The sequence below is a fragment of the Pseudomonas sp. HMWF032 genome, from assembly GCF_003060885.1.
Lineage (GTDB): Bacteria > Pseudomonadota > Gammaproteobacteria > Pseudomonadales > Pseudomonadaceae > Aquipseudomonas.
This window is the reverse complement of record NZ_QAIG01000005.1, coordinates 244,054-358,339: the sequence shown is the minus strand read 5'-3', so window position 1 is coordinate 358,339 and position 114,286 is coordinate 244,054. Positions and strand designations below refer to the sequence as shown.

Genomic DNA, 114,286 nt, shown 5'->3' with positions numbered 1-114,286 from the left:
ACAGCCGCCCCATGCGCTTGCCGCCTGGGGCGGCGCTCTTTAGACTGCGGCTCTTCCTTTTTTGCGAGCAGGGTCGATGCCGACTGCCTTTCCCCAAGACTCTGTTGGCCTGGTAACCCCGCAGGTGCTGCAGTTCGCAGAACCTCTGGCGCTGGCCTGTGGGCGCAGCCTGGCCGACTACCAACTGATCGTCGAAACCTATGGCGAACTGAATGCCACGGCGAGCAACGCCGTGCTGATCTGCCACGCCCTTTCCGGCCACCACCACGCCGCCGGGTACCACAGTGCCGACGACCGTAAACCGGGCTGGTGGGACAGCTGCATCGGCCCCGGCAAGCCTATCGACACCAACACGTTCTTTGTCGTCAGCCTGAACAACCTCGGCGGCTGCAACGGTTCCACCGGCCCCAGCAGCATCAACCCGGCGACCGGCAAACCCTTTGGCGCGGACTTCCCGGTGATGACCGTGGAGGACTGGGTGCACAGCCAGGCGCGGCTGGCCGACAACCTCGGCATCCGCCAGTGGGCAGCCGTGATCGGCGGCAGCCTCGGCGGCATGCAGGCGATGCAATGGACCATCAGCTACCCCGAGCGCGTGCGCCACTGCCTGGCGATTGCCTCGGCACCCAAGCTGTCGGCGCAGAACATCGCCTTCAACGAAGTGGCGCGCCAGGCGATCCTCACTGACCCGCAGTTCCACGGCGGACACTTTCAGGAACAGGGCGTGATCCCCAAACGCGGCCTGATGCTGGCGCGTATGGTCGGCCACATCACCTACCTGTCGGACGACGCCATGGGCGAGAAATTCGGCCGTGGTTTGAAGAGTGAAAAACTCAACTACGACTTTCACAGCGTCGAGTTTCAGGTGGAAAGCTACCTGCGCTACCAGGGCGAGGAGTTCTCCGGCCGCTTTGACGCCAACACCTACCTGCTGATGACCAAAGCGCTGGACTACTTCGATCCGGCAGCCAATCACGATGGCGACCTGGCCAAGACCTTGGCCCACGTCAGCGCTGATTTCTGCGTGATGTCCTTCACCACCGACTGGCGCTTCTCGCCGGCACGCTCGCGGGAAATCGTCGATGCCCTGACTGCCGCGAGGAAGAACGTCTGCTACCTGGAAATCGACGCCCCCCAGGGCCACGACGCCTTCCTGATGCCGATCCCGCGCTACCTGCAGGCGTTCGACAGCTATATGAAACGGATTAAGGTGTAGCCATGCGCGCGGACCTCGACATCATCCAAGAGTGGATTCCCGCAGGCAGCCGTGTGCTCGACCTGGGGTGCGGCAATGGCGAGTTACTCGCCTGGCTGGCCGAACACAAGCAGGTCAGCGGCTACGGCCTGGAAATCGATGCGGACAACATCGCCCAATGCGTGAGCAAGGGTGTCAACGTGATCGAGCAGAACCTCGACAAGGGGCTGGGCAACTTCGCCAGTAACAGCTTCGATGTAGTGGTCATGACCCAGTCACTGCAAGCCCTGCACTACCCGGACAAGGTGCTGGCGGAAATGCTGCGGGTCGGCAAGACCTGCATCATCACCTTCCCCAACTTCGGCCACTGGCACTGCCGCTGGTACCTCACCACCAAGGGCCGCATGCCGGTGTCGGATTTTCTCCCATACACCTGGTTCAACACGCCGAACATCCACTTCTGCACCTTCGAAGACTTCGAAAAGCTGTGTCACGATCAAGGTGCGAAAGTGATGGATCGCCTGGCCGTGGACCGCGACCACCGGCACGGCTGGGCCAGCCGGATTTGGCCTAACCTGTTAGGTGAAATCGGCATTTACCGGATCAGCGGGCCGACCGCCCAGGATGTTCAAATCGCCAATTGAGCGGCCTTATCCCAGGCTGCTGTCCATCTGGAGAACCCTTATGCGTCGCATCGCACTACTGTTGATCGCCCTGTGCCTGAGCCTGCCAGCGCTGGCTGAACGCAAGCAGACGTTCGGCGACCTCGACGTGCACTACATCGCCTTCAATTCCAGCTTTCTACAGCCAGATATCGCCGCCGCCAACGGCCTGGTGCGCAGCAAGACCCAGGGCGTGGTGAACATTTCCGTGCTCAAGGCTGGCAAGGCCAGCAACGCCAGCGTCAGTGGCGAAGTGAAGGACCTGGTCGGCCGTAGCCAGCCGCTGACCTTCAAACAGGTCAACGAAGGTGAGGCCATCTATTACCTGGCACAATTCACCTTCAGCCAGCGTGAAATGCTGCGCTTCACCATCAACGTGCGCGCGGCCGATGGCGTGGCGCACAGCTTCGACTTCAACCAGGAAGTCTTCCCAGACGAATGATGGCCCTGAATACATGATGCCTTTCAACGAGCTGGTATTGGCCAGCCACAACGCCGGCAAACTCAAAGAGCTGCAAGCCATGCTCGGCAGCAGCGTGCGCGTGCGCTCGGTCGGCGAGTTCTCCATGATTGAGCCGGAAGAAACCGGCTTGTCGTTTATCGAAAACGCCATTCTCAAGGCGCGCAACGCCGCACGCCTGTCAGGCTTGCCAGCGCTGGCCGACGATTCCGGCCTGGCAGTGGATTTTCTCGGCGGTGCGCCGGGCATCTACTCGGCGCGCTACGCCGATGGCCAAGGTGACGCGGCGAATAACGCCAAGTTGCTCGCCGCGCTAAAAGACGTGCCAGACGCCGAGCGCGGCGCGCAGTTCGTCTGCTGCCTGGCGCTGGTGCGGCATGCCGACGATCCGCTGCCGATCATCTGCGAAGGCCTCTGGCACGGACGTATCCTGCACGCCGCGCAAGGCGTGGAAGGCTTTGGTTATGACCCGCTGTTCTGGGTGCCCGAGCGCGACTGCTCCAGCGCTGAACTGCCGGCGGCCGAGAAAAACCAGATCAGCCACCGCGCACGCGCCATGGCCCTGCTTAAACAGCGGCTGGGCCTGGCATGACCACGGCGTCCGGCGGTGGCTTCGCGCTGCCGCCCCTTGCACTCTATGTGCACATTCCCTGGTGCGTGAAGAAGTGCCCGTACTGCGACTTCAACTCCCACACCGCCGGGCCCAACCTGCCGGAAGATGAGTACGTCGATGCCCTGTTGGCCGATCTGGATGCTGATCTGGCGCAGGTGCATAACCGGCCGTTGAGTTCGATTTTCTTTGGCGGCGGCACCCCCAGCCTGTTTTCGGCCAAGGCCCTCGGCCGCCTGCTCCAAGGCGTAGAGCGGCGCGTACCATTTGCCGCCGATATCGAAATCACCCTGGAAGCCAACCCCGGCACCTTCGAACAGGCCAAGTTCAAGGACTACCGCCGCCTGGGCATCAATCGCCTGTCGATTGGCGTGCAGAGTTTCCAGGCGCCCAAGCTGATCGCCCTGGGCCGAATCCACAACGGCGATGAAGCCGTACACGCCGCCGATATGGCCCGCGCCGCCGGCTTCGACAATTTCAACCTGGACCTGATGCACGGCCTGCCGGACCAGTCCATCGAGGATGCACTCAGCGATCTGCGTACCGCCATTGCCCAAGGGCCGACGCACCTGTCCTGGTATCAGCTGACGGTGGAGCCGAACACGGTGTTCTGGAACCAGCCGCCCGAAGTGCCGGAAGACGATGTGCTGTGGGACATTCAGGAAGCCGGACAAGCGCTGCTGGCCGCTGAAGGTTATGCGCAGTACGAAGTGTCGGCCTACGCCCAGCCCGGCAAAGCGGCGCGGCACAACCTGAACTACTGGACCTTCGGCGATTTTCTCGGTATCGGCGCTGGCGCTCACGCCAAACTTAGCCAGCCGAACGGGCGCATCAGCCGTAGCTGGAAAACCCGCCTACCCAAGGACTACCTCGACGCCAGCAAGCGCTTCAGCGCCGGCAAGCGCATCCTCGGTGCTGATGAGCTGCCCTTCGAATTTCTGATGAATGTGCTGCGCCTCACGGACGGCGTCGCCAGCGAACTGTTCACTCAACGCACCGGCCTGCCGCTCAGTCTGCTTGCTGCCGCGCGCGTCGAGGCGCAAAAGCGCGGCTTGCTGCACAGCGATCCGACACGCCTATGCGCCACCCGCGAAGGCCAGCTGTTTCTCAACGATCTGCTGCAGTATTTTCTACCCTGACGTACACGCCGCCACGGCTAAGGACACCGGATGGACCTGCTACTCGACCTGATCGTCACCCTGTCGCGCTGGAGCCGTGGCCACCTGTACGACATCTCCCTGGCGATCATGGCCACCCTGCTGGTGCTCTTCGGCCCCGGCATCAACACCTGGGTGCAACGCAACACCAGCAGCATGAACTTCATCCTGCGCACGCTGATCTTCGTCCTGCTCTGCGCGGTGGGCTACGGCCTGCTGATGGTCTTCGCCACGCCGTACCTGGCCAAGGGCCTGGGCTTCTTCAACAATTTCACCCTGGCCCCGGTGCTGATTCTGGTGTTCTTTATCATCGGCATTCTCGCGGATCGGAGCTAGGCTGCTGGCGAACTGATCGGGAGCCTGAGCACGGGCTCCCGCTTGCAGGCGTAACCGCCAACTAACGCCCATCACGTCCTGGCAACAAATTGCCGACCGACTGTGACGATCATCGCAGATCGCCTTCACGCCTCAACAAGCGCCGATTTTTTTCATTAGCCTTGCGCCCCCAACACTGCTCGCAGTGCTGGTTGCAGCCGTTTTATCCCATCCAAACAGCGCCTCCAGCCTTTCCTTGCCCGACCTTGCGTCGGCTGCGGCAGTGCATTACGGCCACACCTACTGATGCCCTAGCCATGATCACGCCTGCCCTGCGCCCACTTCTCCGCCTGCTACTGCTGCACATCACGCTGCTCGGTATCGCCAGCCAGGCCAATGCGTCGCCCGAAGCGCCTGCACAAAACGAAGACACTTGGACCATCAATATGCAGAGTGCGGAGATCCGCGACTTTATTGAGCAGGTTTCCAGTATCAGCGGACAGACCTTTATCATCGATCCACGGGTGAAGGGTCAGGTCACCGTGGTGGCGCAACAGCCCATGAACCTGGCCGAGGTGTACAAGCTGTTTCTCTCGGTGATGAGCACCCATGGTTTCGCGGTGATGCCGCAAGGCAATCAGTTGAGCATCATCCCCAACAGCGAGGCCAAGACCACCGCTGGCAGCCAGGGCAATCTGGAAACCCGCGTGCTGCAGGTGCAGCACGGTGCGGCCAATGACCTGCTGCCGCTGATCCGCCCCCTGGTCGCCAACCACGGGCATTTAGCTGCGGTGCAGTCGTCCAACAGCCTGATCATCAGCGACACCCCGGCCAATATCGCCCGCATCAACGAAGTCATCCGCCAGCTGGACAGCCAGAATCAGGACGATTTCAGCGTCTATGACCTGCGCCATGCGTGGGTGCAAGAACTGGCCGCGGTGATCAACAGCTCGCTGCAAAATCCGCAAGCCAGCGGCGCCCAGGTGATCGCCGATAGCCGCGCCAACCGCCTGCTGTTGCTGGGCCCGCAAGAGGCACGGGCGCGGCTGTTGAAACTGGCGCAGAGCCTCGACACGCCCAGTTCGCGCTCGGCCAATACGCGGGTTATCCGTTTGCGCCATGGCGATGCCAAGGAGATGGCGAAGACCCTCGGCGACTTCGGCGACAACCTGAGCCAAGGCCAGGGCAGTGAAAATACGTCCCCGCTGAAGTTGATGATTCGCGCAGACGAAAGCCTGAATGCCATCGTCATCATGGCCGAAGCCGATATCGTCAATATGTTCGAGGACCTGGTGCGCCAGCTGGATATACCCCGCGCCCAGGTGCTGGTGGAGGCGGCCATCGTAGAAATGTCCGGCGACATCAACGACGCCCTCGGCGTGCAGTGGGCCATCGACGGTCGGGGCAACGGTGCAGGTCTCGGCGGGGTGAATTTCAGCAACACCGGCCTGTCGGTCGGCACCTTGCTCGGCGCAATTGCCAGTGAGAAGCCCGGCGAACTGGCCAGCGCACTGCCCAACGGGGCGATTCTGGGGGTTGGCAATGACAACTTCGGCGCGCTGATCACCGCACTGTCCTCGAACGGCAAAAGCAACCTGCTCTCAACCCCAACCCTGCTGACCCTGGACAACCAGGCCGCCGAGATTCTGGTGGGGCAGAACGTGCCGTTCCAGACCGGTTCCTATACCACCGACGCCGCCGGTTCGAGTAACCCCTTCACCACCATCGAGCGCAAGGATATCGGCGTCACCCTCAAGGTCACCCCACATATCAATGAAGGCGCCACCCTGCGCTTGGTGATCGAACAGGAAATCTCCTCCATCGCCCCGAGCACCGGGCTGAATGCCCAGGCCGTGGATCTGGTGACCAACAAGCGCTCGATCAAGAGCACCGTATTAGCCGATGACGGTCAGGTGATCGTGCTCGGAGGCCTGATTCAGGACGACATCACCAGCAGTGAGAGCAAGGTGCCACTGCTCGGCGATATTCCCGGCGTGGGCCGTCTGTTCCGCTCTACCCGTGAGGCCCGACAGAAGCGCAACCTGATGGTGTTCCTGCGCCCAACCGTGGCGCGCGACGGTGTCGGCCTGGCCAACCTGAGCCTGGGCAAATACCGCGACCTGCGCCTGCTCGGCCAGGCCAACGGTTACGACCATCTGCCGCAGCAGGCCCATGCCTTGTTCGACCAGGGCATTGAGGCGCCTGCGACCGACCTGCGCCAACCAGCAAAAGCCATCCCGGCAAAACCGAGCAAAACCCTGATTGAAACTCCAAAACCTGTCGACCCCGCCACCCTGGGCGATGGCCGCGGTGGCGAAAGCAAACCCAAGGTTGCAGCGCGCCGCCACACCATCAAGCTGGTTGAAGGCAGCAGCCGCGAATTTATGCAGGCCCTGCTCGAACGCCATCCCAAACAGCCGCTGCGCCTGGCCGAACGCAATGAAGCCGGAGAAACCCGCTATGCCGTGCTTTATGGCAGTTACCCGAGCCGTGAAATGGCGCTCAAAGCCCTCGCAGCCCTGCCCGAACAACTGCCCAAACGCAGCGCCAGCGCCCAGCCCGAGTAAGCGTAACGCCGTTGCTGCAGCGCGTAGCAACGGCATAACCGAGCCGCCTGGAACTGTGCCCCATTCCGAGCGAGACGTGGCACACCCTGCATATGAGACCAACGTTCAAATTAAACAAGCTGGCCCTGCCCATACCCTCTGCCTGTGAACTGCATAGCGAATAACCGCCAAGGCTCTACCTAGACTGCGCGACTTTAACTTTCCAGACTAATGGAGCAGTCGCATGTCAAAACGCTGGATTACAGCTGCAGTCGCCACCGCCATTGTCGGCGGCGTCTTGGGGGTCGTCCTCTCGGCTGACCTTGAGCAGCCCAAGCCAACCCAAGCCGCATCGAACAACAACCAAAACGGTAAATCCCCCACCCCCAACGCCAGCCTGGCTGCGCAAGCCCCGGGCCCGGCAGCCAGGCAACACACCAGCGGCGCATCCACCCTGCAGGCCAAACCGCCCGTGGCCACCAGCCGCGCCGCGCAGGCCACGCTCTGGGACGCAAACTCCCTGCAGGAAACCGAGAGCAACGGCATCACCCAGCACCTGACCCAGGTCGACCCGGAGCAACTCAACAACCTGGCGGTCGGTCAGGTGGTCGCCCTGGCACTGCCAGGGCGCAGCAGCCCAACCCGCGCCAGCCTCGGCGAAACCCGCAACACCGCTGGCAGCGCCGTATGGCAAGGCAGCCTGATCGATGGCGATGAAGTGGAAAGCATGACCCTGATCAAGGGCGCGCTGGAGACCCATATCACCGTCGCCACGCTCGACGGCAGCCTGTCGATCATCATCGATAACGCCACCGGCAAGACGGTGATCACCGATGAAAACCAGCTGGTACTGCGGGCCGACCCCAACGACCACCTGCACTACGACCATAAAGAACTGGCCCCGCTGCCACCGCCCGCTCAGGGCTGATCACCTTCTTACCCACATCGCACAAGGAACGCTGATATGAAGAAAGTGCAATGGCTCTCTGCCCTCGCACTGGCCCTGGCCGCCCATAGCGCCCAGGCCAACCCGCAAACCGTCGACATCATGGTGCTCTACACCAAGGACGCGCAGAGCCTGCCCAACGGCCGCGATATCGACGCACGCATCGCCAGCTACATCGAATACACCAACACGGCCTACGCCAAAAGCGGCGTGAATATCCGCCTGCGCCTGGTGCACAAGCAACTGCTCGACTGGGCCAATTACTACGACGTGTCCAGCGCCAACCTCAACAAGTTCACCGACGACGCTCAGGTAAAGCGCCTGCGTGAGCAATACGGCGCCGACGTGGTACAGCTGATCAACCGCACCACCCAGGGCCAGGGTTATGGCGTCTGCGGTATCGCCTGGATGGGCACCGGGGCTAAGAACAGCGACCGTTTCAACAACGGTGCCAAGGAAATGGCCTATGGCCTGACCGGCGTCGACTGCAGCCTCAGCACCTTCGCCCATGAAGCCGGCCACAATATGGGCCTGCGCCACTCCTACGAGCAGGATCAGCAGGAAGGCTACTACAACGCCAACGGCCACAACGGCACCCACGAATGGAGCCGTGGATACGGCGTCCAGGGTCAGTTCAGCACCATCATGGCCTACCCACAGGTCTTCGGCGCACGCCGTCAGGCGCCGGTCTTTTCCAATCCACGGCTGAATGACGCCGACTGCGCCAATCAGCCTTGCGGTATGCCCGATCGCGCCGATGCGGTGCGCGCACTCAACGCCATGGCCGGGCAGATCGCCGCCTTCCGCGCCACCCAGGTGCCGGTCACCACTAACCCCGGTACCGGCAACCCGACCACGCCGCCGGCCGAGCTGCCCTGGTGCAGCAAGCCAGCGCTCAAGGGCCTGGTCAGCAACGGCGAGTTCAACAGCAACGAAGGCTGGCGTGCGCTGTTCGGCCAGGCGCAGCTGAGCCTGGTCAATGTGGCCCTGAACTGCCGTGATAACGCACTGCAAATGGACGCGCAGTCCTTCGATGTACTGGCCACACCGGTCACTGGCCTGACTGCCGGCGCGAAATATCGCCTGAAAGCCAAAGCCATGCTCAAGACCCGCGACAGCCGTGAGAACGTGCGCGTGGCGATCCTGCAGGAAAGCACCGATGGCCGCTTTACCTACAGCGCCGAGCAGACGGTCACTCTGTCCGTAACGGGCAACGAGTTCAGCCGCTTGGAAAAAGCCTTCACCTATACAACGCCAAGCAACGTGCGCAATCTGTATGTGGCGATCTGGAGCGACAGCGGCAGCAGCCTGCTGGTCGATGAGGTCGAACTGCAGGAAGTCCAGGCCGCCGCACCTCCGGTACCACCTGCGCCAACCCAGTTCGGCTGGAACTTCGAGAACGGCATCGGTGGCTGGTCTGGTTTCCATGGCAGTGCCCGCGCCAGCACCTTCGCCAGCGGCAGCCGCCTGGCACTGGAAGCCTATCAGCGTCAGTACGAAGGCGCCGGTGCGAGCGTCAGCCTGCTCGGTAATGTCCAGGCCGGTAATCGCTATCGCGTTTCGGCCGACCTGAGCATTGGCCGCAGCAGTGCGGTCAGCGCCATCGCCTACGCCTACCTGTATGTCGAGGATGGCAATGGCCGTGGCCAGTACCTGCCCCTTGGCCAGCGCACCACCCGTGGTGGCAGCTGGAGCAAGCTGCAGCATGAAGTGCAGCTGCCAGCCGGTACCCTGCGCCGCGTCGACCTGCTAATCCTGGGCACTCAACGTAGCGAGTCGCTGTTTATCGACAACGTCAGCATCGGCAAGCTGTAAACACCCGGCAGCACTCAAACCCATGGCTGCCTCAGCAGTCATGGGTTTTTTCATTAAGGATTCTTTATGTTGCAGCCCAATAATCAAGCCCGGCCAGTCGCCTCGGAGCATCTAATCACGGGCTTGTGCCTGCTGCTTCTGCTGGCCGGCAGCCTCAGCCTGACCTATCAGGGTGCGGCGTTCTGGCGATTACTGCACAGCCCAATCAACCTGGCGCCCGCGCAGCCAGCCCCGGTGCAGCCGGTTATCGATCAGCAGCAGCTAGCAGGACTATTCGGCGTCCCATTACTCGACAGTGGCGGCCCGGCTCCGGCCACCTCCTTGCAACTGAGCTTGATGGCCGCCTTCAAACACCCACAAAGCCGCCGCTCCAGCGCCATTATTGGCCAGGACGGTCAGCCTCCTGAGCGCTTTATGGTCGGCGCCACCATCGCCCCAGGTGTCACCCTTGAGAGCGTGCAGCGCCAGCATGTCACCCTGTTCCGCCACGGTCGCCGCGAGAGCCTGCACTTTCCGGACAAACCCAGCCAACCACTTACACCTGCAGCCAACCCCATCGCGACCGGGTTGCTTAGTCAGGCCAGCAGCAGCGTCACCACTCACAGATAACCGTGCAGTTGCCGCATTACGCCTCCCTGGCCATGCTGCTAGAGGCCTCAGTGAAAGGGTTTGATCGCCACCTTGAGCACGCCATCGCGCTGGTGAGCAAAGAGATCGTAGGCCGCAACGATGTCATCCAGCGCATACTGATGCGTCACCAGCGCGCCGAAGTCGACGCGCCCGGCGGCCACCACATTGATCAGCCGGCGCATGCGCTCCTTACCACCCGGGCACAGTGAGGTGACGATCTTGTGGTCACCCAGACCGGCATGGAACGCCGCCAGCGGAATGACCAGATCCGTCGAATAGACCCCCAGGCTGGACAACGTGCCACCTGGCTTGAGCACCCGCAGTGCACTTTCGAAGGTGGACTGCAGGCCCAGCGCCTCGATGGCCGCATCCACACCACGGCCCCCGGTCAGGCGCAGGATTTCCTCGACCACATCGACCTGATTGAAGTTAAGGGTGATGTCCGCGCCCATCTGCCGGGCAATCTGCAAGCGCTGCTCGACGCCATCGACCACGATGATGGTGCTCGCACCGCGCAGCTTGGCCCCTGCCGTGGCGCACAAGCCAATCGGCCCCTGGGCGAAGACGGCGACTACATCGCCAATCTTGATATTGGCCGCCTCCGCACCGGCAAACCCGGTGGACATGATGTCCGGGCACATCAGCACCTGCTCGTCAGTCAGACCATCGGGAACCGGGGCCAGGTTACCCTGAGCGTCCGGCACCAGTACGTACTCGGCCTGGGTGCCGTCGATGCTGTTGCCGAAACGCCAGCCGCCCATGGGTTTGTAGCCATGACAGCTGCAACCGCCATCCTGAGAGGAATAACCGTCCTGGCTGGCGTAAGAGCTGAAACTCGGGCAGATGGCCCCGGCAATCACCCGCTGCCCCTCCTGATAGCCCTGCACGTTGCTGCCCAGTTTCTCGATGATGCCGACCGGCTCGTGGCCGATGGTCAGCCCCTTGGCCACCGGGTATTCACCCTTGAGGATATGCACATCGGTGCCACAGATGGTCGTGGTGGTCACCCGTATCAACGCATCATTGGGCCCCACGGGCGGGATGGGCTTATCCACCAACTCAATGCGTCCAGGCTCGATAAACACCGCGGCTTTCATCATGCTCATGGTCAGGCTCCTTGCATGCGTTAACACAGAGCCCTTGACTGTAGTCGCTTGATTGCCCGGCCCCTTGTCCGACATCAATGCCAGGCACAATAAGCGCAAGACTCCAAAGCCTTAAACCCGCGATCGCCAGGCATAAAAAAACCGCCTGCAAGAGGCGGTTTTCCAGTGCGACCGAGGCTCAGTTGCCTTCGCGGCGCAACGCCTGCGGGGTGAAATCGCGCGGCGTCAGCTTGGCGTTGAAGTTGTACATCGGCTCGTTGTTATCCAGGCCATCAACAAAGTAACGCTTACCCTTGAAGTCGTAGATAGTCTCCAGGGTGCTGCCGAACATCGGTACATCGTAATAGCTGATCGGGTGGCTTTCCTGTACGCCGCTCAGCTCACCGCTCTTGTCGTAGAGGTCGGCGGCGAGGATCTGCCAGCTGTCCTCGTCGATGTAGAAGCGGCGCTTGCCATACGGGTGGCTAAACCCCTTGCGCAGCTCAGCATCGACCACCCAGACACGGTGCAATTCATACCGCAGCAGTTCCGGGTTGACGGTGTTGCTGCGCAGGATGTTGTCGTAGGGGATGCCCTTCTGGTGCACCGCGTAACTGTTGTACGGCACCAGCATTTCCTGCTTGCCCACCAGGGTCCAGTCATACCGGTCCGGCGCGCCATTGTAGGCGTCGACCACATCGGCAGTGGCCATGCCATTGGTGTCCGGCTGCAGGGTGTCGTAGGCCAGCATCGGCAGGCGACGCACGCGACGCTCGCCACGGTTGAAGCGCCAGGCTTTGCGGATCGCCAGCACCTGATCAAGGGTTTCCTGCACCACCAGCGCCGAACCGGCGAGCTTGGCCGGCGCGACCACCTTGTACTTGTAGTAGAACAGGGTGTTGTCCAGGTCCTGCGGGCTAACGCCTTCGCGCCCATAGATGAAGTAGATGTCGCGTTCCAGCTTGAGCAGATTGTAGGCCCCGTTGGCCAGCACCGCGGCCTGGTTGGTGACGAAGCTGATCTGATCGCCACGGTAGCGCATGATGTGGTTCCAGATGGCTTCCTGGCCCGTCTTCGGCAACGGGAAAGGAATCCCGGCCGCTACACCTGCCACGCCGTTACCACCGGAAATCAGCTCGGCATTCAGCGCATTGAAGCGCGTGGCGTCGTAGATACGCTGCGGCGCGGCGGCGCTGCGACGGGTCGGGAACACCCGCAGGGCGTAATCAGGATTTTTTTCCAGCAGCACCTTGAGCCCCGCCGGCAACAGCGCCTGATATTGCGCCAGGTTCTGACTGTTGACCTGATACAGGGGTGCATCGGCGCTGTAAGGGTCAGGGTGGTGCATGCCCGGCTGGTAGTTGGCGGGCGGTTGCGCCAGGCCGCCGTCCCAGGCTGGAATGGTGCCGGCGGCATTGCCCGCACGCTCACCACCCAGCGGCGTCAGGTCCTGGCTCAGACGTGCAGCCTGCGTACTGTCGACTTTGGCCTGTGCCTGCAGCGCGCAGCTTGCCAGCAGCAGAATTGAAAGCGTTCTCAACACAGCGTTCTCCTCGCAGCCCGGCGTGTAGCCGCGCTGCTGTTGTTATGACCCTGGCAACACTGCCTGGGTATATAGGCCGTCTTGGTGAGGAGCCGTCCTGGCGAGCGCCGGATTATTCCGATCTAGTGCGTGCGTCCCTGGGCTTATGGTGGTGCGGCACCGAGAACTCAGTGCCTGAAGCAATCAGTCGATACGCTGGAATTTCAGGTCCCAGACGCCATGTCCCAGACGCTCGCCACGCCGCTCGAACTTGGTGGTCGGACGCTCCGTGGGCCGCGGGACATACTGGCCGTCCTCAGCCTGATTCTGGTAACCGGGCGCGACATTCATCACCTCCAGCATGTACTCGGCGTAAGGCTGCCAATCGGTGGCCATGTGTAACACACCGCCAACCTTGAGCTTCTGTCGCACCAGCTCGGCAAACACCGGCTGCACGATACGCCGCTTGTTGTGCTTGGCCTTGTGCCAGGGGTCAGGGAAAAACAGCAGCACCCGATCCAGGCTGGCGTCAGCTACGCAGGTGCGCAGTACATCCAGCGCATCACAGCTGTAGACGCGCATATTGCTGAGGTTATGGGTCATCAGGCCATTGAGCAGGGCGCCAACACCCGGGCGGTGTACTTCCACGCCGATAAAGTCCTGCTCGGGCGAGGCGGCGGCCATTTCCAGGGTGGAATGGCCCATGCCGAAGCCGATCTCGAAGGTGCGCGGCGCCGTGCGACCGAACACCTGATCAAAGTCGCGCAGACCATCCTCCAGCTGCAGGCCGAACTTCGGCCAGCCCTGATCGAGGCCGCGTTGCTGGCCTTCAGTCATGCGCCCGGCGCGCATCACGAAACTCTTGATCGCGCGGTGCTTGGAGGTGTCTTCAGCCGGCTCAGGCTGTTGCTGCAATTCGGTCATGCTGTGCTCTTAAAGTGCTTTTACTTAATCAGGCCATCCAGCGGCGACGAGGCGCTGGCATAGAGTTTCTTAGGCATGCGCCCAGCCAGGTAGGCCATGCGCCCGGCGATGATCGCGTGTTTCATCGCTTCGCCCATCAGAATCGGGTTCTGCGCATGGGCAATCGCACTGTTCATCAGCACCGCCTCGCAGCCCAGTTCCATGGCGATGGTGGCATCAGACGCCGTGCCGACACCGGCATCGACCAATACCGGCACGGTCGCTTCTTCGAGGATGATGCGCAGGTTGTACGGGTTGCAGATGCCCAGCCCGGTGCCGATCAACCCGGCCAGCGGCATCACCGCGATACAGCCCATGGCGGCCAATTCACGGGCGATGATCGGGTCATCGCTGGTGTACACCATCACGTCGAAGCCGTCCTTGACCAGCACTTCGGCGGCCTTGAGGGTTTCGATCACGTTGGGGAACAGGGTCTTCTGGTCAGCCAGCACTTCCAGCTTCACCAGCTTGTGGCCGTCGAGCAGCTCACGGGCCAGGCGACAGGTACGCACGGCCTCGACAGCGTCATAGCAGCCGGCGGTATTCGGCAGGATGGTGTACGTGTCCGGTGAGATCACATCCAGCAGATTCGGCTCGCCCGGGTTCTGCCCGATATTGGTCCGGCGCACCGCCACGGTAACGATCTCGGCACCTGAAGCCTCGATGGCCAGGCGGGTTTCTTCGAGGTCCTTGTACTTGCCGGTACCGACCAGCAGGCGCGACTGGTAGGTACGACCGGCCAGGGTAAAGGGCTTGTCGGTAGGCGCATGGCTCATGGGTAATCCTCGTGAAAGTGGGCAGCTGTCTGAACGCGATAAACCGATGAGCGGGGATCAACCACCGCCAATGGCGTGGACCACTTCAACCTGATCACCCGCGCGCAAGGCGGTGGTGGCGTGCTGGCTGCGCGGCACGATATCCAGATTGAGTTCGACCGCCACGCGCCGTCCGGCCAGGTCCAGACGCGCGATCAACCCGGCAACGGTTTCCCCATCGGGCAATTCGAATGCTTCACCGTTTAACTGAATACGCATGACGACTCGGTCACAACTGAGAAAAGGGCCGGCATTCTAGCCTGATCATGGGCGCCGACCAAGGCTAAAGGCTGCCACTCATCCTGCTTTCTGACTTACGGGTCAGATGGTAGTGCGCGCACCCAGCTTCCAGGCCGCGATACCCAGACAGAGCCAACCGGCGAGAAACGCCACGCCGCCGAAAGGAGTGACCATGCCCAACGCACTGATACCGCTCAAGGTCAGGGCATACAGGCTACCGGAGAACAGCACGATACCCAGAGCAAACAGCGCGCCGGCGCAATTGACCAGCGGTGCCGGCCGCAGCAAGGCCAGCAGACCAACGCCGAACAGCGCCAGCGCGTGAACCAGTTGGTAGTGGGCGCCCGTTTGAAACACCGCGAGATAAGCCGGCGTCAGTTGGTTTTTCAGGCCATGTGCAGCAAAAGCGCCCAAAGCGACACCGGTAAACCCGGTACAGGCAGACAGCAATAACCACAGACGAGCCATGCATCACTCCAGCTATATAAACAGGGCTGGCTATAATGGCCGGCAAACTCATCCCGGCCAAGCACGCATGTTTCGATCCCTCTTCCGTCGACTGCTCACCCTCCTGCTCTGGCTGATGCTCGGTTCGGTTCTGCTGGTGCTGTTATTCCGCTGGGTACCGCCACCCGGCAGCGCACTGATGGTTGAGCGCAAGATCGAGTCATGGCTCATTGATCAGCCCATCGACCTGCAGCGCAGCTGGCGCCCCTGGAGCGAACTGCCGGATGACCTGAAGATGGCGGTGATTGCTGGCGAGGATCAGAAGTTCGCCGAACACTGGGGCTTCGATGTCGCGGCTATCCAGGCCGCTCTGGAGCACAACCAGCAAGGCGGTTCTCTGCGCGGCGCCAGTACCCTCAGCCAGCAAGTGGCGAAGAACCTGTTTCTCTGGTCTGGGCGCAGTTGGCTGCGCAAAGGTATGGAAGTGTGGTTTACCGGCCTGATCGAACTGCTCTGGCCCAAGCAGCGGATTCTTGAGGTGTACCTCAACAGCGTCGAGTGGGGCGACGGCGTGTTTGGTGCCGAAGCGGCGGCACGCCATCATTTCAAGGTCGGCGCGCCCTACCTGTCACGCCAGCAGAGCAGCCTGCTGGCCGCCGTACTGCCCAACCCGCGCGAGTGGAGCGCCAGCCGTCCGAGTGCGCATATCAACCGCCGAGCCAACTGGATTCGTCAGCAGATGCGGCAACTGGGTGGCAGCCACTACCTCAACCGCCTGCGCCCCAGCCGCCCCGACTGGTGGCCGAGCTGGCTGCCGTAATGGTTACAGACATGAAAAAGCCGCACCTGAGTGCGGCTTTTTCTGTGGTGATCTGCCGAGTTGTTACGCGGCAATCGAACCTTTGAGCTTGTTCATCGCGTTCTTCTCCAGCTGACGAATGCGCTCGGCCGATACGTTGTACTTGGCAGCGAGATCATGCAGCGTGGCTTTCTCTTCAGCCAGCCAGCGCTGGTAGAGGATGTCACGGCTGCGCTCATCCAGACCTTCCAGCGCCTCGTGCAGATTGGCGGTGGAACTGTCGCTCCAGTCAGAATCTTCCAGCTGACGCGCCGGGTCGTAGCGATGGTCTTCCAGGTAATGCGCCGGCGACTGGAAGGCGCTTTCATCGTCCGCCTCAGCAGCTGGATCGAAGGCCATGTCATGGCCGGTCAGGCGGCTTTCCATCTCACGCACTTCACGTGGCTCAACGCCCAGGCTTTCCGCCACTGCATGCACTTCGTCGTTATTCAGCCAGGCCAGACGCTTCTTCTGGCTGCGCAGGTTGAAGAACAGTTTACGCTGCGCCTTGGTGGTAGCGACCTTGACGATGCGCCAGTTTTTCAGGATGAACTCGTGGATTTCGGCGCGAATCCAGTGCACGGCGAACGACACCAGGCGCACACCCATTTCCGGGTTGAAGCGCTTGACCGCCTTCATCAGGCCGACGTTGCCTTCCTGAATCAGGTCCGCCTGGGCCAGGCCATAACCGGAGTAGCTGCGGGCGATATGCACAACAAAACGCAGGTGAGCCAGGACCATTTGCCGGGCGGCTTCGAGGTCTTGTTTGTAGAAGAGACGTTCCGCCAGTTCACGCTCCTGCTCGGGGGTCAACAGCGGGATGCCGTTTACCGCATGCACGTATGCCTCCAGGTTGGCACCCGGAACCAGAGCATGAACAGGTTGCAAAGAAGTGGACATTTGAATCCTCCGACTTACGAATCGTGGGGCAGTCTAGCACTGCTCCTTCGGACTTTATACCGCGGTACAAGTTCCCTTACACATAGTCAATATCAAGCAAAACAATAACTTACTATCTGGGAGCCAGCTCGCTCAAGTGCCTTGCCACGGCAAGCCAGGCGCCAATATAGCCCAACAACACCGCGCCGAGCAGTAGCGACAGACCATCGGCCATCGGCACGCCATCCAGAGCGAAGTCGCTGCCGTACAAACCAGCCAGACGCACCACGGCGTCGTTTAGCCAGTCCAGGCCAAAGGCCAGCAGCAACCAGGCAAATACGCCTGCGCCAATCCCGTACAACGCCCCCATATAAAGAAAGGGCCGCCGCACATAACTGTCGGTGCCGCCGACCAGCTTGATCACTTCAATTTCGGTGCGGCGGTTTTCGATATGCAAGCGAATGGTGTTGCCAATCACCAGCAGCAGCGCCATCACCAACAGCAGGGTCAGGCCGAAGACAAAGCGCTCACCCAACTTGAGCATGGCACTCAGGCGCTCGACCCACAGCAGGTCCAGTTGCGCCTGCTGCACCCGTGGCAACTCGGCCAGGCGCAGGCGCAGGGCCTCCAGGGCGATCTTATCAACCTGTTGCGGCGTCACCACGATCACCCCGGGCAGTGGGTTATCCGGCAATTCCTTGAGCGCTTCACCCAGCCCTGACTGCTGTTGGAACTCGCTCAAGGCCTGTTCACGACTGATCCATTCGGCCTCTTCCACATCGTCCAGCGCTGCAATCTGCTCGCGCAGTGCCTGACCCTGGGCCTCGCTGGCATCAATCTGCAGATAAAGGGAAATCTGTGCAGCGCGCTGCCAGGACACGCCCAGACGCTCGACGTTATCCAACAGCAACGCCAGCCCCATGGGCAGGCTCAAGGCCACGGCCATCACCAGGCAGGTAAAGAAGCTGCCAATCGGCTGCTTACCCAACCGGCGCAGGCTGTCGACCAAGCTGGCGCGGTGGTTCTCCAACCAGGCATGCAGCTGGTGGGTAAAGCTTGGGCCGTCATCACCCGGCGTTGGTGACTCGGATTTCTTCGGCGCCGCACCGACGCGTTGCGCCGGCTGTGGAGGTGGCATGCGTGTGGCACTCATACAGAAGCCTCCCCATCACCAATCAGACGGCCGCGCTGCAAGGTCAGCATACGGTGGCGCATGCGCGCAATCAGCGCCAGGTCGTGGCTGGCGATCAGCACGGTGGTGCCCAGGCGGTTGATGTCTTCAAACACCCCCATAATCTCGGCCGCCAGGCGCGGGTCGAGGTTGCCGGTGGGCTCGTCAGCCAGCAGCAGAGCAGGACGATGCACCACGGCGCGGGCAATGCCGACACGTTGCTGCTGACCGGTGGACAGGTCGCCCGGGAACTGCTCGGCCTTGTCGGCCAGGGACACACGCTCCAGCGCAGTGCGCACGCGGGTGCCGATTTCGTCCTTGGACAGGCCAAGTATCTGCAACGGCAACGCCACGTTATCGAATACGCTGCGATCAAACAGCAGTTGGTGATTCTGGAACACCACACCGATCTGCCGACGCAGGAACGGGATCTGCGCATTGGTGATGTGCGACAGGTCCTGCCCGGCCAGCAGCAACTTGCCGCTGCTCGGCCGCTCCATCGCCAGCAACAGACGCAACAAGGTGCTTTTGCCCGCCCCGGAATGGCCAGTGACGAAGAGGAACTCACCACGGCGCACATGGAAACTCAGTTCGTGCAGCCCGACGTGGCCGTTCAGGTAACGCTTACCGACCTGCTCGAATTTGATCATCCTATTTCTCCGCGAACAGGGCCTGTACGAAGGCTTCGGCCTCAAAAGTACGCAGGTCATCAATGCCCTCGCCCACCCCGATATAACGGATTGGCAAGGCAAACTGTTTGGCCAGAGCAAAGATCACCCCGCCCTTGGCGGTGCCGTCAAGCTTGGTCAACGCCAGGCCAGTGAGGTTGACCGTCTGGTTGAACTGCTTGGCCTGGCTGATGGCGTTCTGTCCGGTGCCAGCGTCCAGCACCAGCAACACTTCGTGCGGCGCGGTGTCATCCAGCTTGCCGATCACCCGACGGACCTTCTTCAGCTCTTCCATCAGGTTGTCTTTAGTGTGCAGACGCCCGGCGGTGTCGGCGATCAGCACGTCCATGCCGCGTGCCTTGGCGGCCTGCACGGCATCGAAAATCACCGAAGCGGAGTCGGCACCGGTGTGCTGGGCGATGACCGCAATCTGGTTGCGCTCGCCCCATACCTGCAACTGTTCCACGGCGGCAGCGCGGAAGGTATCACCAGCGGCGAGCATGACTTTCTTGCCGTCCTGCTGCAGTTTTTTCGCCAACTTACCGATGGTGGTGGTCTTACCCGCACCATTCACGCCAACCACCAGAATCACATAGGGCTGTTTGCTGCTGTCGATCTTCAGCGGCTGTTCGACCGGTTTGAGCAGCGTGGTCAGCTCGTCCTGCAAGGCCTTGTACAGCGCGCCACTGTCAGCCAGTTCCTTGCGCGCGACACGCTTGGTCAGGTTGCCGATAATCGCCGTGGTGGCTTCGACGCCAACGTCGGCGGTCAGCAGGCGGGTTTCCAGGTCTTCGAGCAGGTCATCATCGATGACTTTTTTGCCAAGAAACAGGCTGGCCATGCCTTCGCCAAGGCTGGCGCTGGTTTTCGACAGGCCCTGCTTGAGGCGCTCAAGGAAACCGGTACGGCCCTCCTCAGCGCTTTTAGCCGGCGCTGCGACAGGTTCTACGACAGCAGGTGCGGCCACCGGTGGCTCGACGACCGGCTCAACCACCACTGGCACCTCAACGTGCGCATGCAGGACTTCGCTGCCAGCGTTGATACGGAACCGCGACGGGCGTGGAAGCGCATTGGCTTCAGCGCTCTCAACCTCAGCGTGAGCAGAAGCGGCGACGTGTTCAACAGGTGCGACCGGAGCAGGCGGAGGCTCGACAACGGCCTCGGCGACAACTACCGGCTCTACGACAGGCACAGCAACGTCGCTTACCGGCGTAACGGGCGCAGCGGCGAACTCAATGTGCGCGGGTCCAACCGGCGCAACAGGCGGCTCATCAACCGGCGTCGGTTGCGGGTCAGGGTTGGCCGGCGCTTGCGGCTTTTTGCGCAACCAGCCGAACAGGTCTTTCTTCTCGGCTGGCTTCTCGGCAGAGGCCGGCGCAGCAGGCGCGGACTTGTGTTTGTCGTCGTTGGAACCAAACATGGAGGACGGCTATCTCAAAGGTGCGACGCGCAGGCCACAGGCTCTGAAAGCATTACTCACGCGGCATTGAAAGCTGAAGAGTGCACGCGGAAACAATCAGAAGCCTTAGCAGGCGTGGTCGCCAGTAAAACGGATGCGTATCCTAGCACCTCCGCGCCCGCCGACGCTAAGACCAAGCGGGCCCGTCCGACAGGTCGATAACCCATGCCTATGATTGCCCAACGCACCGCAGCCCTGCTGCTCGGCGTACTCTGCCACCCCCTGCTGGCCCTGGCCACAGAAACCCAGCCGACCCACGAATTCAGCCTGGACAATGGCCTCAAGGTCATCGTGCGCGAAGACCATCGCGCTCCGGTGGTGGTCTCCCAGCTCTGGTACAAGGTTGGTTCCAGCTACGAGACGCCCGGCCAGACCGGGCTGTCCCACGCCCTCGAACACATGATGTTCAAGGGCAGCCGCAAGCTCGGCCCCGGCGAAGCCTCGCGCATCCTGCGTGAGCTCGGCGCCGAGGAAAACGCCTTCACCAGCGACGACTACACCGCCTATTACCAGGTGCTGGCACGCGACCGCCTGGCCGTCGCCCTGGAACTGGAAGCCGACCGTCTGGCCAGCCTCAAACTGCCGGCCGATGAGTTCGCCAAGGAAATCGAGGTAATCAAGGAGGAGCGCCGTCTGCGCACCGACGACAAACCGTCGAGTCTGGCCTACGAGCGCTTCAAGGCCATGGCCTACCCCGCCAGCGGTTACCACACGCCGACCATCGGCTGGATGGCCGACCTTGAGCGGATGACCGTCGAGGAGCTGCGCGCCTGGTACGAAGCCTGGTACGCGCCGAACAACGCCACCCTGGTGGTAGTCGGTGACGTCAGCGTCGCCGAGGTGAAGATCCTTGTCGAACGCTATTTCGGCGCCATCCCCAAACGCACTGTGCCCACCGCCAAAGCGCCGCGTGAGCTGGCCGCACCGGGCGAACGACGCATCACCCTGCACCTGAAAACCCAGCTGCCGAGCCTGATGATGGGCTTTAACGTGCCTGGCCTGGCCACCGCCGAACAGCCGCGCCAGGTGCATGCCCTGCGTCTGGCTGCCGCCCTGCTCGATGGCGGCTACAGCGCCCGCCTGCCGACCCGCCTGGAGCGCGGCGAGGAACTGGTTTCCGGCGCCTCTGCCTGGTACGACGGTTTCGCCCGTGGCGACAGCCTGTTCATCCTGTCCGCCACACCCAACGTGCAGACCGGCAAAACCCTGGAGCAGGTCGAAGCTGGCCTGTGGCGTGAGCTGGAGGACTTGAAAAACACCCCGCCAAGCGCCGAGGAACTGGCCCGCGTGCGTGCGCAAGTAATCGCCGGCCTGGTCTACGAGCGTGATTCGATCACCAGCCAGGCCACCGCCATCGGCCAGCTGGAAACCGTCGGCCTGTCGTGGCAGCTGATCGACCAGGAGCTGGCCGAACTGGAAGCCGTGACCCCGGCGGATATCCAGAGTGCCGCCAAAACCTTCTTTACCCGCGACCGCCTGAGCGTCGCCCATGTTCTGCCTGAGGAGAAGCGCAATGAGTGAGCGCAATGGCCTGCGCTACGGCCTGCTCGGCCTGGCGCTACTGATACTGCTGGCATTGCTGGCCCTGGTGATCAACCGCCCGGATAACAGCACAGAACCGGCTGCTGCCACCGAATCGACCAGCATCGAATCCCTGGCCGCCCTTGGCGATCAGCCACCCAGCCGCCGCGACCTGAATATCCAGACCTGGCACACCGCCGAGGGTGCCAAGGTGCTGTTCGTCGAAGCCCGCGAGCTGCCGATGTTCGACCTGCAACTGACCTTTGCCGCTGGCAGCAGCCATGACGACGGCGTCGCCGGCCTGGCGATGCTGACCAACGCCATGCTCAACGAAGGCGTGCCGGGCAAGGATGTCGGCGCGATTGCCGCCGGCTTCGAAAACCTCGGCGCCAACTTCGGCAACGGCGCGTTCCGCGACATGGCCATCGCCAGCTTGCGCAGCCTCAGCGCGGCGGACAAACGCGAGCCAGCCCTGCAGCTGTTCAATCAGGTGCTCGGCCAGCCGACCTTCCCGGAAGACGCCCTGGCGCGGATCAAAAACCAGCTGCTGGCCGGTTTCGAATACCAGAAGCAGAACCCCGGCAAGCTGGCCAGCCTGGCGCTGTTCGAGCGCCTGTACGGCACGCATCCTTACGCCCACCCGAGCGATGGCACGGCGGAGTCGATTCCGGCCCTCCGCCGTGAGCAGTTGCAGGCCTTCCACGCCAAGGCCTACACCGCCCATAACGCGATTATTGCGCTGGTCGGCGACCTCTCGCGCAGCGACGCCGAAGCGCTGGCCAATCAGGTATCCGCCGCCTTGCCGAAAGGTCCGGCGCTGCCGCGCATCGTCCAGCCGGCAGAACCCAAGCCGGGGCTGCAACATATCGAATTCCCCTCCAACCAGACCCACCTGATGATTGCCCAACTCGGCATCGACCGCCGCGACCCGGACTACGCCGCGCTCTACCTGGGCAACCAGGTGTTCGGCGGCGGTGGCTTCGGCACCCGCTTGATGACCGAAGTGCGCGAGAAGCGCGGCCTGACCTACGGCGTCTACTCCGGTTTCAGTGCCATGCAGGCGCGCGGCCCCTTTATGATCAACTTGCAGACCCGTGCGGAGCTCAGCGACGGCACCCTGCAACTGGTCAAAAGCATGCTCGCCGACTTCATCAACAACGGCCCGACTGCAGAAGAGCTGAACAACGCCAAGCGCGAGCTGGCCGGCAGCTTCCCGCTGTCCACTGCGAGCAATGCCGCCATTGTCGGCCAGCTGGGCTCCATGGGTTTCTATGACCTGCCGCTGACTTACCTGGAAGACTTTATGCGCGACGTCGAAGTGCTGACGGTCGAGCAGGTCAAGGCTGCCATGGCCAAGCACCTCAATCCCGAGGCTCTGGTGATTGTCACCGCCGGCCCAAGCGTGGCGCAGAAAGAACTGCCACCGCCCACCGACCGCCCCGCCGAACAACCTTCTGGCGTCCCGGAGCACTAATGAGCAAGCGACCCAAACCGCCAAAAGCCGCCCCCGTCCATGGTGGCGATGGCCAGCTGCGGATCATCGGCGGGCAATGGCGCTCGCGTCAGTTCAACTTCCCCATGGCCGCCGGTCTGCGGCCGACACCGAACCGCGTGCGCGAAACCCTGTTCAACTGGCTGGCGCCCTATGTCGAGGGTGCCAAGGTGCTCGACCTGTTCGCCGGCAGCGGCGCGCTGTTTCTTGAAGCACTGTCGCGCGGCGCCGGCAGCGCCCTGGCCCTGGACCTCAATCCAGCGGCCATTGCCAACCTGCGCGGCCACCTGCACACGCTGAAATGCGACAACGGCCAACTGCAACAGACTGACGCCCTGCTCTTCCTGCAAAGCCCTGCGGCGACGCCGTTCGATCTGGTGTTTCTCGACCCACCGTTCAATCAGAACCTGCTGCTGCCCGCCTGCACCCTTCTCGAGCAGAACGGCTGGCTGGCGGCCGACGCCTGGGTCTACACCGAAAGCGAGAACCCGCCTTCCAGCCTGGGCATGCCCGGCAACTGGCGCCTGCACCGCGAACAGAAGGCTGGCCAGGTGTATTACGCGCTGTGGCAGCGCACAGCCGCGTAGGGCTTTTGCAGGGTGGGTGAGCCGGAGCCGATCACCGGGGGTTAACCCCGGATGTAGACGGCATAACCCACCAGACAGCAAAACACGCCCACCCAAGGGCAGGTTCTGTTATTCGCACCCGTCATATAGCTTTCGTTTCAGCGCCCAAGGCCCTAGCCTGGGCGCTTTCCCAAGCGATACCAATCCATGACCACGCCCTTCAAACCCGCCTGGTGGCTGCCCGGCCCCCATCTGCAAACCCTGTGGAACCCGATGTGCCGCCGGCCGGCGAAGCTTGAGCGCACGCGCGAGCGGTTGTGGCTGGACGATGGCGACTTTCTTGATCTGGACTGGCATGGCCCACACGAAGCCGAAGCACCGCTGGTGCTGGTGCTGCACGGCCTGACGGGCTCATCCGACTCGCTGTATGTGCTGGGGCTGCAGCAGCAACTGGCCGCTCAGGGCTGGGCCAGCGTGGCGCTGAACTGGCGCGGCTGCTCAGGCGAGCCGAACCTGCTGGCGCGAGGTTACCACTCCGGCGCCAGCGAGGACCTGGCGGAAACCGTGCGCCATCTGCGCGCTCAGCGGCCAATGGCGCCGCTGTATGGCGTGGGCTATTCGCTTGGCGGCAATGTGCTGCTCAAGTACCTCGGCGAAACGGCCGCGGACAGCCAGCTGCAGGGTGCAGTGGCAGTTTCAGTGCCGTTTCGTCTGGATCAGTGCGCCGACCGCATCGGCATGGGCTTTTCCAGGGTCTACCAGAGCCACTTTATGCGCGAGATGGTGGCCTACGTGAAAGACAAGCAGCGCCTGTTTGCCCACCAGGGTATGGCCGACCGGCTGTCCACCCTGGAGAAACTCGGCCCGCTGGACAATATGCGCACTTTCTGGGATTTCGACGGCCGTATCACCGCACCGCTGCACGGCTATGCCGATGCCGAGGACTACTACCGACGCGCTTCCAGCCGCTACTTTCTCGGCCAGATCGAGACGCCGACGCTGATTATCCAGGCCGCCGATGACCCCTTCGTCTTCCCCCACAGCCTGCCCGAAGCCAACGAACTGTCGCCCAGCATCGATTTCGAGCTGCACGCCCACGGCGGCCATGTCGGTTTTGTCGAGGGTAGCCTGACTAAGCCAGGTTATTACCTGGAACGGCGCATTCCACAGTGGCTGGCCGAACAGGATACGAAGCCACTGTTGGGTGGGTTAGCCGCACAGAACGCTGAATGACCAAACGAAACGCCCTCTGCGCGCGGCGTAACCCACCCTACAAAAGCGCAACCTGCCGCCCGATCAAAGTCAAATACGATTCAGATCACCTGTTCCAGCGGCACATGCAGCTTGGCATAGAGGGCCTCCACCGCTTCGCGTGATTGCGGGGCGGTGTAGCCGCCTTCCAGTGCCAGCACCTGGTAGATGCCACGGCGCAGCATCTCCTGACTGAGATCGCCGGGGTTGCCGCGGGTGGTGCAGAGAAAGCGCACCCAGGAGGTCATGACGATCCAGCTGTTGAGGGTCAACGCCTCGATCTGCGCGGCATCCATCAGCAGGATGCCGGCCTCGACAAAGCCCTGATAAATGCTCTGTGCCTGCCTCAGGCAGCGCTGGGCGAACAACCGATAGCGCTCGGCCAGTGCCGGGTCGCTGTCGAGCAGATGCTCCAGGTCACGGTGCAGAAAGCGGTAATGCCACATCGCCGCCAGCAGCGCTTCGAGGTAGAAAGTCTTGTCCTGCACCGTCAGCGCACGCCCTTCAGGGCGGCGCAGGAAGGTGTCCACCTGGCTTTCATAGAGCGCAAACAGCTCGGCGATGATCGCCTGCTTGTTACGAAAGTGGTAGTACAGGTTGCCCGGTGAAATCCCCAGGTGCGCCGCGATATGGTTGGTGGTGACACTGCGCTCACCCTGGGCATTAAACAGCGCCAGGCTTTCCTGAATGATGCGTTCGCGGGTTTTCAGTGGGGCTGACATAACGGCTCGATCTCAACTCAAAAGCCCGGCAAAGGTACACGCAGAGACAGCCAAAGTGTTACCCGCGCGCCAACTGGCATGCGACACCAACTGTTTGATGGGCTGCGTCCGTCGGCTGACCCCGGCATCCTATTTGACAGATTAGAGCAATTGCTCTAAAAATCCAGCACACCTTTTCTGCAACGGTCTTAGCTCACCTGAGCCACTGCATTGCTGGAACGCCAAGGAGCAGCACATGGTCGCCGACGTCGCCTTCGTTGAAAAAAGCATCGAACAAAGCCTGCAGCAGAGCCAGCAACAGCTCAGCCAGTTGCAGCAAAGCTTTGCCCTTCAGCGCCAGGCCTTCAAGGCCAACCCGATGCCCTCGGCCGAGCAGCGCATCCAGTGGCTCAACAGCCTGCGCGACCTGCTCAGCAATGAGCGTGAGACGCTGGTGCGCGCCATCTCCCAGGACTTCAGCAACCGCAGCGCCGATGAAACCCTGCTCGCCGAACTGATGCCCAGCCTGCATGGCATCCACTACGCGACCAAACGCATCAAAAAATGGATGAAGCCCTCGCGCCGCAGCGTCGGCATGCAGTTCATGCCCGCCTCCGCCAAGGTGATTTACCAGCCGTTGGGCGTGGTCGGGGTGATCGTGCCGTGGAACTACCCGCTGTTTCTGGCCATCGGCCCACTGGTGGGCGCACTGTCGGCCGGCAACCGGGTGATGATCAAGATGAGCGAATCGACGCCAGCCACCTCGCAACTGGTCAAAGACCTGCTGGCCAAGGTGTTCCCGGAGGATTTGGTCAGCGTGGCGCTCGGCGAGGCGGAGGTGGGCATGGCCTTCTCCAAATTGCCGTTCGATCACCTGCTGTTCACCGGTGCCACCAGCATCGGCAAGCACGTGATGCGCGCCGCTGCCGACAACCTGACCCCGGTGACCCTGGAGCTGGGCGGCAAGTCGCCGGCCATTGTCAGTGCCGACGTACCGCTGAGCGATGCCGCCGAGCGTATCGCCTTCGGCAAGACCATGAACGCCGGCCAGACCTGCGTCGCCCCGGATTACGTGCTGGTACCGAAAGCACGCGTCGACGGCTTTGTCGAGGCTTACCGCAATGCGGTGCAGGGCTTCTACCCGGCGCTGACGGACAACCCGGACTACACCGCCATCATCAACGAACGCCAATTGCAGCGCCTCAACAGCTACCTGCAGGACGCCGAAAGCAAAGGCGCGACCATCATCCCGCTGTACCCCGAAGCCCAGGGCCGGCGCATGCCGCAAGCGGTGCTGCTGAACGTGACGGATGAGATGAAGGTGATGCAGGACGAGATCTTCGGCCCGCTGCTGCCGATCATCCCCTACGACAAACTGGAAGACGCCTTCGCCTTTATCAACGAGCGCGACCGACCGCTGGCGCTCTACTACTTCGGCTATGACAAGGGTGAGCAACAGCGCGTGCTGCACGAAACCCATTCAGGCGGTGTGTGCCTGAACGACACCCTGCTGCATGTCGCGCAAGATGACATGCCCTTCGGCGGTGTCGGCCCCTCCGGCATGGGCCATTACCACGGCCATGAAGGCTTCCTGACCTTCAGCAAGGCCAAGGGTGTGTTTATCAAGCAGCGTTTCAATGCGGCCAAGATGATCTACCCGCCTTACGGCAAAGCCCTGCAGAAGCTGGTGTACAAGCTCTTCGTTCGCTAACAACCCCCCGCCCTGGCTTGCCAGGGCTACGGCCTGATCCGGTGATAACAATAAATGCACAACACCACACTTGAAGCGCCGGTCCTAACTCGGCGCAATCTGCTCAAGGTCGGCTTGATGGGTTCGGCCTTTCTCGCCACTGCCGGGCTGACAGCCAGCCTCAGCGGCTGCTCGGCAAGTACGCCGAAAGCTGGTTTTGCGGTGATCCGCGAGTCCGACCTGGCCTTTCTGCATGCCTTGATCCCGGTGATGCTGGCCGGCGCAGTCACGCCCGAGAAAATGCCGCAAGCAGTCGAAGGCACCCTCACCAGCCTCGACTACAGCCTTAATCACGTTTCGCCGGAACTGCTCAAGCTGACCGTGCAGCTGTTCGACGTGCTGGCCATGCCGATCACTCGTGGTCCGCTGACCGGCGTCTGGGGCAGCTGGGAAAACGCATCGCCCGCCGACGTGCAGGGGTTTCTCGACCGCTGGCAGAACAGCTCGATCGGCCTGCTGAAAATGGGCCACGCCTCGCTGCTGCAACTGGTGATGATGAGCTGGTATAGCCGAGCAGAGTCCTGGGCCCACTGCGGCTACCCCGGGCCGCCGACTGTTTAAAGCGCGCCCCAACTTCTAATAAGAATTCGCCTGAGATCACCCTAAATGCCTGTACCGGATAGTTTTAAAGAAGGCCTGGCCCGCGGCTGGAAAACCTACGATGGCTCGCGTCTGGACAGCGACCTGACCCTCGAAGCCGACGTCGCCATCGTTGGCAGCGGTGCGGGCGGCGGCACCACGGCAGAAATCCTCAGCGCGGCCGGCTTCAAGGTGCTGCTGATCGAAGAAGGCCCACTGAAGACCAGCAGCGACTTCAAGATGCTCGAAGACAAAGCCTACGCCAGCCTCTATCAGGAAGGCATCGGGCGCATGAGCAAGGACGGCGCGATCACCATCATGCAAGGCCGCGCCGTGGGCGGCACCACACTGATCAACTGGACCTCGAGCTTCCGCACCCCAGACCCAACGCTGGAGCACTGGGCCAAGGAGCACGGCGTCAAAGGCCACAGCCCCAAGGAAATGGCGCCCTGGTTCGAGCAGATGGAGCAGCGCCTCGGCGTCGCCCCCTGGGCCGTACCGCCGAACGCCAACAACGCGGTGATCAGCAGCGGCTGTGACAAGCTTGGTTATGAGTGGAAAGTCATTCCGCGCAACGTACGCGGCTGCTGGAACCTCGGTTATTGCGGCATGGGCTGCCCGACCAACGCCAAGCAGTCAATGCTGGTCACCACTATCCCGGCGACCCTGGATAAAGGCGGCGAACTGCTCTATCTGGCCCGTGCCGAACGCCTGCTGATCGACGGCGACAAGGTCACGGGTATCGAATGCCTCGGTATGGACGAGCGTAGCGTCGCCCCCAATGGCCGCAAGATCACGGTCAAGGCCAAGCATTACGTCCTCTCCGGCGGCGGCATCAACACGCCGGGCATTCTCCTGCGCTCGCATGCACCGGACCCGTACCAGCGCACGGGCAAACGCACCTACCTGCACCTGGTGAACTTTTCAGCAGCCCTGTTCGAGCAGGTGATCAATCCGTTCTACGGCGCGCCACAGTCGATCTACTCCGACCACTTCCAGTGGGACGACGGCACCGCCGGGCGCCTGTCTTACAAGCTCGAAGTGCCACCGCTGCAACCGGCGTTGACCGCCACCCTGCTGGGCCGCTTCGGCATCGACAACGCCATGCGCATGGAACAGCTGCCCAACACCAACGTGATGCTCGCCCTGCTGCGCGACGGTTTCCACCCGGACAGCGCCGAAGGCCGTGTGGAGCTGCGTGGTGATGGCAGTCCGGTGCTTGATTACCAGATGACCGACTACACCTGGGACGGCGTGCGCCGCGCCTTCCATACCATGGCCGAGATCCAGTTCGCCGCCGGGGCCAAGGCGGTGCTGCCGCTGCATGCCGACGCCGGTTACGTGAAAACCCTGACCGAAGCGAAAAGTCTGATCGACAACCTCAGCCTGGAGCTCTACCGCACTCGCCTGGGCAGTGCCCACGTCATGGGCGGTTGCGCCATGGGGGAAGACCCTCAGCAGGCCGTCACTGACAGCCTGGGTCGCCACCACCAGCTGAGCAACCTGTCGATCCATGACGGCTCGCTGTTCCCCACCAGCATCGGCGCCAACCCGCAGCTGTCGATCTACGGCCTGACTGCGCAACTGGCCAGCCAGCTGGCTGAACGGCTGCGCGCCTAGGCCATCGTGGAGGAGCCCGGCCATGCTGCAGAACCTGGTTTCCGTGCTGCTGATCATCGCCGGCATCATCCACTTGCTGCCACTTAGCGGTGTGCTCGGCGCGGAACGCCTGGCACAGCTCTATGGCCTGACCTTTCAGGAGCCTAACCTGCTTCTGCTGATGCGCAGCCGCGCCGTGCTGTTTGGCCTGCTCGGTGCCTTGCTGGTCTACGCCGCATTCCGCCCAGCACTGCAACCGATCGCCCTGATCGGTGGTCTACTTAGCGTGCTGAGCTTTCTCTACCTGGCTTGGAGCACTCCCGGTTACAACGAGGCGCTGCGCCGGGTGGTGATAGCCGATTGGGTGGCACTGGCCTGCCTGTTGATCGCGGCCTCGCTGGTTGCCCTCACCCGCAGCAGGGCCTGAGCGCAAACGTGCTGACTTGGCCGCAGTCGCCTTGCTGCGCTACCATCCGACTCCCCAACGGACCGCCAGGACGTCACGATGAATCGAGTGTTATACCCAGGCACCTTCGACCCCATCACCAAGGGGCACGGCGACCTGGTCGAGCGCGCAGCACGGCTGTTCGACAGCGTGATCATTGCGGTGGCTGCCAGCCCGAAGAAGAACCCGCTGTTCAGCCTGGAGCAACGCGTCGAACTGGCCCGTGAGGTCACCAAGCACCTGCCGAACGTTGAAGTCGTAGGGTTTTCTACTCTGCTGGCACACTTCGCCAAGGAGCAAGGCGCCAATGTCTTCCTGCGCGGTCTGCGTGCAGTGTCCGACTTCGAATACGAGTTCCAGCTGGCCAACATGAACCGTCAATTGGCCCCCGATGTGGAAAGCCTGTTCCTGACTCCGTCGGAGAAGTACTCGTTTATCTCCTCGACGCTGGTGCGCGAAATCGCCGCGCTGGGCGGTGATATCTCCAATTTTGTGCACCCAGCCGTGGCCGCCGCACTGACCGAACGTTTCAAGCGCTAAGCCAGTCGCGTATGGCCGCGTGCATGCGCGGCCCTGATGCGGCACAATTTGCCTTACCGTTTTCTGTACACATCTAGGCTGCACCTGTGGGGCGCAGCAGGAGTGGTTCTGTCATGTCCCTGATCATCACTGACGACTGCATCAACTGCGACGTCTGCGAACCCGAATGCCCTAATGCTGCGATTTCCCAGGGCGAAGAAATTTACGAAATCGACCCCAACCTGTGCACCGAATGCGTCGGCCACTATGACGAGCCGCAGTGCCAGCAGGTCTGCCCGGTGGATTGCATCCCACTCGACAAGAACAATGTCGAGAGCAAGGATGAGTTGATGCAGAAGTACCTGATCATTACCGGTAAAGCCTGACAGGCCCATGGAAAGCTACTGCATTTGGCCATGCTGTGTTGAACTCAGGCTCAGCCTGCTCATGTACAGCTCGTACACTGCGCAGCCTCGCCTGATTTCGCCTTACCTGGCCTTCGCTCGCGACGCTCTCCAAGGGTCTGCAAAACAATGGGACGCCTGATCCGCGGCCTTCTCCCCTGGCGCACCCTGCTCGGTGCGTTTGCCCTACTCTGCACCCTTGAGCTGCAGGCCGCAGCACAACCTGAACGTATCGCTATTGCCAGCGCACACCCTGCAGCCACCGTAGCGGGTCAGGAAACCCTGGCTCTGGGCGGCAACGCCTTTGATGCGGCTGTGGCTATCAGCGCCGCCCTGGCGGTGGTCGAACCTTACGGATCAGGTCTGGGCGGTGGCGGTTTTTTTCTGCTGCGCGAAGCCGGCGACTCGCCAACCTACCGCTTTCTCGATGCCCGAGAACGCGCCCCGCAAGCCGCCCATGCCGACCTGTACCGGGTCGACGGCGAGATCCGCAAAGACCTATCGCTGAATGGCGCACTGGCCGCTGCCATTCCCGGCCTGCCGGCCGCGCTGGTCGAGCTGGCAGAGCGCTTCGGCCGTCTGCCCTTGCGCGACTCACTGGCACCGGCGATCCGCCTGGCCAGCAGCGGCGTGAGCATCGACCGGGTCTACCGCGAACGCGCTGGCTGGCGCATCGATGCCATGCGCCAGGACGCGGAAACCGCGCGAATCTTCCTCGACAAGGGGGAAATACCTGATGAATACGGCCTGCTGCGCCAACCCGAACTGGCGCGCACCCTCGAACAGCTAGGCAGGCAGGGCGGTCAGGGTTTCTATGCCGGCGTGGTGGCGGAGCAGCTGGTCAAGGCCGTGCGCGATGCCGGCGGCATCTGGACCCTCAAGGACCTGGCCGACTACCGCGTCGTTGAACGCGAGCCATTGCGCATAATGCTGGAGCAGGACCGTGAATTGATCAGCGCGCCCCCACCATCCGCCGGTGGCATCGCGCTGGGGCAGAGCCTGCTGATCCTGCAGCAATTGCCCTGGCAGCAAGTAGACCGCGTGCAGCGCAGCCACCTGGTGGTGGAGACCCTACGCCGCGCCTACCGGGATCGCGGCCTGCTGGGTGACCCGGACTTTGTCCAGAACCCCGTTCAGCAGCTGCTGACCCCCACATATCTCCAGCAACTGGCCAGCAGCATCGACCCGCAGCGCGCCACGCCAAGTGACAGTCTGCCGCCCAGCAAAACCTGGCAGGAAGGCGACCACACCACCCATTTCTCGGTGCTCGACAGCGAGGGCAATGCGGTGGCAGCCACCCTGTCGATCAACCTGCCGTTCGGCGCAGCCTTTACTGCACCCGGCACCGGGGTGCTGCTGAACAATGAAATGGACGACTTCGCCGCCGACGTGCAAGGCGCCAACACCTACGGCCTAAGCGGCAGCCAGGCCAACCGCATCGCGGCTGGTAAACGGCCGCTGTCGAGCATGAGCCCAAGCTTTATCGAAAGTGCCGAGGACTTCGCCAGTTTCGGCACACCGGGCGGCAGCCGAATTCCCAGCATGGTGCTGCTGGCGATACTGGAGTACCTGAATCAGCAGCCGATTGAACGCTGGCCGGCGACGCCGCGCTTCCACCACCAGTTCATGCCCGACGTGATCGAGCATGAGCCGAACGCCTTCTCCGCCGCAGAAACCTCGGCACTGAGAGCGCTCGGCCATCAACTGAAGTCCACGGGCAGGCCGTACGGTAACCAGCAAGTGCTGTACTGGCACAAACAAGACAGGAGGGTTGCAGCGGCAAGCGACCCACGCGGCATCGGTCTGGCTGCTCCCAAAGCGCATTAGCCCGGTTTCACACCGGGCCGCACTCATCAGCAGTCTTGTCTTTTAGCGCTGCACACATACAAACGACCTCTCGCTCTAATACGAGAAAAGAGGCCGCAGGGAAGCAGAAAAACGAATTAGTTCTTTTTGTAACCGCTGGTAGTACAACCCAGACACCGCACAAACGCGGCTTCACCTGGTTCTACGACCAGCGCCTTGCCAGCTTCACCGATATTGCCGCCTGCTGCCGAGAATGGCAGCGTGACAACAAACACACCTGCCCCAATAACAGTGGCAGCTATCAGCAGCGGACGGGCAATCACTAAATCGCCAACCATTGAAAAAGCTTTTGGTGCATCAACACTGTAAAGGGGATCACCACTGGTGTTCTGCTGCGCCACCTCAGCATGGGCCGGCAGGGCCAGCAAACCGGTGGACAGTGCCAGAGCAGCAGCGGTGGAGCGGAACAGTTTCATGGGGCGATCCTTCAGCTATTAGGAGGCAGTGGTTCTAACTATAACAGTGCATTGGTAATTGTCAGCGTGACGGCCGTCAATCGCCATTAAAGGCATATTCCGGTTTTTTCGGAATAAACGGTCGATAAAAATCCATAATCGTCCTGATGTCAGCGGCTTCATCTCCGCTGGGCATAAAAGTCGGGCCAATAAAGACACGGCGATTCTGATAGTCCAACGCGCCCAAGACAATCGGTACACCCGCCCCCAGGGCGATGTGATAGAAGCCCATTTTCCAGCGTTCGACCTTTTTGCGCGTGCCTTCGGGCGAGAGGATCAGCATAAACTGCTGATGCTCGCGAAAAGCCCTCACGGCCTGCTCTACCGTATTGCCTTGACGCTCGCGGTAAATCGGGATACCGCCCCAGAGCCGCATCAAGGTGCCATAAGGCCAGCGGAAGATGGTGTGCTTGCCAAACCAGCGCGCATTCAGACGCAAAACAAATTTCACCGCGATAAAAACGACAAAATCCCAGTTGGAGGTGTGATGGGCACCGATCACCACAAACTTGTCGAGCTTGGGTAGCTCACCTTCAATGCGCCAACCCAGTAGATTCAACGCAGTACGGCCGACCCACTCGGCCAATGAGTGACGGGGCAGATAGTTACCGGACATCAACAAACCTCGGTGTTTCTTATTGTTGTGTATTGCAGTGCGCAGCACTCGGTAGGCTGCCCACATTAAACCTACGCCGCAACGCTAACGCTGGCAGCGCGGACAATAAACGCTGGCGCGCTGGCCCAGCTTGACCTCGCGCAGGGTGCTGCCGCAGGTCTTGCAGAACTCACCACCGCGACCGTAGACAAATAATTCCTGCTGAAAATAGCCTGGCTGTCCGTCACCGCCGACAAAATCGCGCAATGTCGTACCACCGCGCTCAATGGCATAGGCGAGGATGCGCTTGATCTCATCCGCCAGTTTCAGATAACGCGCCCGCGACACCGAACCAGCCTCGCGACGCGGATCGATACCTGCCGCAAACAAGGCTTCGCTGGCGTAGATGTTGCCTACGCCCACAACGACCGCGTTATCCATGATGAAAGGTTTGACAGCCATGGCGCGGCCACGGGACAACTGAAACAGCCGCTCACCATCGAACGATTCAGTCAGGGGTTCTGGCCCCAACTTGCTCAGCAGTACATGCTCCAGCGGCTCACGGCTCCAGAGCAACGCACCGAAGCGGCGCGGATCGGTGTAACGCAGGGCCAGACCGGATTCCAGTTCGATGTCCACATGCTCATGCTTGGCAGCGGGCAGGCCGCACTCAACCAGGCGCAGGCTGCCGGACATGCCCAAGTGGCTGATCAACGTACCCGTTTCTGCCTTGATCAACAGGTATTTGGCGCGCCGCTCGACGCCCTCGATACGCTGCCCCGACAACTGGATATCCAGGTCTTCGGGAATCGGCCAGCGCAAACGGCGCTCACGCACGATCACCCGACTGACGCGCTGCCCCTCAAGGTAGGGCGCAATTCCGCGGCGAGTGGTTTCAACTTCAGGAAGTTCTGGCATGGCACGTCATCAGGTGAGCATTAAAACGGGCGCTCACCTTAGCAGGAATGCCCAAACGGGACGAGGCAGGCGAACCTGGACTAGCTCGCCCCCATGTCGCGGATGCTCTCGCGCAGGTTCTCGAAGTCATACTCCGACAACCCCACATACTCCAACACCAGTTGCTCAATACCCTGCCATTCGAAATCATCCTGTTGATTACCCAGTACGCGGTAACTCGCACAGATGTTCTCGGCCATTTTGAGGATCGCCAACAGGGTTTTCAGCTGCGCATCCCGACTGGAGTCATCGGTAAAAATCGCCAACGCATTGTGGTGGCTGGCAATCGCCTCACACAGATGCAACGGCAGATTCCAGGATTTCGCCGTGTAGTACCCCACGACAGCATGATTGGTGTTCAACAGCCGATTTTCAGTATCGACGATGCGCCGGCCATCGGTGGCACTGGCATAGGCATCCTCCAGCACCGTCATGTAGTCAGGGAAACGCTTGAGCATCAGCGGGATGCCGCAATTGTGGAACAGGCCCAAGGTGTAGGCTTCATCCGGTGAGTGATAGCCGATGCGCTTGGCCAATGTCAGGCAGGTCATTGCAACGTCTTGGGCGGTATCCCAGAAACGGTTGAGGGTGACGATGGCTTCATCGGTCAGCTCACCGCGAATCGACTGTGCATTGATCAGGTTGATGACCGTATTGCAGCCAAGCAAATTTACGGCCTGCTGGATCGAGGCAATGCGATTGGTCAACCCAAAAAAGGGCGAATTCACCAGCTTCAACAACGCGCCAGACAGCCCAGGGTCATGACTGATCAGTTTGGCAATGACACGCAAATCCGGATTGGGCATCACCTGTTCCATCTGCAAATCCACCATGATTTGCGGCTGAGGAGGAACACTGATGCCCTGGAGCACCTGCTGGATATATTCGGCGGAAAGCTCTTGGGGCATGACGAACACAACCAAAACGAGAGGTAAGCCACAGTCTAGCTAAACTCATGGAACTTCCACAGGCGACTTTTGTAAACACACCCTTGTGCACCGCGGCCTGCATTGAAACGTCAGCAGATGCTCCTGAACCCGTTATAATTCCGCTCTTTTTCCGGAGTCCCCAGCATGTCCCTGCCCAGCCTGCGCCTGAAAGCCAACGCCGATCGACGCCTGCGCGCCGGCCACCTGTGGGTCTACAGCAATGAAATCGATGTCGCTGCCACCCCGCTGAGCGGTTTTGCTGCCGGCGACCAGGCCATCCTTGAAGCGACCGGCGGTAAGCCACTGGGCATCGTTGCGATGAGCCCGAATAACCTGATCTGCGCACGCCTGCTGTCGCGTGACGTCAAGCACGTACTGGACAAATCTCTGCTGGTGCATCGCCTGAATGTTTGCCTGTCGCTGCGCGAGCGCCTGTTCGACAAACCCTGCTACCGTCTGGTTTATGGCGACTCCGATCTTCTGCCGGGCCTGGTGGTCGACCGCTTCTTCGACATTCTGGTGGTGCAACTGGCCTCCGCCACCATGGAGCGTCACAAGGATGACGTGCTGGCCGCGCTGATTCAGGTGTGCAAACCCAGTGGCATCCTGTTCAAGAACGACTCCGCCGCCCGCGATGCCGAAGGCCTCGCGCGTTACGTGGAAACCCCATTCGGCGTGGTGCCGGAATGGGTCGCCCTGGAAGAGAACGGGGTGAAGTTTGAAGCCCCGGTAATCGAAGGGCAGAAGACCGGCTGGTTCTATGACCACCGCATGAACCGTGCGCGCCTGGCACCTTACGTCAAAGGCAAGCGCGTACTCGACCTGTTCAGCTACATCGGCGGCTGGGGCGTGCAGGCTGCAGCCTTCGGTGCCAGCGATGTGATGTGCGTGGACGCCTCCGGCTTTGCCCTCGACGGTGTGGAGCGCAACGCCGCGCTGAACGGTTTGACCGACCAGGTTGCCTGTGTGGAAGGCGATGTATTCGAGGCGCTGAAACAGCTCAAGGCCTCGGAAGAGCGCTTCGATGTGATCGTCGCCGATCCGCCCGCCTTTATAAAACGCAAGAAAGACCTGAAAAACGGCGAAGGCGCTTACCGCCGCCTCAACGAGCAAGCCATGCGCCTGCTCAACAAGGACGGCATCCTGATCAGCGCCAGCTGCTCCATGCACCTGCCGGAAGATGACCTGCAGAACATCCTGCTGACCAGCGCACGCCATCTGGATCGCAATATCCAGCTGCTCGAACGCGGCGCGCAGGGCCCGGACCACCCGGTACACCCAGCCATCAATGAAACCCGCTACATCAAGAGCCTCACCGTGCGTCTGCTGCCCAATAGCTGAGCACCTGCACCTGCCGAGTGCGTGTCGGCAGGTGCTTCTTTCTCTCCCGCGCTGTTACCACTCCCCACACCTGCATGGCGCAACCCAGCGCCTGAACTAGGCTTGCCCCCAGCACTGCAGCGCCCGCAATGAGCCACAGCGCACTGGCACAATGCTTGCCTAACTTGAACATTCAAACAAGTACCCGTTACAGCATCGAAGCGGGCGCGCGGATTCAAGTATTCAGATAACGGCCACAAGCTGCTGTCTGTTCAGAGCACATTTGGGGAGGGGTATGGCTGACCTGGCTGGGAACAAACCGTTCCTGCAATTCACCAACGTCAAGAAGACTTACGACCACAAGCATCTGGTGGTCAAGGATTTCAACCTGGATGTGGCCAAGGGCGAATTTATCACCCTACTCGGCCCTTCCGGCTCCGGTAAAACCACCTGCCTGATGATGCTCGCCGGGTTCGAGGACGTAACCAGCGGCGAAATCCTGATCAACGGCCGCTCGGTCACCAGCATCGCACCCTACCAGCGCAATATAGGCATGGTGTTCCAGCAGTACGCGCTATTTCCGCACATGACCCTGCGCGAAAACCTCGCCTACCCGCTGAAGATCCGCAAACAGCCCAAAGAGGTGATTCGCGCCAAGGTCGACGAGTATCTGTCGCTGGTCGAGCTGCTGGATTTCGGCAACCGCTTCCCCGGGCAGCTCTCCGGCGGCCAGCGCCAGCGTGTGGCCCTGGCTCGCGCGCTGATCTTCGCCCCCGACATCGTGCTGATGGACGAACCGCTGGGCGCGCTGGACAAGAAGCTGCGCGAGCAGATGCAGTTCGAGATCAAGCGCCTGCACGAACAGCTCGGTTTCACCGTGATCTACGTGACCCACGACCAGACCGAAGCCCTGACCATGAGCGACCGCATCGCCGTGTTCAACAACGGCATCGTCCAGCAATGCGCGCCGCCCCACGTGCTCTACGAGCGCCCGGCCAACCTGTTCGTCGCCGACTTTATCGGCGAGAGCAACAAGCTCAAGGGCGTGATCGAATCGGTCGGATCTGAGACTGTACAAGTTCGCCTGGACGACGGCGCCCTGGTCAGTTCGCTGAAGGCCAACTGCACGGAAGTCGGCCTGCCCACCACCGTGTCGATACGCCCGGAAAAACTCAGCTTTACCGACCGCCTGGGCGCCGCCGGCAACCAGATAATGGCGCGCTTCGTCACTCGTCACTATGTCGGCGAATACATCCGCTACCACTTCGAAACCGCCGACGGCACCGAGCTGGTGGTGAAGAACATGAATGACAGCAGCGCCCCGCAACTCAATGCCAAGGAAGAAGTCGCCCTGGCCTGGCAGCCGCAAGACAGCCAGGCCCTGGATCGCCCCGTAACAACCCCTGACCTATAAGAAGCAATGGAGCACAGCAATGGCTAGAACACTGACCACCCGCTTTTCCACCTTCGCTTTAGCTGCCGCGCTAGGCACGGCAAGTTTCGCCGCCAGCGCGCAGGAGACGCTGACCGTGGTGTCATGGGGTGGTGCCTACGGCGCGGCCCAGCAGAAACACGTGATTGACCCGTTTATGAAAGACACCGGCAACAAGGTGCTATTCGAGGACTACACCGGCGGTGTGGCCGAGATCAAAGCCCAGGTCGAGTCCGGCAACATTCAATGGGATGTGGTCGACTTTGAGGTGATCGACCTGGAGCGTGCCTGCTCTGAAGGCCTGCTGGAAAGCATTCCACGTGACATCCTGCCCGCCGGTATCGACGGCGTCCCGGCCGCAAAAGACTTTATCCCCGAAGCCCTGGCCAGTGAGTGCGCGGTCGGCAACATCGTCTGGTCGGTGGTATTCGCCTACAACGAGAAAACCATCGGCGGCACCAAGGCTGCAAGCATCACCGACTTCTTCGACACCCGCAAAATCCCAGGCAAGCGCGCCCTGCGCAAACGCCCACAGGTGAACATGGAGTGGGCACTGCTGGCTGATGGCGTGCCGCCGGCCGAAGTCTACGACGTGCTGTCCACTCCAGAAGGCCAGGCCCGCGCCTTCGCCAAGCTGGACACCATCAAGAAGGACATCGTCTGGTTCGACTCCTGGTCGCAAGCGCCACAGCTGCTCAACGACGGCGGCGCGGTGCTGGTGCAATCGGCCAACGGCCGTTTCTACGACGCCATCCGCCAGGAGAAAAAACCCTTCGTCATCGTCTGGGACGGCCACGTCTACGACCTCGACGCCTGGGCCATCGTCAAAGGCTCACCGAAAAAGGATCTGGCACTGAAATTCATTGCCTACGCCACTGGCTCCACCCCACTGGCCGGCATGCCGGACGTGGCCTACGGCCCAACCCGCAAATCCTCCATGCCGCTGGCTGACCAGAGCGCCGCACCGCACCTGCCGACTGCTCACCTGAGCAAAGGCATCCAGGCTGGTTCGGACTTCTGGGCTGACTATGGCGAATCCCTCGGTGAAAAATTCAACGAGTGGCTGTTGAAGTAACCCGCTATGACCCCTCTCCTGCCGGAGAGGGGTCAGGATTTTCGGAGTAACGCCTTGTCCTCCCTCACGTCTACCGAAGCCAGTCAAGCCTCCAGCGCCCGCAACAAGAAACGCCTCACCGCCTTTCTGTTTGTCGTGCCACTGCTGGTGTTTATCCTGCTGACCTTCGTCGCGCCAATTGCCAGCATGCTCTGGCGCAGTGTCCACCACCCGACGGTGGCCGCCCTGATTCCGCTGACCCTGAGCGAGCTGCAACGCTGGGACGGCAAAGCGCTTCCTGATGAAAAAACCCTGAGCGTGTTCGCCCAGGAGCTGCACAGCCTGGCCAAAGAGCGCCAGTCCGGCAAATTGGCCGAAGAGTTCAACCGCGCCTCGGCCGGCATGTCCAGTGTGGTCAAATCCAGCGCGCGCAAACTCAGCCGCCTGCAAGGCGAACAACTGCAGCAGCAGGGTGCCGACATCCTGCTCAAGTCGCACCGCAACTGGAGCAAACCGGAAATCTGGTACGCCATCCAGCGCGCGGGCAAACCCTATACCTATGACTACTACCTGACCGCGCTCGACCTGGAGCTGCACCCCGAGCAGGGCATTCAGGTGCGCGAAGACACGCAGATCTACCTGCAGCTGTACAACAAAACCCTAAGCATGGCCCTGGTCATCACCCTTTTCTGCGCCCTGCTTGGCTACCCACTGGCCTACTACCTGGCCGGCCTGCCGGAAAACCGCGCTAACCTGCTGCTGGTATTGGTACTGCTGCCGTTCTGGACCTCATTGCTGGTGCGAACCACGGCCTGGATCGCCCTGCTGCAGACCAACGGGGTGATCAACTCCTTCCTGCTCGGCATCGGCGTCATCGGCCAACCCATCGAGATGCTCTACACCTCGTTCGCCACGGTGGTGGCGATGACCCATATCCTGCTGCCGTTTATGATTTTGCCGTTGTACAGCGTGATGCGCGGCATCGACCCCAGCTACTTGCGCGCGGCACTGTCACTGGGCGCGCGGCCGATTCCAGCCTTTGCCCGCATCTACTTCCCAATGACCCTACCGGGGTTGAGTGCCGGGGCGCTGCTGGTGTTTATCATCTCGGTCGGCTACTACATCACCCCGGCGCTGGTCGGCGGCACCGATGGGCAGATGATCAGCAACATCATCGCCTTCCATATGCAGCGCTCGAACAACTGGGAACTGGCCGCCGCACTGGGCTCCCTGCTGCTCGGCCTGATCCTGCTGCTGTACTGGCTGTACGACCGTTTTGTCGGCGCCAGCAATATCAAACTGGGCTAAGGAACAGACGATGAAGATTCCCGCCTACTACGGCTTCTGGCATCACCTCGGCGCCTGGCTGCTGAAGACCAGTTCCTGGCTCGTACTGCTGTTTCTGATCCTGCCAATCCTGGTGATCATCCCGTTGTCATTCAACGCCGAGCCGTTCTTCAGCTTTACCGAAGGCATGCTCACACTGCAGCCCGAGGCCTACTCGCTGCGCTGGTACAGCGCCATCTTCAGCGACGAAAAATGGCTGCTGGCGATCAAAAACAGCTTTCTGATCGGCATCTTCGCCACCCTGATCGCTACAGTGCTCGGCACCTGCGCAGCAGTCGGTCTGGCCCGCGATGACATGCCGGCACGCCGCTTGATCACCGCCCTGCTGCTGTCACCGATGATCGTGCCGCTGATCATCACCGCCGCCGGGATGTTCTTCTTCTATTCGGACCTGGGCCTGGCCGGCAACTACCTCGGGGTGATCATTGCCCACGCGGCTCTGGGCACACCGTTCGTGATCATCACCGTCACAGCCACCCTCACCGGCTTCGACTACAGCCTGGCCCGCGCCGCGCTGAACCTGGGCGCCACGCCACTGCGGGTGTTCTTCGACATCATCATGCCGCTGATCCGCCCGGGGGTGATTTCCGGCGCGCTGTTCGCCTTTATCACCTCGTTCGACGAGGTGGTGGTGATCCTGTTTATGGCCGGCCCACAGCAACGCACCATCCCGCGGCAGATGTTTTCGGGCCTGCGCGAGCAGATCAACCCGAGCATCCTGGCCATCGCCACCCTGCTGATCCTGGTGTCCATCGCTCTGCTGGTGACCATCGAACTGCTGCGCCGCCGCGCCGAACGCATGCGCGGGATTGAGCCGATCAGCTAACGCACCCGGCCGAACCGCGCTCGCCGCTGAGCGCACCGGCCTTCCTTGCGAGCGCGCCAAGGGATTAGAATCAGCGCTCTCCTGCCCTATCCAGGCGGACCTTGTAGCCCAGCCACGCCAGCGCCGACCCCGCGCCAGGCAGCGCCCCGGCCCGGTAAATGCGCACTTGCGTTTGCCTTGGGCCTGAAGCCGGCTCAACATACGCACCAACAGCCCGTTGCCCGCACAGCACCCTCGCCTGTGCACGCGTGACCTGAATAGCCTTTGCAGGATTTATCACCATGCCTGATTACCGCTCGAAGACCTCCACCCACGGCCGCAATATGGCCGGCGCTCGTGCCTTGTGGCGTGCCACCGGGATGAAGGACGAAGACTTCAAGAAGCCAATCATCGCCATCGCCAACTCCTTCACCCAGTTCGTGCCCGGCCATGTGCACCTGAAGGACATGGGCCAGCTGGTTGCCCGCGAGATTGAAAAGCACGGCGGCGTGGCCAAGGAATTCAACACCATCGCGGTCGATGACGGCATCGCCATGGGCCATGACGGCATGCTCTATTCGCTGCCGAGCCGCGAGATCATCGCCGACTCCGTGGAGTACATGGTCAACGCCCACTGCGCCGACGCCATCGTCTGCATCAGTAACTGCGACAAGATCACCCCCGGCATGCTGCTGGCATCGCTGCGCCTGAATATCCCGGTGATCTTCGTCTCCGGCGGCCCAATGGAAGCCGGTAAGACCAAGCTGGCCAGCCACGGCCTGGATCTGGTTGATGCCATGGTGATTGCCGCTGACGAAAGCGCCAGCGATGAGAAAGTAGCCGAGTACGAGCGCAGCGCCTGCCCGACCTGCGGCAGCTGCTCCGGCATGTTCACCGCCAACTCGATGAACTGCCTGATGGAAGCCCTAGGCCTGGCCCTGCCGGGCAACGGCTCAACACTGGCCACCCACAGCGACCGCAAGCAGCTGTTCCTGCAAGCCGGCCGCACCGCCGTCGAGCTGTGCAAACGCTACTACGGTGAGGGCGACGCCTCGGTGCTGCCGCGCAACATCGCCAACTTCAAGGCGTTCGAGAACGCCATGACCCTGGACATCGCCATGGGTGGTTCAACCAACACCATCCTGCACCTGCTGGCCGCCGCCCAGGAAGGCGAAGTCGATTTCGACCTGCGCGACATCGACCGCCTGTCACGCAAAGTGCCGCAACTCTGCAAAGTCGCGCCAAACATCCAGAAGTACCACATGGAAGACGTGCACCGCGCCGGTGGCATCTTCAGCATCCTCGGCTCCCTGGCCCGCGGCGGCCTGCTGCACACCGACCTGCCGACCGTACACAGCAAAACCATGGCCGAAGCCATCGCCCAATGGGACATCACCCAGACCGACGATGAAGCCGTGCACACGTTCTTCCGCGCGGGCCCGGCCGGCATCCCAACGCAGACCGCGTTCAGCCAGAGCACCCGCTGGGACACCGTGGATGACGACCGCGAGAACGGCTGCATCCGCAGCGTCGAGCACGCGTACTCGCAAGAAGGCGGCCTGGCCGTGCTCTACGGCAATATCGCCGTCGATGGCTGCGTGGTTAAAACCGCCGGTGTGGATGAGTCGATCCACGTCTTCGAAGGCACCGCGAAAATCTTCGAGAGCCAGGACAGCGCCGTGCGCGGCATCCTCGCCGACGAGGTGCAGGCTGGTGACATCGTCATCATCCGTTACGAAGGCCCGAAAGGCGGCCCGGGTATGCAGGAAATGCTCTACCCAACCTCGTACCTGAAGTCCAAAGGCCTGGGCAAAGCCTGCGCCCTGCTCACCGACGGGCGTTTCTCCGGCGGCACCTCGGGCCTGTCCATCGGCCACGCCTCGCCGGAAGCCGCTGCTGGCGGCGCCATCGGCCTGGTGCAGGATGGCGACAAAGTGCTGATCGACATTCCGAACCGCTCAATCAACCTGCTGATCAGCGACGAGGACCTGGCCACGCGCCGCACCGAGCAAGACGCCAAAGGCTGGAAGCCGGTAGAGAAGCGTCCACGCAAGGTCACCACCGCACTGAAGGCCTACGCCCTGCTCGCCACCAGCGCCGACAAGGGCGCCGTGCGCGACAAGGCGTTACTGGATCGTTTGGTTGACTGATCACACCACCGCAACATCCAGGCCCAGCTCCGTGCTGGGCTTTTTTTTTGCCTGAAAGAACACCGTCTATAGTGAGAGAGCCCGCCTACCGAGAACAGCCATGGCCAGATACCTGCTGCTCGCCGCCCTGCTTCTGCTCGCCGCCTGCTCGGAGCCCAAGCCGCCGCTGCGCATCGCCATCACCCCCTGGCCCGGCAACGAGTTTCTCTACCTGGCCGAACAACAGCAGCTGTTCGAGGCCGAAGGGGTCGGCGTCAAGATTCTCCAGTTCGACTCCCTCAACGATGCCCGGCGCGCCTACGAACGCGGCCAGGCCGATGGCTTTGGCGGCACGCTGGTAGAGGTTTTGGTGGCCCGCGAACAGAGCCAGCGCCACCCACAGGTGGTGCATGTGACGGACTACTCCAACGGCGGCGACATGCTGATTGCAAGACCCGGCATCGACAACGTCCGGCAACTGGTTGGCCTGCGCGTGGCTGTCGAACCCGGCACCCTCAATACCGTGATCCTGGCCCGCGCGCTCGAGCAGCAGGGCCTCGACCTCGCCCAGGTAACCCTGACCAGCGTGCCGCAAGGGCAGATGCTCGAAGCCCTGCAGCAAGGCCGCGTCGACGCCGTAGTGACCTACCCGCCCTTTACCCTGGAGATACTCAAGCAGCCGCAGTTTCAGAAGATTTTCAGCACCCGGGAAATTCCCGGAGAAATCCTCGACATCGTTGCCGTCGATGCCAGCGTACTGGCCACGCGCAAGGCCGACGTGCAGGCCATGCTGCGCGCCCTGGAGGCCGCCCACCACTACACCCGCCAACATCCCGAACAGGCCTACGCAATCATGGCCGCACGCGAAGGGATCAGCCCGGAAGACTTCCGCGCCGCCGTGGAAAACGACCTGAAGCTGCTAAGCGCCGCCGACCAGATAGCCTACTTCGGTGCCGAACAGCGCCTGCTGCGCTCGCTGCAACATATCCAGCGGGTACTGCTGCACAGCCAGGAGCTGACGCAACCCACCGACCTCAACGCCCTGGTAGCCCCCTGACATGTGGCAACGCCTGTCACTCAACGGCCGCATCATGCTGCCCCTGGGCCTGCTCTGGCTGCTCTCCGGGCTGGTTATCTTGCTGCTGTCCTGGCAAAGCAGCCAGGTGCAACTGCAAAATCGCCTGGAAGAGCGCGCCCAGACCTTTATTGCCAGCGTGCAGATGACCGCCGAGACCGTCAGCCACATCAGCGACCTGCGCCGTGTGGTGATGGCCTTGGGCGCCGAAAACGGCGTGCACGAACTCCTGGTGGTCGCCGGCCAGCCGGCGCAAATCATTGCCAGCACCAAGGGGGCCCAGCAAGGCATGCGCCTCGATCAACTGCCGGCACAAGAGGAGAGCCGCGAAATACTCACCCACGTGCTGAGCACGCGCACTCCGATACGTCACTTCGCGATTGGTACCCACTACGACTACTCCAGCCCAATACTCCTGACCAACAGCCAGCTGAATGGCCAGGTGCGCACCCAAGGGGCCATCTATCTGGGCCTGGACATCACCAGCCTGAACCGTCAGTTGAACCGTGAAATCATTCAGCAAACCGCCTGGCTGATGCTCGCCACCGCCCTGATGCTCGGCGCCCTGGCCCTGCTCCTGCGGCATTTGGTACTGCAACCGCTGAACGCCCTGCTAAAAGGCATCTCCGCCAGCGACTCACAAAGCGTGCTGAACAACCTGGGGCAGATCCAATCCGGCGAATTTGGCCTGCTCGCCAGCACCCTGCGCCGCCAATTACGGCACGAACTCAATCACCACCAGCAGGCCGCTGAGGCCGCCGAACAGCTACGCAAGAGTGAGGAGCTGTCGCGCGCAATCATCAGCAACAGCACAGAAGGAATTATCACCCTGACCGCTGACGGCATCATCCGCAGCGTCAACCCAGCCGCAGAGCAGTTATTTGGCTACCAGGCAGGCGAACTACTCGGCCACAAGATCGACATGCTCCTGCCACAGCGCTTTCGCCAAGCCCATGATGGCTACCTCCGCCACTCCGACCTGCATGCACCGCGCATCATCAACAAAACCCGCGACCTGTTCGGCCTACGCCAGAATGGCGAGGAGTTTGCCCTGGAGCTGTCCGTATCGCCCTTGCAGATTGACGGACAGAAGGCCTTTGTCGGCATGCTGCGCGATATTTCAGCGCGCAAGCAGTACGAATGGGGGCTGGAGATCGCCCGCAGCGAAGCCGAAGACGCCAACCGTGCCAAGAGCGAATTTCTCGCCACCATGAGCCACGAGATCCGCACCCCCATGAACGGCCTGATCGGCATGGCTCAAGTACTGGCCGACACCGCCCTGACCAGCCAGCAGCAAGAGCTGGTGCACACCCTGCAGCTCTCTGCCGACCTGCTACTGGGTTTACTCAACGACATTCTCGACCTGTCCAAAATCGAGGCGGGCATGCTGCAGCTCGAACAGGTGCCCTGCGACTGGGAGGCCATCCTGCTCGACGCGCTCAAGCTGCTGCAGCCCCAGGCGCAGAAAAAGTCCCTGCAACTGCTCCTGTTGATCGATCCCGACGTGCCATTGCAGATTCTCGGTGACCCTTTGCGCCTGCGGCAGATCATCCTCAACCTGGTCAACAACGCGATCAAATTCACCCCCCAGGGGCACGTTCACCTACACCTCAGCGCAAGTCCGCGCCCTAATGGGCAAACCCACTACTGCCTGCATATCCGCGACACGGGCATCGGCATGACGCCCGAGCAGCAAGCCAAGCTGTTCAGGCCCTTTACCCAGGCAGACTCATCCACCACCCGCTCGTTTGGCGGCAGCGGCCTCGGCCTGTCGATCAGCCGCAAGTTGCTGTTTCTGATGCAGGGCGACATCAGCGTCAGCAGCCAACCTGAGCAAGGCAGTTGCTTCAGCTTTAATCTCACACTGCGCAACTCGGCACCTACCACCCACACGGCAGCCGTGCTGCAAAGCGATAAACAGCTGCTGCTGCTCGATCCCCAGCCTCTCAACCTGGCCATCGTCCAGGCCGCACTGGCCCCCTTGGGCTACCGCGTAGAGCAACGCTACGACCTCACGCAAGCGTTGCCGGCACATGACTTACTGCTGGTCTGCGACAGTTTCAGCGAGCCATTGCCAGCAACCGCCAACCCACGACGCCTGTGGCTGTGTGATCAGGCCGCAAACACCGCGCAAAGCAACGATCCCACCCGCCTGAATCGGCCACTGGCTCAGGAGCAGTTGCGTGCAGCGGTGCAATTGGCCCTCCGCGGCGCGCCGCACAGCAGCCCACAAACAGCCAGCACCGCACGCCAGCAAAACCAGTTACACGGCCACGTGCTGGTGGTCGAGGACACCGCCGTCAACCAAACCGTGCTCAAAGCCATGCTCATGCCCTTCGGCCTGCGCTTGAGTTTTGCCGACAATGGCCAACTCGGCGTTGAAGCCACACAGCAGCACGATTACGACCTGATCCTGATGGATTGCCTCATGCCGGTGCTTGACGGCTTTGCCGCCACTCAGGCTATCCGCGCCTGGGAGCAGCAACAGGGCAAGCGCCGTACACCAATCATTGCACTGACGGCCAATGCCTATGAAGAAATTCGTCAGCGCTGCCAGGCCGCGGGCATGGATGATTTCCTCAGCAAACCGATCGTGCGAGGTACCCTGATCGAGTGCCTACAGCGCCACCTGCCCGCCAGCCTCTCGCCAGCCAGCGCGCAACCGGCCGCCGAGGAGCCGGACCGGAGCATCATCGACCACGCTGACCAACGGGGCCTGCTGCTGGCCGAACAACTGGGGCATTCCACCATGCTGTATTTGCTGGAAGAGTTTCAGCGCCATGCTCTGAGCTTTGCCGACGAGCTGCTCCAGGCCCTCGACCACGACGACTGGAGCACCGCCCAACGCATGGTGCACAGCCTCAAGGGCAGCTCAGGAACACTCGGTATGGATGCCCTCAGCCAGCACGCGGCGGCCTTGGAACTGCGCATCAAGGCCGGCGCTGGCGTGGAATCCATTAGCGCGTTGCGCATGGCCGCTCAAGACCTGCATGACGACATCAAACGTACCGTCCACGCTGCTCTAGAAGCCTGCCGGAACATTACTGCGACGCCTGCAGAGCCAGCATCTGAGTCACTGTCAGCGCCATTGCCATAGCTGATAGGCATGCGCCGGGCCACAGCCTGCAAAGCCAGATCACCGGCAGCATGGCCTCCAACGAGAAAGTCGCCGACTATGCGCGCTGCGCCTGCCCGACCTGCGGCAGCTGCTCCGGCATGTTCACTGCCAACTCGATGAACTGCCTGATGGAAGCCCTGGGCCGGGTGCGCGAAGGCGACAAGATCCTGATCAACATCCACGAGCGCTCAATCAACCTGCTGATCAGCGATGAAGAGCTGGCTGCGGACAAGATAGGCTGGATGCCGGTGGAAGTGCGTCGCGCAAAGTCACCACGGCACTCAAGGCCTACGCCCTGCTCGTCACCAGCGCCGACAAGGGTGCGGCACGTGACAAGGCACTGCTAAAAACGGGTGCCGTAAAACAGCGCACAGCACGCAAAAGCCCGGCTCAGTGTCGGGCTTTTTTGTTGTTAACTGACCCCCATGTAGCGCCCGGCGCGGTGGTTGATCGCCAGCACCATATTCAGCGCCAGCGCGCCGAGGATCGACAGCGCCACCTTGTCCAACGGCACAATCAGCACGGCGCCCAACACAATCAGGATATCGATAGCCATCTGCACCTTGCCGGCGCGCAGGCCAAAACGCTCCTGCAGGTACAGCGCCAGGATGTTCACCCCACCCAGGCTGGCGCGGTGGCGGAACAGCATCAGCAAGCCCAGACCCATGGCAAAACCACCGAATAGCGCGGCATACACCACGTTCAGGTGAGTAAAACCAATCCACTGCGGCGTCAACTCAGCCAGCAGCGAGACCATCCCCACCGCACAGAAGGTACGCAGGGTGAACGGCCAGCCCATGCGCCAGATGGCCAGGGCGTAGAACGGTAGGTTGATCAGAAAGAACACCACACCAAAGGGCCAGCCAAGCAGGTACTTGAGCAGGAAGGCCAACCCGACCGTACCGCCAGTCAGCAGCCCGGCCTGACTGTAAAAAGTAATCCCCAGCGCCACCATGGCGGTGCCCAGCAACAGCGCCAGGCCGTCCTCCCAGAGTGGATGACGAATAAAGATCGCGGCAATACGATCCGGCTCGGCGTGATCGGCATCAGCGTCATGCATGGGGAACAACCTGTAGAGAGCAAACGGCAATAGACAGCGTAGCGACCAGCAAGGGATCACCTGGCGCGGGTTAACGCTACACAACAACGATGCGCAGCGTGGCACACCCTACCTCCGCCCACCCTGGCGGAGATCAATGCAGCGCGGAAAAACTCAGCCCGAACGGGCTATTTGCGATCCCACACCTCAAACACATAGCCGGGCGTTTCCAGCCCTTCCGTGTGTTCGATGGCAGAAGACAGGTGCCAGTCATCCTTCGCCAGTTCAGGAAAGTAGGCATCGCCCTGGGGGCTGATGCCGACGCGGGTCAGGTACAGGCGCTTGGCTTGAGCCAGGCCCAATTCGTACAACTGCGCACCGCCGATCAGCATCAGCTCTTCGGCATCTTCTTCGCGCGCCCAGGCTTCGGCACGTTCGAGCGCGGCATCGAGGCTGGCGAAGACTTCCGCGCCCTCCAACTGTAAACCGGGCTGGCGGCTGACCACCAGATTGAGTCGGCCCGGCAAGGGCCGGCCGAGGGAATCCCAGGTCTTGCGACCCATGATGATCGGCTTGCCCAAGGTCAGCGCCTTGAAATGCTTGAGGTCCGCCGGCAGATGCCAGGGCAGTTGGTTATCGCGGCCGATCACGCGGTTTTCCGCCAGGGCAGCGATCATGCAGAGAGGCAGGGAAATGTTCATAGGCGCGAGAATACCGGCTCTGAGCTAATGATTGAAGCCTTGTACGGCTTCAAACCTGTGTATCCAGAATCTGGCTGAGTACGCGGTTGCGCCCCTGTGCCTTGGCCAGGTAGAGCGCCGCATCCGCCAGACGCAAGGCCTCAGCCAAGGTTTGCGGCGGCCGTGGCTGGAGATAGACCACACCGATACTCAGCGTCACGACACGGGCAGTCGCGGAAAATCATGGGGCAAGCCGAGGGCCTCAATGGTCTGACGGATATCCTGCTGAATCGCCAACATCTGAGCCTCACCCACCCCATACCAGAGGCCGACAAACACCTCACCGCCATAGCGCGCCAGACAACCCAGTGGCCGTTTGGCCCGCTCGCCAATCACCCGCGCAATCCGCCACAGGTGCACAGTGATCTAATAACGCTTGAAGACCGCCTCCAGTTCGCTGGCAAAGCGAAGGCCACGCGTGCCCTGAAAGTATTGACGCAAGCAGGGTGAGTCCTGATTGACCCACCTCAGGCTCGGTAACGTCAAGAAGACAGACTCTCCAATTGGGCCGAATCAGCGTTACACACCTGTCGATCAAACTAGCTGGGCGCAGAGATGCAGGACACGCCCACGCATAGGTCGCTGGAGTTATGCTGTGTTTTCCCTTCGTTTCTGGAAGCCCGTGTGAGTCCACTCGAAAACCCGACGCGCAACCGCCTGCAGCGCCTGTGGCTGTGCGAAGCCCTGCGCCTGCGTGAAGAACATGCCGGCCCACTGGAAGACGGCGAAGCCAACCGCCAGGCCCAACGTGCGGCCAGCGGCCTGCCTGAACGCATTGAAGCACGCGCCCTGTGGCTGGCCAACCGTGATGGCCAGCTGCAGGCCCAACAGCACTGGCTGCAAGGGGCGCGCATGGCCCTCGGCCTGCTGGTACTGCTGGCCGTGCTCAGCGGAGCGGGCTTGGCGCTGAGTGCACTGGGCGATGGCCAGCGCCCGATCAACGTGTTCTGGGCTGTGGGCAGCTTGCTGGGTCTTCATCTGCTGCTGCTCTGTGCCTGGCTGCTGAACCTGCTGCTGACCGGTAAACAGCCCGGCGTGCTGGGCCGGTTGTGGCTGTGGCTGAGTGAAAAGCTGGCCCGCGATGCTCGTGCCGCCCAACTGGCCCCGGCACTCCTGCTGCTGTTGCAGCGCCAGGGACTCAGCCGCTGGCTGCTGGGACTGCTGGTGCATGGACTGTGGCTGGTCGCTCTGCTCAGCGCCCTGCTGCTCACCCTGGCCTTGCTGGCCACCCGGCGCTACGGATTTGTCTGGGAAACGACGCTGTTGGGCAGCGACACCTTTGTCAGCCTGACCCACGCGCTGGGTGCCATCCCGGCACTCCTGGGGTTTACCGTACCCAGTGCCGACATCATCCGCGCCAGTGGTGATGCGGCTCTCCCGATCGAAGCCGCGCGCCATGCCTGGGCCGGCTGGCTGCTTGGCGTGCTGCTGGTGTTCGGCATCCTTCCACGTTTGCTGCTGGCTCTGTTCTGCCTGTGGCGTTGGCAGGCCGGGCAGAGGCGCTTGGTCCTGGACCTCAGCCTGCCTGGCTACAGCCTGCTGCGCGAACGCCTGCAACCGAGCAGCGAACGCCTCGGCGTGTGCGATGCCGCGCCTGCACAGCTGCATCAACCCCAGGCAGGCAACCACACCGAAGGCAGCCAGGGTGCGCTGCTGGTGGCCGTCGAACTGGACCCGCTGCGCAGCTGGCCACCCGTTTTACCCAAGGGAATCGGCGATGCCGGGGTGATCGACAGCCGCGAACAACGCAAGCAGCTGCTCGACCAACTCAACCGCTTTCCACCGGCCCGCCTGCTGATTGCCTGCGACCCGCGCCGTTCGCCGGATCGTGGCAGCCTGGCACTGCTCGGTGAACTGGCACGCAGCGCAGCCGCCACGCGCATCTGGTTACTGCCACCGCCGCCCGGCGAAGCCCTCGACAGCGCCCGTTTGGGCGACTGGCACCGCGCGCTGGAGCAATTGCAGCTGAGCTACAGCGACAGTGCGCCGCTCAACTGGCTGGAGCATGGCCATGACTAAAGCCCTCAAGCTGGCCGTGGTCGGTCACACCAATGTCGGTAAGACCTCGCTGCTGCGCACCCTGACCCGCGACGTCGGCTTCGGTGAGGTGTCCCATCGTCCCAGTACCACTCGCCACGTCGAAGGCGCACGCCTGTCAGTGGACGGCGTGGCCCTGCTGGAGCTGTACGACACGCCCGGCCTGGAAGACGCCATCGCCTTGCTCGATTATCTGGAACGCCTGGATCGCCCCGGCGAGCGTTTGGACGGCCCGGCGCGGCTGGCGCGTTTTCTCGATAGCAGCGAAGCGCGCCAGCGTTTCGAGCAGGAAGCCAAGGTGCTGCGCCAGCTGCTGGCCTCGGATGCCGGCCTGTATGTGATCGATGCGCGTGAGCCGGTGCTGGCCAAATACCGCGACGAACTGGCCGTGCTAGCCATGTGCGGCAAGCCCTTGCTGCCGGTGCTGAACTTCGTCAGCAGCAGCCAGCATCGCGAGCAGGACTGGCGCGATGCCCTCGCCCGCCTCGGCCTGCATGCCCTGGTGTGCTTCGACAGCGTGGCGCCACCGCTGGATGGCGAACGCCGCCTGTACGACAGCCTGGCGCTGCTGCAGGAAAAAGCCCGGCCACAACTGCAACAACTGATCGACGACCACCTGGCGCAGCGCCAATTACGCAAAAGCAGCGCTGCGCGGCTGATCGCCGAACTGCTGCTGGACTGCGCCGCCTGCCGCCGTAGCGTGGCCGCGCAAGCGGTGCTGGAACAGGGTGCAATCCGCGACCTGCATCAAACCATTCGCCAGCGCGAACAACGCTGTGTGGACGCCCTGCTGCGCCTGTACGCCTTTCGCCGGAACGACGCCGAGGCCGGCGAACTGCCACTGCTCGACGGGCGCTGGGGTGACGACCTGTTCAACCCGGAAACCCTCAAGCAGCTCGGCATCAATATCGGTGGCGGTATGGCGGCGGGTGCGGCCACCGGCATCGGCGTCGATCTGCTGGTCGGCGGCATTACCCTCGGCGCGGCAGCGCTTATCGGTGCGGTGCTCGGCGGCAGCGCGCAGACCCTGCGTAACTACGGCGCGCGGCTGAAAGGCAAACTCAAGGGTCAGCGCGAGCTGACCGTGGACGACGCCGTGCTACGCCTGCTCGCACTGCGCCAGCAGTTGCTACTGCACGCGCTGGAAGCCCGTGGCCACGCCGCCGTCGAGGCCATCAACCTGAGTACGCCGCAGGACGCCAGCTGGCGCGAGGGCAAGCTGCCAGACACTTTGTGCAAAGCCCGTGCTCATCCCGAATGGTCATCGCTCAACCCCGGCGCAACGCTGGAGGATGGTGAACGCCAGGTGCTGGTGCAGGCGTTGGCGGCTGAGTTGCTCTAACCGCTCAAGGCGTCGCGGCTAAAGCCTCTGCCACAAGACATTTAACGATCTGTGGGAGGGGCTTTAGCCGCGAACAATATCGAGGAAGATCAGACCGCGACAGGCGCCGGGATATGCGGATGCGCCTGATAGCCAAGCAGCTCGAAATCTTCGAATTTGAAGGACAGCAGGTCTTTGACCTCGGGGTTGAGCTTCATGGTCGGCAGCGGTAGCGGCTCGCGGCTCAGCTGCAGGTCGGTCTGTTCGATGTGGTTGGCGTACAGGTGGCAGTCGCCGCCGGTCCAGATAAAGTCGCCCGGTTGCAGGTCACAGACCTGCGCCACCATCAACGTCAGCAAGGCGTAGCTGGCGATATTGAACGGCACGCCGAGGAAGATATCCGCCGAGCGCTGATACAGCTGGCAGCTCAGCTTGCCGTCGGCCACGTAGAACTGGAACAGCGCATGGCACGGCGGCAGGGCCATCTGCTCCACCAGCGCCGGGTTCCAGGCGGAGACGATCAAGCGGCGCGAGTCGGGGTTCTTCCTGATCATCTCGATCAGTTTGCTGATCTGGTCGATCGACTCGCCGTTCGGCGCGGGCCAGCTGCGCCACTGGTAGCCGTACACCGGGCCGAGGTCGCCGTTTTCGTCGGCCCACTCATCCCAGATGCGCACACCGTTGTCCTTCAGGTATTTGATGTTGGTATCGCCCTGGAGGAACCACAGCAGCTCGTGGATGATCGATTTCAGGTGGCACTTCTTGGTGGTCACCAGCGGGAAGCCATCGGCCAGGTTAAAGCGCATCTGATGGGCAAAAATGCTGTAGGTGCCGGTGCCGGTGCGGTCACTCTTGAAGGTGCCGGTCTCGCGCACCAGGCGCATCAGGTCGAGGTACTGTTTCATTGCACGGCCTCCTGCGCCGCCTGACGTTTATAGGCGTAGGCAATCAGACCGAGGCCACCGAAGATCATCGGCAGGCAGAGGATCTGGCCCATGGTCAGCCAGCCGCCGGCCAGGTAGCCAAGCTGAGCATCCGGCACGCGGACGAACTCGACGATAAAGCGGAAGATCCCGTAACACAGAGCAAACATGCCGGATACGGCCATGGTCGGGCGCGGTTTACGCGAGTAGAACCAGAGGATGGTGAACAACGCCACGCCTTCCAGGGCGAACTGATAAAGCTGCGAGGGGTGGCGCGCCAGTTGCTGCGGGTCGGTGGGGAAGATCATCGCCCAAGGCAGATCGGTGGCCTTGCCCCACAGTTCGGCGTTGATGAAGTTGCCAATGCGCCCGGCACCCAGGCCAATTGGCACCAGCGGCGCGATGAAGTCCATCAGTTCGAAGAAGCTTTTGTTGTTGCGCTTGCCGAACCACCAGGTGGCCAGCATTACGCCGATCAATCCGCCGTGGAACGACATGCCGCCTTCCCAGATGCGCAGCATGCGCACCGGTTCGGCGATATAGGCCGCCAGGTCGTAAAACAGCACATAACCCAGGCGGCCACCGAGGATCACCCCCATGGCGACCCAGAACACCAGGTCAGAGAGCTTCTCCTTGTTCCAGGTCGGCGCAAAGGCGTTGACCCGGCGCGAGGCCAACCACCAGGCACCACCGATGCCGATCAGGTACATCAGGCCATACCAATGGATTTTCAGCGGGCCAAGAGCCAGTGCAACCGGGTCGATCTGCGGATAAGGCAGCATTTCAGTTCCTCAAATCAGAAAACTCAGGCCCACGCTAAACAGCAGCAGGGCAAACAGACGCTTGAGCAGGCGCGGTGACAGCTTGTGCGCCAGGCGTGCGCCGACACGGGCAAAATACATGCTGGGAATGGCGATACCGACCAGCGCCGGCAGGTAGACAAAACCCAGGCTCCACTCCGGCAGCACGGGTTTATCCCAGCCCAACCAGATAAAACTCAAGGCACTGGCCACAGCAATCGGTAAACCACAGGCCGAGGATGTGGCTACCGCCTGCTGCATAGCCACGCTGCGCCAGGTCAGGAACGGCACGGTCAGAGAACCGCCACCAATCCCGAAAATCGCCGAGGCCCAGCCGATCACCACACCTGCCACCGCCAACCCTGGCTTGCCTGGGACCGTGCGACTGGCTTTGGGTTTCAATTCCAGGGCCATCTGCACGGCAATGATGATGGCAAACACGCCGATGATCTTCTGCAGCATCGGCCCCTGAATGGCCGCTGCAGTGACCGCGCCAATGGCCGCACCGAGCAGGATACCCAGGGTCATCCAGGCGAATACCGGCCACAGCACCGCACCTTTGCGGTGGTGCTCGAGAACCGAGTTGATCGAGGTAAAAATGATGGTGGCCAATGAAGTGCCCACTGCCAGATGGGTCAGCACCAGGGGATCGAAGCCCTGCGCAGCAAAGCTCAGCACCAATACCGGGACGATGATGATGCCGCCACCAACGCCAAACAGCCCAGCCAGGGTTCCGGCCGCAGCGCCCAAGATCAAATACAGCAGCAGTTCCATCAGCACCCCCGCACACAATCCGGCATGGTAACGGATGCAACGCCCCAGACTCTACTTTGGGCGATGGATGTAAGCCCGGGCTTTGCGTAAAGTGCCGTGACCGCCCCTGGAATAGACCACCGTGCGCCCGACCCTGTACCTCAAACTGAGCTGCAACCAGATGCACCTGAGCCACCTGCAAAGCGGCCGCGAGCTGCATTTGCCGGCCGCTCCTGCCTTCAGCAACCAGCGCCTGCTGGTGGCAGATTTCGCGGCCGCGCAGCAACTGTTGCAGCGCGGCGTCGATGAAATCCTGCCCAAACGCTTTTTGCGCCTGAACCGGCCGCCGCAACTGCTGATTCAACCGCTGGAGCGCCTGGAAGGCGGCCTGTCGCAGGTCGAGGAGCGCATTTTGCTGGAGCTCGGCCTCGGCTGCGGCGCGCGAAAAGTGCGCCTCCACCTGGGCATCGAGCTGGACAACGCTGGCGTGCTGGCAAAGTTAAGGAGCTAACTCATGTGCCTGATCGTCCTGGCCTGGCGACCGGGCCATGCCCAGCCGCTGCTACTGGCAGCCAACCGTGATGAGTTCTATGAGCGTCCCAGCCAGGCAATGGCCGAATGGCCCGATATGCCGGGGGTGATTGCCGGTCGCGACCTGCAAGCCGGCGGCACCTGGCTAGGCATCGGCGCCAATGGGCGCTTTGCCGCCCTGACCAATATTCGCGACCCCAGCCAGGCTCAAGGCAGCCGCTCACGGGGCGAGTTGCCGGTGGCCTTTCTCGCCGGCAGCCACAGCATCAAAGACTTTCTGCATGACCTGCACGAGCAGCGCCGTCACTACAGCGGCTTCAACCTGCTGCTCGGTGACAGCCAGCAACTCTGGCACTTCAACTCCCTCAACGGACGCGCCAGGCCATTGGCTGAAGGCGTGCACGGCCTGTCGAATGCCGACCTGGACACGCCCTGGCCCAAGCTGCAGCGGGCCAAGCAGGCGCTGCACAAAGGGCTGCATGAGCCGCATCCACAGATGCTGTTCAAGCTGTTGGCCGACCCCACGCGCGCAGCAGACGCTGAGCTGCCGCAAACCGGTATCGGCCTGACCGGCGAACGCTTGCTGTCCAGCATATTTATTGCCAGCGCCACCTACGGTACCCGCGCCAGTACTGCGTTGATCGTCAATGCCGACGGCAGCCGCGTGCTGGCCGAGCGCACGTTCGGCAGCTATGGCAGCTGTTTAGGTGAGGTGATTTTGCACTGCTGAGGCCGCTCAGTGGCTGCGGGCAGGCTCGCTGAATCCATCAAGGGTAAACAGCGGCGAGGCAATCGTCGGATCGTCGGCATCAGCAACCAGCAGCGGCCGACCATCGGCCTGAAAAGCCAACCCTTCGATCTTCACCACAGGCGTCAGGCGGCTTAGCTCAACGACCGTCAGCTGCGCATCCAGCCGCCCAAGCACGCTGCCGACACAGGCACCGTCCAGGTAGCTGGAGTCGGTAGCCTCCCCCGTCGCCGTGAAATACAGCGCACCAGAGGGCGCCACGCTGAGGTCAGTCAGGCTCAGTGGCACGCCGTCCAGCTCCGGCAACTGCAGCGGCACCGTCCGCTGCAGAGCGGCGGCACTCAGTTGTCCGTGCTGCAGATCGCGCTGCACCTGCGGCAAATCGAGCACTACCAGAGCATTTTCCCGGCCGCGGCCATTGCCGCGCTGCGCCAACAGCAACTGCCCGCGATAGGCCACCCCGCCTTCGATATTCAGGTCCTGAAAGTGCTCAGCGAGCGCCTGGTACAAGGGGTTAAGATCGATAACCCGCACACTGTCAGCCTTAACCAGACAACCGCGACAACGCCGCTTGGTCGAACCCGACCCCAAGGCCAGCAGGCCGCCTTCAGGTAATAACAGCAACGCCTCGAAATCCGGTTTAAGGCGTTTGCGCTGCTTGGCATCGGTGGGTAATTCGCCGGGGAGCAGGGTCTGTTCGGCCTGCCAGTCGCCACTCAGGTTATAGCGCTGCAGCACCAGCGCATCGTCAGCCAGTACCCACAAGCTCTGCCCCTGACACACCAGCGCACTGGCTGCCGACAGACGCAGGGTAGCCAGTTGGCGCAACGCCAGGAGGTTATCTGTAGGACTCAGCACGAGCCGCGAGCGCTCACGCCTGGATATCCGACGCCGGATTGATCATGCGGCCCAGGCCGAGGTTGCGCAGGGCCAGTTGCAGGGTGCTGTGGATCACCTGCGGGTTGTCGATGCTCATGACCTGGCTCAGCAATTCCTGCGCCTTGCCCAGGCTGATCTGCCGTAGCAGCCATTTGACCTTGGGCAGGTTGGTGGCGTTCATCGACAGCCCGTCGAAGCCCATGGCCATCAGCAACACAGCGCACGCCGGATCACCGGCCATCTCACCGCAGATGCTCACCGGCTTGCCTTCCGCATGCGCGCCAGCCACCACGATGCGCAGCGCCTGCAGCACCGCCGGGTGGAGGAAGTCGTAGAGATCGGCGACGCGCGGGTTGTTACGGTCCACCGCCAACAGGTATTGGGTCAGGTCATTCGAGCCGACGGAGAGAAAGTCGACCTGGCGCGCCAGTTCGCGCACCTGATAGACCGCCGCAGGAATCTCGATCATCACCCCAACCGGTGGCAGCGGCACGTCAGTGCCTTCGTCGCGCACCTCGCCCCAGGCGCGGTGAATCAGGTGCAGCGCTTCTTCCAGCTCCTGAATCCCGGAAATCATCGGCAGCAGGATACGCAGGTTGTTCAGCCCCTCGCTGGCCTTGAGCATGGCGCGGGTCTGCACCAGGAAGATTTCCGGGTGGTCGAGGGTCACGCGGATACCGCGCCAGCCGAGGAAGGGGTTGTCTTCCTTGATCGGGAAATAGCTCAGCGCCTTGTCACCACCGATATCCAAGCTACGCATGGTTACCGGCAGCGGGTGGAAGGCGGCCAGTTGCTCGCGATAAATCGCCAGCTGCTCCTTCTCGCTGGGAAAGCGCTCCTTGATCATGAACGGCACTTCGGTGCGGTACAGGCCCACCCCTTCGGCACCGCGCTCCTGAGCGCGTTTTACATCGGCAAGCAGGCCGGTGTTGACCCACAACGGCATACGGTGGCCGTCGAGGGTTTCGCACGGCAAGGCGCGCAGCGCATCAAGGCCCTGGGCCAGCTGACGCTCTTCCTCGACCACATCGGCGTACTGCTTGCGCAGCACTTCGCTGGGGTTGGTGAACACTTCACCGTGATAACCGTCGACGATCAGCTGAATGCCATCAATCTTCGAATACGGCAGGTCGACCGCGCCCATCACCGTGGGAATACCCATGGCCCGGGCAAATATCGCCACATGGGAGTTGCCGGAGCCCTGCACGGACACCAGGCCAACCAACTTGCCTTCCGGTACTTCGCCGAGCATCGCCGGCGACAGCTCTTCACTGACCAGAATGCAGTTATCCGGGTATACCAGGGTCTGCTGGCGCGCCTGCTGCAGGTAGGCGAGCAGGCGGCGGCCGAGGTCTTTGACATCGCTGGCGCGTTCGCGCAGGTAGGCGTCGTCCATCAACTCGAAGCGATTGACGTGCTCGCTGACCACATGACGCAACGCGCCCTGCGCCCACTGCCCAGTGCGGATGACCTTGACCACCTCGTTACCCAGGGCCGCGTCTTCCAGCATCATCAGGTAAACGTCAAACAAGGCGCGCTCTTCGGGGCGCAATTGCGTAGCCATCTTCGCCGAAAGCGCGCGCATATCGGCACGCACGCCTTCCAGCGCGGAGTTGAATAACTCCAGTTCGGCGGCGATGTCATCCACCGTCTTGTCCGGCACCACTTCCAGATCAGCTGGCGGCAGCACGACCACAGCAGTGCCCACGGCGGCACCTGGAGAGCCCGGCACCCCGACGAACTTGGCCTCCTGAATGCCCTTGCCCTGACGACCCAGACCGCGAATCGACCCTGTGGCCTCGGCATGGGCAATAACCCCGGCGAGTTGCGCGCTCATGGTCACCAGGAAGGCTTCTTCACCTTCATCGAACTGGCGACGCTCCTTCTGCTGCACAACCAGCACGCCCATTACCCGACGGTGGTGGATGATCGGTGAACCGAGGAAGGAGGCATAACGCTCTTCACCGGTTTCGGCGAAGTAGCGATAGCGCGGATGTTCAGAGGCGTGCTCGAGGTTCAGCGGTTCTTCGCGGGTGCCGACCAAACCGACCAGACCCTCGTTGGGCGCCATACTGACCTTGCCGATGGCTTTCTTGTTCAAGCCCTCGGTGGCCATCAGCACAAAGCGGTTGGTTTCAGGGTCAAGCAGGTAGACCGAGCAGACCTGGCTGCCCATAGCATCGCGCACCCGCTGCACGATAATGCCCAGCGCCGCCTTGAGGTCCTTGGCGGCGTTTACTTCCTGGACAATCTTGCGCAGCGTATTGAGCATACTTGGCTCAGCCTGTGTCAGTCGCGTGCCAAAAGGCGCGGCGCGAGTTCCTTGAGGGCGCGACGGTAAACCTCGCGTTTAAATGTCACCACCTGGCCCAGCGGGTACCAGTAACTGACCCAGCGCCAACCGTCGAATTCCGGCTTACCGGTCAGGTCCATGCGTACCCGGTCTTCTGCGCCAGTCAAACGCAGGAGAAACCACTTCTGTTTCTGCCCGATGCACAGCGGTTGGCTGTGCGTGCGCACCAGGCGCTGGGGCAGACGATAACGCAACCAGCCCCGGGTGCAGGCGAGAATTTTCACATCCTGCTGTTCCAGCCCCACTTCTTCGTTCAATTCGCGGTACAGCGCCTCTTCCGGCGACTCATGGTCATTGATCCCGCCTTGTGGGAACTGCCAGGCGTCCTGGTTTATCCGACGCGCCCACAACACCTGGCCAACATCATTGGTCAGAATGATGCCGACATTCGGGCGAAAACCATCAGGATCGATCACGGCGCACAACCTCGTAAACGCATGTTTCGGCATTGTTCCACAAAGCCCGCAGCAGCAGCAACGCGAGCGGCCCGTGTAATAGGAAAGCCGTATAAAAGCCGTTATTCTGGCCGCCTTTCGTGGCAGGCAGTTAAAGGGGTTCCCGTGCGTTTGGCTTTATTCGATCTCGACAACACCCTGCTCGGTGGCGACAGCGACCACGCCTGGGGTGATTACCTGTGTGAACGCGGCATTCTCGACGGCATCGCCTACAAGGCGCGTAACGATGACTTCTATCAGGACTACCTGGCAGGCCGCCTGAACATCACCGACTACCTGAATTTCAGCCTGGAAATCCTCGGCCGCACGGAAATGGCCCAGCTGGAGCAATGGCACCGCGAATTTATGCGCGATTGCGTCGAGCCCATCATCCTCGCCAAGGGCGAAGCATTGCTGGCCGAACACCGCGAAGCCGGCGACAAGCTGCTGATCATCACCGCCACCAACCGCTTCGTCACCGCGCCGATTGCGGCGCGCTTGGGCGTCGACACGCTGCTGGCCACCGAATGCGAAATGGCAGATGGCCGCTACACCGGGCGCACCACCGATGTGCCGTGCTTCAAGGAAGGCAAGGTCACGCGCCTGAACCGCTGGCTGGCGGAGAGCGGCCTGAACCTCAACGACAGCTACTTCTACAGCGACTCCATGAACGACCTGCCGCTGCTGGAGCACGTCACCCACCCCTTCGCCGTCGATCCCGACCCGAAGCTGCGCGCCGAAGCCGAACAACGCGGCTGGCCAGTGATCTCGCTGCGCTGAATCCGCCGCCAATAAAAACGCCGCCTGATCAGGCGGCGTTTTTGTTTGCAAGCCAGCTCAGACCGGCTTGGCACCCATCAGGGCCATGATCACCAGCAGCAACAGCAGAATAAGACCGGCATAGACAGCGCAGAAATTCAGCAAGCGCTTGGGTGCCGGCGCGCCGTTGAGGGCTTGCCAAGCTGACAAACGACCGGCCAGCAGCAGGCCCACCACCATCAACACAACAAACAGCACACTGCTCAGCAGCAGCCAGGTCTGGCTCAACGGCCAACCGATGAGGTCAACCAGCAACCAGCCGGTTACTGGCAGGCTTAGGGCCAGCAGGCCGAGCACCGGCAGGCTGATCAGGCGGGTGCGCTTGAGCTTGCGCTGCAACACAGCGGCATCGCCACTGCGCGTGGCTTTCCAGAGCATAAACAGGTGCACGGGCACGCCGATCAGCAGGAGGATACCGGGCAGCATGTGCAACATTTTCAGTAGCGGATAGTGTTCCATTGATTCAGTCCTACCGGGTTTCCGGCTTATCCAAGAAAGAGTTTGTACGCCGGATTGTCGCTCTCATCCCAATAGGGATAACCGATGGCTTCCAGCGCCGCCGGCACGAGATGTCGCTCGGCTTGCGGCACTTGCAGCCCCGCGACGACGCGACCATCGGCAGCACCATGGTTGCGATAGTGGAACATCGAGATATTCCAGCGGCCACCGAGTTTTTGTAAGAAATTAAACAGCGCACCCGGACGCTCAGGGAACTCAAAGCGCAGCACCACTTCATCCGGCACGGCCGCCGCATGCCCGCCGACCATGTGACGGATGTGCAGTTTGGCCAGTTCGTTCTCGGTCAAGTCCAGCACCGGGAAGCCCTGATCACGCAGCCCTTGCACCAGCGCGGCACGCGGATCGCTGTCCGGGTGGGTCTGCACACCGACAAAGATGTGCGCCTCTTTGTCTTCGTGGAAACGGTAATTGAATTCGGTGATCTGCCGCTTGCCGAGCGCTTCGCAGAAGGCTTTGAAGCTGCCGGGCTGCTCGGGGATGGTCACGGCGATGATCGCTTCACGCTTTTCGCCCAGCTCGGCGCGCTCGGCGACATGGCGCAGGCGGTCGAAATTGACGTTGGCACCGGAGTCGATGCCCACCAGCACCTGGCCGCGGCAGCCTTCGCGCTCCACGTACTTCTTGATCCCGGCGACACTCAGCGCCCCCGCTGGCTCAGTGATCGAGCGGGTGTCATCGTAAATGTCCTTGATCGCCGCGCAGATCTCGTCGGTGCTGACGGTGATCACTTCATCGACATAGTCCTTGCACACCTCGAAGGTGTGCTGGCCGATCTGCGCCACGGCCACGCCATCGGCGAACAAACCGACCTGGCTCAGCACCACGCGCTCACCAGCGGCCATGGCCGCTTGCAGGCAATTGGAGTCGTCCGGCTCGACGCCGATTACCTTGATTTCCGGGCGCAGGTATTTCACGTAGGCGGCGATCCCGGCAATCAGCCCACCGCCGCCGCACGGCACAAAGATGGCATCGAGCTTGCCCGGCTGCTGACGGAGAATTTCCATGGCAATGGTGCCCTGGCCGGCGATAGTGTGCGGATCATCGTAGGGGTGGATATAGATGTAGCCCTTTTCCTCGACCAGTTTCAGCGAAAAAGCCAATGCCTCAGGGAAGCTGTCGCCATGCAGCACCACCTTACCGCCCCGCGAGCGTACACCCTGCACCTTGATCTCCGGCGTGGTCTTGGGCATCACGATGGTGGCTTTAACACCCAGCACTTTGGCCGCCAGCGCCAGGCCTTGGGCATGGTTGCCGGCCGACGCGGTGACCACACCGCACGCCTGTTCTTCAGCTGAGAGCTGCGCCAGCTTGTTGTACGCACCACGAATCTTGAACGAGTACACCGGCTGCAGGTCTTCACGCTTGAGCAGAATCTGGTTGCCCAGGCGCTCGGATAGCTGATTAGCCACCTGCAGCGGGGTTTCCACCGCCACGTCATAAACGCGCGAGGTGAGGATTTTCTTGACGTACTGTTCGAGCATGGCGGGCATCGCAGGCGGCTTTTCAGGGAGTCAGCGAGTCTACCCCAGCGCTGCGCCGAACGACCATACAAGCCACGGGGTTTTCCCAGCCAGCGGCCCGCTGGCGCCTCAGTCAGGCTATAATTCGCGCCTTTCCACCATTCCCACACCAGGCCTAAAGATGAACCAGGATCAACTCAAGCAAGCCGTTGCCCAGGCTGCCGTCGACTTTATTCTTCCCAAACTCGACGCCAAGAGTGTGATCGGTGTCGGCACCGGCTCCACCGCCAACTGCTTTATCGATGCCCTGGCCAAGCACAAGATGGAGTTCGACGGTGCCGTGGCCAGCTCCGAAGCCACCGCCGCACGCCTCAAGGGCCATGGCATTCCCGTGTATGAGCTGAACACCGTCAGCGACCTGGAGTTCTATGTCGACGGCGCCGACGAGAGCGACGAGCACCTCAATCTGATCAAGGGCGGCGGCGCCGCTCTAACCCGCGAGAAGATCGTCGCAGCGGTGGCGCAGACCTTTATCTGCATTGCCGACGCCAGCAAGCTGGTGCCGGTACTCGGCGCGTTCCCACTGCCAGTGGAAGTGATCCCGATGGCGCGCAGCCATGTCGCCCGGCAACTGGTCAAACTCGGTGGCGATCCGGTGTACCGTGAAGGCGTAGTGACCGACAACGGCAATATCATCCTCGACGTGTTCAACCTGTCGATCACCAACCCCGTGGAGCTGGAAAGCCAGATCAACGCCATCGTCGGCGTGGTCACCAATGGCCTGTTTGCTGCACGCCCGGCTGACGTGCTGCTGCTCGGCACCGCAGAGGGTGTGAAAACCCTCAAGCGCGCCTGAGAACCTACCCGCAGTCGGCTGCGCGCCGGCCCTGCTGCGTTAAAAACAGGCTCGGGATGCTCATCTACATCAGTAAACTCCGCTTCCTCGCCTGTTTTGACCAGCCGGAGGCTGTTACTAACGTAGCGCCTTGCATGACTCTGGCTTGCCAGACTCTGAACAGGTTCTGACCCAGAGCAGGAATCGGCAGCTGTGCAAAAATGGATCAAGTCGGCAGACAGCCTGCGTCCTTGCCGTCATGCTGCCGGCAGTGCTTAGCAGGTCGTTAAAACGTAATCAGGATCGCCAGGGAGCTTTATGTCCGCATTCGTCTCGTCCACCCATGATCGCCAGTTGGAACTCGCCGATCTGCTGCGAGAGCTGGTCGCCCAGGGCCGGACCAATCAGGACAATGCCGAACAATGCCTGGCGATCCGCCGCAGTGCCGTGAATAACCAGCAGCACCCGCTGGAATTTCTTGCCGCGCAGCAACTGGATGATCTGAAAAGCCCTGGCAAGAAGCTTGAACTGGAAGGCCTGACCAGTTGGCTGGCGGAACAATGCGGCCAGCCCTTTCTGCGCATCGACCCGCTGAAAATCAATGTCGCCGCCATCACTCCGTTGATGTCCTACGCCTTCGCCCAGCGCCACAAGATTCTTGCCGTGGCGGTGGATAACGACAGCGTAACCATTGCCAGCAGCCAACCCCTGGTGCACAGCTGGGAAGCCAATCTGATCCATGTGCTCAAGCGCCCGATCAAGCGCGTGGTGGCCAACCCGACGGATATTCAGCGTTTCACCGTGGAATTCTACCGACTGGCCAAATCGGTCACCGGAGCGAACGCGGGCGAGGTGAAGACCAGCAGCGCCGGCAACTTCGAGCAACTGCTCAACCTCGGCGCGCAGGATCAGGAGCCCGATGCCAACGACGCGCATATCGTCAATATCGTCGACTGGTTGTTCCAGTACGCCTTTACCCAACGCGCCAGTGATATCCATATCGAACCGCGGCGCGAGCAGGGCAGCGTGCGCTTTCGCATCGACGGTGTGCTGCACACCGTCTATCAATTCCCGCCGCAGGTGACCATGGCCATTGTCAGCCGCCTGAAGAGCCTCGGGCGGATGAACGTGGCAGAAAAACGCAAACCGCAAGATGGCCGGGTGAAGACCAAAACCCCGGACGGCGGTGAAGTCGAACTGCGCCTATCGACCCTGCCCACCGCCTTTGGCGAAAAGATGGTGATGCGAATCTTCGACCCGGAAGTGCTGCTGAAAAGCTTCGACCAGCTGGGTTTTTCCGCCGATGACCTGAAGCGCTGGCAGAGCATGACCAGCCAACCTAATGGCATCATCCTGGTCACCGGCCCTACCGGCTCGGGCAAGACCACCACGCTGTACACCACGCTCAAGCAACTGGCCACGCCTGAGGTCAACGTCTGCACCATCGAAGACCCGATCGAGATGATCGAGGGCACCTTCAACCAGATGCAAGTGCAGAGCAATATCGATCTGACCTTCGCCAGCGGCGTGCGCGCGCTGATGCGCCAAGACCCGGACATCATCATGGTCGGCGAGATCCGTGACCTGGAAACCGCCGAGATGGCGATCCAGGCGGCGCTGACCGGCCACCTGGTGCTGTCCACCCTGCACACCAACGACGCCCCCAGCGCCATCACCCGCCTGCTGGAACTCGGCGTGCCGCATTACCTGCTCAAGGCCACCCTGCTCGGCGTCATGGCCCAGCGCCTGGTGCGCACCCTATGCCCGCACTGCAAAGCGCCGCACACGCTGGATGAAGACGGCTGGCAGAGCCTGACCAAACCCTGGAGCGCGCCGCTGCCAACGCAGGCACACCGCGCCGTGGGCTGCCTGGAATGCCGCGACACCGGCTACAAAGGGCGCGCCGGGGTGTATGAAATCATGCTGATCAATGATGCGATGAAGCCCTTGATCACGGAGGACACGGACCTGATCGCCCTGCGCCGGCACGCGTTCAAAGAAGGCATGCGCAGCCTGCGCCTGTCCGGTGCACAGAAGGTGGCCGCCGGCCTGACCACCATCGAGGAAGTGCTGCGGGTCACCCCGCAGAGCGAGCAGAAATAGCGCCGTTAGACGCCTCAGCTTCTAGGCAAGCGCTGCTGGCGGGCGAGAAGGCTTGCGACCCGCTGCGGTTTGCACTGCAGATAGGCCGAGGCTTGCAGCAGACGCTGATTGGAATGCCAGGCAAACAGAAACTGCCCGCCCTTGAGCTGATCGACCACCATCCGCGCCACTTCCGGGCGCACCGCTGGGCAACCCAGGCTGCGCCCGATACGGCCATGTTTCGCCACCCAGCGCGGGTTCACATAGCCCGCACCGTGAATCACGATGGCCCGCTCGCGGGCCAGGTCATTCAAACCCGGTTCTAGCCCGTCCATGCGCAGGGAATAACCGTGCTTGCCGCGGTAGCTTTCCGCCGTGCGGAACAGGCCCAAACTGGACTGATGGCTACCCAGGCGATTGGAAAACAGCTCGGCGAAGTTCTCCCCGGATTTGCGGCCATGGGCGACGAAGTCACGCAGCAGCAAACGCTTGCGCTGCAAATCGAAGATCCACAACCGTCGCTCGCTGGAAGGCCGCGAATAATCGATCACCGCCAGGCGGCGCGCCGGATCAGCGCCATGATTGACCGCACACTGCATGGCCGCCAGGGCATGGCGCAGGGCCTGCGGATTAAGCCCCGGAGCGACCCTGGACAAGTCACGTTGCAGGGCATCCAACCCGCCAGCCAACGCCGCCATTGGCGCTGTCGCCAGGCACAGGGCCAGCAGAAAGCGGGATAACCGTCCGAACATGTACGCCACTACCTCCGGGTCTGTCACAGGAGCCTAATGCGCCCCCGTCTATACTGCGCAAATGTTTGCCCTGCGCAATACCGCTCTGAACCAAGGACTGGAGCAGTCGATTGTTCAAAAAAACGCCATGTTACCTGAGCCTCACCCTGCTCCTCCTGCCACTGGTCGCGAATGCTGCTGCGCCACTGTTCGCCAAGCCAGGCGATCTGCGCCCGCTGCTGACGAACCTCCGCGCGCACTGCGCACCGCTACCGGCAAGCCTAGACGAAAAGGCCGAAGACCTCCTGCAGCAGTTCTATGCCCAGCGCGCAGGCCAGCCGGCCTGGCAGAGCAGTGCGCAACTGCTGCAGTTAAATGAGCAGATCGAGCAGCTCGCCGACGATGGCCTAGCGAGCAGCGCCTACCCCCTGCCGCTGGTGGCCAATACGCAAATTGAGCGCTACGACTGCGCCGACCTGCTGACCACCCACAGTTACCTGCAGGCACTGCTGCACCTGCGCCGCGGCCGATTGTTGCAACAGCGCCTGGAACCGCTGTGGCGCTCACCGGCGCTGACCACTGCCGATCCCCAGTTGGCCACCCTGTCACTGGCCTTGCTGCACGTGCAGATGCCGAGCCAGGCATTTGTCAGCGCGCGACCTGCCAGCGCGCAATACCAGCACTTGCGCCAGGTCTATGCCCGGCAACGCCTGCAACCTCTGGTCGAGTGGCCGACCCTGGACGCCGGCGCCCTGCTCAAACCACAGGGCGAAGATCCGCGCCTGCCAACCTTGCGCCAGCGCCTGAGCGCCGAAGGCTATCTGACGCCCGCAGCAGGCAAACCGGACAACCACTACGATGCGGACACTCAAGCGGCACTGGAACAGTTCCAGCGTGACCACGGGCTCAACCCCGACGGCATTCTCGGCCCCGCCAGCCTGACCGAGCTGAATGTCAGCGCCCAGGTGCGCCGCGAACAGCTGCGCGCCAACCTCGAACGCCTGCGCTGGCTGGCGGATGATGTACGCGCGGCCGAAGTACTGATCAACGTAGCTGCTGGCGAGCTGCAGATCTGGCGTCAGGAACAGTTGCTATGGCGTAGCCGTACCCAGGTCGGCCGTGCCGATCGACAGACACCGCTGTTAGCCTCGCGCCTGGAGCGCCTGACCCTCAATCCAACCTGGACCGTACCGCCGACCATCCTGCGCGAGGATAAAATACCGGCGATACGCAACGATCTCGGCTACCTGGAGCGTCATCAGATCAGCGTGCTCGACCGTGATGGCAACCGCCTCGACCCACAGACCGTCGACTGGGATAACCCAGGTGCCATCCGCCTGCGCCAGGCCGCCGGCAGCCTCAACCCGCTCGGCCGCCTGGCCCTGCGCTTCGACAACCCGTTTGCCGTATACCTGCATGACACCCCCAGCCAGCAGCTGTTCAGCAAGGCACCACGCGCGTTCAGCTCCGGTTGCGTGCGGGTCGAAGCCGTGGACAACCTGCTGGCCTGGCTGCTTAGTCCCGACGAGCTGGGCACGGTACGCGCGCGTATCGCCGACGGTACCACCCAGCAGTACCGTTTACGCCATCCCGCGCCCTTGCTGATTGCCTACTGGACTGCCGAGGCCAACAACAGCGGTGGCGTGCGCTACTACCCGGACATCTACGCGCGTGACGCCCGCCTGATCCAGGCGCTGGCCCAGCACGCACCCTGACCGGCCGATGCAACCGTTGATCGGCGCACCTTGCAACAGCATCGACAGCAGCGCCAAGGCCAACTGTGCTTAGATACCTGAGCCGCTACCCAGCAAACATCCCCTCATCAAGGAGCTTCACCACATGGAAATTGGCAGCGTTATTTTTCTCTTTGTCGGCCTCGCCGTCGCCATCGTCTTTATGGGATTCAAAGTCGTGCCACAGGGGTTCGAGTGGACGGTGGAGCGCTTCGGCCGTTACACCAACACACTCAAACCGGGCCTGAACATCATCGTCCCGGTGATGGACAAGATCGGCCGCAAGCTCAATGTCATGGAAAGCGTGCTGGACATCCCGCCGCAGGAAGTCATCACCGCCGACAACGCCACGGTGCAGATTGACGCCATCTGCTTCTTCCAGATCATCAATTCGGCGCAAGCCGCCTACGAGGTGAACAACCTCGAGCACGCCATCCGCAACCTGGTGATGACCAATATCCGCACCGTGCTCGGCTCAATGGAACTGGACGCCATGCTCGGCCAGCGTGACGCGATCAACGAGCGCCTGCTCAAAACCGTGGATGAAGCCACAGCACCTTGGGGCATCAAGATCACCCGCATCGAAATCAAGGACATCAGCCCGCCCGCCGACCTGATGGCGGCCATGTCCGGGCAGATGAAAGCCGAACGCATCAAGCGCGCGCAGATCCTCGAAGCCGAAGGCCTGCGTGCCGCCGCCATCCTCACCGCCGAGGGGCAGAAGCAAGGCGACATCCTCAAGGCTGAAGGCCAGCGCCAGGCCGCCTTCCTCGAAGCCGAAGCGCGCGAGCGGGCCGCCCAGGCCGAAGCCGAGGCTACGCGCATGGTTTCCGAGGCGATTGCTCAGGGTAACGTGCAGGCGGTCAATTATTTCGTCGCACAGAAATACATCGAAGCCCTTGGCCAACTGGCCAGCGCCAACAACAGCAAGGTCATCCTCATGCCGCTGGAAGCCAGCCAGGTGATTGGCGCGGTGGGCGGTATCAGTGAAATCGTCAAAGCCACCTTCGGTGAGCGGAAGGGTTAAGCCATGTGGGACTTCTTGCAGCATCTGTCGTACTGGAACTGGCTGGCCCTGGGCACCCTGCTGTTGATCCTGGAAGTGTTTGGCGCCGGTGGCTATCTGCTGTGGATCGGCCTGGCCGCCGCCAGCGTCGGCCTGCTGACCTTTATCTTCCCGGGCCTGCCCTGGGCAGCGCAGTTCATCCTGTTCGGCCTGTTGTCGGTGCTGACGGCGGTGTTCTGGTGGCAACGCCAACGCAGCGCCGCCAAACCCTCCGATCAGCCGGGGCTGAACCAGCGTGGCAGCGAATTCATGGGGCGCACCTTTGCCCTGCATGAAGCCATCCATGAAGGACGCGGCAAGATAAAAGCCGGAGATTCATTGTGGTTGGTCAGCGGCCCGAATCTGCCGGCGGGCACGCCGGTACGCGTGGTGGGGCAGGACGGTGTGGTGCTGCGGGTCGAGGCCGAGCAATCCGCCTGACACATAACCCGGCACTGGCGGACAACACCCAGTGCCGGTTCGCGGCCTGTCACTCAGGCAGGGCGTACACCTTGAACAGCGCCTTGACCATCTCCCCCGGCTCGCCGAAGTAGCGGCTGTAAATCTGCTCCAGCTCGCCCGAACGTTGTGCCTTGCTCAGGGCGGTGTCGACCAGCAGGCGGAAGTCTTCGTCACCGCGCGGCAACGCCATGGCCACCGGGGCATATTCGTAGATACGCTCCAGCACCTGCATGGCGCTGGCGTCATCACGCCGGGCCAGGTAAGTCTTGAGCAGCATGCGTTCGGAGAAGAAGGCATCGGCCTTACCCTCAGCCACCAGTTGCACGCCCTCCTCCTGACTGTTGACAGTCACCACCGTGGCGACCACACCCAGCATGCGTTGCTGCTTGCGAATCCAGGCCTCTGTGGCTTCACCCTGTTTAACCGCGTAGGTGTGGTTGGCCAAGCCGCGATTGAGCGTGGCGCGCCAGGTCGGTCCGCTGTGCGCCACCTCGCCGTTGAGCACCTTGACCAACGCCTCGGGCGCATCCTTACGCACCAAAACCGCCAACCCGGCGGTGTAGATGGGCAAGGAGAAACTGACCTGTTTACGCTGAGTGAGGCTTTCCACACTGGGTGAGCAGAGCAGGTCGAGCGCGCCGTCGTGCACGGCGGTCAGCCCTTGTGACGCCTTCACGGACTGATAGCGCACCTGCAGCGCAGGCAGGTTCAGTTCGGTTTTGACCTGTTCGACCACCTTCTCGCACAGTTCAATGGCATAGCCACCGACCTCACCGTTTTGCAGGCTGCTGAAGGGGGCAATGTCGTCGATGTAGCCCAGGTTGAGGGTGTTGCTGCTTTCGATGCGCTGCAAGGTATCGGCCTGCGCAACAGGCGACAGCAGCAACAGGCAGGCCAGCAACAGGTTGAACGAATTGCACGGGTGAAGATTCATATCCATATCCCCAGATTCAAAGGGTTTACCGGCCATTACGCCTTACCGGGCGCGGGTTGCTCGGCAACAAAGCGTTTGGCGATAAAGCCGTACAGCAGGTAGCCCAGCGCCAGCACCAGCATCGCGCCAAACACGGCGTCTTTGCCCGAGGCGTACAGGGCGTAGAAGCAATAAACCATGGCAACCATCAGCACCACGAGGTTGCGCGTGTACACCGTCGCGCTGACCCGCGCCTTGTACATGATCACCAGCAAGCCGGAGAGCGCCGTGACGTAGGGAATCAGGTTGGTCACCGCCGCCAGATTCACCAGTTTGCTGAACTGCTCGCTGGCATTGGGCGAGATGGTCGAGAGGGCCAACAGCGTTTGCAGCACACCGCAGACAATCATGCCAATCACCGGGGCGTTGACCGCCGTGACCTTGCCGAACAGCTTGAGGAACATGCCCTGATCGGCCGTGACCTTGGCGGTTTGCGCCAAGGTGAATTGCCAGCCCAGCAGCGAGCCAATACAGGCCATGACTGCCAAGCCCATGATGATGTTGCCGATAAAGGGGTTGAACATCTGCGCATAGACATAAGCGAACGGTGCGCTGGAATTGGCCAGCTCAGCGTTGGGCACAATGCCCTGAATCACGGTGGTCGACAGCACATACACCACCGCCGCGCCCAGGGTGCCGAACAGGCAGGCCAACGGCACGTTACGCTCGGGGTTGTCCACCGCGTCGGAGTTTTGCGCCGCGGATTCCATGCCCAAAAAGGCCCACAAGGTCAGCGGAATACTCTGCGCGATGGCATCGCTGATCACCAGGTTATGCGGGTTCCAGGCCTCCTTGAGCACTTGTGCATCAAACCAGAACCAGCCGATTACACTCAGCCCGGCCACCGGAATGATCACGCCCCACACAGTGATGGAGCCAATCTTGCCGGTGATATTGGGGCCACCGAAGTTGGCCACCGTGGTCAACCAGATCAGCCCTACCGTGCCGACAAACAGCGGAATGGCACCGGTGCCCAGCCACGGGAAGAACGGCGTGAGGTAACCCACCGCCGAAATGCCGATGGCCACGTTGCCGATGGCCAACGAGAGGAAGTACAGAAACGAACAGAGGAAGAACGCCGACTTACCGTGCGCCTCCTCGCTGTAAGCCGACATGCCGCCCGAGCGATGGCAGTAAATCCCGCACTGGGCAAAACAGTAAGCAATGGCCATGGAGCCGACAGCCGTAATGATCCATGACAACAGCGAAACGGCCCCCAACTGGGCCATGCTCGACGGCAACATGATGATGCCCGAGCCCATCATATTGACCGCCACCAGGGTGGTGAGCCCCACCAGGCTCATCTTCTTGCTTGACCCAGCCATCGACCTCTCCTTGTTCTAGACGGCACTGACCGTGTCAGCACCGGATGCAGCACAGCGGCCCGTTAACGACCTCAGCGAGGTGGTTAACGGGCTCAGGGGCTTACTGTTTGACCACATAGACCTTGTAGACCAGCCCGCCCTGCGCATCACGCTCAATCTCGACGCCATGGTTGTCATGCTCAAAGCCGGGGAAGTGGCTGTCGAACAACTCCATGGCCAGCAGGTAGTCAATGATCGCCTGCTTGTCTGCGCCGGCCTTCTCGCCCGGCATCATCAATGGGATGCCCGGCGGATAGGGCACGATCTGCACGGCCACGGTACGGTCCTGCATGTCACGCACGGCGATCTGCTCAATCTGCCCTTTAACCAGGCTGGCAAAGGTGGTGCGTGGCGACGACACCACATCGGGGAGCAAGCTGAAGGCGGCGTCCATGTTGTGCAGCAGCTTGGAGCTGAGCATGTCCGCATGCATGGCGTCGGCCAGGTCTTTCAGGCCCATGCCGCTGTAGCGCGCCGGGTATTGGCTGACCAGCTCGGGCATGACCAACTCCAGCGAGGCGTTGTGGTCGTAGTGTTTCTTGAACTCCAGCAACCCAGCCACCAGCGAGCCCCACTTGCCCTTGGTCACGCCCAGGCTGAACAACAGCAGAATCGAGTACGGCTCGGTTTTTTCCACCACGATGCCACGGCTGGCGAGGAAGGATGACACCAGCGGCGCGGGAATGCCGCTGGCCTGCATCTGCCCTTGCAGCGTTTGCCCGGGCGTCAGCACCGTGACTTTGATCGGGTCGAGCATGCAGTAGTCGCTGCCCAGATCACCGAAACCATGCCAACTGGCATCCGGTTTGAGCACCCAGGCATCGCCATGACGCAAGGCCTGCGGGTCAATATCGGCGAAGGGGATGCCGTTGACTTCATCCGGCTGCCACACGCCAAACCACCAGTCCTGTGGGTTGCGTGTGCGGACTTCGTTGCCCAGACGCACCATGGCCTGACGAAAGCCAATCGCTTCGGCAATCGACTCGTCGGTAAGGTACTCGCCAGCGTCGTCCATCATCTTCGCCGACACATCGGTGGAAGCGATGATGCTGTACTGCGGCGAGGTCGAGGTGTGCATCATGAAGGCTTCGTTGAACAGCGCCGGTTTGACCGGCACCTTGCCCGAGCGGATATGGATCATCGACGCCTGCGACAGCGCCGCCAGCAGCTTGTGGGTGGAGTGGGTGACGGTCACCGTGGCGTCGTCGGCATGCCGCTCGCCGCGGTGCATGCCGTAACGGCCTTCATACAAGGGATTGAACCGCGCGTAGGCGTACCAGGCTTCGTCGTAATGAATCCGGTCGACGCTGCGGCTCAGCTCGCGGGTGGTGGTCTGCACGTTGTAGCACAGGCCGTCATAGGTCGAGTTGGTCAGCACGGCCAACACCGGCTGCACCGCCTTGCCCGCCAACAGAGGGCTTTCGGCCACTTTCTGCGCCACCGCCTCAGGCGTCAGCTCGCTGCGTGGCACCGGGCCGATCAGCCCGCGCGCATTACGCCGAGGGCGCAGGTACAGCGGCACCGCGCCGGACATATTCAGCGCGTAGTTCAGCGACTTGTGGCAGTTGCGGTCGACCAGCACCGCATCGCCATCGGTCACCGCTGAATGCAGGACGATCTCGTTACTGGCTGAGCTGCCGCCCACCGAGAAAAAGGTGTAATCCGCACCAAACACCCGCGCGGCGTATTTTTCCGCTTCGGCAATCGGCCCGGAATGGTCATTCAGCGAACCCAGTTCACCCACCGACACACTGAGGTCGGAGCGCAGCATCTGTTCGCCGTAAAAATCCAGAAAGCTACGGCCCACGGCGGTTTTCATAAAGGCCGTGCCACCGGTATGCCCTGGTGTGTGCCAGGAGTATTCGTGGGTGTCGGCGAAGTTCACCAGCGCACCAAAGAACGGCGGCAGGATGCTGTCCAGGTAGCGCCGGGCAGCAGCCTCAATGCGCCCGGCGACAAATTCCGGGCTGTCCTCGGGCTGCCAGATAAAGCCGTCGATATTTTCGATAAACGCCAACGGCACCTGACCATGATGGGTGCGGCTCATGCCGAGCATGATCGGCAACTGCGCGGTGCGCTGACGGATCAACTGAATCAGGCTCATTGCCTGCGGCAGGTTACCCTCGCAAGCGCCCCAACCGAGGATCACACAGCAATAGGCCGGGTTGGCGCGAAAGGCGATTTCGGCATCTTCCAGCGAGCTGACGCGCACCACCTCCAGGCCCTGCTGCAACAACGCGGCAGCCACTTCCTCGGCGCTGCGCAGCACAATGCTGTCCGGGTTTTCCAGGGTATTAACCACAATCAGCACGGGGTAACGCTGGGCCAGTGAGGCCGGTAACGGCAACTTGGCGTGACTCATACAGAACTCCTTCTCAATAAATACCGCTGCGCGGGTAACCGTCGTGTTGCGCTTACCCGCGCCTGATTACGGGTTAAGGCACCAGAAGTGGTAATCGCCGTCTTTGTGCACGGCACCCTCCACTTCTTTCTCAAAACCGGGGAAGTGGTTGCCCCAATTCTGCAGGGCCTGGATATAACGAATCCAGGGGCCATCCAGCGGCCCCAGGTTCTCACCGGGCATGACAATCGGGATGCCCGGCGGATACGGCATGATGCCAACGGCGGTGACCCGGCCGGCGGCCTGATGCAGGGGCAGCAGTTGCGCCTCACCGGCTTGCAAGGCCTGAAACGCCGCGCGCGGGGTGGTCTCGATGTGCGGCAGGTTGCCAAAGGCCTCGGCCTGTAGGGCATCCATGCGGCTGCTGCGCATGTACTCGAACATCTCGTTGCTCAGGTCCCGCAGGCCCATGCCGGCATAACGCTCTGGGTTTTGCGCAAGCAGATCCGGCAGCACGCGTTGCAGCGGCGTGTTGTTGTCGTAATGGCGTTTGAACGCCAGCAGCACGTTGATCAAGGTGGCCCATTTGCCTTTGGTCACGCCGATGCTGAACAGGCACAGCACCATAAAGTCAGTGATGCGCGACGGCACGATGTTGTTGCGATAGAGGAAGGCACCGAGGATCGGCGCGGGAATGCCCTGTTCAAGCAGGTGCCCGTCAGCCCCCATGCCCGGCACCATGATGCCGACCTTGATCGGGTCGAGCATGCACCAACCGGCTTCCAGGCCCTCAAAGCCGTGCCACGAGGCACCCGGTTCCAGCGTCCAACAGGCCGGGTCGCTGACCAGTTGCTCGGGGTCGGCGTCGGCGAAATCAACCGGGTTGCCGGTTTTACTGTCGCGGACCTGTGGCGCGTTCCACGGCTGGAAGAACCAATCGCCACGGCTGGCAAACTCGCGGTGGGTGCGCGCCAGCGCCTGACGAAAATCCACGGCCTCGCGAATCGAGTCCTGGGTCAGGGTGTAGCCGCCCTTGCCGTCCATCATCGCCGCGCCCACTTCGTTGGAGGCGAACAGGGCATACAGCGGTGAGGTGCTGGCCTGAATCACAAACGACTCATTGAAGCGGCTGTGCTCGACCGGGTTGCGGCCATTGCGAATATGGATAAACGAGGCCTGCGACAGCGCGGCCAGCAGCTTATGGGTGGAATGGGTGGCGAACACCGTGGGCGCATCGGCCTTGTGACTGCTGGGCTCACCGCGCATGGCGAAGCGATTCTGATACAACGGGTTAAAGCGCGCGTAGCCGTACCACGCCTCGTCGAAGTGGATACGGTCGCTGCTCTGCGCCAGCAGATTTTCCGCGCGCTCGGCGTGCAGGCACATGCCGTCATAGGTGCAGTTGGTGACCACCGCGTAGACCGCTTTGTCACCCTTGGCCTGCGCGCGCAGCGGGTGGTTGGCAATGGCTGTTTGAATACGCTGCGGGTCAAACTGCGCGGGCAATAACGGCCCGATGATGCCGTAACGGTTGCGTGTGGGCGTCATGTACAGCGGCAACCCGCCGCTCAGCACCAGGCCTTGCTCAATGGATTTGTGGCAATTGCGGTCGCACAGGGCGAACTGGTTTTCGCCGACGCAGGCCATAAAGATCGCCCGGTTCGAACCCGAGGTGCCATTGAGCACCGAATACGAGGCATGGGCGCCGAAGATGCGCGCCACGTAGGCTTCGGAGTCCGCGACCGGGCCGCTGTGATCGAGCACTGAGCCGAGGTTACCGCGCTCGATGCCACTGTCGGCACGAAACAGGTTTTCACCAAAAAAGTCGAAAAACACCCGCCCAACCGGCGATTTGGTAAAGGCAATGCCGCCCTGATGCCCCGGCGCGGCCCAGGAATGCTCGTCTTTGCTGGTGTAACGCAGCAGCGCGTCGGTGAAGGGCGGTAGCAAGTGTTCGAGGTAGCGGTTGATCGCGGCAATCACCCGGCCGACAACAAAAGGTGCGGTGTCTTCAAGCATCCAGACAAACTCGTCCGCCAGTTCCATGGCCTCGACGGTGATGCTCTTTTTCGCATTGCGATCGGCCAGCAGAAACACGGGCAGGTTCTCGTTGCGCTGGCGAATGGTGCGCAGCAATTCCAGCGCCTGAGCGTGCGAGGCTTCGTCGTTCTTGCCCAAGGTCCAGTCGACGCACACGCAATGCAAGGCCGCATCCGAGACCACGGCCGCCAGGGCATCATCAAAGGAGATGGCCTTGATCAGCTCAGCATTGCGTTCAGCGAATTCATCAACCAGTTCGGTCAGCACACGACCGCGCATACTGCCGGGGTTGCCGAGGTCGTCATCCACCAGTAACACGCGCATTTTCAGGGTTTTATTGGTGCGTCCAATCATTGCATTGCCTCCACAGTCCTTTGGCGCCAACCAGATCGATCATCAGAAAGCGTGCGCCTGTTGAAGATGTACAGAACAGCGAAATTGGTAATGATTCCCAAAAACGTGCAACAGACTATGCGACAACCACACGACGCTTCTATGACATGGATCAACAGCCTAGTCCGCATCGTGGCGGCTGCAACCGTTCGGGCTGGCGAATCGAGGCGGCGGGATCAAGACGAATCAGCGCAGCACGCACCCTAATGCCGTAAAGCAGCTGCCCAGAAACAACAAAGCCCTGCAGAGCAGGGCTTTGTTGAACACGATCCGCTTACGCGTCGCTGTCGGCGACCGCTTTGTAGGCCGCCGCGTCGAGCAGTTTGTCCAGTTCGCTGGCATCGGCCGGCTTGAGTTTGAAGAACCAGCTGCCGTACGGGTCGCTGTTGACGCTTTCCGGGCTGTCGGCCAGGCCATCGTTGATTGCGATCACTTCGCCGGAAATCGGTGCATAAATATCGGAGGCAGCTTTGACCGACTCCACCACACCGGCTTCCTGACCGGCGCTGAGGGCTTTGCCCACTTCCGGCAGCTCGATGAAAACCACATCACCCAGGGCTTCCTGCGCGTGATCGGAAATACCCACGGTAACGCTGCCATCAGCTTCCAGACGCGCCCACTCGTGGCTGGCGGCGTAACGCAGATCGGCGGGGATAGTGCTCATGTGTCGTTCCTCATCTGACATGACGGCGACCACGCCGTCAGGGAAATTTAGCAGGCCGTGGCCATACCGAAAGAAAGTCTTTAAAAACCTAGTCCGCTGCCTCAAGGCCGCGGCTTCTGACCGTCCATGGCCACCAAGAATCTAAATCAGGGCTTTGCCGTTACGCACAAAACTGGGCTTCACCACGCGCACCGGGAACCACTTACCGCGAATCTCCACTTCGGCACGCTCACCGGTTGCCGCCGGCACACGGGCCAAGGCGATGGATTTGCCCAGGGTCGGCGAGAAACTGCCGCTGGTGATTTCACCTTCGCCGACGCCCTCAACCCGCACCACCTGATGGGCGCGCAACACGCCACGTTCTTCCAGCACCAAGCCAACCAGTTTGCTGCTGACGCCTTCGGCGACTTGCCTGGCCAATGCGCTGCGACCGACAAAAGCCCGCTCCGCCGGTTCCCAGGCAACGGTCCAGGCCATGTTCGAGGCCAGCGGCGTGACGCTTTCGTCCATGTCCTGACCGTAGAGGTTCATCCCCGCTTCCAGGCGCAGGGTGTCACGCGCGCCCAAACCAATGGGGGGAATACCGGCACCGACCAGTTCATTGAGAAAGGCCACCACTTCGCTGGCCGGCAGCATGATTTCCAGACCGTCTTCACCGGTATACCCGGTGCGGGCGATAAACCAGTCGCCCTCCGGCAGGCCTTCAAAGGGTTTGAGGCGTTCGATCAGGCTGGCACGCGGCCCGCTAACCAGCTCGGCGGTCTTGCTGCGCGCCTGCGGGCCTTGCACGGCCAGCATCGCCAACTCGCGGTGTTCTTGCACCTGCACGTCAAAGTCAACGCTCTGCAGGTGCATCCAGGCCAGGTCTTTGTCGCGGGTCGAGGCATTCACCACCACGCGGTAACCCACGTCGGTGAGGTAGACGATCAGGTCGTCGACCACGCCACCCTGCTCATTGAGCATGCCGCTGTAGAGTGCCTTGCCGACACTCTGCAAGCGGCCGATGTCGTTGGCCAGCAGGTGCTGCAAGTAGGCTTTGGCCTGGCTGCCGGTAATGTCGACCACGGTCATGTGCGACACATCAAACACACCGCAATCGCGGCGCACCTGATGGTGCTCCTCGACCTGCGAACCATAGTGCAACGGCATGTCCCAACCGCCGAAGTCGACCATCTTGGCCCCCAGAGCGAGGTGCAGGTCGTAAAGCGGTGTGCGCTGTCCCATCAGTGTCTCCTTGCGGGCTGGGCAGTGCAGCGGCAACCGGTGCGGATGCTGGCACGGGCTATCGAGAGGATCAGCCGCTGCGAATGGCGCGCATTGTAGCGGCAAGACCGGGGACGGTCATCTTGGTCTTGGCTGCCTGTTAGGCAGCCGGCGGATTACGCCGCTCTGCGGCTCGCACACCCTAGCCGATGCGCCGGGCCGAGCGGCGGATCAACAAAATGACCGGCAACAAACCCACCAGCACCAGGGTCAGCGCCGGCAAGGCGGCGCGCGCCCATTCGCCTTCGCTGGTCATTTCAAACACCCGCACCGACAGCGTGTCCCAGCCAAACGGACGCATCAGCAGGGTGGCGGGCATTTCCTTGAGCACATCGACAAACACCAGCAGCGCCGCCGACAGCGCCCCCGGCACCAGCAGGGGCAGGTAGACCTTGAAGAAAAGCCCAACGCCGCCGACACCCAGGCTGCGCGACGCTTCCGGCAAGGAGGGGCGAATGCGCGCCAGGCTGTTTTCCAGCGGCCCGTAGGCCACCGCCATAAAGCGGATCATGTAAGCCAGCAGCAGCGCCGAGAGGCTGCCGAGCAGAATAGGCTTGCCCGCACCGCCCAGCCAGCTGGACAGCGGAATCACCAGTTCGCGGTCCAGGTAACTGAACGCCAGCATGATGGCCACCGCCAGCATCGAGCCGGGCAAGGCATACCCCAGATTGGCCAGCCCGACCGTTGAACGCATCAAGCGTGTCGGGGCCAGACGCCGGGCGAACGCCAGCAGCAATGCCACACTAACGGTGATCAGCGCAGCCATCGCGCCCAAATAGAGGGTGTGCAGGATCAGCGCGCTGTAGCGCTCATCCAGATCGAAACGGCCGCGCTGCCAGAACCAGACAATCAGCTGCAGCAGCGGAATCACAAAGCCGCAGGCGAACACCAGCCCGCACCAGGCACTGGCGGCCAGCGCCTTGCCGCCCTTGAGGTGATACAACGCCTTGCCGCGCGGCCGCTCATTCACCGGACGCACCGAGCCCCGGGCGCGGCGCTCACCATAGAGCACCAGCATCACCGCCAGCAGCAGCAGGCTGGCCAGCTGGGTGGCGCTGGTCAGGCTGTAGAAGCTGTACCAGGTCTTGTAGATGGCGGTGGTGAAGGTGTCGAAGTTGAACACCGACACGGCACCAAAATCCGCCAGGGTTTCCATGATGGCCAGCGCCAGACCGGCGCCAATCGCCGGGCGTGCCATCGGCAGAGCGACACGCCAGAACGCCCGCCAGGGGCTCAGGCCGAGCACTCGCGCGGCTTCCATCAAGCCCTTGCCCTGGGCCAGAAAGGCATTGCGTGCGAGCAGGTAAACGTAGGGATAGAACACCAGCACCAGGACGATGATCACCCCACCGGTTGAGCGCACCCGAGGAAAACGCACGCCGCTGCCGAACCACTCACGCAGCAGGGTTTGCAGCGGCCCGGCGAAATCCAGCAGGCCGACAAACACGAACGCCAGCACATAAGCGGGAATGGCAAATGGCAGCATCAACGCCCAGTCCAGCCAGCGCCTGCCGGGGAACTCACAAAGGCTGGTGAGCCAGGCCAGGCTCACGCCAAGCAACGTCACGCCAACGCCTACGCCGAAGACCAATACCAGGGTATTGCCGAGCAGGCGCGGCAACTGGGTTTGCCAGAGGTGCGTCCAGATTTGCCTATCGACCTCGTGCCAGCTGAACAGCAGCACGCTCAGCGGCAGCAGCACCAGCAAGGCAACAGTAAGGGCGATGGGGTACCAGCGGCGCTGGGCAGGATGGGCCACGCAAATTCCTCAGACTGAAAACACAACGCCCCGGACTGGGCCGGGGCGTCGAGTATAACGAGGTAGGATGGGTTGAGGCGCGTAGCGTCGATACCCATCGCATCGGAACTCGATGGGTATCGCTGCGCTCGACCTACGCGGTCCGACCCATCCTACGAGCTGGAGCGGCGAAAGCCTGAGGCTTACTGCCAGCCCGCGCGATCCATCAGCATGGTCGCTTCGGCCTGGCGCTTGCCGGCCACTTCGGTGGCGATCGAGTCGGCCTTAAAGGTGCCCCAAGCAGCGACTTCCTTAGACGGTGCGACCGCCGGGTTGGCCGGGAACTCCTGGTTAACGCCGGCGAAGATGGTCTGCGCTTCTTCGGTGGTCATCCACTCCAGCAGCTTGCGTGCGGCTTCGGCGTGCGGTGCGTGCTTGGTCACACCGGCACCGGCCAGGTTGACGTGCACGCCACGGTCGTTCTGGTTCGGCCAGTACGGCTTCACTTTCAGATCAGGCTGCTGCTGATGCAGGCGGCCGTAGTAGTAGGTGTTGGTGATGCCGACGTCGCACTGACCAGCATCGATGGCCTGCAGCAGCGCGGTGTCATCGGCAAACACGTCGGTGGCCAGGTTGTTGACCCAACCTTTGATAATTTCTTCAGTCTTGGCCGCACCATGGGTTTCGATCAGGGTGGCGGTCAGCGACTGGTTGTAGACCTTCTTGCTGGTACGCAGGCACAGACGGCCTTCCCAGTTCTTGTCGGCCAGGGCTTCGTAGGTGCTCAGCTCGCTCGGTTTAACCCGCTCGGTGGAATAGAAAATGGTCCGTGCGCGCAGCGACAGGCCGGTCCAGCTGTCAGTGCTCGAGCGGTACTGAGCGGGGATATTGGCGTTGATCAGCTCGGACTTAGTCGGCTGCAGCACGCCTTCCTGCTCGGCTTGCCAGAGGTTGCCGGCGTCGACGGTGATCAGCAGGTCAGCCGGGGTATTGGCGCCTTCGGCTTTCAGGCGGGCGATCAGCGGCGCTTCCTTGTCGGTGATGAACTTGACCTTGACCCCGGTTTTCGCGGTGTAGGCATCGAACACCGGCTTGATCAGCTCGTCGATACGCGAGGAATACACCACCACTTCATCGGCGGCCTGCGCAGTGCTGGCCAACGCGGTGAGAGAGAGTGCGGCGAACAAGCCTTTGCTTACCTGCATGGTGTAATGCCTCTTGGTATAGACGAGTTAAGGTGCCAAATACTAGTGAATGGCATTTAGGTTCTCAACTCGTTATATATTTAAACCTGTAACAAGTGCCTTCAATCCGCCTATGCCACTGCCTGCTGCGCGGCCAACTGCTTGGCCTGCTCGCGCAGGACAAACTTCTGCACCTTACCGGTGCTGGTCTTTGGCAGACTGGTAAACACCACGCAGCCCGGCACCTTGAAACGCGCCATGCGCATCTGACAGAAGGCAATCACCTCCTCGGTCGTCAGCTCGGCACCCGGTTTGAGGGTGACGAAGGCGCAGGGTGTTTCGCCCCATTTGGCATGGGCCATGGCCACCACGGCGGCTTCGAGGATCTGCGGATGGCGATACAGCACGTCCTCCACCTCAATGGACGAGATGTTCTCGCCACCGGAAATGATGATGTCTTTGCTGCGGTCCTTGATCTCCACATAGCCGTCGGCGTGCCACACGGCCAAGTCGCCGGAGTGGAACCAACCACCGGCAAAGGCTTCGGCAGTGGCTGAGGGGTTTTTCAGGTAGCCCTTCATCACCACGTTGCCACGCATCATGATCTCGCCGATGGTCTGGCCGTCTTTCGGCACCGGTTGCAGGGTATCGGGATCGGCCACCATCAAGCCGTCGAGCAACGGCGCACGCACGCCCTGGCGGGATTTCAGGCGCGCGCGCTGCTCAGGGGTTTCGCTGTCCCACTCGCTTTTCCACTCGCAGGCCACGCTGGGGCCGTAGGTTTCGGTCAGGCCGTAGACGTGGGTGACGCGGAACGCCAGCGCCTCCATGGCTTCGATCACTGCCGCAGGCGGCGCAGCGCCAGCAGTCAGCACCTTAACCGGACGAGTCTTCAGCGCCTTTAAATCATCGGCGGCGTTGGCCAGCATATTCAGCACAATCGGCGCACCGCAGAAATGATCGACGCCATGCTCGGCAATCGCCGGGTAAATGGCTTCGGCGCGCACATGGCGCAAGCACACGTTAACGCCGACATACGCCGCCAACGCCCACGGAAAGCACCAGCCATTGCAGTGGAACATTGGCAGCGTCCACAGGTACACCGGGAAGCGGCTCATGTCCCAGCACATGGCGTTGGACAGGGCATTCAGGTGCGCGCCACGGTGGTGGTAAACCACGCCCTTGGGGTTGCCAGTGGTGCCGGAGGTGTAATTGAGGGAGATCGCCTGCCACTCGTCCGCCGGCAACTGCCAGGCATAATCCGGATCACCTTCGGCCAGCAGCGCCTCGTACTCCAGCTGGCCGATCAGCAGGCCCTCGGCGTATTCCGCATCATCGATACCAATCACCAGCGGCGGCTGTGGCAAATGGCCGACCACGCGCTGCGCCAGTTCGCCGAACTCCTTATCTACCAGCAGCACCTTGGCTTCGCCGTGCTGCAGGATAAAGGCGATGGCTTCGGCATCCAGGCGGGTGTTGATGGCATTCAGCACCGCGCCACACATCGGCACGCCGAAGTGCGCCTCGAACATCGCCGGGCCGTTGGGCGCGATCACCGCCACCGTGTCGCCCAGGCCGATGCCGCGCTGGGCCAGCGCCGAGGCCAGACGAATGCTGCGGCTGTAGGTGTCACCCCAGGTCTGACGCAGGGGGCCGTTGATCAGCGCCAAACGCTGCGGATAGACGCTGGCGGCGCGCTCCAGAAAACTCAGCGGACTGAGCGCCTGAAAATTCGCCGCATCGCGGGGCATACCGTACTCGTAGGGATTGACGCTGTGCATGGTTGTTCTCCAGCTGAACCTCGGGCTGGAGAAACCCTAACAGTGCTGGGGTTTTAACGCTGCGCGACCTTGGTCGAAACCGTGACTCGCAAGTCAGCAATCACGTCAGCATAGGCATCCAACTAGCCATGCTGGACGCTCACCCACGGCGCACCACGCGTTCTAGAGCGTTCCGGCAGCATGACAAACCGCCATAGCCTCACCTCAGTTTGTCTGGCGTTATCTTTTCAAGGAGTTATCGAGTGACCTCACGCTTACCTGTGATCGTTGGTTTTGGTGGCTATAACGCGGCCGGGCGCAGCTCCTTCCACCATGGCTTCCGCCGTACTGTAATCGAGTCGATGAACACGCCGGCGCGTCAGCAGACCCTCGCTGGTCTGGCGGTGATGATGAAACTGGTCAAGGTAGTCGATGGCCACTATCAGGATGACGCCGGCAACACCCTGAGCCTGGCCGAGATCGACAGCCGCTTCGCCGAGCAGATTCTCGCTTCGACCCTGGTGCGCCGTATCGAAAAACAACACCTCGACGTCGACGCTGCGCACTGGCAAAAAACCATCGACATCAGCGCCACCGCTGGTCAGCCGCTGAGTTTTATCACCCTGCGCAAACACCTGCCCGAGCCACTGCCGAGCGACTGGACGGTGGACGAGTTGAACGCCAGCGAAGTGCTGGTGACCCTGCACGACAACTGCGCATTCAAGGTCGACAGCTACCGCGCCCTGCCGGTGAAATCCGCCGGGCAGCTGCCCAGCGGCTTCGAACCGAGCGAGCTGTACAACGCGCGCTTCCATCCGCGCGGTCTGGCCATGACCATCGTCGGCGTCACCGACGCCCTGCGCGCCACCGGCATCGACTGGCAGACCATCATGCAGCACGTGGCCCCGGACGAAGTCGCGGTGTTCGCCGGCAGCATCATGAGCCAGCTGGATGAAAACGGCTTCGGCGGCCTGATGCAGTCACGCCTCAAGGGCGGCCGCGTCACCGCCAAACAGCTGGCCCTGGGCCTGAACACCATGCCGGCGGACTTTATCAACGCCTATGTACTGGGCAGTGTCGGCACCACCGGCAGCGTCACCGGTGCCTGCGCCACCTTCCTTTATAACCTGCAGAAAGGCATCGAGCTGATCAGTTCGGGCAAAGCGCGGGTGGCCATCGTCGGCAACAGCGAAGCGCCGATCAATCAGGAATGCATCGAGGGTTACGGCGCCATGGGCGCGTTGGCCACCGAAGACGGCCTGCGTCAGATCGAAGGCAACGAGACCGTTGATTTCCGCCGCGCCAGCCGCCCATTTGGCGAGAACTGCGGCTTTACCCTGGCCGAAGCCTGCCAGTTCGTCGTGCTGATGGACGACGCCCTGGCCCTGGAGCTGGGCGCGGATATCCATGGCGCGGTGCCGGATGTGTTTATCAACGCCGACGGCTTCAAAAAATCCATTTCCGCCCCCGGCCCCGGCAACTACCTGACCGTGGCCAAGGCCGTGGCCAGCGCCGTGCAACTGTTGGGCATCGACGCAGTGCGTGAGCGCAGCTTTGTGCATGCCCACGGGTCCAGCACCCCGGCCAACCGGGTGACCGAATCGGAAATACTCGACCGCGTGGCCGCAGCCTTCGATATCAAGCAGTGGCCGGTGACGGCCGTGAAGGCTTTTGTCGGTCACTCGTTGGCCACCGCCAGTGGTGATCAGGTGATCTCCGCTCTGGGCAGTTTCAAATACGGCATCATCCCCGGCATCAAGACCATCGACGCGGTGGCCGAAGACGTGCACCAACAGCACCTCAGCTTCGCCACCACCGACCGTTCACGCGCACCCGAGCAACTGGATCTGTGTGTGATCAACTCCAAGGGTTTTGGCGGCAACAACGCCAGCGCCCTGCTGCTGGCGCCGCATGTGACCGAACGCATGCTGCGCAAGCGCCATGGCGAAGCGGCCTTTGCCGACTACCTGCAGCGCCGCGAAGTCACCCGCAACGCCGCTCAGGCCTACGACGCGCAGGCGCTACTGGGGGATTTGGGGATTATCTACAACTTCGGTAACGACCTGATCGACGATAAGCAGATCGAGATCAGCGCCGAGCAGATCAAGGTGCCGGGCTTCGCCCAGCCGCTGCTGTTCAAGAAGGGCGAACGCTACGGCGATATGCTCGACTGAGCGTCAGTGATGGGTTGGCCTGCGGCTAACCCATCCTACGGCCTTGGCTTAATCCAGCGCACGAGCTAGTTGAATCAGCTCGGCGCGCCAGGCAGCGGCCGCTGGCAGGGCCAGAAAGTACGGATTAAGCAACGACTCACGCGCTTCATAGGTCAGCGTTTCGCCCTTGAGCGTCAGCACTTCACCACCCGCCCCTTCCAGCACGCCCTGCGCCGCGGCGGTGTCCCACTGCGAGGTGGGCGCCAAGCGCGGGTAGCAATCGACATTGCCTTCGGCCAGCTGGCAGAACTTCAGCGAGCTGCCGACATTGGCCAGTTGCAGATCACCAAAACGCTCGCTCAAGCCAGTCAATAACGCTTCCTGCGCCGGGCTGGAATGGCGGCGGCTGGCCACCAGGGTAAAGGCCTCCTGCGGGGCCAGGCGTACACGAATCGGCTCAGCCGTACCCGCCGCATCGGCGCACCAAGCCCCCAGACCGGCACCGCCGTAATAGCACTGGCCGGTGGCCGGAATACCCACCACGCCAAATACCACGCGCCCCTGCTCAATCAGCGCGACGTTGACGGTGAACTCTTCGGAGCCGGCGATAAATTCCTTGGTGCCATCCAGCGGGTCAACCAGCCACCAGCGAGACCACTGCGCACGGGTGCTCAAGGCAATATCGGCCGCCTCTTCGGACAACACCGGAATATCAGCCGCCAAGGCCAGCAGGCCGTCATTCAGAATATGGTGCGCGGCCATGTCGGCAGCCGTGACCGGCGACGCATCGGCTTTTTCATTCACCGTTACATCGGCGCGCCAATGCGGCAGTGTTGCCGCGCCAGCCTGGCGCACCAGTTCAATCACAACGGGGATCAGCGGATGGCTCATGGCTTAAAGATCCCACGCTGAGTCAGTACATCGCGGGCCAGGTACAGCGCGGCCAGGGCGCGACCTTCGGTGAATTGCGGGTGCTGGATCAGGCTCGACAGCTCGCGCAGGCTGGTCTGATCGACGCGCATCGGCTCCGGCTCATCGCCGGGCAGGCGTTCTTCATAGAGGTCCGAGGCCAGCACCACCTGAATCTTCTGGCTCATATAGCCCGGCGACAGGCTCAGCTCGGCCAGCAGCTCAAGCTGGCGCGCACCGAAGCCGGCTTCCTCTTTCAGCTCGCGGTTGGCCGCGTCCAGCACGTCCTCGCCCGGTTCGATCAGCCCTTTGGGCAGCGACAACTGGTAGTCATCGGTGCCGCCGCAGTATTCCTCGACCAGCAGCGCGTGCTCGGCATCGACCATCGCCACCACCATCACCGCACCATAGCCGGCCCCCTTGCCCACCAACCGTTCGTAGGTGCGCTCGACGCCGTTGCTGAAGCGCAGTTGCAGCTCCTCAACGCGGAACAGGCGGCTGCTGGCGACAATTTCGCGAGCGAGTACGGTGGGTTTCTGACGCATGGGGCGGCTCCTGGGCAGGACATAGCGGGTTATCATAGCGCGGCTTTTCCTATTATCTGCGTAGGAGATTGCGCGATCACGACGCCTGCGGCGCAAATCGCGACCGCCTGCGCATCTACCAGAAGAACTGCGCATGCCTGCCTTGCCCTGGAACGCCATCGACACCGTCTTGCTGGATATGGACGGCACCCTGCTCGACCTGCACTTCGACAACCACTTCTGGTTGCAACACCTGCCGCAGCGCTATGCCGAGCACCACGGCGTCAGCCGCGCGCTGGCCGACGCCGAACTGCTGCCGCTGTTTCGCCAGCACGCCGGCACGCTCAACTGGTACTGCACGGATTTCTGGAGCCGCGAGCTGAACCTGTCGATCCGCGACCTCAAACGCGAAGTGGCGCACCTGATCGCCCTGCGCCCGGACGCCGACACCTTTATCCAAGCGCTGCGCCAGGCCGGTAAGCAGGTGGTCATGATTACCAACGCGCACCGCGACTCGCTGTCGCTGAAGCTGGAACGCATCGAGCTGGCGCCCTACTTCGGCCGGCTGATCAGCTCCCACGACTATGGCTTCCCCAAGGAAGACCAGCAGTTCTGGCACGCCCTGCAGCAGGACATCAGCTTCACACCGGCGCGCAGCCTGTTTATCGATGACAGCCTGCCGATCCTGCGCAGCGCCGGGCGCTTTGGCGTCGGCCACCTGCTCGCCGTGCGCCAGCCCGATAGCCAGGCGGGGCCGAAGGACACCGAGGAATTTGCAGCCGTCGAAGACTACCGCGCACTGGTGCAGGGGCTTTAACCTCACACCCGTTGGCCGACCCAGGACGTTGAGGACGCATCATGGATATCAAACAGCTGAAATTCCTCATCGCCCTGGATGAAACCCGCCACTTCGGCCAGGCCGCCGCGCGTTGCCATATCACCCAGCCAACCCTGTCGATGCGCTTGCGTCAGTTGGAAGACGAACTGGGGCTGGAGCTGGTGCGCCGTGGTCAACGTTTCGAGGGCTTCAGCGCCGAGGGTGAGCGCATTCTGGCCTGGGCGCGCAGCCTGATGGCCGCACACGATGGCTTGTATGCGGAAGCGGCCGCCTGCCGTGGCCAGCTGGTCGGCACCTTGCGTTTGGGCGTGGTGCCACTGGCCGGTTTCGATCCCATGCGCCTGGTGCAGTTTTTCGCTGAGCAGCATGCCGGGCTGCGCTTTCAGTTGTTTGCCCTGAGCAGCGAGGAAATTCTCGAACGCCTCGGGCGCAATCAGCTCGACCTTGGCCTGTCGTATCTCGATCGCCTCAACCCTGAACATTTCGACAGCCTTGAGTTGGCGGAAACGCGCATGGGCTTGCTGCATGACCGTCGACATTTTCAGTTCACCGACCCGGCGCTGCGCTGGGAAAGCCTGATTGACCTGCCGCTCGGCCTGCTTTCGGCCGGCATGCATTTTCGCCAGTCCATCGACCACAGTTTTCGCTCCCGTGGCCTGACGCCCAGCCCACGGCTGGAAACCGATGCCGTGCATCAACTGCTGCAAGCGGTCAGCGCCGGGCTGTGTTGCGCGATCATGCCGCTCAACGGCGGCCTGGCCGAGTTCACCGAGCACTTGGCGCTCACGCCGATTGAGGATGCCCATACCCTCGCCCCGCTGGGCCTGATCTTGCGCCGCAGCGCACCGCGCTCGGCCCTGGCCGAAGCCTGCTTTGCCGAAGCGCAGAAACTTTTACCGGGCGCGACAGGCTGAAAGGCTCAGGCTTGAAGCCTTGATAGATACTGTCGATCACAAGATCAGCAACAGCGATTAGACGCCCCCGCTAGAGCGGCCTAGGCTGGCGCTATTGCCTCGCTGCCGGGAAGCCTGCTCATGCTACGTCACGCCCCGACCATCGCTAAAGAATCCGCGCCGATACTGCTGCCAGCGCCCACCTACTGCTATGTCGAACTAACGGACGCACCGCAGGACGGCGCCGCTGCGCTGGCCAGCGAAACGGCGCTGGCGATCAGCTACAACGGCATCAGCCACAGCGTGATGATGGTATCGCCCAGCGACCTTGAAGACTTTATCTACGGTTTCAGCCTGAGTGCCGGCCTGATCGACAGCTTCGATGAGGTCTACGATATTCGCCTCCAGCAGCACGACAGCGCCATCAGCGCCGAGGTGCAGGTCAGCAACCGGGCCTTCTGGGCGCTCAAGCAGCAGCGCCGCACCCTGGCCGGCAACAGCGGCTGCGGCCTGTGCGGGGTGGAGGCGCTGGAACAAGCCCTGCCGCAATTGCCCAGCCTCACGCCCAGTCCCCTGCCGGCAGCCGCTCATTTACAAGGTTTGCGCACGCGCATTCAAACCGTACAAACCATGGCCCGCCACAGCGGCGCCGTGCATGCCGCGCTGTTTGTTGATGATCAGGGGCAGATCCGCCTGTGCCGCGAAGACATCGGCCGGCATAACGCCCTCGACAAGCTGCTCGGTGCCCTGCACCGCGCAGGGGAAAACCCGCGCCAGGGCTTTGCCGTGGTCACCAGCCGTTGCAGCCTGGAGCTGATTCACAAGGCCCTGCGCGCCGGCATCGGCACCCTGGTCAGCCTGTCTGCGCCGACCACCCTCAGCGTGCAGTGGGCGCGCCAGCACAACCTCAACCTGATTCACCTGCCCCAGCACAGCGCGCCACGGGTCTACAGCCCGGCCGCATCCGGAGTCGCCCAGCCATGAGCCTGCAACCGATCAAGCCACGCTATAAACCCTACACCGGCGCCGCCGCCGGTTGGGGCGCGCTGCGCAGCGTGACGCACTTCTGGCTGGACAGTAAGCAGCCCTTCAAAAACCTGCGTGCCCTGCTCAAAACCAACCAACACGGCGGCTTCGACTGCCCCGGCTGCGCCTGGGGTGATTCGCCGGAAGACGGCCACATCAAGTTCTGCGAGAACGGTGCCAAAGCGGTCAACTGGGAAGCGACCAAACGCCGTGTGGACGCGGCTTTCTTCGCCCGCTACAGCGTCAGCCAACTGCGTGAACAAAGCGATTACTGGCTTGAATACCAGGGCCGCCTGACCGAGCCGATGCGCTATGACGCCGCCAGCGATCATTACCAACCGATCAGCTGGGACGCCGCCTTCGCCCTGATCGCCGAGCACCTGAATGCGCTGCAAAGCCCCAATCAGGCCGAGTTCTACACCTCCGGCCGCGCCAGCAACGAAGCGGCCTACCTGTATCAACTGTTCGTCCGCGCCTTTGGCAGCAACAACTTTCCCGACTGCTCGAACATGTGCCACGAAGCCAGCGGCGTGGCCCTCGGGCAGAGCGTGGGCGTCGGCAAGGGCAGTGTGACCTTCGCCGACTTCGAGCACAGCGATGCGATCTTCGTGCTCGGGCAGAACCCCGGCACCAACCACCCGCGCATGCTTGAACCGCTACGCGAGGCGGTGAAGCGCGGCGCACAGGTGGTGTGCTTCAACCCGCTGAAGGAGCGTGGCCTGGAGCGTTTTCAGCATCCGCAACATGCGCTGGAGATGCTTAGCAACGGCTCCGAACCGCTCAACACCGCGTTCTTCCGCCCGGCTCTGGGCGGCGATTTAGCCGCCCTGCACGGCATGGCCAAGTTCCTCTTGCAATGGCACCGCGAAGCGCTGGCCAAGGGCGAACCAGCGGTGTTCGACCTGGCCTTTATCGCGGAACACACCCACGGCGTGGACGACTATTTAGCGCTGCTGGATGCCAGCAGTTGGGATTCGCTGGTCGAGCAATCCGGCCTGAGCCTGGACGAACTGCAGCATGCCGCCCTGCTCTACCGCCGTGCCGAGCGGGTGATCATCTGCTGGGCCATGGGCATCACCCAGCACCACAACTCGGTGGCGACCATTCAGGAAATCGTCAACCTGCAACTGCTGCGCGGCAACCTCGGCCGCCCCGGTGCTGGCCTGTGCCCGGTGCGCGGCCACAGTAACGTGCAGGGCGACCGCACCATGGGCATCAATGAGCGCCCGCCAGCGGCCTTTCTCGATGCGCTGGAGCAACGCTTTAACTTCCAGGTGCCGCGTGCGCAGGGCCACAACACCGTCGAGGCGATCAACGCCATGCTCGACGGAAAGGCCAAGGTGTTTATCGGTTTGGGCGGCAACTTTGCCCAAGCCACCCCGGACAGTCCGCGCAGCCATGCCGCGCTGAGCCGCTGCGCGCTGACCGTGCAGATCAGCACCAAGCTCAACCGCAGCCACCTGACCACCGGTACCGATGCGCTGATTTTGCCGTGCCTCGGGCGTACCGATATCGACCAGCAAGCCGGCGGCCCGCAGGCGGTGACCGTGGAAGACTCGTTCAGCATGATCCACGCCTCCTATGGCCAACTCGAACCGCTGTCGGCGCAGATGCGTTCGGAGCCGGCGATCATTGCCGGTATCGCCAAGGCCACGCTGGGCAATCATCCGGTGGACTGGGACGCACTGATTGCCGATTACCGGCGCATCCGCGAGCTGATTGCCGAGACCATTCCCGGCTTCAGCGACTTCAACCAGCGCCTGCAACACCCCGGCGGTTTCTACCTGGGCAACGCCGCTGCCGAACGGCGCTGGCTGACCGCCAGCCACAAAGCCAACTTCAAGGCCAACCCGCTGCCTGCCGATCTGCTGCCACCGCACGTGCGCAGCAGCGGGCAAACGCCGGACCTGATTCTGCAGACGCTGCGCTCCCACGATCAGTACAACACCACCATCTATGGTCTGGATGACCGTTACCGTGGGGTCAAGGGTCAGCGTCAGGTGCTGTTCGTCAACGAGGCCGACATCCTGCGCCTGGGCTTTCAGCCGGGGCAGCAGGTCGATATCCAGTCGATCTGGGATGACGGCATCGAGCGCAAGGTCATGGGCTTTACCCTGCTGGCCTTCGACATTCCCGCTGGCCAGGCCGCTGCCTACTACCCGGAAGCCAACCCGTTGGTGCCGCTGCAGAGTTTTGGCGCGGGCAGCTTTACCCCAACCTCGAAGTACGTGGCGATTCGCCTGCACGCGCATCAGGCGCCCATGCGCATTCTTTAACTGCCTGCCGAGTCCATCAGCAGCACCGTCAGCGCTGCGCGCAGGTTCTCGGGGATGCTCACCGGGCGGTTGCTGCTGCGGTCGACGAAGACGTGGACAAAACGTCCGGCCGCACAGGCTTCATCTTCATCGGCCTTGAACACGGCCAACTCGTACTGCACCGAACTATTGCCCAGTTTGCCGACGCGCAGGCCGATTTCGATGCGCTCGGGGAAGGCGATGGAGGCAAAGTAATCGCAGCTGGAACTGACCACAAAGCCCACCACGTTGCCGTGATGGATATCCAGGCCGCCGACTTCGATCAGGTAGGTGTTCACCGCGCTGTCGAAGAAGCTGTAGTAGGTGACGTTGTTGACGTGGCCGTAGACGTCGTTGTCATGCCAGCGCGTGGTAATAGGCTGGAAGTGTCGGTAATCGCTGCGCAGGTGTTGGGGTTGGTTCATGGGGAATCCTTGGGCAAGAAGACCGTAGGGCGTGCATGCCGAAGGCTTGTACGCCATTTATCCAGCGGGAGGTGGACAAGGCTGCGCCATGTCCACCCTACGCGCTATGAATCAATACGCCACTTGGTAGATGGCCAGCGCGTGGGCTTCGTTCACTTCGCGCGGGTTATTCACCAGCAAGCGCTGTTGCAGCATGGCGTCACGCGCCAGCGTCGGCAGCATGTCCTGCGGTACGCCGGCATCACGCAGGCGCGTCGGCAGGCCGCTGCGCAGGCTGAAATCGGCCAGTGCGCCGATCAACTGCTCAGTCTGCTGAGTCGCGCTGCCCGCGCGTAGCTGATCCCCCAGCACCAGCGGTGCCAGCTCGGCATACAGCGGCGCGGCCACGCTGGCATTGAAGGCCAGCACATGCGGCAGCACCAGGGCGTTACTCAGGCCATGGGGAATATGGAAATGCCCGCCCAGCGGATAGGCCAGTGCATGCACCGCTGCACAGGGCGCGTTGGCGAACGCCTGACCGGCCAGGCAAGAGCCCAGCAGCATGGCCTGACGCGCCTCGCGGTTGCCGCCGTTGTGCACCACTTCATCCAGGTTGGCCGCCAGCAGGCGCAGCGCTTCGCGGGCCAGCAGGTCGGACAGCGGGTTCTTTTTCAGCGCACTGGTGTAGGCCTCAATGGCGTGCACCATGGCATCGATACCGGTGGCGGCGGTGACCGCCGGCGGCAGGCCGAGGGTCAGCTCGGCATCGAGCAGCGCCAAGTCCGGCAGCAGCAGCGGCGAAACCACGCCCATCTTGGTGGTTTCACCGGTGGTGATGATGGAAATCTGCGTGACTTCCGAACCGGTGCCGGCGGTGGTCGGCACCAGAATCAGCGGCAAGCGCTGGCCTCGGGCATTGCCAACGCCGTAAATCTGCGCCAGCTCCTGGCCACAGTCGGGATGGGCCAGCAGCGCCACCAGCTTGGCCACATCCATCGAACTGCCGCCGCCAAAGCCGACAATCAGCTGCGCGTTAAGCGCACGAGCCTGCGCAACCGCTGCCCGCAAAATCGCCTCGGGCGGGTCGGCGACCACCTGATCGAACACCTCGACCGTCAGCTCGGCGCGGGCAAAGCCTGGCAGCACATCCGCCAGCAGGCCGAGCTTGCTGATGCCCGGATCGGTGACGATCAGCACCCGCTGCGCACCGCGCTCGCGGCACAGCTCGGCCAGACGCCGGGACGCACCGATCTCGCACAGAATCTGCGCCGTGGTGGCAAAGCTAAAGGGCTGCATGGGGGTGATCCTCTTGTTGTAATAAATGGCTCGTACAGCAGCGTGAATTGCACCCACGCTACGCGCTTCGGTCAAAAGGCGAAACTCGCCTCATCCATAGCCATCAGGCAGTCAGCACCGCCCAGCAGCGACTCGCGATGGGCGCTGGCCCGTGGCAACACCCGGCGCAGGTAGAAGTCGGCCGACTGCAATTTGGCCTGGTAGAACGCCGCTTCGCCATGGCCCGCCTCCAGGGCATCCTGCGCCCGCGCCGCCGCCTGCAGCCAGAAGCCGGCCAGCAGCACATAGGCCGAATACTGGAGGAAATCCACCGACACCGCGCCGATCTCCTGCACATCGCGCTGACTAGCCGCAATCACTGCGCTGCTCAGCTCGCGCCACTCGCCCAGGCGCGCCTGCACGCTCTTGGCCATCTCGGCCAATGCCAGGCGGCCCACTTGAGCGTCGCACAGTTCGCTGAACTCGGCCTGCAGCGCCGACAGCTCGGCACCGCCGTCACCGAGCACCTTGCGGCGGATATAGTCCAGCGCCTGAATGCCGTTGGTGCCTTCATACAACTGGGTAATACGGCTGTCGCGCATCAGCTGCTCAATGCCCCACTCGCGGATAAAACCATGGCCGCCATACACTTGCACGGCATGGCTGGCGACTTCCTGGCCCATGTCGGTGAAGAAGGCTTTGACGATCGGAATCAGCAGCGCCGCGCGCTTGCCGGCGGCCTTGCGCGCCGCGGCGTCCGGATGAGCGTGCTCCAGATCAAGCTGGCGCGCGCAGTAGACGGCGAGCATACGGCTGCCTTCGACCAGGCTTTTCTGCGTCAGCAGCATGCGCCGCACATCGGGGTGAACGATGATCGGATCGGCCGCCTTGCCCGGCTCCGCCGGCCCGCTCAGCGCGCGCGACTGCAGGCGCTCGCGGGCATACCGCAGCGCGCCCTGGAAGGCCGCTTCGCCGATGCCTAAGCCCTGCAAACCGACCTGAAAGCGCGCGTCGTTCATCATCGTGAACATGCAGGCCAGACCCTGGTTGGCTTCACCGATCAGCCAGCCGGTGGCGCCATCAAAATTCATCACGCAGGTGGACGCGCCCTTGATGCCCATCTTGTGCTCGATGGCGCCGCAAGACAGCGCATTGCGCTCGCCCGGCGTGCCATCGGCCGCGGCGATAAATTTCGGCACCAGCAGCAGGCTGATGCCCTTCACCCCGGCTGGCGCATCCGGCAGACGGGCGAGCACCAGATGAATGATGTTTTCCGAGAGGTTCTGCTCGCCGCCGCTGATAAAGATCTTGCTGCCGCTGACCTTGAAACTGCCATTCGCCTGCGGCTCGGCCTTGGTGCGCAGCAGGGCCAGGTCGGTGCCGGCCTGCGGCTCGGTCAGGCACATGGTGCCGGTCCATTGGCCGCTCACCAGCTTGTGCAGATAGGTGTCTTTAAGGGTTTCGCTGCCGTGCTTGTACAGCGCCAGCACCGCGCCTTCGGTCAGCCCGGAATACACGCGGAACGACAGCGAAGCGCCCATCAACATCTCGTGGAAGTTGCACGCAAGCATCTGCGGCAGCGCCTGGCCGCCGTATTCGCTCGGCCCGGTCATACTCGCCCAGCCGTTATCGACATATTGCTGATAGGCCTCGGCAAAGCCATCCGGCGTGCGCACCTGGCCATCGTTGAGCTGGCAACCCTGTTCATCACTGTTGCGATTCAGCGGCGCCACCACCTCGGCGGCGTAACGCGCGCCCTCTTCCAGCACGCCATCGATCAGCTCGCGGTCAAGGCCGTTGCCGAGCAGTTCACAGTGGCCGCTGATATCGAACAGCTCGTGCAGGACAAAACGCATATCGCGCAACGGGGCCTGGTAACTCATACCCGGCCCTCCTGCACGTCGGATACCCGCACGTCGGCGACCCGCACGTCGGCAAAGCGCTGGCCGCTGCTGGCCAGCTTTCCAATCAGGCGTGCCGGCAGCCAGTGCTCACCGAACGCCGCCTGCAGCGCCTTCAAACGGTCATGAATCGCCGCCACACCCTGGCTGTCGGCCCAGCTCATCGGCCCACCCTTGTCGGCGGGGAAGCCGTAGCCGTTGAGGTAGACCAGATCGATGTCGTGGCTGTTGGCGGCGATATTCTCTTCGAGGATTTTCGCCCCCTCGTTAACCAGTGCCAGCAGGCAGCGCTCGAGAATCTCTGAGGGGTCAATGTCGCGGCGCGTGAAACCCAGCTGTTCGGACACCTGCTGCACCAGCGCATCCACTTCAGGGTCGTGCTCGGCCTGGCGACTGCCTTCGGCGTAGCGGTAGTAGCCCATACGCGCCTTCTGGCCGAAACGGCCGAAGCCGCACAGGCGATTATCCACCTGCACCGCCGGATCATCCTGGCCCTTGCCGGCCAGCTCGCGGGCGCGCCACTCCAGGTCGATGCCGACTACGTCATACATGCGGAACGGGCCCATGGCGAAACCAAAGCCCTGCAACGCGGCGTCGACCTGATGCGGATAAGCCCCTTCGAGCAGCAGCATGCGCGCCTCGCGTACATAGGTGTGCAGCATGCGGTTGCCGATAAAGCCGTCGCAGTTACCCGCCACCACGCTGACTTTGCCAATGCGTTGGCCCAGGGCCAGTGCCGCGTCCAGTACCGCCGGCGCAGTCTTGGCACCACGCACGATTTCCAGCAGCTTCATGATGTGCGCCGGACTGAAGAAGTGCAGACCGAGCACGTCCTGCGGGCGCGCCGTAACGGCGGCAATCGCATCGATATCCAGCGCAGAGGTATTGCTGGCGAGGATCGCACCGGGCTTCAAGGTCGCATCGAGCGTACGAAAGATCTGCTGCTTGAGTTCAAGGTTCTCGTACACCGCTTCGATCACCAGATCGGCATCTGCCAGCGCGGCGTAGTCGCCCACCGGAGTGACGCAGGCCAGGCGCGCGGCCGACTGCTCGGCGCTGATCCGTCCCAGCTTGAGGTTATGGGCATTGGTCTCGGCCACCACCTTCATGGCCTGCTCGAGCATCTGCGGGTTGTTGTCCAGCCACAGGACCTGAATGCCGGCGTTGGCCAGGCTCATAACGATACCGCGACCCATGGTGCCCGCGCCGATCACGGCGGCCTGTCGAACCTCGAATGCCTTGCTCATGTCCACTCCTCTGATTAGTGCCGAACGAAATGCCTGTGCTGCAAAGAAAATTCGCCAGCCACCTTAAGCAAGGCGCTACTATTTTTGAAATTTAGTCTTGTGATAAGTCGTATTCAGCAGATGAATTTCTCTACCTTCGATCTCAACCTGTTGCGCGTGTTCGATGCGCTGATGCGTGAGCAGAACGTTTCCCGCGCGGCCGAGCGCCTGGCCCTGAGCCAGCCGGCAGTCAGCAACGCGCTGAATCGCCTGCGCGAACTGCTCGACGACCCGCTGCTGGTGCGGGTGGGCCGCAGCATGCAGCCCACGCCGCGCGCCCAGGCGCTGGAAACGCCGATCCGCGCGGCCCTGCAGCAACTGGAACAGAGCCTCAGTGCCGGCGACGTGTTCGACCCGGCCAACAGCCGCCAGCACTTCAGCATCGCCGTCACCGACTATGTCGAGCTGGTCTGCATGCCGCTCCTGCTTGAACAACTCAGCCAGCAGGCACCCGGCATGCGCATCGACATCCGCCACCTGAGCCCCAGCCTGCCGGCCGAAGCGCTGGACAAGGGCGAGCTGGACCTGGTGCTGGGGCGCTTCGAGGACATCCCCGCGCGCTTTGCCCGCCAGCACTGGATGAGTGAAACCCTGCAACTGGCGCTGCGCCGCGACCATCCCCTGGGCAATCAAACGATGGACCTGCCGACCTTTCTGCAGCTGCGCCACCTGTGGGTACACGGCGGTCAGACGCGCGGCATGGTCGACCAATGGCTGGGCGAACAGGGCCTGTGCAGGGAGATTCGCTACACCACGCCCAACTACCTGCAGGCCGCGCATATCGTCGCCAGCAGCGAACTGGGCGCCGTGCTGCCAACCCAACTGGCGCGCCACTTTTCCCGCCTGCTGCCGCTGCAACTGTTCGAGCTGCCGTTCGCCCTTGGCCCGTTTCACCTGGAAATCGTCAGCCTGGCCCAGCGCCAACGCGACCCGGCACTGCAGTGGCTGATTGAACAGATCCAGCAGATCGGTCAGCGCTGATCACCCGGCAGCCGGACAAAGCCTTCCTATACTGACGGCTACTGTCGTGCGGCCTTGGGGAATCGATCATGCTGAAATCGGCGTTGGCGCTGCTGCTGGCGGTGCTGGGCACCCTGGCACAGGCCCAGAATCTGCAAATCGTGCTGCTCGATAATCAGGGCAAACCGCTCAGCGACGCCGTGCTGTGGATCGAACCCGGCCCGGCGCAAAGCCAACCCAGCCATGCGGTGATGGACCAGCAGAAGCGCCAGTTCACCCCTTATGTTCTGCCCGTGCAGGTCGGTACCACGGTGAGCTTCCCCAACGCCGACCCGATCAACCACCACGTTTACTCCTTCTCGCCGGCCAAGCGCTTCGAACTGCGCCTGCACCAGCAGAAGGCCGCACCCCAGGAGATGCGTTTCGACCAGCCTGGCCTGGTCACCCTGGGCTGCAATATCCATGACTGGATGCTCGGTTTTATCCTGGTACTCGACACTCCCTGGTTTGCCCAGACCGACAGCCAGGGCAAGGCCCGCCTGAACTTCGAGGCCGCCGCTGGGCAAACCCTGCAGCTCTGGCACCCGCGCATCGCCGACCCGCAGGAAGCCCTGAGCCGCGCCGTGCCCAGCGACGGCACGCTGACCTGGCAACTGACCGGCACGCTGAAACGCGACCCGCGCCCGAAAGAGCCAAAAGCCCGCCCCATGACCAAAGGTGACTACGCCTCATGACCCTGCGCGGCAAGATTCTCGGCTTCTTTCTGCTGTTGTTGCTGGCGGTCATGGTGTTATTGCTGGCGCTGGTCTATCGCTCCACGTATCAACACACCCTGAGTCAGGTGGCCGGGCAGCTGAACTTCGCCCATGCCGTGCTAAGTAACGAGCTGCAAAGCCGCCGCCAGGCGCAGAGCGCCATGGCCGATCTGATCGCCAAGGACTTCACCCTGCTCGGCGAAATCGCCGACCTGATCGCCAGCCCCCAGCAGGAAGCGCAATCACTGTCTGCAGCACTGGAGTCGTTTGCCTCGCGCAGCCAGGCCAGCTTTGCCCTGGTCAGCGCCCCCGAAGGGTTGATTCTCGCAGGCACCAGCGGTGAACTGCTGCCAGGCGCGGAGCTGCCCTGGAGTGCCATGTTTGATGTGGATGATCCACAGAGTGAGGAGCGCCTGGTGGTATTTGGCGAGCGCGTATTGCATGTCAACGCCACGCCGATTTTCGCCCCGCGCCCCAACCTGATGGGCTGGCTACTGATGGCCTTCGAGCTGGATGACCAGGCCACCGCACACCTGGCGCGCCTTAGTGGCGCTGACGTAGCGTTCATTGATGGCCGCCCAGGCCAATACCGGGTACTCGCCAGCAACCTGCAGGCGTTGCCTCGGGCCGAGCTGGCCAGCCAGCTGCTGCCCAATGCTGAGGGCGTGTTCCGCTTCGATTTACAGGGACTGGAACAGGTGGCCCTGCGCGCACCTCTAGTGGACACCAGTAGCGAACTGCAGGTGCTGCTGATGCGCTCGCTGGCCGCCGAGCTGGCTGATTACCAACCGCTGCAATGGCAGCTGGCAACCATCTTTACCATCGCCCTGCTGCTGGCCGGACTCGGCGCGCTGTGGATTGCCAACACCGTTAGCCGGCCGCTGAGCCAGATGGTCGACAACGTGCGGCGCATCGCCAGCGGCGACTATCAGGTACCAATGGAGACGCAGGCGAGCGGCGAAGTCGGCTTGCTCGCCCGTGAATTCGTCGCCATGCAGCAAGGCATTGCCGAGCGCGAAACCACCATCAGCTTTCTCGCTTACCGCGACCCGCTGACCGAACTGGCCAACCGCAACCGTTTTGTCGCCGAACTGCAACAGGCCCTGACGCAGTGTCCGCCAGGCGCAGGCGTCGCCGTGCTGCTGATGGACCTGGACAACTTCAAGGACCTTAACGACACCCTCGGTCACGACGCCGGTGACCAGTTGCTCTGCCTGCTCGCCGCCCGCCTGCAGGCGCTGCTACGCCCCACCGAGCAACTGGCGCGCCTCGGTGGTGACGAGTTTGCGCTGCTGATCAGCCCCTGCCAGCCCGGCTGGCTGATCCCTGCCGCCGAGCATTACCGCGCCGCCCTGCACGAGCCATTCGCCGTGCGCGGCATCAGCATGACCCTCAACGCCACGATTGGCATCGCCCTGTATCCGGACCACGGTGAAAGCGCCGGCAGCCTGCTGCAGCATGCCGAAGTGGCGATGTACCTGGGCAAACAGCAGCGCTCGCCCTACGCCCTCTACCGCCCGGAACTGGACCGCCACAGCCTGCTGCGCCTGGCATTGATGAGCGAGTTGAAAGGCGCGGTGGAAGGCGGGCAGCTCAGCCTGTATTTCCAACCGAAGCTGAATATCCGTACGCGCAGCCTGTATGGCGTGGAATGCCTGGTGCGCTGGATTCACCCGGTGCATGGGTTTATTCCGCCGGACGAATTTATCCCCTTGGCCGAACAGACCGGCAACGTTTGCGCCCTGACCCGCTGGGTGGTGCACACCGCCGTGGCGCAGAGTCGCGCCTGGCAGGAACAGGGGCTGGCGCTGATGACTGCGATCAATATCTCCGCACTGGATCTGGCCGATCCCGGCTTTGCTGGCTTTATCGCCGCGCAACTGACCGAGCATGGCGTGCCGCCATCCGCCCTGATTGTGGAAATCACTGAAAGCGCGGTGATGGCCGACCCGGAACTGGCCATGGGGCAATTGCGGGAATTGTGCGAATTGGGCGTGAAACTGTCGATCGACGACTACGGCACGGGTTACTCAAGCATGGCCCAACTCAAGCGCCTGCCGGTGCATGAGCTGAAAATCGATAAGTCCTTCGTGCTTGACCTGCTGAGCAATCCCGATGACGACATCATCGTCCGCTCGACCATCGAGCTGGGCCACAACATGGGCCTGAAGATCGTCGCCGAAGGGGTGGAAACCGAGGCCATTCTCGACCGTCTGGATCAGCTCGGTTGCGACATCGCCCAGGGTTACCTGCTCAGCAAACCGCTGCCACCCGCCGCGTTTGCCAGCTGGCTGGCGGCAACCCACTGGCAACTGCCTCGCACATCGGGTTGATCAGGCGCATATAAAAACCACTGCCGATCACTAGGACCGGCAGTGGTCTGGGAAACCGACTGGACAAGCTTTAGAACGCAGCGTCACCAATCAACATACCGTGCACAACCATATAGGTCTTGCGACCGGACTGCAGGGTCAGTGGATTGCGCTCGGCAATTACCCACCCCTTGGCCAGCAGCTTGTCGATATGTGCTCGCAGTTCTGGCAAATAGCGTTGTTCTTGCTGAAGCGATTCCATTCTACGCATCCTCTAGAGGACTCCTCTGTGACAGCAGCCAAGTACACCTGGCCATTCATCCGTGATAGCTGTTACAGAGCATAGTGGCCTTGTGCCAACCACCAAAGCGGCAAATGGCCACATCGCTGTAGGCTCAACGCATCAGGTTGATATAGCGTTTGGCTTACATCAAATTCAATTCTAGACCGCCGTAGCAGCCGCAATGGACTCGCCGACATGCGGTGAGCTGAACGCCAGGTAGTCGTCTTCTACCTTGCCATAGCGCAGCAGCGCCAAATCCAGCAGGTAGTTCTGATAGAGCTTCCAGGGCGCGCGATCGCCTTGAGTAGGGATTTTGTCCGCGGCGCGCTGGATATAGCCAGATGCCAGGTCGAGGAAGGGCGCACTCTTGACCTGACGCGCACTGTCACGTGGGGTGCACTGACGCATGCCAGTAGCATCCATGTGATTGATCAGGCGGCAAAAGTATTCACTGGAAAGATCAGCCTTGAGCGTCCAGCTGGCATTGGTGTACCCCAGTACCACAGCGGCATTGGGCAAATCGCGCAGCATGATGCCGCGATAGCCCATGCTCTTGGCCGCATCGAAGGGCACCCCATCCACAGCCACCTGCATACCGCCAAACAGCTGCAATTCCAGGCCCGTGGCGCTGATGATCACATCCGCCGGCAGCTCCTCGCCGGACTTCAAGCGGATGCCCTTGGCGGTGAAACCATCGATATGTTCGGTCACTACCGAGGCCTTGCCCTGGCGCAGCACCTTGAACAGGTCACCATTAGGCACCGCACATACCCGCTCATCCCAGGGTTTGTAGCGCGGACTGAAGTGGCGCATGTCGAAGTCCTTACCCAGCTGATGCCTGGCCAGGCCCAGCAACGCCTTGCGCACCAGGTTGGGGAACGCCTTGGCAAGTTTGTAGAAGCCCAGCTGGATCGCCACCTGGCGGGTGCGAGCCAGACGGTAGACCCAGGTTTCCGGAAGAAACTTGCGCAGTACATCAGAGATCGGATCACCCTGCGGCAGGCTCACCACATAGGTCGGCGAGCGTTGCAGCATGGTCACGTGCCTGGCCTTGTCGGCCATCGCCGGGACCAGCGTCACGGCTGTCGCGCCGCTGCCGATCACCACCACGTTCTTGCCGCTGTAATCGAAGTTTTCCGGCCACAGCTGCGGGTGGATAAATTCGCCCTGGAACAGGTCACGGCCTTTGAACTCGGGGGTGTAGCCCGCCTCATAGCGGTAGTAGCCCGTGCACATCAGCAGATGCTGGCAGCTCAGTTTGACCGACTCGGCGTCATCGCCGCGCTGTACCTGTAAGGTCCAGGTGGCGCGCTCACTGCACCAGTCTGCCTTGAGCACTTTGTGGCGGAAGCGGATCTTTTCCTGAATACCGTTTTCCTGCGCGGTTTCTTCGATATAGCGACGGATCGACGGACCGTCAGCAATCGCCAGCGGGTTGGTCCAGGGTTTGAAGTTGTAGCCGAGGGTGAACATGTCCGAGTCGGAGCGAATGCCCGGATAACGGAACAGGTCCCAGGTGCCGCCCAATGCCGCACGGCCTTCGAGGATGGCAAAGCGCTTGCCGGGGCAATGCTTCATCAGGTGATAGGCCGCACCGATGCCGGAGAGGCCGGCACCAATGATCAAGACATCCAGATGTTCGGCAGACATGGGGGCTCCTCAGGCTTGTTCTTATGGCGGCAGGGCAATGTATAGCGCCCGCATGCCCGCCAGATTCACCCCCCACAACGCGTTTGTCATCCAACCTTTAGTGGTGTGAACAGCCGCAGGCTGACCACAGTGATAGTTGAAGAATGACCGAAGCGCGCAGCCATCTGCCTGACAATCAGAAGCGGTTGCGCAACACCACCTCGTTGTACGGCAGTTTGCCGATGCGCGGCTTGGGTTCGAGGGTCTTCTTGCCTACCGCAACCATCAGGGCGATCACATGGTTATCCGGCAGGTTGATTAGCTTGGCCACCGCCTCAAAGTCGAAACCATCCATCGGGCAGGAGTCCAGGCCTTTGCCGCGTGCGGCGAGCATCAGGGTCTGGGCCATCAGGCCGCAGCTGCGCATGGTTTCGTCACGCTGAACCTGCGGTTTGTCGCGGTAATAGGTGTCGATGGCGCCAGCCATATAGGCCTGTACTTCTTGCGGAGCACCTTCCCAGACGCGGCTGACATTCTGTTCCCAGCTGTCGACTTGCGCGCACACCACCACCAGCATTGAGGCATCGGTCACTTGCGCCTGGCCCCAGGCCACTTCACGCAGTTGCTGACGCAGCGCTGGATCGCTGACTTCGACCAGGCGCACGTGCTGCAGATTGAACGCCGACGGGGCCAGCAGCGCCAGTTGCAGCAACTCATCCTTCTCGGCCTCGCTCAGCGTAAATGCCGGGTCATAACCCTTGACGGCGCGGCGGCTGCGAATGGCTTCATCAATGTGCATGGTCGTTCCTTAAATGCGGTTGAAAGAGAAGGCAATGCTAGGCACTTGGCTGCACGAATGCCAAACGCCATTAGCGATAGAAACTATCGAAGCAGACGATGGTAATGACGCGCCTGCTAAAATCGCGGCCTCACAAACAGGCCCACGACCATGCACCCCACCGCCCTTGCCGTCCTGCAGCAACATTTGTGCAACGCCCTGGCTGCGCCACCCAGCGAAACCCGTCGCCTGCTCCACGGCCGTGGCCGCTGCTGGCCGGGATTGGAACAGATCACTGTGGACTGGCTGCAAGGTGTGGTGCTGGTGGCACTGTTCAGGCCGGTGAGCGATGCCGAACTGGCCGCGCTGCAACAGATGCTGCGCGACCTCAGTCAATCCAATGCCTGGCAACAAAGCGGCGCGCACAGCCTGTTGCTGCAGCAGCGCTACCTGCCCGAGAGCCCCACGCAGTGGCTGCTGGGTGAACCGGTTGAGCACTGGGATATCTGCGAGCACGGCCTGCACTACCGCCTCGACCTGGGCAAAAAGCAGAACAGCGGATTGTTTCTCGACATGCGCTATGGCCGCCAATGGGTCCAAGCCCAGTCAGCGGGTAAACGCGTGCTCAACCTGTTCGCCTACACCTGCGGCTTCTCGGTGGCCGCACTGGCCGGCGGCGCGCAGCAGGTGGTCAATCTGGACATGGCTCGGGCCGCACTCAGCCGTGGCCGTGACAATCACCGGCTAAACCAGCACGACCTCAGCCAGGTGGTGTTTCTGGGCCATGACCTGTTCAAGTCATGGGGCAAGGTGGCCAAGTACGGGCCCTATGACCTGATCATCATCGATCCGCCCTCCTTTCAGCGCGGCAGCTTTGTGCTGAGCAAGGATTACCCCAAGGTGCTACGCCGCCTGCCAGAACTGTTGAGCGCGAACGGGTTAGTGCTGGCCTGCAGCAATGAGCCGGAAATCGGCCCGAATTACCTGATTCAGGCCATGGCCGATGAAGCGCCGGGCCTGCGCTTTGTCGAACGCCTGAGCAACCCGCCGGAATTCCCCGATAGCCAGCCGGACAGCGCCCTCAAAGCCCTGGCATTCCAACTCCACTAGCTCATGCAGAACAGGCTTCAAGCCTGGTCTACAGTTAGACAACTGCCCGCAACCGAGACCTTTGTGATGAAGCTCACTACCCCTGTATTTGCCCTGACCACCGTTCTACTGCTGGCCGGATGCGCCAGCCAAACGCCCACCCCGTCGCAGTATTCGGGCTTTCTCAGCGACTACTCGCAGTTGCAGCCGGCGCAATCGGCCAGCGGCGCACCGGTCATGCGTTGGATTTCGCCCGACTTCAAGGCCGAAAATTACCGTTCGGTACTGGTCGAACGGCCACAGTTTTATCCCGCCCCAACCCCCAATAGCCAAGTCAGCCAACAGGCCCTGGATAACATCGCCCTGTACCTGCAACAGGCGATGCGCCTGGAGTTGGCTGGACGGTTGCGCATCGTTGAGCATGCAGATCGCGACACGCTGGTCTTACGCTCAGCTATTACTGCGGTAAACCTCTCACCGGAAGGACTCAAAGTCTATGAAGTGGTGCCTGTCGCCTTGGTTGCCGCTGCCGCCAGCACAGCCGCCGGCACCCGCGACCTGAACACCGAAATCTACGTCGAACTGGAAGCCGTTGACGGCCGCACCAGCGCGCCAGTGACCCGCGTAGTACGCAAGGGGCATGGCCTGAAGCTGGAAAATGACAGCACCCAGTTGCAACTCAAGGACCTCAAACCGGCACTCGATGCCTGGGCTCAGGATGCCCGCAATTTCAGGCCCTGAAACAACGCTGACCCGGCAGCCAATACCGCATTGGCTGCCAACAGGCACTGACCGGATCAGGCAAACACAAAGTACTTGCGCACGGTTTCCACCACCTCCCAGGTGCCCTTCATCCCCGGCTCGACGATAAAGATATCGCCAGCACGCAGATGAATCGGTGCCTGGCCTTCCGGGGTGATGATGCAATAGCCCTCCTGGAAGTGGCAGTACTCCCACTTTTCATAGGCCACCTGCCATTTGCCAGGCGTGCAGATCCAGGTGCCCATGATCTTGCTACCGTCGGCCGAGGAGTAGGCGTTGAGATTGACGGTGTGCGGTTCGCCGGCGATGCGCGTCCACTTACAGGCATCCAGCAGCGGAATCGGCTGGGTATCACGCAGTACGGTAATCGGTAACATAGGTGGCTCCTGAGGTCGGTAGGAAAACAGCCGAAGCCTAGAGCCATAGCCTGCCCGTAGCTGTCCTGAGGTCGACCTTCAGCTGCCTGGAAGCGCAGTCGCACCTGCCAGGCTGAGGGATAAACCGCGTGCTACCTTGAAGAGAGCCTATACGTTCTTAATGCCGCTTACCCGCTCCGGAGATGCTCTATGTCCAGTTCTTACCGCTTGGTCACCCGCAGTGATTTTGACGGCCTGGTGTGCGCCGCCCTACTCAAACACCTCAAGCTGATCGACGACATCCTCTTCGTCCACCCCAAGGACATGCAGGACGGCAAGGTGGCGATCACCAGCAACGACATCACGACTAACCTGCCCTACGTGCCTGGCTGCTACCTGGCCTTCGACCATCACCTCAGCGAAACCATCCGCAACCAGCCTGCGAGCAATCACCTGATCGATGCTGACGCCCCCTCGGCTGCCAGAGTGGTGTGGAAGCACTACGGCGGTCACGATGTATTCCCGAGGGACTGGGACGAAATGATGGAGGCCGTGGACAAAGCTGACGCCGCACAATTCAGCCGCGAAGACATCCTCGACCCGCAAGACTGGGAGCTGCTGAGCTTCATCATGGATGCCCGCACCGGCCTCGGCCGTTTCCGTGACTTCCGTATTTCCAACTACCAGCTGATGATGCAACTGATCGACTTTTGCCAGACCCACGGCATCAATGAAATTCTTCAGCTGCCGGATGTTGAAGAACGCGTGGCGCTGTATCTGGATCATCAACGTGAGTCCCAGGCGCAGATCCAGCGCTGTGCCACGGTGTACCACAACCTGGTGGTGTTGGATCTGCGCAACGAACAGACAATCTATGCGGTCAACCGCTTCGTCATTTACGCCCTCTACCCGCAGTGCAATATCTCGATCCACGTGATGTGGGGCGTTAAACAGCAAAACACCGTGTTCGCCATCGGCAAATCGATCCTCGACCGCAGCTCCAATACCAATGTCGGCGAGCTATGCCTGAGCTATAACGGCGGCGGTCATGCCAATGCCGGCACCTGCCAGCTGGCCAACGAGGAGGCCGAAGCAGCCCTGCGCGAGCTGATTGCCGAAATCACTGCAGACGGTTAAGCCCATTTCACCAAGCCCGGTGACCGCTCTCTTCGCCGGACGCTGGGCGGATGCGCTGCGACAAGGGTAAGCTGTGCCGCATGAGTACAGCCCCTTTTATTACGCCGCTTGAATCCAGCCGCACGGATGCGCCTTCTGGGTTGCGTATCGGTGGCGACTGGACGCTGGCCCACTACGCCGTCCTCGAAACGCAGGTGCAGGGCCTGCGCGGTCGTCTGCCGACGGACGCCCCTATCGATCTGGATGCGCTCAACGCCCTCGATACGGCCGGTGCGGCCCTGCTGGTGGAGTTGCTCGGCAGCCAGCGTTTGGCACAACTGACGCAGCAGGCACCGCACCTGAGCACTGAACGCCGCGCCCTGCTGCAAGCCGTGGGCAGCGCAATTGCCGAAGCGGGCGATGTTGAACCCGCCAAACGCATACCGGCCTGGCGCGAGTTTTTCGGGCAGATCGGCCAGGCCGTGGAAGAGTTGTGGCAACAGGCCGTGACCCTGCTCGGCTTTATCGGCATGACCCTGGCCGCGATGTTCGCCATCCTGCTGCGCCCTGGCCGCTGGCGCATCACCTCGCTGGTCGCACATGTGCAGCAGAGCGGGCTGAACGCGGTGCCGATTGTGGCCCTGCTGACCTTTCTGGTCGGTGCGGTGGTGGCCTTTCTCGGCGCCACAGTGCTCGCCGACTTTGGCGCGAGCATCTACACGGTCGACTTGGTGGCGTTCTCGTTTTTGCGCGAATTCGGCGTGCTGCTCACCGCCATTCTCATGGCCGGGCGCACGGCCAGCGCCTTTACCGCGCAAATCGGCTCGATGAAAGCCAATGAAGAAATCGACGCCATTCGCACCCTGGGGCTCAATCCGCTGGAGCTGCTGGTGCTGCCACGGGTGTTCGCCCTGCTGATCGCCCTGCCAATTCTGACCTTTATCGCCATGCTCAGCGGCATCCTCGGCGGCGCGGTGGTGTGCGCCCTCAGCCTGGATATTTCACCGGCCATGTATTTGGCCATGCTGCAGGAAAACATCGCCCTCAAGCACTTTCTGGTGGGCATGGCCAAAGCACCGATTTTTGCCTTCCTGATCGCCGTCATCGGCTGCCTGGAAGGCTTCAAGGTCACCGGCAGCGCGCAGTCGGTGGGTGAACGCACCACCTCCAGCGTGGTGCAGTCAATTTTTGTGGTGATCGTACTCGACGCCCTCGCCGCGCTGTTCCTCATGGAGATGGGCTGGTGATGGGCGAAGCAATTATCGAAGTGCGCCACCTGGTCAACCGCTTTGGCACGCAGACCGTGCACCAGGACCTGGCACTGGACCTGTACCGTGGCGAAGTGCTCGGGGTGGTCGGTGGTTCGGGCACCGGCAAATCGGTGCTGCTGCGCAGCATTCTCGGCCTGCGCCAGGCCAACGCCGGCACCGTGCGGGTGTTCGGCGAAGAACTGCTGAGCCTGTCGCCCGAGCGGCGCTCACGGCTGGAGCGCCGCTTTGGTGTGCTCTATCAGCGTGGCGCGCTGTTTTCCTCGCTGACGGTGACGGAAAACATCGCCCTGCCGCTGATCGAACACGCAGGCCTTAGCCGTGCCTCGGCCGAGCGCTTGGCCCAGGTCAAACTGGCACTGGTCGGGCTGCCGCGCACAGCAGGCGATAAATACCCCACGGAGCTGTCGGGCGGCATGATCAAACGCGCGGCACTGGGGCGGGCGCTGGCCTTGGAGCCGGACATTCTGTTTCTCGACGAACCCACCGCCGGGCTTGACCCGATTGGCGCGGCGGCCTTCGACCAACTGATTCTGACCCTGCGCGATGCGCTGGGCTTGAGCGTATTTCTGGTCACCCATGACCTCGACACGCTCTACACCATCTGCGACCGGGTGGCCGTGCTGGCGGAAAAACGCGTACTGGTGGCCGACCGCCTGGACGTGGTGGCCGCCACCGACAACCCATGGATTCACGATTATTTTCACGGCCCGCGCGGACGCGCAGCCGAACAGGCCGCCAACGGCGCGCCAGGGAGCCCCTGATGGAACCGCGTGCCCACCACGTGTTGATTGGTCTGTTTACCGTGCTCATGGTGGCCGGCGCACTGGGCTTTGCCCTGTGGCTGAGCAAGGCCAGTTCGGATCAGGCGTTTCACGATTACGACGTAATCTTCAAGGAGGCGGTCAGCGGGCTCTCGGCCGGCAGCGCCGTGCAATACAGCGGTATCAAAGTGGGCGATGTGATCAGCTTGCGCCTGGACCCCAAAGACCCGCGCAAGGTCCGCGCGCACATCCGCGTCAGCGCCAGCACGCCGATCAAACAAGACACCCGCGCACGCCTGTCGATTACCGGCATCACCGGTGCGGCGTTGATCCAATTGCACAGCGGCACGCCGAAAAGCCAGGTGTTGGTGGGAAAAGAGGGCAAACGTGCGGAGATCATTGCCGATCCCTCACCGCTGACTCGCCTGATGGCCAACGGTGAAGACCTGGTGCTCAGCGTCACCCGGCTGCTCAACCGGGCGAACCAACTGTTCTCCGATGAGAACATCGAGCGGGTTTCCCGCACCCTGGCGAACGTCGAACAAACCAGCGCCAGCGTGGCCGAGCAGCGCGGCGAACTGCGCCTGGCCCTGCAGCAGATGAGCAGCGCCAGCCAGGAAGCCGCCAGCCTGATGCGCAACGCCAATCAACTGCTCAGCGGCCCCGGCCATGACGCGCTGCACAGTGCCGGGCGCATGATCACCTCACTGGAGCGCAGCAGCAGCGAGATCGAACGCCTGCTCAGCGACAATCGCAGCGCTCTCAATGGCGGTATGCAGGGCATCGGCGAGCTGGGCCCGACCATCATTGAACTGCGCGAAACCCTCAGCGCCCTGCGCTCCTTCGCCCGCCGCCTGGAGGAAGACCCGGCTGGTTATCTGCTGCGCAGCGACACCATCAAGGAGTTTCAACCATGAGTCGTCTTCGCCTGCTCACAGCCCTGTTGCTGATCGGCAGCCTGACTGCCTGTTCGGTATTGCCGAAAAGCCAGGTGCTGAGCATCTACCGCCTGCCCTCCAGCAGCCTGCCCAGCCATAACGTCAGTGCCGACTGGGCGCTGCGGGTGAACAAGCCCTACAGCAGCCAATTGCTCGACAGCACACGGATTGCCGTCTTGCCGCCGGGCGACCAGATCAGCGCTTATCAGGGCGTGCGCTGGAGCGACCGTGCGCCACTGCTGTTGCGCGACCGGCTGATCGACGCCTTCCTCGACGACGGCCGCCTCAAGGCCGTCAGCAGCGATGACAGCCGCCTGCAGGCCGACCTTGAACTGGACGGCGACCTGCGCGCTTTCCACAGCGAATACCAAAACGGCCGCCCAGCCGCGCGCATCCTGTTCGAAGCCCGCCTGGTACAGAGCGGCAGCCTGCGCATCCTCGCCAGCCGACGTTTCGAAGTCAGCCAGGCCGCCAGCGACACCTCAGTGCCAGCAGTGGTCAACGCCTTCGGCCAGGCCGGCGACCAACTGGCCCGTGAGGTGCTGGAATGGACCCTGACCCAAGGCCAGACAGCGCAGCAAAAATAAACTGAGGTGTTTTTGCGAGGGGCGAACCATGGACAAATTTATGCAAGCGGCCATCGACGAAGCCCGCCAGGGCCTGACCGAAGGCGGCATCCCGATCGGCTCGGTGCTGGTGCACAACGGCCAGATTATCGGTCGTGGCCACAACCGCCGCGTGCAACAGGGCAGCGCCATCCGTCATGGTGAAATGGACGCCTTGGAAAACGCCGGTCGGCAAACCGCGCAGACCTACCGCGAGTCGGTGCTCTACACCACCCTCTCGCCCTGCGCGATGTGCAGCGGCGCAATCCTGTTGTACGGCATCCCCAAGGTGATCATCGGCGAGAACCAGACCTTCCTCGGCGAAGAAGCGCTGCTGCGCGAGCGCGGCGTACAGCTCGACGTGCTGCACAACAGCGAATGCCTGCACCTGATGCAGGACTTTATTGCCGCCCAACCGACGCTGTGGAATGAGGATATCGGCGAGTAGCGCCTACACGCGCTGCGCCGTTGACCACGCGCGCACCTCGGCGTAGGGGTAGGCCTCCAACGCCGCAAAACCGCCTAATTGACGGGCCTTGAGCGCGGTGAACAGCGGCACGCTGACGCCACAGAGGTAGCGCGTCAGGCATTCGGTGCTCGGCGCAACGCCCTTTAACTCCTGATGCTTGCGCACAAAACCGTCACAGAGCGCCCGCATATCCAGCTCCGCCAACGGCGGCAGGGTTGGCGGCTCGGGCAAGCGGGCGACCTGTCCACGGCATACCGAACAATGCCCGCACTGCTGCGGCGCGTTGGCATCACCGAAATAGGCGGCCAGGCGCTGGCTCAGGCACTGCTCGCTGGCAAACAGCGCGAGCATGGCGTGTATCCGGCAAATCTCGCTGGCTTCCTGCTGGCTGAAATAGCCATGCAATTCAGCACTCAGGGCCTCGGCATCAAACCCCGGCTGCAGCAAGGCATAGACCTCGGTCATCTGCTTGCTTTCCACCTCGATCCAGCCTTTTTCCTGAAAGTAATCCAGTGCGGTGATCACCCGGCTGCGCTCGGCCTGATGCTGTTGATACAACTGCGCAAAATCCACCGTGCACCAGGTGCGGGCGCGCTGCGAGGTGGTGATCAGCGCCTCGACAAACTGCCGCCGCTCACCGCTGAAATGAGCCAACAACGCCTCGGGTTCGAGCCGGTATTTGAAGCGATATTCGGCGAAATAGGCGTAGCGTGGGGCGATGATGCCGCGCAGCTCCAACTGCACCAGCAGGGTTTTCAGCGGCAATTGGCGAATATTGCTCTGCTCGGAGAGTGGGTTGAGCATCAGCTCCCATTCGCCGCCCTGGCCGCCGGCCAACAGCTGATCGAGCACACAGCGAATGCCGTCCCGCTCTGGCGTGTCGCCGTAGACGAAGTTCTCCAGCACGTTGAGGCTGTCGCGGTTGGCCAGTACCAGGCAGTCCGAGGGCTGGCCATCGCGGCCGGCGCGGCCGATTTCCTGGCTGTAGTTCTCGATGGATTTGGGCAAATCAAAATGCACCACATTGCGGATGTCACTTTTGTCGATGCCCATGCCAAAGGCGATGGTGGCGACGATGCAGTTGATTTGTCCGGCCATAAACTGGCGCTGAATCGCCTCGCGCGCCTCGTGCGGCATGCCGGCGTGATAGGCGCTGGCGGCAATGCCCCGCTCACTCAGGCGCTCAGCCACCTGCTCGGCGGTGCGCTGCTGGGTGACATAGACAATGCTGGGTTGCCCGGCCTTGGCTAACAGCCACTGCTGCAACCGGCGCAGTTTATCGGCCCCACTAACCGGCTCGACCAGCAGGTTGAGGTTGGGTCGGTAAAAACCGGTAGTGACCACATCAGCTTCAGCGATGGCGAACTTCTGCTGCATGTCGGCCACCACCTTGGGTGTCGCAGTGGCGGTGAGCAGCAGCACCTGCGGGATGCCGAACTGGCGCTGGTAGTCCGGCAGCTTGAGGTAGTCCGGGCGAAAGTTATGGCCCCACTCGGAAATGCAGTGAGCCTCATCAATCACCAGCAACGAAATCGGCACCTGGCCGATAAAGTTACGAAAGCGCTCGTTCTTCAGGCGTTCGACCGAGATCATCAGAATCTTCAGCTCGCCGGCTTTCGCTCGCGCCATCACCGCGATGGTCTCATCGCGGCTTTGCGCCGAATCGATGCTGGCAGCGTTGATGCCGCGGCTGTGCAAAAACGCCAGTTGATCCTGCATCAGGGCCAGCAACGGCGAGATCACCAACGTCAGGTGCGGCAGGTGCAAGGCGGGCAGTTGATAACACAAGGACTTGCCCGATCCTGTGGGAAAGATCGCCGCCGCCGAGCGTCCGGCCAACACAGCCGAGACCACAACTTCCTGCCCCGGACGCAATTGGGCGAAACCAAACACGCGCTCAAGGGTACTCATGGCGGTCACTCCATCGGCCGCCGCAGCGGAAAAACGGTTAAGCCTGACAAGCGTCTGCGCTATTTCCAATCTAACTAACGCCACTGTCAGCCCTGGCCTACATTGAACTCAGACAAGCCACGAAGGAGATCAGTATGCAGTTATCTGGCTTCAACGGCAGCGTGTGGATGGCCACCTGATTGCACGCTTGCTGCATGGGCTGCACACCATGGGCCTGTTGGTGTGGCAACGCAGTTGCCTCGGCTGTCGTTTTGGTTCTATCGACACCACCTGCCATCTTGTTGCAGGTGATAGCACCGAAAGCCTGAGTTGCCACACCCCCAGGCCTATGGCCAGAGTTATCCATAGCCGTAACCAGGCCGTGCAGAGCGGCCACTTGGCGCAACACCGCAGCACCCCACAGTGCCTGATCGACTCGATAGGCACCAAAAGCCGCCTCCGGGCGGCTTTTCCGTTTCTTATCGCGTGTGCAAAGCACCGTGGCAGGGGCTT

At 62.1% G+C, this 114,286-nt stretch carries 105 protein-coding genes and 2 pseudogenes; 58 read left to right on the top strand and 49 right to left on the bottom strand.

Translation table 11 applies throughout. From position 1 onward, the window contains the following. Window positions 1–76: 76 nt before the first annotated feature. From DBR00_RS04480 to DBR00_RS04435, 10 genes are all read left to right on the top strand, one after another. Complete coding sequence (locus DBR00_RS04480) at window positions 77–1,216, top strand: homoserine O-acetyltransferase (protein ID WP_108487805.1); 1,140 nt, start codon at window positions 77–79, stop codon at window positions 1,214–1,216. Window positions 1,217–1,218: 2 nt separating this feature from the next. Continuing rightward, on the top strand, window positions 1,219–1,839 hold the full coding sequence (metW, locus tag DBR00_RS04475) for a methionine biosynthesis protein MetW (RefSeq protein WP_090250134.1): 621 nt from the start codon (window positions 1,219–1,221) through the stop codon (window positions 1,837–1,839). Between the two features lie 40 nt (window positions 1,840–1,879). Further along, a complete protein-coding gene (locus DBR00_RS04470) occupies window positions 1,880–2,299 on the top strand; it encodes a DUF4426 domain-containing protein (RefSeq protein WP_108487806.1) in 420 nt (139 codons plus the stop codon). A 13-nt stretch (window positions 2,300–2,312) separates the two neighbouring features. Next, the gene (gene rdgB / locus DBR00_RS04465; RefSeq protein WP_108487807.1) at window positions 2,313–2,909 is read left to right on the top strand and encodes an RdgB/HAM1 family non-canonical purine NTP pyrophosphatase; all 597 of its coding nucleotides are present in this window, start codon (window positions 2,313–2,315) and stop codon (window positions 2,907–2,909) included. Beyond that, on the top strand, window positions 2,906–4,066 hold the full coding sequence (hemW, locus tag DBR00_RS04460; protein WP_108487808.1) for a radical SAM family heme chaperone HemW: 1,161 nt from the start codon (window positions 2,906–2,908) through the stop codon (window positions 4,064–4,066). Before rdgB ends, hemW begins: the two co-directional genes overlap by 4 nt. A 30-nt stretch (window positions 4,067–4,096) precedes the next feature. Continuing rightward, window positions 4,097–4,420 (top strand): DUF3392 domain-containing protein, encoded by a 324-nt coding sequence (locus DBR00_RS04455; RefSeq protein WP_108487809.1) that lies wholly within the window; start codon window positions 4,097–4,099, stop codon window positions 4,418–4,420. Window positions 4,421–4,716: 296 nt separating this feature from the next. Beyond that, entirely contained in the window at window positions 4,717–6,966 is a 2,250-nt protein-coding gene (gene gspD, locus DBR00_RS04450) for a type II secretion system secretin GspD (protein ID WP_108487810.1), read from the top strand. A gap of 223 nt (window positions 6,967–7,189) precedes the next feature. After that, entirely contained in the window at window positions 7,190–7,873 is a 684-nt protein-coding gene (locus tag DBR00_RS04445) for a hypothetical protein (RefSeq protein WP_108487811.1), read from the top strand. A 36-nt stretch (window positions 7,874–7,909) separates the two neighbouring features. Then, window positions 7,910–9,706, top strand: a complete 1,797-nt coding sequence (locus DBR00_RS04440; RefSeq protein ID WP_108487812.1) for a zinc-dependent metalloprotease family protein — start codon at window positions 7,910–7,912, stop codon at window positions 9,704–9,706. Between the two features lie 66 nt (window positions 9,707–9,772). Beyond that, a complete protein-coding gene (locus DBR00_RS04435; RefSeq protein WP_108487813.1) occupies window positions 9,773–10,315 on the top strand; it encodes a type II secretion system protein N in 543 nt (180 codons plus the stop codon). A 47-nt stretch (window positions 10,316–10,362) separates the two neighbouring features. Here DBR00_RS04435 and DBR00_RS04430 read toward each other — a convergent pair whose 3' ends face one another. The 6 genes from DBR00_RS04430 to DBR00_RS04405 form a co-directional block, all read right to left on the bottom strand. Then, a complete protein-coding gene (locus tag DBR00_RS04430) occupies window positions 10,363–11,442 on the bottom strand; it encodes an NAD(P)-dependent alcohol dehydrogenase (protein ID WP_108487814.1) in 1,080 nt (359 codons plus the stop codon). 178 nt (window positions 11,443–11,620) lie between these two features. Next, on the bottom strand, window positions 11,621–12,964 hold the full coding sequence (locus tag DBR00_RS04425; protein WP_108487815.1) for a DUF1329 domain-containing protein: 1,344 nt from the start codon (window positions 12,962–12,964) through the stop codon (window positions 11,621–11,623). A 183-nt stretch (window positions 12,965–13,147) separates the two neighbouring features. After that, window positions 13,148–13,867 carry a tRNA (guanosine(46)-N7)-methyltransferase TrmB gene (gene trmB / locus DBR00_RS04420; protein ID WP_108487816.1) on the bottom strand — a complete coding sequence of 240 codons (720 nt, stop codon included), beginning with the start codon at window positions 13,865–13,867 and terminating at the stop codon, window positions 13,148–13,150. A gap of 20 nt (window positions 13,868–13,887) precedes the next feature. Beyond that, complete coding sequence (locus DBR00_RS04415) at window positions 13,888–14,682, bottom strand: thiazole synthase (protein WP_108487817.1); 795 nt, start codon at window positions 14,680–14,682, stop codon at window positions 13,888–13,890. Window positions 14,683–14,739: 57 nt separating this feature from the next. Beyond that, the gene (gene thiS, locus DBR00_RS04410; protein WP_108487818.1) at window positions 14,740–14,940 is read right to left on the bottom strand and encodes a sulfur carrier protein ThiS; all 201 of its coding nucleotides are present in this window, start codon (window positions 14,938–14,940) and stop codon (window positions 14,740–14,742) included. A 102-nt stretch (window positions 14,941–15,042) separates the two neighbouring features. Next, on the bottom strand, window positions 15,043–15,429 hold the full coding sequence (locus DBR00_RS04405) for a DUF423 domain-containing protein (RefSeq protein ID WP_108487819.1): 387 nt from the start codon (window positions 15,427–15,429) through the stop codon (window positions 15,043–15,045). A gap of 67 nt (window positions 15,430–15,496) precedes the next feature. Between DBR00_RS04405 and mtgA the strand changes: the two genes are divergently transcribed. Next, window positions 15,497–16,228 carry a monofunctional biosynthetic peptidoglycan transglycosylase gene (mtgA, locus tag DBR00_RS04400; RefSeq protein WP_108487820.1) on the top strand — a complete coding sequence of 244 codons (732 nt, stop codon included), beginning with the start codon at window positions 15,497–15,499 and terminating at the stop codon, window positions 16,226–16,228. Window positions 16,229–16,291: 63 nt separating this feature from the next. Here mtgA and rpoH read toward each other — a convergent pair whose 3' ends face one another. The 4 genes from rpoH to ftsY all read right to left on the bottom strand — a co-directional run bounded on the left by rpoH (window position 16,292) and on the right by ftsY (window position 20,384). Beyond that, window positions 16,292–17,146 (bottom strand): RNA polymerase sigma factor RpoH, encoded by an 855-nt coding sequence (gene rpoH, locus DBR00_RS04395; RefSeq protein ID WP_108487821.1) that lies wholly within the window; start codon window positions 17,144–17,146, stop codon window positions 16,292–16,294. A 112-nt stretch (window positions 17,147–17,258) separates the two neighbouring features. Continuing rightward, a complete protein-coding gene (ftsX, locus tag DBR00_RS04390; RefSeq protein ID WP_108487822.1) occupies window positions 17,259–18,278 on the bottom strand; it encodes a permease-like cell division protein FtsX in 1,020 nt (339 codons plus the stop codon). Continuing rightward, window positions 18,275–18,946: a cell division ATP-binding protein FtsE gene (gene ftsE / locus DBR00_RS04385; protein ID WP_108487823.1), complete on the bottom strand. Its 672-nt coding sequence runs from the start codon at window positions 18,944–18,946 to the stop codon at window positions 18,275–18,277. The genes ftsX and ftsE overlap by 4 nt, the downstream gene beginning before the upstream one ends. Before the next feature lies 1 nt (window position 18,947). Next, complete coding sequence (gene ftsY, locus DBR00_RS04380; RefSeq protein WP_108487824.1) at window positions 18,948–20,384, bottom strand: signal recognition particle-docking protein FtsY; 1,437 nt, start codon at window positions 20,382–20,384, stop codon at window positions 18,948–18,950. Between the two features lie 204 nt (window positions 20,385–20,588). Between ftsY and DBR00_RS04375 the strand changes: the two genes are divergently transcribed. The 4 genes from DBR00_RS04375 to DBR00_RS04360 all read left to right on the top strand — a co-directional run bounded on the left by DBR00_RS04375 (window position 20,589) and on the right by DBR00_RS04360 (window position 25,235). After that, entirely contained in the window at window positions 20,589–21,944 is a 1,356-nt protein-coding gene (locus tag DBR00_RS04375; protein ID WP_108538019.1) for a pitrilysin family protein, read from the top strand. Then, window positions 21,937–23,418, top strand: a complete 1,482-nt coding sequence (locus tag DBR00_RS04370; RefSeq protein ID WP_108488679.1) for a pitrilysin family protein — start codon at window positions 21,937–21,939, stop codon at window positions 23,416–23,418. Before DBR00_RS04375 ends, DBR00_RS04370 begins: the two co-directional genes overlap by 8 nt. Beyond that, window positions 23,418–24,023 carry a 16S rRNA (guanine(966)-N(2))-methyltransferase RsmD gene (rsmD, locus tag DBR00_RS04365; protein ID WP_108488680.1) on the top strand — a complete coding sequence of 202 codons (606 nt, stop codon included), beginning with the start codon at window positions 23,418–23,420 and terminating at the stop codon, window positions 24,021–24,023. Before DBR00_RS04370 ends, rsmD begins: the two co-directional genes overlap by 1 nt. A gap of 186 nt (window positions 24,024–24,209) precedes the next feature. Beyond that, window positions 24,210–25,235: a hydrolase gene (locus tag DBR00_RS04360; protein ID WP_108488681.1), complete on the top strand. Its 1,026-nt coding sequence runs from the start codon at window positions 24,210–24,212 to the stop codon at window positions 25,233–25,235. Window positions 25,236–25,315: 80 nt separating this feature from the next. Here the strand turns inward: DBR00_RS04360 and DBR00_RS04355 are convergent, their stop codons facing one another. Beyond that, the gene (locus tag DBR00_RS04355; RefSeq protein WP_108488682.1) at window positions 25,316–25,975 is read right to left on the bottom strand and encodes a TetR/AcrR family transcriptional regulator; all 660 of its coding nucleotides are present in this window, start codon (window positions 25,973–25,975) and stop codon (window positions 25,316–25,318) included. Between the two features lie 235 nt (window positions 25,976–26,210). Here DBR00_RS04355 and DBR00_RS04350 point away from each other — a divergent pair, with 235 nt between their 5' ends. From DBR00_RS04350 to ggt, 7 genes are all read left to right on the top strand, one after another. Further along, window positions 26,211–27,665, top strand: a complete 1,455-nt coding sequence (locus DBR00_RS04350; protein ID WP_108488683.1) for a coniferyl aldehyde dehydrogenase — start codon at window positions 26,211–26,213, stop codon at window positions 27,663–27,665. Between the two features lie 54 nt (window positions 27,666–27,719). Beyond that, the gene (locus DBR00_RS04345) at window positions 27,720–28,265 is read left to right on the top strand and encodes a twin-arginine translocation pathway signal protein (RefSeq protein ID WP_108488684.1); all 546 of its coding nucleotides are present in this window, start codon (window positions 27,720–27,722) and stop codon (window positions 28,263–28,265) included. A gap of 45 nt (window positions 28,266–28,310) precedes the next feature. Beyond that, window positions 28,311–29,903 (top strand): GMC family oxidoreductase, encoded by a 1,593-nt coding sequence (locus tag DBR00_RS04340; RefSeq protein ID WP_108488685.1) that lies wholly within the window; start codon window positions 28,311–28,313, stop codon window positions 29,901–29,903. A 22-nt stretch (window positions 29,904–29,925) separates the two neighbouring features. Next, a complete protein-coding gene (locus DBR00_RS04335; protein ID WP_256582916.1) occupies window positions 29,926–30,309 on the top strand; it encodes a phosphopantetheine adenylyltransferase in 384 nt (127 codons plus the stop codon). Between the two features lie 78 nt (window positions 30,310–30,387). Next, window positions 30,388–30,867, top strand: a complete 480-nt coding sequence (coaD, locus tag DBR00_RS04330) for a pantetheine-phosphate adenylyltransferase (protein WP_090380261.1) — start codon at window positions 30,388–30,390, stop codon at window positions 30,865–30,867. Between the two features lie 113 nt (window positions 30,868–30,980). Next, window positions 30,981–31,232, top strand: coding sequence for a YfhL family 4Fe-4S dicluster ferredoxin (locus DBR00_RS04325; RefSeq protein WP_108488686.1), 252 nt, complete (start codon window positions 30,981–30,983; stop codon window positions 31,230–31,232). Between the two features lie 147 nt (window positions 31,233–31,379). Further along, a complete protein-coding gene (ggt, locus tag DBR00_RS04320) occupies window positions 31,380–33,077 on the top strand; it encodes a gamma-glutamyltransferase (RefSeq protein ID WP_108488687.1) in 1,698 nt (565 codons plus the stop codon). Between the two features lie 116 nt (window positions 33,078–33,193). Here the strand turns inward: ggt and DBR00_RS04315 are convergent, their stop codons facing one another. From DBR00_RS04315 to DBR00_RS04300, 4 genes are all read right to left on the bottom strand, one after another. Further along, entirely contained in the window at window positions 33,194–33,532 is a 339-nt protein-coding gene (locus DBR00_RS04315; protein ID WP_108488688.1) for a multidrug transporter, read from the bottom strand. A gap of 76 nt (window positions 33,533–33,608) precedes the next feature. Beyond that, entirely contained in the window at window positions 33,609–34,187 is a 579-nt protein-coding gene (locus DBR00_RS04310; protein WP_108488689.1) for a lysophospholipid acyltransferase family protein, read from the bottom strand. Window positions 34,188–34,271: 84 nt separating this feature from the next. After that, on the bottom strand, window positions 34,272–35,084 hold the full coding sequence (mutM, locus tag DBR00_RS04305) for a bifunctional DNA-formamidopyrimidine glycosylase/DNA-(apurinic or apyrimidinic site) lyase (protein ID WP_108488690.1): 813 nt from the start codon (window positions 35,082–35,084) through the stop codon (window positions 34,272–34,274). Between the two features lie 80 nt (window positions 35,085–35,164). Continuing rightward, on the bottom strand, window positions 35,165–36,031 hold the full coding sequence (locus DBR00_RS04300; protein ID WP_108488711.1) for an HDOD domain-containing protein: 867 nt from the start codon (window positions 36,029–36,031) through the stop codon (window positions 35,165–35,167). A 165-nt stretch (window positions 36,032–36,196) separates the two neighbouring features. On the opposite strand from DBR00_RS04300, the gene DBR00_RS04295 reads away from it, so the two are divergent. The 10 genes and pseudogenes from DBR00_RS04295 to DBR00_RS04250 all read left to right on the top strand — a co-directional run. Next, a complete protein-coding gene (locus DBR00_RS04295) occupies window positions 36,197–37,393 on the top strand; it encodes a class I SAM-dependent rRNA methyltransferase (RefSeq protein WP_108488691.1) in 1,197 nt (398 codons plus the stop codon). 274 nt (window positions 37,394–37,667) lie between these two features. Further along, window positions 37,668–38,786, top strand: a complete 1,119-nt coding sequence (locus DBR00_RS04290; RefSeq protein ID WP_108488692.1) for an ABC transporter ATP-binding protein — start codon at window positions 37,668–37,670, stop codon at window positions 38,784–38,786. Between the two features lie 19 nt (window positions 38,787–38,805). Then, window positions 38,806–39,879 (top strand): ABC transporter substrate-binding protein, encoded by a 1,074-nt coding sequence (locus DBR00_RS04285; RefSeq protein ID WP_108488693.1) that lies wholly within the window; start codon window positions 38,806–38,808, stop codon window positions 39,877–39,879. A gap of 54 nt (window positions 39,880–39,933) precedes the next feature. Continuing rightward, window positions 39,934–41,166, top strand: coding sequence for an ABC transporter permease (locus DBR00_RS04280; protein ID WP_108488694.1), 1,233 nt, complete (start codon window positions 39,934–39,936; stop codon window positions 41,164–41,166). A gap of 10 nt (window positions 41,167–41,176) precedes the next feature. Continuing rightward, complete coding sequence (locus DBR00_RS04275; protein ID WP_108488695.1) at window positions 41,177–42,031, top strand: ABC transporter permease; 855 nt, start codon at window positions 41,177–41,179, stop codon at window positions 42,029–42,031. 281 nt (window positions 42,032–42,312) lie between these two features. Then, window positions 42,313–44,160, top strand: coding sequence for a dihydroxy-acid dehydratase (ilvD, locus tag DBR00_RS04265; protein WP_108488697.1), 1,848 nt, complete (start codon window positions 42,313–42,315; stop codon window positions 44,158–44,160). 100 nt (window positions 44,161–44,260) lie between these two features. Next, on the top strand, window positions 44,261–45,196 hold the full coding sequence (locus tag DBR00_RS04260; RefSeq protein ID WP_108488698.1) for an ABC transporter substrate-binding protein: 936 nt from the start codon (window positions 44,261–44,263) through the stop codon (window positions 45,194–45,196). 1 nt (window position 45,197) lies between these two features. Continuing rightward, window positions 45,198–48,311 carry an ATP-binding protein gene (locus tag DBR00_RS04255; protein ID WP_108488699.1) on the top strand — a complete coding sequence of 1,038 codons (3,114 nt, stop codon included), beginning with the start codon at window positions 45,198–45,200 and terminating at the stop codon, window positions 48,309–48,311. 50 nt (window positions 48,312–48,361) lie between these two features. After that, a pseudogene (locus DBR00_RS21390) lies at window positions 48,362–48,421 on the top strand (hypothetical protein); the annotation flags it as partial. Window positions 48,422–48,466: 45 nt separating this feature from the next. Next, window positions 48,467–48,678 (top strand): annotated as a pseudogene (locus DBR00_RS04250) (dihydroxy-acid dehydratase); the annotation flags it as partial. A gap of 66 nt (window positions 48,679–48,744) precedes the next feature. Here DBR00_RS04250 and DBR00_RS04245 read toward each other — a convergent pair. The 4 genes from DBR00_RS04245 to DBR00_RS04230 all read right to left on the bottom strand — a co-directional run bounded on the left by DBR00_RS04245 (window position 48,745) and on the right by DBR00_RS04230 (window position 50,471). After that, window positions 48,745–49,392, bottom strand: a complete 648-nt coding sequence (locus DBR00_RS04245) for a YitT family protein (RefSeq protein WP_108488700.1) — start codon at window positions 49,390–49,392, stop codon at window positions 48,745–48,747. Between the two features lie 167 nt (window positions 49,393–49,559). After that, window positions 49,560–50,072 carry a dihydrofolate reductase gene (locus DBR00_RS04240; RefSeq protein WP_177479903.1) on the bottom strand — a complete coding sequence of 171 codons (513 nt, stop codon included), beginning with the start codon at window positions 50,070–50,072 and terminating at the stop codon, window positions 49,560–49,562. A 49-nt stretch (window positions 50,073–50,121) separates the two neighbouring features. Further along, window positions 50,122–50,271, bottom strand: a complete 150-nt coding sequence (locus tag DBR00_RS04235) for a diguanylate cyclase domain-containing protein (protein ID WP_108488702.1) — start codon at window positions 50,269–50,271, stop codon at window positions 50,122–50,124. Continuing rightward, complete coding sequence (locus tag DBR00_RS04230; protein ID WP_108488703.1) at window positions 50,268–50,471, bottom strand: hypothetical protein; 204 nt, start codon at window positions 50,469–50,471, stop codon at window positions 50,268–50,270. Before DBR00_RS04230 ends, DBR00_RS04235 begins: the two co-directional genes overlap by 4 nt. Window positions 50,472–50,735: 264 nt before the next feature. Here DBR00_RS04230 and DBR00_RS04225 point away from each other — a divergent pair, with 264 nt between their 5' ends. Together DBR00_RS04225 and DBR00_RS04220 are read left to right on the top strand one after the other, a co-directional pair. After that, window positions 50,736–52,130 carry a DUF2868 domain-containing protein gene (locus tag DBR00_RS04225; protein WP_256582915.1) on the top strand — a complete coding sequence of 465 codons (1,395 nt, stop codon included), beginning with the start codon at window positions 50,736–50,738 and terminating at the stop codon, window positions 52,128–52,130. Continuing rightward, window positions 52,123–53,490: a DUF3482 domain-containing protein gene (locus DBR00_RS04220; protein WP_108488705.1), complete on the top strand. Its 1,368-nt coding sequence runs from the start codon at window positions 52,123–52,125 to the stop codon at window positions 53,488–53,490. The genes DBR00_RS04225 and DBR00_RS04220 overlap by 8 nt, the downstream gene beginning before the upstream one ends. A gap of 89 nt (window positions 53,491–53,579) precedes the next feature. Here DBR00_RS04220 and DBR00_RS04215 read toward each other — a convergent pair whose 3' ends face one another. From DBR00_RS04215 to DBR00_RS04205, 3 genes are read right to left on the bottom strand one after another with little or no spacing between them, the layout of a single operon-like run. Next, the gene (locus tag DBR00_RS04215) at window positions 53,580–54,374 is read right to left on the bottom strand and encodes a thymidylate synthase (RefSeq protein WP_108488706.1); all 795 of its coding nucleotides are present in this window, start codon (window positions 54,372–54,374) and stop codon (window positions 53,580–53,582) included. After that, window positions 54,371–55,174, bottom strand: coding sequence for a prolipoprotein diacylglyceryl transferase (lgt, locus tag DBR00_RS04210; RefSeq protein WP_108488707.1), 804 nt, complete (start codon window positions 55,172–55,174; stop codon window positions 54,371–54,373). The genes DBR00_RS04215 and lgt overlap by 4 nt, the downstream gene beginning before the upstream one ends. 9 nt (window positions 55,175–55,183) lie before the next feature. Then, window positions 55,184–55,966 carry a sulfite exporter TauE/SafE family protein gene (locus tag DBR00_RS04205; RefSeq protein ID WP_108488712.1) on the bottom strand — a complete coding sequence of 261 codons (783 nt, stop codon included), beginning with the start codon at window positions 55,964–55,966 and terminating at the stop codon, window positions 55,184–55,186. 121 nt (window positions 55,967–56,087) lie between these two features. Between DBR00_RS04205 and DBR00_RS04200 the strand changes: the two genes are divergently transcribed. Together DBR00_RS04200 and DBR00_RS04195 are read left to right on the top strand one after the other, a co-directional pair. After that, window positions 56,088–56,456 carry a hypothetical protein gene (locus tag DBR00_RS04200; RefSeq protein WP_108488708.1) on the top strand — a complete coding sequence of 123 codons (369 nt, stop codon included), beginning with the start codon at window positions 56,088–56,090 and terminating at the stop codon, window positions 56,454–56,456. 3 nt (window positions 56,457–56,459) lie between these two features. After that, window positions 56,460–57,206 (top strand): NRDE family protein, encoded by a 747-nt coding sequence (locus DBR00_RS04195; RefSeq protein WP_108488709.1) that lies wholly within the window; start codon window positions 56,460–56,462, stop codon window positions 57,204–57,206. 6 nt (window positions 57,207–57,212) lie between these two features. On the opposite strand, the gene DBR00_RS04190 is transcribed toward DBR00_RS04195, so the two are convergent. Genes DBR00_RS04190 through DBR00_RS04180 form a run of 3 tightly spaced genes read right to left on the bottom strand, consistent with a single transcriptional unit; the run spans window position 57,213 to window position 60,872 of the window. Continuing rightward, complete coding sequence (locus DBR00_RS04190; RefSeq protein WP_108538018.1) at window positions 57,213–58,082, bottom strand: hypothetical protein; 870 nt, start codon at window positions 58,080–58,082, stop codon at window positions 57,213–57,215. 13 nt (window positions 58,083–58,095) lie between these two features. Further along, window positions 58,096–60,375 carry a phosphoenolpyruvate--protein phosphotransferase gene (gene ptsP / locus DBR00_RS04185; RefSeq protein WP_108487892.1) on the bottom strand — a complete coding sequence of 760 codons (2,280 nt, stop codon included), beginning with the start codon at window positions 60,373–60,375 and terminating at the stop codon, window positions 58,096–58,098. Between the two features lie 17 nt (window positions 60,376–60,392). Continuing rightward, the gene (locus tag DBR00_RS04180) at window positions 60,393–60,872 is read right to left on the bottom strand and encodes an RNA pyrophosphohydrolase (RefSeq protein ID WP_108487934.1); all 480 of its coding nucleotides are present in this window, start codon (window positions 60,870–60,872) and stop codon (window positions 60,393–60,395) included. A 144-nt stretch (window positions 60,873–61,016) separates the two neighbouring features. Between DBR00_RS04180 and DBR00_RS04175 the strand changes: the two genes are divergently transcribed. After that, the gene (locus tag DBR00_RS04175) at window positions 61,017–61,670 is read left to right on the top strand and encodes an HAD family phosphatase (RefSeq protein WP_108487893.1); all 654 of its coding nucleotides are present in this window, start codon (window positions 61,017–61,019) and stop codon (window positions 61,668–61,670) included. Window positions 61,671–61,727: 57 nt separating this feature from the next. On the opposite strand, the gene DBR00_RS04170 is transcribed toward DBR00_RS04175, so the two are convergent. Together DBR00_RS04170 and ilvA are read right to left on the bottom strand one after the other, a co-directional pair. Next, entirely contained in the window at window positions 61,728–62,168 is a 441-nt protein-coding gene (locus DBR00_RS04170; RefSeq protein ID WP_108487894.1) for a DUF2269 family protein, read from the bottom strand. Between the two features lie 26 nt (window positions 62,169–62,194). Then, window positions 62,195–63,709 carry a threonine ammonia-lyase, biosynthetic gene (ilvA, locus tag DBR00_RS04165; protein ID WP_108487935.1) on the bottom strand — a complete coding sequence of 505 codons (1,515 nt, stop codon included), beginning with the start codon at window positions 63,707–63,709 and terminating at the stop codon, window positions 62,195–62,197. Between the two features lie 160 nt (window positions 63,710–63,869). Between ilvA and rpiA the strand changes: the two genes are divergently transcribed. Both rpiA and DBR00_RS04155 read left to right on the top strand, forming a co-directional pair. Further along, window positions 63,870–64,544: a ribose-5-phosphate isomerase RpiA gene (gene rpiA, locus DBR00_RS04160; RefSeq protein WP_108487895.1), complete on the top strand. Its 675-nt coding sequence runs from the start codon at window positions 63,870–63,872 to the stop codon at window positions 64,542–64,544. A gap of 297 nt (window positions 64,545–64,841) precedes the next feature. Then, window positions 64,842–66,626, top strand: a complete 1,785-nt coding sequence (locus DBR00_RS04155; RefSeq protein WP_108487896.1) for a GspE/PulE family protein — start codon at window positions 64,842–64,844, stop codon at window positions 66,624–66,626. Window positions 66,627–66,640: 14 nt separating this feature from the next. Here DBR00_RS04155 and DBR00_RS04150 read toward each other — a convergent pair whose 3' ends face one another. Continuing rightward, window positions 66,641–67,303: a murein L,D-transpeptidase catalytic domain family protein gene (locus DBR00_RS04150; protein ID WP_256582966.1), complete on the bottom strand. Its 663-nt coding sequence runs from the start codon at window positions 67,301–67,303 to the stop codon at window positions 66,641–66,643. A gap of 164 nt (window positions 67,304–67,467) precedes the next feature. Between DBR00_RS04150 and DBR00_RS04145 the strand changes: the two genes are divergently transcribed. The 3 genes from DBR00_RS04145 to DBR00_RS04135 all read left to right on the top strand — a co-directional run bounded on the left by DBR00_RS04145 (window position 67,468) and on the right by DBR00_RS04135 (window position 70,555). After that, on the top strand, window positions 67,468–69,051 hold the full coding sequence (locus tag DBR00_RS04145) for a murein L,D-transpeptidase (RefSeq protein WP_108487898.1): 1,584 nt from the start codon (window positions 67,468–67,470) through the stop codon (window positions 69,049–69,051). 124 nt (window positions 69,052–69,175) lie between these two features. Then, window positions 69,176–70,096: an SPFH domain-containing protein gene (locus tag DBR00_RS04140; protein WP_108487899.1), complete on the top strand. Its 921-nt coding sequence runs from the start codon at window positions 69,176–69,178 to the stop codon at window positions 70,094–70,096. A gap of 3 nt (window positions 70,097–70,099) precedes the next feature. Next, window positions 70,100–70,555 carry an NfeD family protein gene (locus DBR00_RS04135; RefSeq protein ID WP_108487900.1) on the top strand — a complete coding sequence of 152 codons (456 nt, stop codon included), beginning with the start codon at window positions 70,100–70,102 and terminating at the stop codon, window positions 70,553–70,555. Window positions 70,556–70,604: 49 nt separating this feature from the next. On the opposite strand, the gene DBR00_RS04130 is transcribed toward DBR00_RS04135, so the two are convergent. From DBR00_RS04130 to DBR00_RS04090, 9 genes are all read right to left on the bottom strand, one after another. After that, complete coding sequence (locus DBR00_RS04130) at window positions 70,605–71,510, bottom strand: amino acid ABC transporter substrate-binding protein (protein WP_108487936.1); 906 nt, start codon at window positions 71,508–71,510, stop codon at window positions 70,605–70,607. A 35-nt stretch (window positions 71,511–71,545) separates the two neighbouring features. Then, window positions 71,546–72,874 carry a putrescine-ornithine antiporter gene (gene potE, locus DBR00_RS04125; RefSeq protein ID WP_108487901.1) on the bottom strand — a complete coding sequence of 443 codons (1,329 nt, stop codon included), beginning with the start codon at window positions 72,872–72,874 and terminating at the stop codon, window positions 71,546–71,548. 100 nt (window positions 72,875–72,974) lie between these two features. Then, window positions 72,975–75,275: an Orn/Lys/Arg decarboxylase N-terminal domain-containing protein gene (locus tag DBR00_RS04120; protein WP_108487902.1), complete on the bottom strand. Its 2,301-nt coding sequence runs from the start codon at window positions 75,273–75,275 to the stop codon at window positions 72,975–72,977. Window positions 75,276–75,341: 66 nt separating this feature from the next. Further along, a complete protein-coding gene (locus DBR00_RS04115; protein ID WP_108487903.1) occupies window positions 75,342–77,648 on the bottom strand; it encodes an Orn/Lys/Arg decarboxylase N-terminal domain-containing protein in 2,307 nt (768 codons plus the stop codon). A gap of 313 nt (window positions 77,649–77,961) precedes the next feature. Then, window positions 77,962–78,351, bottom strand: a complete 390-nt coding sequence (gcvH, locus tag DBR00_RS04110) for a glycine cleavage system protein GcvH (protein WP_108487904.1) — start codon at window positions 78,349–78,351, stop codon at window positions 77,962–77,964. A 141-nt stretch (window positions 78,352–78,492) separates the two neighbouring features. Continuing rightward, window positions 78,493–79,575: a glycine cleavage system aminomethyltransferase GcvT gene (gene gcvT / locus DBR00_RS04105; protein WP_108487905.1), complete on the bottom strand. Its 1,083-nt coding sequence runs from the start codon at window positions 79,573–79,575 to the stop codon at window positions 78,493–78,495. A gap of 181 nt (window positions 79,576–79,756) precedes the next feature. Beyond that, window positions 79,757–81,373, bottom strand: coding sequence for an iron ABC transporter permease (locus tag DBR00_RS04100; protein ID WP_108487906.1), 1,617 nt, complete (start codon window positions 81,371–81,373; stop codon window positions 79,757–79,759). A 182-nt stretch (window positions 81,374–81,555) separates the two neighbouring features. Continuing rightward, window positions 81,556–82,557 (bottom strand): extracellular solute-binding protein, encoded by a 1,002-nt coding sequence (locus DBR00_RS04095; RefSeq protein WP_108487907.1) that lies wholly within the window; start codon window positions 82,555–82,557, stop codon window positions 81,556–81,558. Between the two features lie 110 nt (window positions 82,558–82,667). Next, the gene (locus DBR00_RS04090) at window positions 82,668–84,317 is read right to left on the bottom strand and encodes an acyl-CoA synthetase (RefSeq protein ID WP_108487908.1); all 1,650 of its coding nucleotides are present in this window, start codon (window positions 84,315–84,317) and stop codon (window positions 82,668–82,670) included. Between the two features lie 242 nt (window positions 84,318–84,559). On the opposite strand from DBR00_RS04090, the gene DBR00_RS04085 reads away from it, so the two are divergent. Next, window positions 84,560–86,470 (top strand): beta-ketoacyl synthase, encoded by a 1,911-nt coding sequence (locus DBR00_RS04085; RefSeq protein WP_108487909.1) that lies wholly within the window; start codon window positions 84,560–84,562, stop codon window positions 86,468–86,470. Between the two features lie 48 nt (window positions 86,471–86,518). Here DBR00_RS04085 and cysQ read toward each other — a convergent pair whose 3' ends face one another. Together cysQ and nudE are read right to left on the bottom strand one after the other, a co-directional pair. Then, window positions 86,519–87,340, bottom strand: a complete 822-nt coding sequence (gene cysQ / locus DBR00_RS04080; protein ID WP_108487910.1) for a 3'(2'),5'-bisphosphate nucleotidase CysQ — start codon at window positions 87,338–87,340, stop codon at window positions 86,519–86,521. Continuing rightward, a complete protein-coding gene (nudE, locus tag DBR00_RS04075; RefSeq protein ID WP_108487911.1) occupies window positions 87,337–87,903 on the bottom strand; it encodes an ADP compounds hydrolase NudE in 567 nt (188 codons plus the stop codon). Before nudE ends, cysQ begins: the two co-directional genes overlap by 4 nt. A gap of 133 nt (window positions 87,904–88,036) precedes the next feature. On the opposite strand from nudE, the gene yrfG reads away from it, so the two are divergent. The 4 genes from yrfG (at window position 88,037) to DBR00_RS04055 (ending at window position 92,915) form a co-directional block, all read left to right on the top strand. Further along, window positions 88,037–88,699 carry a GMP/IMP nucleotidase gene (gene yrfG / locus DBR00_RS04070; RefSeq protein ID WP_108487912.1) on the top strand — a complete coding sequence of 221 codons (663 nt, stop codon included), beginning with the start codon at window positions 88,037–88,039 and terminating at the stop codon, window positions 88,697–88,699. Window positions 88,700–88,740: 41 nt separating this feature from the next. Then, the gene (locus tag DBR00_RS04065; RefSeq protein ID WP_108487913.1) at window positions 88,741–89,634 is read left to right on the top strand and encodes a LysR family transcriptional regulator; all 894 of its coding nucleotides are present in this window, start codon (window positions 88,741–88,743) and stop codon (window positions 89,632–89,634) included. Between the two features lie 120 nt (window positions 89,635–89,754). Further along, window positions 89,755–90,597 carry a formate dehydrogenase accessory sulfurtransferase FdhD gene (gene fdhD, locus DBR00_RS04060; protein WP_108487914.1) on the top strand — a complete coding sequence of 281 codons (843 nt, stop codon included), beginning with the start codon at window positions 89,755–89,757 and terminating at the stop codon, window positions 90,595–90,597. Next, window positions 90,594–92,915 carry an FdhF/YdeP family oxidoreductase gene (locus tag DBR00_RS04055; RefSeq protein ID WP_108487915.1) on the top strand — a complete coding sequence of 774 codons (2,322 nt, stop codon included), beginning with the start codon at window positions 90,594–90,596 and terminating at the stop codon, window positions 92,913–92,915. Before fdhD ends, DBR00_RS04055 begins: the two co-directional genes overlap by 4 nt. Here DBR00_RS04055 and DBR00_RS04050 read toward each other — a convergent pair. The 4 genes from DBR00_RS04050 to DBR00_RS04035 all read right to left on the bottom strand — a co-directional run bounded on the left by DBR00_RS04050 (window position 92,912) and on the right by DBR00_RS04035 (window position 97,760). Continuing rightward, complete coding sequence (locus tag DBR00_RS04050) at window positions 92,912–93,358, bottom strand: thioesterase family protein (protein ID WP_108487916.1); 447 nt, start codon at window positions 93,356–93,358, stop codon at window positions 92,912–92,914. The genes DBR00_RS04055 and DBR00_RS04050 overlap by 4 nt on opposite strands. A 111-nt stretch (window positions 93,359–93,469) precedes the next feature. Continuing rightward, complete coding sequence (locus DBR00_RS04045) at window positions 93,470–94,633, bottom strand: iron-containing alcohol dehydrogenase (RefSeq protein WP_108487917.1); 1,164 nt, start codon at window positions 94,631–94,633, stop codon at window positions 93,470–93,472. A gap of 71 nt (window positions 94,634–94,704) precedes the next feature. Next, window positions 94,705–96,495: an acyl-CoA dehydrogenase C-terminal domain-containing protein gene (locus DBR00_RS04040; RefSeq protein WP_108487918.1), complete on the bottom strand. Its 1,791-nt coding sequence runs from the start codon at window positions 96,493–96,495 to the stop codon at window positions 94,705–94,707. Then, window positions 96,492–97,760, bottom strand: a complete 1,269-nt coding sequence (locus DBR00_RS04035; protein WP_108487919.1) for a 3-hydroxyacyl-CoA dehydrogenase — start codon at window positions 97,758–97,760, stop codon at window positions 96,492–96,494. The genes DBR00_RS04040 and DBR00_RS04035 overlap by 4 nt, the downstream gene beginning before the upstream one ends. A 120-nt stretch (window positions 97,761–97,880) precedes the next feature. Between DBR00_RS04035 and DBR00_RS04030 the strand changes: the two genes are divergently transcribed. From DBR00_RS04030 to DBR00_RS04020, 3 genes are all read left to right on the top strand, one after another. Further along, window positions 97,881–98,780 carry a LysR family transcriptional regulator gene (locus tag DBR00_RS04030; protein ID WP_108487920.1) on the top strand — a complete coding sequence of 300 codons (900 nt, stop codon included), beginning with the start codon at window positions 97,881–97,883 and terminating at the stop codon, window positions 98,778–98,780. A 68-nt stretch (window positions 98,781–98,848) separates the two neighbouring features. Then, window positions 98,849–99,493 (top strand): methylamine utilization protein, encoded by a 645-nt coding sequence (locus tag DBR00_RS04025; protein ID WP_108487921.1) that lies wholly within the window; start codon window positions 98,849–98,851, stop codon window positions 99,491–99,493. After that, entirely contained in the window at window positions 99,490–101,847 is a 2,358-nt protein-coding gene (locus tag DBR00_RS04020; RefSeq protein WP_108487922.1) for a bifunctional diguanylate cyclase/phosphodiesterase, read from the top strand. Before DBR00_RS04025 ends, DBR00_RS04020 begins: the two co-directional genes overlap by 4 nt. A gap of 70 nt (window positions 101,848–101,917) precedes the next feature. Here DBR00_RS04020 and DBR00_RS20705 read toward each other — a convergent pair whose 3' ends face one another. The 3 genes from DBR00_RS20705 to DBR00_RS04010 form a co-directional block, all read right to left on the bottom strand. Then, entirely contained in the window at window positions 101,918–102,088 is a 171-nt protein-coding gene (locus tag DBR00_RS20705; protein WP_177479901.1) for a hypothetical protein, read from the bottom strand. A gap of 180 nt (window positions 102,089–102,268) precedes the next feature. Then, window positions 102,269–103,759, bottom strand: coding sequence for an NAD(P)/FAD-dependent oxidoreductase (locus DBR00_RS04015; protein WP_108487923.1), 1,491 nt, complete (start codon window positions 103,757–103,759; stop codon window positions 102,269–102,271). A 175-nt stretch (window positions 103,760–103,934) separates the two neighbouring features. Continuing rightward, window positions 103,935–104,537, bottom strand: coding sequence for a nitroreductase family protein (locus tag DBR00_RS04010; protein ID WP_108487924.1), 603 nt, complete (start codon window positions 104,535–104,537; stop codon window positions 103,935–103,937). Window positions 104,538–104,687: 150 nt separating this feature from the next. Between DBR00_RS04010 and DBR00_RS04005 the strand changes: the two genes are divergently transcribed. Then, window positions 104,688–105,626: a class I SAM-dependent methyltransferase gene (locus DBR00_RS04005; protein ID WP_108487925.1), complete on the top strand. Its 939-nt coding sequence runs from the start codon at window positions 104,688–104,690 to the stop codon at window positions 105,624–105,626. 66 nt (window positions 105,627–105,692) lie between these two features. Then, entirely contained in the window at window positions 105,693–106,346 is a 654-nt protein-coding gene (locus DBR00_RS04000; protein ID WP_108487926.1) for a DUF3313 domain-containing protein, read from the top strand. Between the two features lie 56 nt (window positions 106,347–106,402). On the opposite strand, the gene DBR00_RS03995 is transcribed toward DBR00_RS04000, so the two are convergent. Continuing rightward, entirely contained in the window at window positions 106,403–106,744 is a 342-nt protein-coding gene (locus DBR00_RS03995) for a cupin domain-containing protein (RefSeq protein WP_108487927.1), read from the bottom strand. A gap of 189 nt (window positions 106,745–106,933) precedes the next feature. Here DBR00_RS03995 and DBR00_RS03990 point away from each other — a divergent pair, with 189 nt between their 5' ends. The 6 genes from DBR00_RS03990 to DBR00_RS03965 all read left to right on the top strand — a co-directional run bounded on the left by DBR00_RS03990 (window position 106,934) and on the right by DBR00_RS03965 (window position 111,862). Beyond that, window positions 106,934–107,860 (top strand): exopolyphosphatase, encoded by a 927-nt coding sequence (locus DBR00_RS03990; RefSeq protein WP_108487928.1) that lies wholly within the window; start codon window positions 106,934–106,936, stop codon window positions 107,858–107,860. Between the two features lie 80 nt (window positions 107,861–107,940). Further along, complete coding sequence (locus DBR00_RS03985; protein ID WP_108487937.1) at window positions 107,941–109,086, top strand: ABC transporter permease; 1,146 nt, start codon at window positions 107,941–107,943, stop codon at window positions 109,084–109,086. Then, a complete protein-coding gene (locus tag DBR00_RS03980) occupies window positions 109,086–109,871 on the top strand; it encodes an ABC transporter ATP-binding protein (RefSeq protein WP_177479899.1) in 786 nt (261 codons plus the stop codon). The genes DBR00_RS03985 and DBR00_RS03980 overlap by 1 nt, the downstream gene beginning before the upstream one ends. Beyond that, on the top strand, window positions 109,871–110,788 hold the full coding sequence (locus DBR00_RS03975) for an MlaD family protein (protein WP_108487930.1): 918 nt from the start codon (window positions 109,871–109,873) through the stop codon (window positions 110,786–110,788). The genes DBR00_RS03980 and DBR00_RS03975 overlap by 1 nt, the downstream gene beginning before the upstream one ends. Further along, a complete protein-coding gene (locus DBR00_RS03970; protein ID WP_108487931.1) occupies window positions 110,785–111,396 on the top strand; it encodes an ABC-type transport auxiliary lipoprotein family protein in 612 nt (203 codons plus the stop codon). The genes DBR00_RS03975 and DBR00_RS03970 overlap by 4 nt, the downstream gene beginning before the upstream one ends. A gap of 28 nt (window positions 111,397–111,424) precedes the next feature. Further along, window positions 111,425–111,862, top strand: a complete 438-nt coding sequence (locus DBR00_RS03965; protein ID WP_108487932.1) for a nucleoside deaminase — start codon at window positions 111,425–111,427, stop codon at window positions 111,860–111,862. Between the two features lie 3 nt (window positions 111,863–111,865). On the opposite strand, the gene DBR00_RS03960 is transcribed toward DBR00_RS03965, so the two are convergent. Together DBR00_RS03960 and DBR00_RS20755 are read right to left on the bottom strand one after the other, a co-directional pair. Further along, window positions 111,866–113,794, bottom strand: a complete 1,929-nt coding sequence (locus DBR00_RS03960; RefSeq protein ID WP_108487933.1) for an ATP-dependent DNA helicase RecQ — start codon at window positions 113,792–113,794, stop codon at window positions 111,866–111,868. A gap of 97 nt (window positions 113,795–113,891) precedes the next feature. Next, the coding region (locus tag DBR00_RS20755; protein WP_218276597.1) for a hypothetical protein at window positions 113,892–114,286 on the bottom strand (395 nt) is incomplete at its 5' end.

Coding starts and splice junctions, on each gene's coding strand:
- DBR00_RS04430 (WP_108487814.1), bottom strand. CDS start 11,442: ATGAGCATGATGAAAGCCGCGGTGTTTATCGAGCCTGGACGCATTGAG.
- DBR00_RS04275 (WP_108488695.1), top strand. CDS start 41,177: ATGAAGATTCCCGCCTACTACGGCTTCTGGCATCACCTCGGCGCCTGG.
- DBR00_RS04455 (WP_108487809.1), top strand. CDS start 4,097: ATGGACCTGCTACTCGACCTGATCGTCACCCTGTCGCGCTGGAGCCGT.
- DBR00_RS04355 (WP_108488682.1), bottom strand. CDS start 25,975: ATGTCAGCCCCACTGAAAACCCGCGAACGCATCATTCAGGAAAGCCTG.
- fdhD (WP_108487914.1), top strand. CDS start 89,755: ATGCTACGTCACGCCCCGACCATCGCTAAAGAATCCGCGCCGATACTG.
- DBR00_RS03965 (WP_108487932.1), top strand. CDS start 111,425: ATGGACAAATTTATGCAAGCGGCCATCGACGAAGCCCGCCAGGGCCTG.
- DBR00_RS04220 (WP_108488705.1), top strand. CDS start 52,123: ATGACTAAAGCCCTCAAGCTGGCCGTGGTCGGTCACACCAATGTCGGT.
- DBR00_RS04090 (WP_108487908.1), bottom strand. CDS start 84,317: ATGCACAGCGTCAATCCCTACGAGTACGGTATGCCCCGCGATGCGGCG.
- DBR00_RS04120 (WP_108487902.1), bottom strand. CDS start 75,275: ATGAGTCACGCCAAGTTGCCGTTACCGGCCTCACTGGCCCAGCGTTAC.
- DBR00_RS03960 (WP_108487933.1), bottom strand. CDS start 113,794: ATGAGTACCCTTGAGCGCGTGTTTGGTTTCGCCCAATTGCGTCCGGGG.
- mtgA (WP_108487820.1), top strand. CDS start 15,497: ATGTTTCGATCCCTCTTCCGTCGACTGCTCACCCTCCTGCTCTGGCTG.
- DBR00_RS04260 (WP_108488698.1), top strand. CDS start 44,261: ATGGCCAGATACCTGCTGCTCGCCGCCCTGCTTCTGCTCGCCGCCTGC.
- ptsP (WP_108487892.1), bottom strand. CDS start 60,375: ATGCTCAATACGCTGCGCAAGATTGTCCAGGAAGTAAACGCCGCCAAG.
- thiS (WP_108487818.1), bottom strand. CDS start 14,940: ATGCGTATTCAGTTAAACGGTGAAGCATTCGAATTGCCCGATGGGGAA.
- gspD (WP_108487810.1), top strand. CDS start 4,717: ATGATCACGCCTGCCCTGCGCCCACTTCTCCGCCTGCTACTGCTGCAC.
- DBR00_RS04375 (WP_108538019.1), top strand. CDS start 20,589: ATGCCTATGATTGCCCAACGCACCGCAGCCCTGCTGCTCGGCGTACTC.
- DBR00_RS04035 (WP_108487919.1), bottom strand. CDS start 97,760: ATGAGCAAGGCATTCGAGGTTCGACAGGCCGCCGTGATCGGCGCGGGC.
- DBR00_RS04345 (WP_108488684.1), top strand. CDS start 27,720: ATGCACAACACCACACTTGAAGCGCCGGTCCTAACTCGGCGCAATCTG.
- yrfG (WP_108487912.1), top strand. CDS start 88,037: ATGCCTGCCTTGCCCTGGAACGCCATCGACACCGTCTTGCTGGATATG.
- rpiA (WP_108487895.1), top strand. CDS start 63,870: ATGAACCAGGATCAACTCAAGCAAGCCGTTGCCCAGGCTGCCGTCGAC.
- DBR00_RS04370 (WP_108488679.1), top strand. CDS start 21,937: ATGAGTGAGCGCAATGGCCTGCGCTACGGCCTGCTCGGCCTGGCGCTA.
- ilvD (WP_108488697.1), top strand. CDS start 42,313: ATGCCTGATTACCGCTCGAAGACCTCCACCCACGGCCGCAATATGGCC.
- DBR00_RS04130 (WP_108487936.1), bottom strand. CDS start 71,510: ATGAATCTTCACCCGTGCAATTCGTTCAACCTGTTGCTGGCCTGCCTG.
- DBR00_RS04285 (WP_108488693.1), top strand. CDS start 38,806: ATGGCTAGAACACTGACCACCCGCTTTTCCACCTTCGCTTTAGCTGCC.
- DBR00_RS04310 (WP_108488689.1), bottom strand. CDS start 34,187: ATGTCCGGTAACTATCTGCCCCGTCACTCATTGGCCGAGTGGGTCGGC.
- mutM (WP_108488690.1), bottom strand. CDS start 35,084: ATGCCAGAACTTCCTGAAGTTGAAACCACTCGCCGCGGAATTGCGCCC.
- rsmD (WP_108488680.1), top strand. CDS start 23,418: ATGAGCAAGCGACCCAAACCGCCAAAAGCCGCCCCCGTCCATGGTGGC.
- DBR00_RS04115 (WP_108487903.1), bottom strand. CDS start 77,648: ATGATTGGACGCACCAATAAAACCCTGAAAATGCGCGTGTTACTGGTG.
- DBR00_RS04415 (WP_108487817.1), bottom strand. CDS start 14,682: ATGAGCCATGCGCCTACCGACAAGCCCTTTACCCTGGCCGGTCGTACC.
- DBR00_RS04245 (WP_108488700.1), bottom strand. CDS start 49,392: ATGCATGACGCTGATGCCGATCACGCCGAGCCGGATCGTATTGCCGCG.
- DBR00_RS20705 (WP_177479901.1), bottom strand. CDS start 102,088: ATGGAATCGCTTCAGCAAGAACAACGCTATTTGCCAGAACTGCGAGCA.
- coaD (WP_090380261.1), top strand. CDS start 30,388: ATGAATCGAGTGTTATACCCAGGCACCTTCGACCCCATCACCAAGGGG.
- DBR00_RS03970 (WP_108487931.1), top strand. CDS start 110,785: ATGAGTCGTCTTCGCCTGCTCACAGCCCTGTTGCTGATCGGCAGCCTG.
- DBR00_RS04005 (WP_108487925.1), top strand. CDS start 104,688: ATGCACCCCACCGCCCTTGCCGTCCTGCAGCAACATTTGTGCAACGCC.
- metW (WP_090250134.1), top strand. CDS start 1,219: ATGCGCGCGGACCTCGACATCATCCAAGAGTGGATTCCCGCAGGCAGC.
- DBR00_RS04350 (WP_108488683.1), top strand. CDS start 26,211: ATGGTCGCCGACGTCGCCTTCGTTGAAAAAAGCATCGAACAAAGCCTG.
- DBR00_RS03995 (WP_108487927.1), bottom strand. CDS start 106,744: ATGTTACCGATTACCGTACTGCGTGATACCCAGCCGATTCCGCTGCTG.
- DBR00_RS04095 (WP_108487907.1), bottom strand. CDS start 82,557: ATGCAGGTAAGCAAAGGCTTGTTCGCCGCACTCTCTCTCACCGCGTTG.
- DBR00_RS04300 (WP_108488711.1), bottom strand. CDS start 36,031: ATGCCCCAAGAGCTTTCCGCCGAATATATCCAGCAGGTGCTCCAGGGC.
- DBR00_RS04480 (WP_108487805.1), top strand. CDS start 77: ATGCCGACTGCCTTTCCCCAAGACTCTGTTGGCCTGGTAACCCCGCAG.
- DBR00_RS04335 (WP_256582916.1), top strand. CDS start 29,926: ATGCTGCAGAACCTGGTTTCCGTGCTGCTGATCATCGCCGGCATCATC.
- DBR00_RS03980 (WP_177479899.1), top strand. CDS start 109,086: ATGGGCGAAGCAATTATCGAAGTGCGCCACCTGGTCAACCGCTTTGGC.
- DBR00_RS04055 (WP_108487915.1), top strand. CDS start 90,594: ATGAGCCTGCAACCGATCAAGCCACGCTATAAACCCTACACCGGCGCC.
- DBR00_RS04340 (WP_108488685.1), top strand. CDS start 28,311: ATGCCTGTACCGGATAGTTTTAAAGAAGGCCTGGCCCGCGGCTGGAAA.
- DBR00_RS03985 (WP_108487937.1), top strand. CDS start 107,941: ATGAGTACAGCCCCTTTTATTACGCCGCTTGAATCCAGCCGCACGGAT.
- DBR00_RS04015 (WP_108487923.1), bottom strand. CDS start 103,759: ATGTCTGCCGAACATCTGGATGTCTTGATCATTGGTGCCGGCCTCTCC.
- trmB (WP_108487816.1), bottom strand. CDS start 13,867: ATGACCGAATTGCAGCAACAGCCTGAGCCGGCTGAAGACACCTCCAAG.
- DBR00_RS04205 (WP_108488712.1), bottom strand. CDS start 55,966: ATGGAACTGCTGCTGTATTTGATCTTGGGCGCTGCGGCCGGAACCCTG.
- DBR00_RS04470 (WP_108487806.1), top strand. CDS start 1,880: ATGCGTCGCATCGCACTACTGTTGATCGCCCTGTGCCTGAGCCTGCCA.
- lgt (WP_108488707.1), bottom strand. CDS start 55,174: ATGCTGCCTTATCCGCAGATCGACCCGGTTGCACTGGCTCTTGGCCCG.
- DBR00_RS04295 (WP_108488691.1), top strand. CDS start 36,197: ATGTCCCTGCCCAGCCTGCGCCTGAAAGCCAACGCCGATCGACGCCTG.
- DBR00_RS04030 (WP_108487920.1), top strand. CDS start 97,881: ATGAATTTCTCTACCTTCGATCTCAACCTGTTGCGCGTGTTCGATGCG.
- rdgB (WP_108487807.1), top strand. CDS start 2,313: ATGATGCCTTTCAACGAGCTGGTATTGGCCAGCCACAACGCCGGCAAA.
- DBR00_RS04435 (WP_108487813.1), top strand. CDS start 9,773: ATGTTGCAGCCCAATAATCAAGCCCGGCCAGTCGCCTCGGAGCATCTA.
- DBR00_RS04440 (WP_108487812.1), top strand. CDS start 7,910: ATGAAGAAAGTGCAATGGCTCTCTGCCCTCGCACTGGCCCTGGCCGCC.
- DBR00_RS03975 (WP_108487930.1), top strand. CDS start 109,871: ATGGAACCGCGTGCCCACCACGTGTTGATTGGTCTGTTTACCGTGCTC.
- DBR00_RS04010 (WP_108487924.1), bottom strand. CDS start 104,537: ATGCACATTGATGAAGCCATTCGCAGCCGCCGCGCCGTCAAGGGTTAT.
- gcvT (WP_108487905.1), bottom strand. CDS start 79,575: ATGGGACAGCGCACACCGCTTTACGACCTGCACCTCGCTCTGGGGGCC.
- DBR00_RS04215 (WP_108488706.1), bottom strand. CDS start 54,374: ATGAAACAGTACCTCGACCTGATGCGCCTGGTGCGCGAGACCGGCACC.
- DBR00_RS04020 (WP_108487922.1), top strand. CDS start 99,490: ATGACCCTGCGCGGCAAGATTCTCGGCTTCTTTCTGCTGTTGTTGCTG.
- DBR00_RS04140 (WP_108487899.1), top strand. CDS start 69,176: ATGGAAATTGGCAGCGTTATTTTTCTCTTTGTCGGCCTCGCCGTCGCC.
- gcvH (WP_108487904.1), bottom strand. CDS start 78,351: ATGAGCACTATCCCCGCCGATCTGCGTTACGCCGCCAGCCACGAGTGG.
- DBR00_RS04155 (WP_108487896.1), top strand. CDS start 64,842: ATGTCCGCATTCGTCTCGTCCACCCATGATCGCCAGTTGGAACTCGCC.
- DBR00_RS04195 (WP_108488709.1), top strand. CDS start 56,460: ATGTGCCTGATCGTCCTGGCCTGGCGACCGGGCCATGCCCAGCCGCTG.
- DBR00_RS04065 (WP_108487913.1), top strand. CDS start 88,741: ATGGATATCAAACAGCTGAAATTCCTCATCGCCCTGGATGAAACCCGC.
- ilvA (WP_108487935.1), bottom strand. CDS start 63,709: ATGCTCGAACAGTACGTCAAGAAAATCCTCACCTCGCGCGTTTATGAC.
- DBR00_RS04000 (WP_108487926.1), top strand. CDS start 105,693: ATGAAGCTCACTACCCCTGTATTTGCCCTGACCACCGTTCTACTGCTG.
- DBR00_RS04325 (WP_108488686.1), top strand. CDS start 30,981: ATGTCCCTGATCATCACTGACGACTGCATCAACTGCGACGTCTGCGAA.
- rpoH (WP_108487821.1), bottom strand. CDS start 17,146: ATGTCCACTTCTTTGCAACCTGTTCATGCTCTGGTTCCGGGTGCCAAC.
- ggt (WP_108488687.1), top strand. CDS start 31,380: ATGGGACGCCTGATCCGCGGCCTTCTCCCCTGGCGCACCCTGCTCGGT.
- DBR00_RS04040 (WP_108487918.1), bottom strand. CDS start 96,495: ATGAGTTACCAGGCCCCGTTGCGCGATATGCGTTTTGTCCTGCACGAG.
- cysQ (WP_108487910.1), bottom strand. CDS start 87,340: ATGAGCCATCCGCTGATCCCCGTTGTGATTGAACTGGTGCGCCAGGCT.
- DBR00_RS04255 (WP_108488699.1), top strand. CDS start 45,198: ATGTGGCAACGCCTGTCACTCAACGGCCGCATCATGCTGCCCCTGGGC.
- ftsX (WP_108487822.1), bottom strand. CDS start 18,278: ATGAGTGCCACACGCATGCCACCTCCACAGCCGGCGCAACGCGTCGGT.
- ftsE (WP_108487823.1), bottom strand. CDS start 18,946: ATGATCAAATTCGAGCAGGTCGGTAAGCGTTACCTGAACGGCCACGTC.
- ftsY (WP_108487824.1), bottom strand. CDS start 20,384: ATGTTTGGTTCCAACGACGACAAACACAAGTCCGCGCCTGCTGCGCCG.
- DBR00_RS04170 (WP_108487894.1), bottom strand. CDS start 62,168: ATGGAACACTATCCGCTACTGAAAATGTTGCACATGCTGCCCGGTATC.
- DBR00_RS04445 (WP_108487811.1), top strand. CDS start 7,190: ATGTCAAAACGCTGGATTACAGCTGCAGTCGCCACCGCCATTGTCGGC.
- DBR00_RS04025 (WP_108487921.1), top strand. CDS start 98,849: ATGCTGAAATCGGCGTTGGCGCTGCTGCTGGCGGTGCTGGGCACCCTG.
- DBR00_RS04360 (WP_108488681.1), top strand. CDS start 24,210: ATGACCACGCCCTTCAAACCCGCCTGGTGGCTGCCCGGCCCCCATCTG.
- hemW (WP_108487808.1), top strand. CDS start 2,906: ATGACCACGGCGTCCGGCGGTGGCTTCGCGCTGCCGCCCCTTGCACTC.
- DBR00_RS04290 (WP_108488692.1), top strand. CDS start 37,668: ATGGCTGACCTGGCTGGGAACAAACCGTTCCTGCAATTCACCAACGTC.
- DBR00_RS04135 (WP_108487900.1), top strand. CDS start 70,100: ATGTGGGACTTCTTGCAGCATCTGTCGTACTGGAACTGGCTGGCCCTG.
- DBR00_RS04240 (WP_177479903.1), bottom strand. CDS start 50,072: ATGAACATTTCCCTGCCTCTCTGCATGATCGCTGCCCTGGCGGAAAAC.
- DBR00_RS04150 (WP_256582966.1), bottom strand. CDS start 67,303: ATGGCGGCGTTGGCTGGCGGGTTGGATGCCCTGCAACGTGACTTGTCC.
- nudE (WP_108487911.1), bottom strand. CDS start 87,903: ATGCGTCAGAAACCCACCGTACTCGCTCGCGAAATTGTCGCCAGCAGC.
- DBR00_RS04045 (WP_108487917.1), bottom strand. CDS start 94,633: ATGCAGCCCTTTAGCTTTGCCACCACGGCGCAGATTCTGTGCGAGATC.
- DBR00_RS03990 (WP_108487928.1), top strand. CDS start 106,934: ATGTCCAGTTCTTACCGCTTGGTCACCCGCAGTGATTTTGACGGCCTG.
- DBR00_RS04405 (WP_108487819.1), bottom strand. CDS start 15,429: ATGGCTCGTCTGTGGTTATTGCTGTCTGCCTGTACCGGGTTTACCGGT.
- DBR00_RS04315 (WP_108488688.1), bottom strand. CDS start 33,532: ATGAAACTGTTCCGCTCCACCGCTGCTGCTCTGGCACTGTCCACCGGT.
- potE (WP_108487901.1), bottom strand. CDS start 72,874: ATGGCTGGGTCAAGCAAGAAGATGAGCCTGGTGGGGCTCACCACCCTG.
- DBR00_RS04050 (WP_108487916.1), bottom strand. CDS start 93,358: ATGAACCAACCCCAACACCTGCGCAGCGATTACCGACACTTCCAGCCT.